We start from the raw sequence: 84445 nt of genomic DNA on the forward strand, positions 1-84445 counted from the left end.
GGCCGGACTCTTCGCTGCGACGCTCTTGCGGGGGCGCTTAGGCTCCGCGGCACTGACCATCAGCGTCACACCCTCTTCCTCGAGGATCTGGTTGAGGCTGCGCAGAACGTTCTTCCACTGAGTGGCCGGGATCTGGTCAGCTTCGAAGGCACGACGCACGTCGTCGCCGGCGATCTGCCCATCAGCCTTTCCCCGCTCGATGAGCGCCATCACAGAGACGGATTCGGCAATCTCCGGCGGGAGCGTACGGGATGTGCTGGCCGACACGAACAACCTCTCGGAACGTTGGAAAACGGCTTCCGGCCCCGTCCACCATGGATCGGAGCCGACGACCGACGGCTGGGGATTGTGCCGACGGCGCGGGCGGACCGTGGAGCTGCACAGCGCCGTGAACGACGTCTGTATTCCCTCCTCGGCTACCACCTCTTAGGTCATCGCGCTGTCTCTAGGAGCGTTACGCCCAATCTACGTGGCCCGAGTCACACCCCGTAAGCGTCTAAAAACGTCCAGATGCGGTCAGAGTCGACGGACATCCGGTGAAGAGTGGTCGCACCTTCAACCATCACCCCTTGACTTCACCCACATCTTCAGGGCTGCCGACACGTTTCCTCATGCCAGGCGCGCGTGCCCTTCATTCCTGGCGGGCACTCGTCCGTGCCTCCGAGGCTGCTGCGCCCGTGTCGCCGGGCCCCCGGCCCCTGGCAGGGCCCCGGGAGTCCGGCGACACGGGAGCGGTCAGCGGAAGGGGAAGCAGCGAAACGATGCTGCGCGGCGCGCACGGCGGCCGTGCCGACGCGGGCGCGCGGTCAGTGCTCGCGAGGAGCGGGCACGACCCGCTCCACCTCCGGGTGGACGGTCAGGAGCTGGCGCATGGCGGCCTCCGCGGCGGCTCCGTCGCCCGAGGCGAGGCCGTCGACGATCCGGGCGTGGTGGGCCAGCGAGGCCTCGGTGGGGCGGTCACAGCCGGTGACGGGGCCGCCGGAGACCTGGAGGGCGGCCGAGACGATGCCGGAGAGGTGCTCCAGCATGCGGTTGCCCGCGACCTGGATGAGCAGCGAGTGGAACTCGGCGTCGGCGCGGGCGAAGGTGATCGAGTCGCCCTGGCCGAGCGCGTGCCGCATGATCTCGACCATGTCGGCGAGGCGCTGCTGGATCTCCTCCCGGCCGTGCCCTGCGGCGAGCCGGGCCGCGAGGGGCTCGATCGTCCAGCGGAGCTCGCTGAGCTCGCGGCGCTGGTCGTCACGTTGCGGGCCGAACGCCCGCCACTCGATGATGTCCGGGTCGAGCAGGTTCCAGTCGCTGACCGGGCGCACGCGCGTGCCGACGTTGGGCCTGGCGCTGACGAGGCCCTTGGCCTCCAGCACGCGCAGGGATTCGCGGACGACGGTACGGGAGACCTCGAACCGCTGACCGATCTCCTCCGGGACGAGGGGCCGGTCGGCGCCCAAGTCTCCGGAGACGATCATCTGGCCCAGCTGCTGGACCAGTTGGCCGTGCAGTCCACGGCCGCGGCTTCCGGCGGCCCGGCGCCCCACGCGGGCCAGGTCCTGGTCGGCGCTGTCCCAGACGGGTGCGACCACGCGGTCGGCGCCGTGGGCCTCGGCGTAGGGGTAGCGGTCGAGTTCGCCCGGGCCGGCGAGGCCGGTGTCTGCGGAGCGGGCGGTGGTCATCATGGTGTGCGCAAGGGTACTCACGGATTCAGTTGTCGGCCTGGCCCCCAAGTCCCTTGAGGTCTTTGGTGAAAAGCACACGAAAGGGTGATCGCTTACCTCGCTGCAATTGACGCCTTATCGGAAAGAAGTCGCTGCTCTACGAAGACTTGTGTACAGCGCGGGGCCGAAAGGCGGCAGACGCCCGTCAGTGACGCGCCTAGGGGCGTCGGAAAGCCATCAGCAGCCGGCGAGCTGTCGACCGTGCGCAGTGGAGGTCGACCACGTGCGGTGGCGGCAGCGAAGGCCGTCAGTGTGCCCGCCCGCGCACCGACGTCAGCAGATACGCGCCGAGCAGTACGACAAGCGACAACATCAGCGCGCTGCCCACGGGTTGAGCCATCATCCGCAGCCCTCCGACGACGTACCGCTCGGCACCGAACGGCCACTCCACGAGCGTGAGCTCGCGCAGCCGCCCCGGAAATCCAGCGGCCGATCGAACGGACGGCCCTTCCAGCGCCTTCTGTACGAGCGGTACGACGACGACCGGCACCGCGAGCACTGCGGCGAGCCCGGCGGTCGTGGACCGGAACACTCCGGCGGCCAGCACCCCGGACCAAGCACAGCCGATCATGAAGAAAATCCAACTGACGCTCGCCGAAAGCCAGTCGGGGGGAACTTCTGTGAGCTCGCCTCCGTATACCAGGTGGAGCAGAGCGGCGTCGCACCCCACGGTGAGCCCGGCGAGCAGCAGCGCGGTGGTGGCGGCGACGGCGAGCTTCGCGGCGAGGAGCCCCAGGCGCCGGGGCACCGTACCGCGATCCACGGCGAGGGCGGGATGGCGGAACTCCTCACCGAAGGCGAGCGCACCGAGCAGCCCGGCACCCAGGGCGGCGGGCGGCAGGGGAAGTTCGCCGGGCCAGGCAGCGAGCAGGCGCAGCTGCGGCGTGCGTCCGGTCCGGGCAAGGAACAGGCACAGGAGCGCGGACAAGGCAATGGCCGCGGCCACCGTGAGGTACCCGGTGCCGACGCCGGCGGCGCGGCGCAGCTCGTAGCGCAACGGACGGAGAGGGTTCGGTGCCGTACGGATGGCGATGGGAGGGGGCAAGGGAGACGGCGAGGACTGCGGCGCACTCGCCGTGCTCGGAGTGCTCGCAGTACTGCCAGTACTGGCAGTGCTCGCAGCAGCGTCGTCGGCATCTGGTGCCGGAGCGGCGCCGACGGTCGAGCTTCCGGCCACGGTGTCGTACGCACGTGTGGGATCGGCTTCCTTGAGCGACTCTCGCGGCTCACCGGAGGCGGGCCCCGCGGAGCTCACGGATCTCTCCTGCGCGCCAGAGCCGCCCCGCGCGCTCGGCCCGGATTCGCGCGCCGGACCGCTCTCCTGCTCCACCGGCGCCCGCTCCCGCGCGCTGGCCGTCGAAGGCCCCGCGTCCCCGACTTCGTCAGCGAGTTGGTGCACGAGGATGCCGTGGCGGAACGCGGTCTCCCCCACCTCCCCGCACGTGTTTCCATACACCGACAGACGGCTGCCGCCTTCCTGGACCACCTCGACGGACCGGCGGAGCGAGCGGGCCTCCTTGGCCAGCAGGGCGGCAAGACGCGCGGCATGCGGGCTGCGCACGGCGACGCGCGGCCTGAGCCGCGTACGGGCGAACTCCGCCGCGTCCTGGTCCGCGACGAGCCGCCCCGCGTCCAGCGTGACAACCCGATCGGCGGCCCTGGCGGCCTCCTTGGCGTCGTCCGTGGTGAACAGGACGGTGCCGCCCCGCGCGGCATGCGCCCGCAGGATGCCGTGCAGCCAGACGCCCTCCCGCGCCGACAGATCCCCAGCGGGCTCGTCCAGAACGAGGGTGTGCGGATCCGCGAGGAGCGCACAGGCCAGGCCGAGGCGGCGGTCCATCCCACGGGAGAGCGTGCCCAGGCGCTGCTCGCGCAAGCTGACGAGCCCGACCGCTTCGAGTACGTCGTCGGCGCGTGTGACAGGCACACCCACCGCGGCGCACAGCAAGCGCAGGTGGCCCCGCACTGTGCGTGCTGGGTGTCCAGGAACATCGCCGAGCAGAACGCCCACTTCACGCGAGGGATGCGCGATGCGGTGCAACGGCCGCCCTCTGAAGTAGGTGATGCCACGCCCCTGTTGGAGTTCGAGCATCAGCCTGAGCGTCGTTGACCTGCCCGAGCCCGAGGCACCCAGAAGCGCGGTGACGCAGCCCGTGCGCGCCTGGAAGGAGACGTCGTCGACGACGGGCGGAAGGTCCTTGCGGGGGTTGCTGGTCAGTCCGATGGCCTGGATCATCGCTTCTCTCGCAGGATGTGCGACCGCTCGCGGGCGGGGCGAGTCCGCCGGATCGGGGACGGACGAACCCCGTGGGTACCGCAGCAAGATAACGCGACATTTCCGGCTTTTCGCTCAGGGCGTGGACTGCGAGTGTCAACCCGCAGTCCAGATATTGCTAGCGAGGCACCGGGCCGGGGGCCGACAGTCGTCGAGTCCGGGCGGGATCAGACGTCAGGCCTCAGCATCGGCGGGTTGAGGAGTGTCGCGCCTCCGGCCCGGAACAGCTGGGCCGGGCGGCCGCCCTGGCGAGTCGTCGTCCCCCCTGTGGGCACGAGGAATCCCGGGGTGCCCGTCACCTTCCGATGGAAGTTGCGCGGGTCGAGGGCGACGCCCCATACCGCCTCGTACACGCGGCGCAGTTCGCCGACCGTGAACTCCGGCGGGCAGAACGCCGTGGCCAGCGAGGAGTATTCGATCTTCGAACGGGCGCGCTCCACTCCGTCCGAGAGGATCTGAGCATGGTCGAACGCCAGCGGCGCGGCCTGCTCTCCCTCCCTGCCGTACCCGCCCTGGTGGAGCAGGGCCTCGACCGGGGCCCAGCGCGCGCTGTGCGCGTCACCGCCGGGACGGGGCGCGGGCAGATCCGGGGCCAGGGCGAGATGGGCGACGCTGACCACCCGCATGCGCGGATCGCGCTTCGGGTCGCCGTACGTGGCCAGCTGCTCGAGGTGCGCGCCATTGGCCTGAACCGGACTGTCCGGGTCGTGGGCACAGAGCCCCGTCTCCTCCACCAGCTCGCGCGCCGCGGCTCCCGAGAGGCCCTCGTCCGCCCGCACGAATCCCCCGGGCAGCGCCCAACGCCCCTGGAACGGCGGCTCGCCACGGCGCACGGCCAGGGCGCACAGCGCATGACGGCGCACGGTCAGCACGACCAGATCGACGGTGACAGCAAAGGGCGGGAAGGCCGACGGGTCGTAGGGCGACATGCCGCGATCATAGTCGTCTTCCTGACGATAAACACCTCCTGCGCCATCTGGTTCCGGCCCCGCTCCCTGAGAACCTCCTGTCCGGCCCGCCGCATCCGTGGCACCGTCGCTCAGCAACATCACACCCCCAACTGCAGCCCGTCGGCTGCCTCCTCCACCATGGCGAGGCCGAGCCTGCTGACACGCACGGAGAAGGGGGCGCCCGACACGCGCAGCGCCGTCAGGCCGAGCTCCCCCAAGGGCGCGCTACGGACCGGCCTGAGCGTGACCGTGCCCGCCGGCGCGTCCGGGCGGATGCCGGCCAGCACGGTCAGGAGCTGCACTCCGGCGGCCGCGCTGACGGCTGCGGGTCGGCAGGCCGCGGGGTGCGGGAGCGGCGCGCTCCCGGCCATGCGCTGCTCGCCGCCGTACATCTCCGGCAGTCGGAACCCGAAGGCGGCCGCCGCGTCCAGCGTTCCTCGCAGCAGCGCGGCGGCTTCCTTCTCGTAGCCCGCTGCTGCCAGACCCGTGACGGCCGTCGCCGTCTCGTGGACCCGGACCGCCCCTCCACGGTGCCCGAAGGGGTTGTATGCCGCCTCCTTCGAGCCGAGGCTGCGCAGGCCCCAGCCGGAGTCCATGGCAGGCCCGCCGAGCAGCCTCGCGACCTGCTCGGTCTGCACCTTGTCGAGCAGGCCGGGGGCGATCTCGCCGGATCCCAGGAGCCCCGTGTCCAGGAGGTGGGCCGCGCCGCCGGTGAGATGTGGCAAGGGCCGTCCATCGGCCTCGAGTGCCACGGCGGGTCTGCCGCCCGTCCGGTCCTCCACCCAGAACGCTGCCCGGAACCGGCTCCGCAACCGCTCCGCCCACTGCCGCAGCTCCGCGCCTCCCGTGCCCCTGAGCGCGTCGAGCAGGTCCGCTCCCAGGAGTGCCGCCCGATGCGCGTGTGCTTGGATCTCGCAGCGCACCGGCCCTGAGGACAGGGAGTCCGGGTGGGCGTCCCGCACGAATTCCGCGTTCGCGGCGCCTTCGAGCAGCCACCGCAGGCAGCGCTCCGCCGGGTGCAGCAGCTCCGCCACATCTGCCTCCGGCATCCCCCAGCGCCACGCCTCGGCGAGCAGGGTGGGGAACAGCAGGGTGGCTTCCACGCCCGTGCATCCGGGTGGCAAGTGGGGTCCGGTGTCCCGCATCGGCCCCGGGATCATGCCCGCGCAGGGCCCGGAGCGGGTGAGCTGATCTCGGGCGAGCGCACGCAGCGTGCTCTCCGCGAGCCGGGTGCCGAGCGGCAGCACCATCCGGGCGGCCGTGAGGGCCTCGGCGGGCGCGAGGCCGCAGCGCCAGGGCGCTCCGGCGGCCACGTACAGGTCCGCGGGGTGGGCCGGGTCGCGCAGCAGCAGGGCCCTGAGGTCCGCCACCGATGTGTCCAGCAGGCGCTGGACCGTGGGGTCGTCCCCGGTCGCTTGGGCCGAGGACAGGGGGCTGGTCACTCCGTGGCCCACCGGCCTCAGGGGCCCCGCGCCGTGCGGCCGTACGCGCAGTTCCACGCTCTGGCTGCCTCCCGGTGGCAGGTGCACCTCCCAGCGCAGCAGCCCCGCAGAGGCCAGCGCGTCCTTGGGCGCCGGGACGGCCGTGACCACGCAGTGGCCTTCTCCGGAGGACCAGCGCATGCCTGAGTCGTGGACGCTGGCGGGCAGTTCGAGACCGGCGCGGCCGGACGCGACCGCGCCGAGCTCCGCCAGGTCCGTGCCCAGCGACACCTCGACCGGCAGCCTCAGGGGGCGGCTGGCCGAGCTGTGCAGGGTGATCCGCTCGGTGCCGTCGGCGTGCCGGGTCCGCTCCACGACGACGTCCGGGTCCGGCCCTCCGTCCGCCGAGGGGAGAAGGGTCGCCACGAAGCGGGCGCTGTCCGCCGAGAGCATCCGCGCCTGCACGGCGATCGGCTCGCGTCCGGCCACGCGCACCTGACAGCGGGAGAGCATGCGACGACCCGCGCGATAGAACCCTTCCAGCCCGCGGCCGTTCAGCTGCCCCTGGTTCGTAGAGACCGCGAGTGCGGGAAGGGCGACACAGACCAGCGCGTCGTGCACAGGTGGCAGCGCGGCGAGGCGACGTGGCCCGGGACCGGGCGCGTGCCCACTGGGAGGGCGCCGGGGAACCGACGCGGGCGCCCGGAAGGCGTGCGGCTCCGGCCTTTCGTTTCTCTCGGGCCAGGGAGAGACAGGAGACGAGGCGGGAACGGACATGGGGTAGCCACTTCTGCGTTCTCTGCGCTACGGAGACTCGGTCACGGAACAGCGTCACGACCAGGACGCGGGTACCGCCACTCAGGTGAACGGCCCGGGACCGCCCCAAGTCACGCATGCGTTGCAGGAAGCCGCCCATCCGGCGGTGCGTTCCGATGGCGACCTGCGCCGCACGTGCCAGGACCGGAGGCTTCCACGAGGGCCCGGCCGTCGCTGTGGTCACCGGTCGCGCCTTGCGCCGCGTCGGATCGTGTCCCGCCGGTTCCGCGGTCCCGTGCCCGCGCCGCCACCGGGCCGAGGACCCGGCCCGGAGGTGCGAGAGCGGTGCCAACGGCCACGGGGCGCCGTCCTGACGTCGACGCCGACCCCTGCGTGATCGAGGGTGTCCGTTGCGCGATCGAGGGTGTCCGTAGCGTGATCGGGGGCGTCCGTGCTGTCCGAGAGATCCGGCGCCCCTCCGGGCGACGCGGCTTCCGGCACCCCGGGGCCCTCCTGCGCCTCGACTCCTTCAACTTGAACGTCCTTGGGCTTCTCGGCTTCCGTGGACTTCTCGGCATCCTCAGCGCTCCGGTCCTGTGCCGCCGTGTCCCACTGGGAGCGCTCGCCCCGCAGGATGCGGCGGATCGGCTCCGGGTCGCTGTCCGCGCTGCACGCCGGATGCAGGAGCAGGGCGAAGGCATAGTGCGGATCGGCGATCAACGCCATGGTGAGCGCTTCCTGCCCCTCGACGAGGTCTCCGAGCGACCAGGCCACCCAGCCCGCGAGGGTCAGGGGTGCGGCGGCGTGTTCTCGGTACTCCCGGACACAGCGTCGAGCCAGCGCACGCCAGAGCCTGAGTGCCGGAGCCGCCTCGTCTCCCTCCATCCACTCGGCCGCGCGGTCACGCGTCGTGCGGTCCTGGAGGCCGAGGATCAGTGCGGCAGCCTCGTCGTGGCCGATCAGCTCGTCGTCGTAAACGTCGGCTTCGAGCGTGTCGGCGATGGGGGGTGCGGCGGCCAGGCGCGCCATGACCCGGCGGGCCAGATCGAGGGTTTCGGCGGCGACTTCCGCGTGGCCGCCATCGTCGAGGATCCTGGGCACGAGTGCGCAGGCCGTGTCATGCAGGACGCGCGCCTGATCGCTCGCGGCGGCGGTCCGCCAGGGGGCGAGCCGGGCCCTGATCCGCCCCTGCGCGGGGCCGACCTGGAAACCCGCGTACACGGTGGCGGCAGCCAGCACGGACGTGCCCCCGGGAAGCAGCGGGTTGCCTTCGGCGGGACAGCAGCGCTGGTCCGGGCAGCAGTACGTCCAGAAGCGGCCGTCCGAGATGCACACGACTTCGAGGACCGGGACGTCGAGGTCGCCGCACTCGGTGCGGAGTGCTTGGGCCAGCGGCCTGAGGCGCTCCATGACCTGCCGCCCGGAAGCGTCCCCCGCGAACGCTTCCGGCTCCTGGCAGAGGAAGGCGACGACTCCGTCCGGCCGGGCTTCGCGCCGTTCGCAGCCGCTCACCAGGCACTGGGCCAGTTGCTCAGCGACGGGCGGCCAGTCCTCGGAGCGCTCGGGAATACCGAGGCGCACCCGCCCGCCGAATCGGCCTCGTGGGCCGTGCAGGGCGATGAGGACCACGCTGTTCTCGGGCTGGAAGCCGAGCAAGTACGGCAAGGCGTCGGCCAGTTCGGCGGGCGTGCGGAGGGTAACGACGGTCTCGTCGATCGGGTCGGCTGGTTCGCTGTGATGCGTCATGTGCCGACTCTGCACCGGAATGCAATCCTCCGGTTAAGGCTGTGGATAACCCTGAGCAGGGCCACGCCAAGAGATATCCACAGTCTGGCGGCCTCGTTCGCCGAATGTCCGACCCATCGGGTTGCATGGAGCCATGAGCAACGAAGACCTGCGCACGGCGGCCGACACCGTCCTCGCCCGCCTCGTCGGCGACCCCTCCCCCGCATCCGACGGGACGCGGCCGCCGGACGGCCCGCGTCTGCGCGAGGACCAGTGGAGAGCCATCGAGGCGCTGGTGGCCGAGAAGCGGCGCGCGCTCGTCGTGCAGCGCACCGGCTGGGGCAAGTCGGCGGTGTACTTCGTCGCGACCGCGCTGCTGCGGGAGCGCGGCAGCGGTCCCACCGTGATCGTCTCCCCCCTGCTCGCGCTCATGCGGAACCAGGTCGAGTCGGCGGCGCGAGCAGGCATCCGCGCCCGCACGATCAACTCGTCGAACACCGAGGAGTGGGACACCATCCAGGCCGAGGTGGCCGCGGGCGACGTCGACGTACTGCTCGTGAGCCCGGAGCGGCTCAACAACCCGGACTTCCGCGACCAGGTCCTGCCCAAGCTCGCCGCGGCGACCGGCCTGCTGGTGGTCGACGAGGCCCACTGCATCTCCGACTGGGGCCACGACTTCCGGCCCGACTACCGCCGGCTGCGCACCATGCTGGCCGACCTCCCACCCGGCGTCCCGGTCCTGGCCACCACGGCGACGGCCAACGCGCGCGTGACCGCTGACGTCGCCGACCAACTGGGCACCGGCGGCGGGTCGGACGCCCTCGTCCTGAGAGGCCCGCTCGACCGCGAGAGCCTGAGCCTCGGCGTGCTCCAGCTGCCGAACGCGGCACACCGGCTGGCCTGGCTCGCGGACCACCTCGACGACCTGCCGGGCTCCGGAATCATCTACACCCTCACGGTTGCCGCTGCCGAGGAGGTCACCGCCTACCTCCGTCAGCGCGGCCACGTCGTCACCTCGTACACCGGCAAGACGGAGAACGCGGACCGGCAGCAGGCGGAGGAGGACCTGCTCGCCAACCGCGTGAAGGCCCTGGTCGCCACCTCCGCGCTCGGAATGGGCTTCGACAAGCCCGACCTCGGTTTCGTCATCCACCTCGGCTCCCCCTCCTCGCCGATCGCCTACTACCAGCAGGTGGGCCGCGCGGGACGCGGCGTCGACCACGCAGAGGTGCTCCTCCTGCCCGGCCAGGAGGACACGGCGATCTGGAACTACTTCGCCTCCCTGGCCTTCCCCCCCGAGGAGCAGGTGCGCCGCACTCTGGACGTGCTCGCGCAGGCGGACCGCCCCCTGTCGCTGCCTGCGCTGGAGCCGCTGGTCGAGCTGCGCAGGTCACGGCTGGAGACGATGCTCAAGGTCCTCGATGTCGACGGCGCGGTGCGACGGGTGCAGGGCGGCTGGATCGCCACGGGCAGGCCTTGGACGTACGACACCGAGCGCTATGCCTGGGTCGCCAAGCAGCGGCAGGCCGAGCAGCAGGCCATGCGGGAGTACGCCTCGACCACGTCCTGCCGCATGGAGTTCCTGCGCCGCCAGCTGGATGACGAGGAGGCAGCGCCGTGCGGCCGCTGCGACAACTGCGCGGGGGGCCGCTTCGACGAGGCCGTCTCCTCCACGGCTCTGGACTCGGCGCGTGGTGAGCTCGCAAGGCCCGGTGTGGAGGTCGAGCCCCGCAAGATGTGGCCCACCGGACTCGCCGCCGTGGGCATGACGCTCAAGGGTCGCATTCCCGCAGGCGAGCAGGCCTCTCCGGGGCGAGCCCTGGGGCGCCTGTCGGACATCGGCTGGGGCAACCGCCTCCGCCCGATGCTCGCGCCGCAGGCACCGGACGGCCCGGTGCCCGAAGACGTCACCAAGGCCGTGGTGGAGGTGCTGACCGACTGGGCCAAGGGCCCGGGTGGCTGGGCGTCGGGTGCTGCCGATGCCGGGCCCCGCCCTGTGGGCGTGGTGACGATGCCCTCCCGCTCGAAGCCCCAGCTGATCCAGTCGCTCGGGGCACGGATCGCGGAGATCGGCCGCCTTCCGCTGCTCGGTTCGCTGGAGTACGCCGCCGAGGCCGCGGACGTGCGCGTGCCGCGGAGCAACAGCGCCCAGCGTCTGCGCGCCCTGGACGGCTCCCTGGTCCTGCCGCCCGCGCTGGCCACGGTGCTCCAGGAGGCGAACGGCCCCGTGCTCCTCGTCGACGACGCGACGGAGACCGGCTGGACCCTCGCGGTGTCCGCGCGCATGCTCCGACGGGCAGGGGCGAAGGGGGTGTTGCCGCTGGTCCTCGCCGTGCAGGGGTGACGTCCGCATTACCGTGCGGTGCCCTGGGCAGGGATATGCAAGACGTATCAGCGGATAGTGGTCGGGCGGCTTCAATTGCTCGTTGCCGCAAGCCAGTACGACGGGAAGAATTGGTACCGCTCCCGCGCGGCTCCCCGTGGTCCGGTAGGGCTGTGTCGCGGTGCGCTCCCCCCAGTCCGACCCCGCCCTCCTTGGGGGCGCGTAGCCGAAGGGAGGACCGTGACCTTCGGATTCGCTCCGTCCGCTGCGGCGTCGACATCGGATTCCCTGGCCGCCGCCGCGATGGCCGACACCGGTCGGCAACCGACCCGAATGCTCGAGCCCTCAGAGTGGTCAGCCGCCGAGATCCCCCTGCTCCGGAACCCGCGCGAGGTCGTGAGCGGACTGCACGCCCGGCACCGGCCCACCCCGGCCACCGCGATCGTCGCCGTGCTCGATCCGGAGGAACGGATCAGGGCCTCCGCCTCGTTCGCCCGGCGGGCGAGCGCGGCAGACGGATGGGTGTTCCGTAACGCGCTGCTCGCCCAGTTGCGCCGGGTCATCCCCCACGACCTGCGCCGCCGCACCCCCGTGCGCACGGCCGTACTGCTCTACTGCCGTGACGGGGAGGGGCGTTGGACGCAGGAGGACGGAGCGTGGATGTGGGGGTTGCGGGACGCCTGCACGCTGCACGGCCTGCGGTGCGGGGCGTACATCACGCTGACTCGGGAGGGTTGGCAGGTCCTCGGCGAAGGCCGTGGGGGCCGTAGGCCGAGCGCCGGGTCGCCGCCCGAGGGTCTCGCCGGGGCGGCCGGTGCCACGGGTGCCGCTGGCGGTGCCGGAACCGCGCTGGGCGATCCGCGGCAGCCGCGGGCCGGGGGCGCGGCGTCCGAGATGTTACGGCGCGTGGCAGCGCGGTAGGTCTCAGGGACGTGTGACGGCGCGGTGAGGCCATGGGGGTTCAACCGCACCGTGCTCTGCCCGCGCCGTGCTCTGCGTCGAGTGCCGCGTTGTGCGCCCCTCTGGGACCGGTACGCGTGAGCGCATCGGCAGAGGGGCGCGAACGAGCGCGGCCGGGCGACGCCGACTGCGGCGTCCCCAGGCCGCGGCGCACGCACCGCGGCTCGCCCGCCGGGCGGGAGCGTCAGACGCTCGCGCCCAGCATGGCGTTGATGCGCTGCGGGTCGCCACAGACGATCAGCAGGGTGCCGGCCCGGCCGAGCGCCACGGGCAGGGCCGCGGCCTCGGCCTCCTCGCTGCCGCCGTTCAGCGCGACGACGACCGCGGGGCGGGTCGTGGCGCGGGACAGTGCGGCGGAGTCGGCGTAGAAGACGTCGTCACCGGCGTCGTGCTGGGCCCAGTAGGCGCCCTCGCCGAAGGACAGCTCGTGCACGGCCCACGGGTGCGGCTCGCCGGTGGTGACCACCAGGACCTCACCCGGAGCACGGCCCGAGTCCAACAGCAGGTCGACGGCTTCCTCGGCGGCGTCGAGGGCGCCGTCGGCGGAGGCCGGGATCAACTGGATCTGCGGAACCACGGCGCCGTCGGCCGAGGTTTCAGGGGCAGCCGGAGCGGCAGGCTCCGGCTGTGCGGCCGGGGCCTGCGGCCCTGGCTTGACGGCCGGCTCGCGCGTCGTGCGCTGCGCGGGCGGCATCGGCCGCGCGGGGCCGGGGCGGCCCGGGCGCGACGGAGCCGCGGGACGCGGACCGGGTACGGGGCGGGGGGTCGGCGCGGTGCGGCCGTTGGCCGAAGCGGCGCGGGGACCCTGGGCACTCTCGTGAATCTGAGGCTCCTCGGGAATGAGAGGCATGCGTTGTTGTCTATCAAACGCCGATGCGACACGCGTCGGCGGGTGGCACTTGAGTGCGACCGGAACTGCGGAAAACATCAGAAGTCAAAGCCGAGCTGGCCCTGGATTTCCGGAACGTTTCCCTCCGCCCAGCTGCGGGCCTTCTTGAGGTGCCGCCACTGGGGCAGCGCATCAAGATACGCCCACGAAAGCCGGTGGTACGGGGTGGGTCCCCGTTCCGCCAGCGCGGCCTTGTGCACCGGCGACGGATACCCGGCGTTGGCCGCAAAACCGAAGTCTGCATGTTCGATGCCCAGTTCGGCCATCATTTTGTCGCGCTGAACCTTGGCGATCACCGACGCCGCCGCGACGGCCACGCAGGACTGGTCGCCCTTGATGACCGTACGGACCCGCCACGGGCTTCCGAGGTAGTCGTGCTTCCCGTCGAGAATGATCGCGTCCGGCCGGACCGGCAGGGCTTCGAGGGCGCGGACCGCGGCGAGCCGCAGCGCCGCCGTCATGCCCAGGTCGTCGATCTCCTCGGGCGAGGAGTGCCCCAGAGCGTGCGCCGTGACCCAGCCCGTCAGCTCCTGGGCGAGCTCGGCCCGCCGCTTGGGGTTGATCAACTTGGAGTCGGTGAGCCCCGCGGGTGGCCTGCGCAGTCCCGTGACCGCCGCACAGACGGTGACCGGGCCCGCCCACGCTCCGCGTCCGACCTCGTCGACACCGGCGACGATCTTCGCTCCGGTGGTGGCGCGCAAGGAGCGCTCGACGGTATGGGTGGGTGCTTCGTACGGCATGGCGCCTGACAGCGTACGCCGCCGATGACCACTCGCGACACCCCGGTCCTCTCAGCCCCCGACAGGTTCGCGCCACGGCTTCCGCCGACGCCGTGCGGCCGCTCCCTCCAGGCAGCCGCATTCCGCTTCCCCGCACCCCGAGAGCAAGCCGCCACGGGCGGGCCACCGCACACCTCACGGCGGCTTACGCACGGACCCAGAAAAGAACCCACGGTGGGCCCGCGAAGGCGCCGCGAGGGCACACGGGGACGATCCACGGAGTCCTACGGCCGAAGCAGCGGGACCATGACCTGGTCGATGAGGTCCGTGAACTCCTCGTCGGGCCATTCACTGCCGCACACCTTGGAGCGGTACATCATCATCGCCGGAATCACCTCGCAGACGAACTTGTCCGTCGCTCCGGAACGGACCTCTCCACGCTCGATTCCGCGGCGCATGACCTGTCGGATGAGTTCCACACTCGGCTCGATCACGCCCTCGACGATCACGCCGTGGAAGCGCTCAGCGGTTGCCGTGTCACATTCGTGAAGGACTGAAAGCAGGGCGTAACCGGGTCGCGAGGTCATGACCGCACGCATCTGGCGGCACAGCTGCAGAAGGTCCTCCCGGACGCTGCCGCAGTCCGGCACCTCGTCGAGCTTGGGCAGTCCGGTCTGCAGGGCCTGGATGACGAGGTCCTCCTTGGACGGCCAGCGCCGGTACACCGCGGCCTTGCCCGTCTGGGCACCCGCGGCCACGCCTTCCATCGTGAGGCCGTTCCAGCCGACCGTACTGAGCTGCTCCAGCGCGGAATCGAGAATCGCGCGCTCCAGCACGGGCCCCCGGCGGCGCGGGGAGACCACCCGAGCGGAAGCGGTCTTCCAACGCGAAGTAGGCATCTACATCTCTCCGTTGAGGGTTCGAGGCAGCTCCCAGTGAACGGTTGCGTTCACTCTCCGGGGTTCACTACCGTGAGACGCGGCAGTGAACGGATGCGTTCACTAACGCACTTGCGGGGGTCTCATAGTGACAACCTCTCAGTTAAGGCAAGATCAAAAGCCCGGCGCCGCCCGCCGGGAAGGACATCCCGGCGTGGCCCTCACCATCATCGCCGCCTGCCAACTCATGGTGGTCCTGGACGCGACGATTGTGAACATCGCGCTCCCGCACATCCAGGACGCGCTGGAGTTCTCGACGACGGACCTCACCTGGGTCGTCAGTGCGTACACCCTGACTTTCGGCGGGCTGCTGCTGCTCGGCGGCCGTGCCGGTGACATCCTCGGCCGCCGCAGGGTCTTCATGGCCGGCATCCTGCTCTTCACCCTCGCCTCGCTCCTCGGCGGATTCGCCCAGGAGCCGTGGCAACTCCTCGCGGCACGCGCCCTGCAGGGCGTCGGCGGCGCCATCGCGTCGCCCACGTCACTCGCGCTGATCACGACGACGTTCCCCGAAGGTCCGGCGCGGAACCGCGCGTTCGGTGTGTTCGCCGCCGTCTCCGCGGGTGGCGGCGCCATCGGCCTGCTGGCGGGCGGCATGCTCACCGAGTGGCTCGACTGGCGCTGGGTGCTGTTCGTGAACGTCCCCATCGGTGTCCTGATCGCGTTCCTGACCCCCCTCTACATCAGCGAGTCCGAGCGGCACCCGGGCCGCTTCGACTTCGTGGGCGCCCTGACCTCGACCGCCGGTATGGCCTCGTTGGTCTACGGCTTCATCAGGGCGTCCGAGGAAGGCTGGCGCGACGGCCTCACGCTGGGGTCGTTCGGGGCGGCCGTCGTGCTGCTCCTGGCGTTCGCCCTCATCGAGAGCCGCGCCAAGGAGCCGATCACTCCGCTCAGGATGTTCGCCGACCGCAACCGCTCGGGCACGTACGTGATCATGCTGAGCCTGGCCGCGGCGATGTTCGGCATGTTCTTCTTCATCGTGCTCTTCGTCCAGAACGTCCTGGACTACACGCCCATCCAGGCGGGCCTGGCCTTCTTGCCCGTCACGGCCGCGATCGTGATCGGCGCGGGCCTCTCGCAGCGGCTGCTGCCGGTACTCGGGCCCAAGCCGTTCATGGTGACGGGCTCGTCGATCGTCGCACTGGGGCTCGGTTGGCAGACGTTCATCACTCCGGACAGTTCGTACCTCGGTGGGGTACTCGGCCCGATGCTGCTGTTCGGCTTCGGCATGGGGCTGAACTTCGTGACCCTGACGCTGACGGCGGTCTCCGGAGTCGCCGTGCACGAGGCGGGCGCCGCGTCGGGCCTGCTCAACGCGACCCAGCAGGTGGGTGGCTCGCTCGGCCTCTCCATCCTGACCACGGTCTTCGGTACGGCGAGCCGGGACGAGGCCAAGGAGCAGATCCCGGACTTCATGGCGAAGGCCTCACCGGAGCAGAAGGCGGCCTTCGCCAAGTCCGGCGAGCTCCCGGCGCCGTGGGGTCATGAGGTGCTGTCCCAGGGCATCTCGACGGCCTTCCTTCCGGCCGTCGGCATGGCCGTGCTCGCCCTGGTGACCGCCCTGGTGGTCATCCGCGTGCGCAAGAGCGACCTGGACGCGCTCGCGGGTACGGCGAGCGCCGCGGGCCCCTCCGGAGGCTGAGGCCAGCCACGTGCGTGCCGGACCGTCCGCTGCGGCGAGGCGGACCTGGCACGCACGTGAGTCGTCGGTCCCACCGGCGAGGCATCCGGAACGCCGCAGCCCTATCCGCGGCCCCTCCCAGGCACGGCAACCGATCCGCCTCGCCCCGGGCACGCCCTCCATGGAGGAGACGGCCCAGCGTCAGCCAGCCTCGGTCGGCACCCAATCAGGCAGTGCCTCTGTCCGCTCCAGCCACAGCGTCGGCGGCTTCCCACCGGCGGCCGCCACGACCCCTCCGACGATGGCGCAGGTGGTGTCCATGTCGCCGCCCACAGCTGCGGTGGCCCAGAACGCCCGCTCGTAGTCGTCCAGCGCGCGGGCCGCCGACCACAGCGCGAACGGCACCGTGTCATGCGCGGTCGTACGGCGACCGCATCCGAGGACGGCGGCGACGGTCCCGGCGTCGTCGTAGTCGAGCATGTCCCGGGCCCTACGAAGGCCTGCGCCCACGGCGCTGCGGGGCACCAGGGCGATGACGCCGTCGAGGAGCGCCTTGGAGGTCGGCGGCCCTGCCGGGTCGGCCGCAAGCGCGGCCGCGGCGGCGACCGCCATGGCCCCGACGACGGCCTCCCTGTGCTGGTGGGTCGTATAGGCCGAGATCTCCGCCTGGTGCGTGGCCTGCTCCGGGTCGGTGGCGTACCAGGCGCCGAGCGGCGCGATCCGCATGGACGCGCCGTTGCCCCAGGAGCCCTGTCCCTTGAACAGGGCGGAGGCCAGCTCACGCCAGTCCCCGCCGCTCCGGATCTGGTCGAGGAGACGGGTGACGGCCGGGCCGTACCCCCGGTCCACGTCATGGTGCTCGGCGAAGGAGCGGGCCAGCGCGTCCTGGTCGACGCGGCCGTGCTTGGTGAGGACGGCCAGCACGGAGCACGCCATCTCGGTGTCGTCGGTCCAGGGCCAGGGACCGTCCGGCAGCTCGCGCCGTTTGAGCAGTGGATAGCGGGCGGGCGTGAAGAACTGGGAGCCCAGCGCGTCTCCCACGGCCAGGCCGCGCAGGCTCGCCAGGGCGCGGTCCAGGCGCCGGTCGGGAGAGAGGTCAGCGGTCATCGCCCTGTCACTCTATCCGGTGATGCCGTACGGCTCCGGCTCACGCCAGCGCTCGAACGGTCGGTCGAGTGTGTACTTGCCGTTCTCCCCGAGCAGCAGCGTCCGCGTCTCGCCGTTGCCCGGGTTGGACAGCGATTCGAAGTCGGCCACCGTCCAGTGGAACCAGCGCATGCAGAACAGGCGCATGGTCAGCCCGTGCGTGACGAGCAGGACGTTCGGCGGGTGATCGGGGGCCTCGAAGCTGCGGTAGAGGCTCTCCAGGAAGGATCCGACCCGGTCGTAGACATCGGCTCCCGACTCGCCCTGGGCGAAGCGGTAGAAGAAGTGCCCGTAGGCGTCGCGGTAAGCCTTCTGGAGCCGGACGTCGTCCCGGTCCTGCCAGTTCCCCCAGTCCTGTTCCCTCAGCCGGGGCTCCTCTCGTACGCGCACCTGCTGGGGTTCCAGGTGGAAGGCCCGCAAGGTGTCGTGGGTGCGGCGGTACGGCGAGACGTACACGCTGACCCGTTCCTGGCCGAAGAGCTCCCGCAGCCCTTTCCCGGTCTCCTCGGCTTGGCGCCACCCCGTCTCGGTCAGGGCGAGCGCGTGGTCAGGCTCGCGCTCGTACACGGTGTCGTCGGCGTTTCCTGCCGACTCGCCGTGCCGGACGAGGACGATGCGCCGCGGTCGTGCCATGGGTCGACCCTAGATCGGCCGCTGCGGGCATGGGTCAGCCGGGTAGCCGGCCGGACTCCATCCGGCGTATTCGGCCGGTGAAACGGCTCCGGAGGAGTCGGTCGTGCGAGACGACCACCAGGGCGCCGGTCCACCGGTCGAGGGCCTGCTCCAGCTCCTCGACCAGCGTGAGGGCCAGATGGTTGGCCGGTTCGTCGAGCAGGAGCAGATCGGCGGGGCGGGCGAGCAGCCGCGCGAGGGCGAGCCTGCGGCGCTGCCCGGCCGACAGCGATCCCACGGGAACGTGCAGGTCGCGGGGCCGGAACAGACCATAGGACAGGAGCAGTTCGGCCTGTTCCTCCTCGGTGAGCGGCAGGCCTCTGCCGAAGGTCTCGAGCACCCGCTCGGCGGGGCGGCGCACCGGGATCTCCTGGGCGAGGTAGCCGATGCGGCCGCGGCGGACGACCGTGCCCTCGTCCGGTTCGAGTACGCCCGCCAAGGTGCGCAGGAGCGTGGACTTCCCGGCGCCGTTGCCCCCGTGGACGAGCAGGTGCTCACCTGCGGAGACCGTGAGCTCCGGTACCTGGAGGCGGTCTCCGATCCGCACGTCCCGGAGCGTCACCAGAGGCCCTTCGACCGCTCCGGCCGCGGGGCGCGCGGTGAACCGCAGCGGCTCCGGCGGCTTGGGCACGGGCTGCTCGTGCAGGCGGCGAAGCCGCTCCTGGGCATTGCGGACGCGGCTCGCGATGGATGCCTGCACCCGGCCTCCGGCCCGGTCGTACGCCATCTTGTTGTTGTCCTTCATGGCACGGCCTCCGGCCACGGCGTGGGCCGTGGTCGCCGTGAACTCTTCGAGACGCCGCACTTCCTCGCACCACTCGGCGTGGGCCTGCTCCCAGCGCTGCCGGGCGGCAGCGCGCTCGGCGAGCAGCCCCCGATAGCCGTCCCCGTAGCGCACGACTGCGCGGCGGGCTTCGTCCACTTCGAGGATCGCGGTGGCGACGCGCTCCAGGAACGTGCGGTCGTGCGAGACCGCGACGACTGTGCCCCGGTGGGCGAGCAGGGCGGTCTCCAACCAGTCCAGCGCGCTTTCGTCGAGGTGGTTGGTGGGCTCGTCGAGGAACATCACCTCAGGTGCCGCGGCGATCAGGCAGGCCAGTCCGAGTCTCGCCTGCTCACCGCCGGACAGGCTGCCCAGACGGCGGTCTCGGTCGATGTGTGCGAGCCCGAGTCCGTGCATGGCCTTGTCGACGCGCGCGTCGGCCTCATAGCCACCGCGCAGTTCGAAGGCGGTGAGCAGGTCGCCGTACTCCTCCAGCACCGTGCCGGATGCCGCTTCGAGGTCCGCTTCGAGGTCGCGCAGGCGTCGCTCCATGGAGCGCAGGTCGGCCAGAGCGGCGTCGATCGCATCGCCGACGCTGCGGTCGGCGGGCAACTGGGGTGTCTGCGCCAGAAACCCGGCGCCTCCCTCAGCGACCGTCACCGCCTCGCCCTCATCGGGGTGCGTACGCCCCGCGAGGAGGTGCAGGAGCGTGGACTTGCCTGCGCCGTTCTCCCCGACGATCCCCACGCGCTCCCCCGGGCGCACGGTGAAGGAGACATCGTCGAACAGCAGACGGTCACCCCTGGTCTTGGTCACGTCGCGCACTGAGATCTGAGTAGGCATGGACATCCCCCGCTTTCGCACAACTCGCATCCACCCGGCAACAAGCTAATGCAACGCTTGTCGCATTACGATGAGTGTGACACGGCGGCCTCGCTAACGCAACAGAAGTAGTGATTGGATGTCCACTCATAATCTGCGCAGAGGGAGAGCGATGACAGACGAGACCGTTCCTGCTGGTCAGGGTCGCGAGACCAGACACATGAACAAGTCCGGGCGGGCTGGCGCGGCCGATCGATCCAGTGCGGCTGATCGATCCGACACAGGCGATCGATCGGACACGGGCGGGAGGTCAGACACGGGCGGGGAGTCCGGCACGTGCGGGGAGTCCGGCGCGGCCCGAGGGTCCGACATGGCCGGAAGGTCCGGCACGGCTCGGGGGTCCGGTCGATCCGGCGCAGCCGGGCAGGCGACACGAAGCGCCGCCCCCTCACCGCGCAGAGGCAAGCCGACGAGCCGAGCCCGGGCAAACGACACAGCTTCCGACCGGGTGGACGACGCCACTGCCGACCAGCCCGACGCAGGCGCCGCCGAAGCGGCCCCGAACCCCGCAGCCCCGCGCCCCGCCCCCGGCACCAGCCGCCCCGGCGGACGCACCGCCCGCACCCGCGCGGCAGTGCGCGACGCGGTACTGAGCGGCCTGGGCGACCACGGCTACCCCGGCCTCACCATCGAGTACGTGGCGGAGCACTCCGGCGTCCACAAGACGACGCTCTACCGCCGCTGGGGCGGTCTGGAAGGGCTGGTGGCCGACGCCCTGGACATGGCGGGCGAGGACACCTGGACGCCACCGGACACCGGCACACTGGAGGGCGATCTGCGCGCACTCGCCCGCGAGGTCGTGGACGCGTTCGACGACCCGTCGAAGGCGGCCGCGCCGACCGCGTTCATCGCCGCGGCCTTCCAGTCCCCCCGCGCGGCCGATGCCCTGCGCGCGTTCTACACCGAGCGGTTCACGCGCTGCGAGGCCGTGATCGCGCGCGCGGTCGCGCGCGGTGAGGCGACGGCGGACACCGACGCGGCGGCGCTCGTCCGGGCCGTGTCCGCGCCGCTCATGCTGCGCCTGTTCATCACCCGGGAGCCCATCGACACCGCGCTCGCCGATCAGTCGGCAGCCGCGGCGGTGGCCGCCACGCGCGCGGGGGCGTTCGACCGGCCCGGCGACCGACCCAGTACCCCGGAGAACCGCTGACACCTCGGCCGCCACGCGCGCGTGGTGCTCGCCAGGCGCTGGCGTTGCCGTCACTGGCGGACTACGCGCCCAAAGGGCTCGCCCTCAGTAAGGCCCGGCCCTCCGGGCAGCACCTCAGTGGGGCTTGCGTGCGCTCCGGGCAGCAGCCTGCCGCAGGTCCCAAGAAGCCCCCGGCTCCGAGGCCGTGGCCAACCGCGTCACACCGTCCAGGACGGCTCCAGCTCCACGACATCACCCGCGAGCGCCGCGACATCGGCCTCCGTCTGCGCGCGCAGCGAGAGCCGTTCCACCCGCTCGGCGCGGTACTTGCCGTGCTCGGCGGCGGACTGCCACATCGACAGGACCAGGAATTCGTGCCCGGGGGCTTCTCCGAAGAGCCCTCGGACCATCCCCGGCGAGCCGGCCATCGCCGGGTTCCAGACCTTCTCCTGCATCAGCGCGAAGTGTTCGACCCGCTCCTCATGGACACGGCAGTGCGCCACGCGCACCACGTCGGCGTCCGTGAAGCGCGGCTCGAAGCCTGTCTTCACGTCGAAACGGTGGTCGAACAGTTTGACCTGGATGTCTCTGTAGGTGCCCACCTGCGCCGACGCGAGCCGGTCGTGCGAGCGCGCCATGAAGGAGTCGTAGAAGGCGCGGCCCTCCCAGAACGCGAAGATGTGCGCCACGTTCGGCCGACCACGACTCCATCCCCCGCCCTGTCCCCGAAAACCCGGCTCCCCCAGAAGCCCCGCCCACTTTCGCTGCGCCCGCTCGAATCCCCGGCGGTCCACGACGGTGCAGCGAATCCACTTGACCAGCACCGCGCCATCGTACGGTGCGGCGCGTGGCGCGGGTCACGCTCCCGGGTAGTGCCCCCGGATCAGGTCAGCGAGCTCCTCGTCGCTGAGCTCGATACCGAACTCGCGCACGAGGACGTCCCCCAACTCGCCTCCGGTTACGCCTCGTTTCTCCAGTTCGCCGTCGGGGGCTGTGACAGCCAGCTCCGTGCCGGTCAGCCGAAGACGCGCCTCCGGGGTGGCCTTTTGCAGGATGGGACGGCGGACGAAGGGGGACGTGGGGTGGGTGGAGATGTAGTGGTTCATGACGGCGTAGTCGACGGGAAGGCACGGGGTCGACGTGTACGAGTAGAGGTCGAACCAGCCGTCGGGGTGCTCGGTCCGCAGCACCATCGCTCCGTCCTCGCCCTTCAGGCTGAACCGCCATGCTCCTTGGCGCTCTTCGACGCCGTCGCGCATCAGGAGGGGCTCGAGCAGCCCTTCGCCGCCGAAGCCGACGTCGCAGTGCCACTGCTCACCGTCCGCCTCGACCTTCAGGAGCATGTGCGTCACCGGGCGCACAGACGACGATCCCGCCCTGATGCGGGCGCCGAGTCCCGTCACGGAGAAGCCGAAGCGTTCGAGCGCCGCAGCGAACAACAGGTTCTGTTCGTAGCAGTAGCCGCCGCGCCTGCGGCGCACCATCTTGTCCTGCAGAGCGGCCACGTCCAGCAGGACGGGACGGCCGAGCATGATCTCGAGGTTCTCGAAAGGGATGGCCGTCACGTGGGCACGGTGCAGCGCACGCAGCGTCGCCAGATCCGGGTTCGTCTCCCCCTGGTAGGCGATCCTGGCCAGATAGGCCTCGACGTCCAGTTCCTTCTCGTTCCATGTCACGGAACAATGATCACCACGGGGGCGCTCGATGCAAAGCCAAGGATCATGACGCCGTTGTCAGTGGGAAGCCTTAGCGTGTCCGTAGCACTGGCAACCGGCCGACGGTGAGGGGGAGTTCGGTGAGCAACATCAGGAAGGGGCTGACGAAGGTCGAGGTCGGCCTGAGATGGGACCCGAGCCCTCTCGGTACCGCGGCCCACGACCTGGACATCGTCGCCGCGACGTACACCGCCGATGACCCCTACGGCAGCCCCGCCTACCTCGTGCACTTCGACAGCCGCTCCCCGGACGGCACGATCACGCTCAGCAGGGACAGCAAGACCGGCCAGGGTTTCGGCTACGACGAGGTCATGGTCCTGGAGCTGGCGAGGCTCGCCGAGAGGTACGTGCGCGTGGTGGTCGGCGTGGCCATCCAGCAGCCTCCGGAAGGCAGGGTCTTCGGGGACATAGTGAATGCCTCGGTCCGGATCCGGGAGGGGTACACGGACCTCGTCGAGCACGACTTCACGGAGGTGGCCGGTTCCACGGCCTCCGTGGTCGCCGAGTTCGCCCGGGATCAGCCGGGCGGGCCCTGGGCGTTCCGCGAGCTGCTCCGCGGCTTCGACACCGACCTGGCGTCCTTCACGTCCGCCATGGGCGGCGTCCGCTGAGAACGCGATGAGGGGCGGCGGACCCAAAGGCCCGCCGCCCCTCATCTCACGGCGTCATGCGGTCAGCTGCAGCCGCTGGTGGAGCCGCAGCCCTCACAGATGTAGCACGAGCCGGCGCGCTGCATCTTCGTACCGCAGGAGAAGCACAGCGGCGCGTCGGCCTGGATGCCCAGCTGCATCTCGACGAGCTCGGCGCTGGTGTGCGCCTGCTGCGGAGCGGGCACCTCGGCCTTCGCCACCGGGGCGACGACGGCCTTCAGAGTCTCCGTCTGGCGGGGAGCGGACTGGGCCAGGCCCTCCACGTCGACGTCCTCGTCGGCCGGCTCGTACGAACCGGTCTCCAGGTGGCGCTGACGCTCCTCGGCGGAGTGGATGCCGAGCGCGGAGCGGGTCTCGAAGGGCAGGAAGTCCAGCGCCAGGCGGCGGAAGATGTAGTCGACGATCGACTGCGCCATCCGCACGTCCGGGTCGTCGGTCATGCCGGCCGGCTCGAAGCGCATGTTCGTGAACTTGGAGACGTACGTCTCCAGGGGCACGCCGTACTGCAGGCCCACGGAGACAGCGATGGAGAAGGCGTCCATCATGCCCGCGAGGGTCGAGCCCTGCTTGGACATCTTCAGGAAGACCTCGCCGAGACCGTCGTCCGGGTAGGAGTTCGCGGTCATGTAGCCCTCGGCGCCGCCCACCGTGAAGGAGGTGGTGATGCCGGGACGCCCCTTGGGCAGACGCTTGCGGACCGGGCGGTACTCGACGACCTTCTCGACGGCCTCGCGGATCGTCGCCTCGGTCTTCTCGGTCACCTCGGCCTTCTCCTGCTCCTTCTTCTTGGCGGAGAGGGGCTGGCCGACCTTGCAGTTGTCGCGGTAGATCGCGAGCGCCTTGACGCCCATCTTCCAGGCCTCGAAGTAGACCTCTTCGACGTCCTCGACGGTCGCCGTCTCCGGCAGGTTGACCGTCTTGGAGAGGGCGCCGGAGATCCAGGGCTGGATGGCGGCCATCATGCGGACGTGGCCCATCGCGGAGATGGAGCGCTCGCCCATGGCGCAGTCGAAGACCTCGTAGTGCTCGGTCTTGAGGCCGGGGGCGTCGATGACGTTTCCGTTCTCGGCGATGTGCGCGACGATCGCCTCGATCTGCTCCTCCTGGTAACCCAGGCGGCGCAGGGCCTGCGGCACGGTGCCGTTGACGATCTGCATCGAGCCGCCGCCGACCAGCTTCTTGAACTTGACCAGGGCGAGGTCGGGCTCAAGGCCGGTGGTGTCGCAGGACATCGCGAGACCGATGGTGCCGGTCGGCGCGATGACGGACGCCTGAGCGTTACGGAAACCGTTCTTCTCGCCGAGGCGGACGACGTCCTGCCAGGCCTCCGTGGCGGCGGCCCAGATCGGGGTGTCCAGGTCGTCCATGCGCACGGCCGCGGTGTTGGCGTCGGCGTGCTGCTTCATGACGCGCTGGTGCGGCTCGGCGTTGCGGGCGTAACCGTCGTAGGCGCCAACGACCGCGGCGAGCTCGGCGGAGCGCTTGTACGACGTGCCGGTCATCAGCGACGTGATGGCACCGGCGAGGGCGCGACCGCCGTCGGAGTCGTACGCGTGGCCGGTGGCCATCAGCAGGGCGCCGAGGTTGGCGTAGCCGATGCCGAGCTGGCGGAAGGCGCGGGTGTTCTCGCCGATCTTCTGGGTCGGGAAGTCGGCGAAGCAGATGGAGATGTCCATCGCCGTGATGACCAGCTCGACGACCTTGGCGAAGCGCTCGGACTCGAAGGACTGGTTGCCCTTGCCGTCGTCCTTGAGGAACTTCATCAGGTTCAGCGAGGCGAGGTTGCAGGACGTGTTGTCCAGGTGCATGTACTCGCTGCACGGGTTCGAGCCGTTGATGCGGCCGGACTCCGGGCAGGTGTGCCAGGCGTTGATCGTGTCGTCGTACTGGATGCCCGGGTCGGCGCAGGCCCAGGCGGCCTCGGCCATCTTGCGGAAGAGGGACTTGGCGTCGACCTCTTCGATGACGTCGCCGGTCATGCGGGCGCGCAGGCCGAACTTGCCGCCGGACTCCACGGCCTTCATGAACTCGTCGTTCACGCGGACCGAGTTGTTGGCGTTCTGGTACTGGACGGACGTGATGTCGTCGCCGCCCAGGTCCATGTCGAAGCCCGCGTCGCGCAGCGCGCGGATCTTCTCCTCTTCCTTGACCTTGGTCTCGATGAAGCCCTCGATGTCGGGGTGGTCGACGTCGAGGATGACCATCTTGGCCGCGCGGCGGGTGGCGCCGCCCGACTTGATCGTTCCTGCGGAGGCGTCGGCACCGCGCATGAAGGAGACCGGACCCGAGGCGTTGCCTCCGGAGGACAGCAGTTCCTTCGAGGAACGGATGCGGGAGAGGTTCAGGCCGGCGCCGGAGCCGCCCTTGAAGATCATGCCCTCTTCCTTGTACCAGTCGAGGATCGACTCCATGGAGTCGTCGACGGACAGGATGAAGCAGGCGGAGACCTGCTGCGGCTGGGGCGTGCCGACGTTGAACCACACCGGCGAGTTGAAGCTGAAGATCTGGTGCAGGAGGGCGTACGCCAGCTCGTGCTCGAAGATCTCGGCGTCCGCAGGGGAGGCGAAGTACTTGTAGTCCTCGCCGGCCTTCCGGTACGTCTTCACGATGCGGTCGATGAGCTGCTTGAGGCCGACCTCACGCTGCGGGGTGCCGACCGCGCCCCGGAAGTACTTGCTCGTGACGATGTTGACCGCGTTCACCGACCAGAAATCGGGGAACTCGACGCCACGCTGCTCGAAGTTGACCGAACCGTCGCGCCAGTTGGTCATGACGACGTCACGGCGCTCCCAGGCCACCTCGTCGTACGGGTGCACGCCGGGGGTCGTGTGGATGCGCTCGATACGCAGGCCCTTGCCGCCCTTGGCTCCCTTGGCGCGGGAACCTCGTGCGGGGCCGCTCGTCGTCTCGGTCATGCCGCCTCCCTGTATCAGGCTAAAACGCCCTGAAGTGCCGCGTTCTTCCCGCAGCACGGTGTGTGTCTTGCGTCGCGAGCGCCTCTGGGCGCCTCGCGACAGGTCTGGTTCGCCGCCGAACCGTCGGTCCGACGGTCAGTCGGCGGCAGTGGCAGGCTGCGGGACTTCTGCAGTCCCTCCGGGCCCGCGGCCGGTCGCGGCACGCTCCGCGCCGGAGCTGTCCGGCGCGCGGTCACCCCGCTCCTCGCACCGGTCCCTCAGCTCCACGATCGCGGCCTCGAAGTCCTCGAGCGAATCGAACGCCCGGTACACGGACGCGAAGCGCAGATAGGCGACGAGGTCGAGCTCCTGCAGCGGACCGAGTATGGCGAGGCCCACGTCATGAGTGGTCAGTTCGGCGCTGCCCGTGGCCCGCACCGCTTCCTCGACCCGCTGGCCCAGCTGAGCCAGCGCGTCCTCCGTCACCGGTCGCCCCTGGCATGCCTTGCGGACGCCATTGATGACCTTGGTACGGCTGAAGGGTTCGGTCACGCCGCTGCGCTTGACCACCATCAGTGAGCACGTCTCCACCGTCGTGAAACGGCGCGAGCAGTCCGGGCACTGACGGCGCCTGCGGATCGACGTGCCGTCATCGGTGGTGCGGCTGTCGACTACGCGGCTGTCGGGGTGCCTGCAGAAGGGGCAGTGCATGGAACTCCAACCCTCCTTCACGGCACGACTCACAAGCCTCTGCGGACCCTTGAGGCCCTCGAAGCAGCCCCAAGCATAGGCGATGCCAGACCCCCCGAAGGACCGGGGACCACAACTTCTGGGCTGCGGTCGCAATCCAACCACTAGATCTGGGGTTTGCCGGAAATTTCGACGCCATCGCGTGTCGCGCCGGTCGCCCCCGCGCGCCGCGCCGTCCATCCCTTGCGCGCCTTGGGCCCGGCCACACCAACGCCACCCGAGAGAGGCTGGTGCGGGGTTGACGCGGCCGCGGATGGCACTATGGGAGCCTCACTCGAGAGGGTTACGACCCCGGCGGTGAAGCGTACCGTAATGAACCGAAATGCCTTTCGGCTCGATCGTTAGCTATACACCCGGACACATGATCACGGCAGGCAATCTGCGTTTTTTCACTCGAACGTGTGTTTGGCGCAACCTTTCGAAAGCAACTACCGTTGGCTAACTAGGGAGAACATCTCGAGAGGGGCCGACCGACGTGACCACCACCGCAGACAGCGCCACTATCAGTGCCCAGGACCGCTCCCGGAGCCGATTCGAGCCGGTGCATGCCATGAATGACGCAGCCACGAACCAGGAGGGGCCCAAGCCCACTCGCTCCCTGCCGGGCCGACCTCCAGGAATCCGCGCCGACAGCTCGGGGCTCACGGACCGCCAGCGCCGGGTGATCGAGGTCATCCGGGACTCGGTGCAGCGGCGCGGCTACCCGCCGTCGATGCGGGAGATCGGGCAGGCGGTCGGCCTCTCCAGCACCTCGTCGGTGGCACACCAGCTGATGGCTCTCGAGCGCAAGGGATTCCTGCGCCGCGACCCGCACCGCCCGCGCGCGTACGAGGTCCGCGGCTCGGACCAGCCCAGCACCCAGGCCACCGACACGACCGGCAAGCCCGCCGCCTCGTACGTCCCCCTCGTCGGCCGCATCGCCGCGGGTGGCCCCATCCTCGCCGAGGAGTCCGTCGAGGACGTGTTCCCCCTCCCCCGGCAGCTCGTCGGCGACGGTGAGCTGTTCGTCCTCAAGGTCGTCGGCGACTCCATGATCGAGGCCGCGATCTGTGACGGCGACTGGGTGACGGTCCGCCGCCAGCCCGTCGCGGAGAACGGCGACATCGTCGCCGCGATGCTGGACGGCGAGGCCACGGTCAAGCGCTTCAAGCGCGAGGACGGCCACGTCTGGCTGCTGCCGCACAACGCCGCGTACCAGCCGATCCCCGGCGACGAGGCCACGATCCTCGGCAAGGTGGTGGCGGTCCTCCGCCGGGTGTGAGCCTGTGCCCCCGACCGGGCCCCGGAACCCACTGCGCCGGTTCCGGGGCCCTGCTCTGTGCCCTGGCGCTCTGCTCTCTGGGCCCGGGCACTCCGGGCTTGTGCCCTGGCACTCCGGCGGGGGATCAGGGCACGCCCAGGTTCATCCTGAAGGGGCTGGGAGGGACGCAACGGGCACCGGGGTGGCCCGGCCCGTGAAGGGCAGTTCCCAGCGCCTTGTGGCGCCGCCCGATGGCACAGCGGACTGATGGCGCGGCGGCCCGCGCCTACGCGCCCTCGTCTCGCCTACTCGCTCTGCTCCTGAGCCACCGCGGCGATCGCCGCCAGTGAGCGGCGCACCTGATTGCGGTCCGTGGTGTACCAGAAGTCCGGAAGCGACGCCCGCAGATAGCTGCCGTACCGGGCCGTGGCGAGGCGCGGGTCCAGGACCGCGACGACACCGCGGTCCCCCGACGCCCTTACGAGACGGCCGGCGCCCTGCGCCATCAGCAGAGCGGCATGCGTCGCCGCGACCGCCATGAAGCCATTGCCGCCCGCCTCGTCCACGGCCTTCTGGCGGGCGCTCATCAGCGGATCGTCCGGGCGCGGGAACGGAATCTTGTCCATGACCACCAGCTGACAGCTGGTGCCCGGCACGTCGACGCCCTGCCACAGCGAGAGCGTGCCGAACAGGCAGGTCTGCTCGTCGGCCGCGAAGTTCTTGATCAACTCGCCCAGGGTCTCCTCGCCCTGGAGCAGGATCGGCATGTCGAGGCGCCCGCGCAGCTCCTCGGCAGCAGACTGCGCCGCACGCATCGAGGAGAACAGACCGAGCGTGCGCCCGCCCGCGGCCTCGATCAGCTCGGCCAGCTCGTCGAGCATGTCGTCGCGCGTGCCGTCGCGCCCCGGGCGGGCCAGGTGCTGGGCGACGTACAGGATGCCCTGCTTGCGGTAGTCGAAGGGCGAGCCGACGTCCACGCCCTTCCACACCGGGGCGTCATCGGCCCGGGTGCCCTCGGGGGCGAGGCCCAGGGACGCCCCCACCCCGTTGAAATCGCCGCCGAGCTTGAGGGTGGCGGACGTGAGGATCACCGAGCGGTCGGTGAAGAGCTTCTCCCTGAGGAGGCCCGACACCGACATGGGCGCCACCCGCAGGGAGGCGCCGAAGCGGTCGTGGCGCTCGTACCAGACGACGTCGTACTCGGAGCCGGTCGTGATGCGCTCGGCCACGTCGTGGATGGTCTCCACGGAGGCCAGGGCCTGCTTGCGGACGGCGTCCTCGTCCTGGACCGACTTGTCGCGGGTCGTGCCGAGCGCAGTGATGACCGCGCGGGCGGCGTCACGCAGGGCCATCAGCGCATAGCCGAGGTCCTCCGGGATCTCCTCCAGGCGGCCGGGCAGCGCCAGCTCCATCAGCCGCTCGAAGCCCTCCGCAGCCGTCTGGAGCTGGTCCGCGACCTTCTCGTCGACGAGCTTCGCCGCGCGGCGCACCGCGCGGTTGACCTGTCCCGGAGTGAGCTCGCCGGTGGCGACGCCGGTCACGCGGGAGACCAGTTCGTGGGCCTCGTCCACGATCAGCACTTCGTGCTGCGGGAGGACCGGGGCGCCCTCGATCGCGTCGATGGCAAGGAGGGCGTGGTTGGTGACCACGACCTCGGCGAGCTTGGCGCGCTCGCGGGCCGCCTCGGCGAAGCACTCCTGGCCGTACGCGCAGCGGGAGGCGCCCAGGCACTCCCGGGAGGAGACCGACACCTGGGCCCAGGCGCGGTCGGAGACACCGGGGGTGAGGTCGTCCCGGTCCCCGTTCTCGGTCTCGTCCGCCCAGTCCCGCAGGCGCAGCAGGTCGCGGCCGAGCTTGCTGGTGGGGGCTGCCGCCTCGAACTGGTCGAAGAGGCCCTCTTCCTCCTCCTGCGGCACGCCTTCGTGGAGGCGGTGCAGACACAGATAGTTCGACCGGCCCTTGAGCATGGCGAAGTCGGGGCGGCGGCGCAGCAGCGGATGCAGGGCGTCCACCGTCCGCGGCAGGTCCCGCTCCACCAGCTGGCGCTGCAGCGCCAGGGTGGCCGTCGCGACGACGACCCGCTCCCCGTGGGCCAGCGCGGGCACCAGATAGCCGAGGGACTTGCCGGTGCCGGTGCCGGCCTGGACCAGCGCGTGGGAACCGTCGTCGATCGCCTCGGCGACGGTCTCGGCCATGGTCACCTGGCCAGGGCGCTCCGTGCCTCCGACGGCGGCGACGGCGGCGTGCAGGAGCTCGGGGAGTGAGGGCTTCGTCATAGCCCGACCACCCTACGGTGCCCCACTGACAACACCGTGCTCAAGGCTGGTGGAGCGGGTTCGGCACGGTCCCGTGAACGGCGGCGTGCGGGCGCTCGGCGCGGTCGCGGTAGCCGTCGAGGTGGAGTCGGTTGCGGTTCAGGCAGAGCCGATCGATACGGGGAGTGAGCAGGTCGAACATCTCGTAGCGCTCTTTGAGCTCGGGGGCGCGCGCCTGGTGGCGCAGGATCTCGGCGCGGACGAGGGCCCAGAAATCGGATTCGGTGACACCCAGTTGTTCCTCGCACAGCGGTGCCAGATAGCGGAAGACGCCGACGAAGAGCCCGGCATGGATGAACTGGGTGAGGAAGGCGGGGGGCTCGGTCAGCAGGATGTCGCGTACGGCGGGAGGCATGGAGTCGTGCTCCGGCACGCGCTTGGCACTGACGTTCACGTCGTCTACGAAGTCCTTCACCGCGAGCCGTACCGGGACGTCACTGTCGTCGAAAACGACGATGGCGTTCTCACCGTGGGGCGAGAACACCGTGCCGTACCGGTAGAGGAACTGCAGCAGAGGCGGCAGGAGCGCCGCGAACAAGTGGTTCAGCCAGACGGTCGGTGCAAGGCCGGAGCGCTCGACGAGTTCGGCGACGACAGCACGCCCCTGCGGGTCGGTGTGCAGCAGACAGGCGAGAGTACGGGCGCGCTCCCCCGGCGCGAGGTAGCGCGTGAGGGGCTCGCGCCAGATGGCTCCCAGCAGTTCCTTGTACTGATAGGGAACTTCCGGCAGCGAGTCGTATACGGGGTGCTCGACCGCTACGGATGCGACCTCTCCGAGGAGGATGACTCGGCACTCGTCGCGCAGGAACGGGTCGGTGTCGCGCAAGGCGTGCACCCAGGAGGTGACGGCCGGGGCGGCGAGGGTGCGCTCCGTGGGCAGACCACGCCACACCAGGGTGTTGAGGACCGACAGTGGCAGCTTGATGGTGTGCCGGTCGGGGTGCGTGGTGTTCAGGAACGTACGGATGGACTGCTGGGGCAGGCGCAGGTCGCCGTCGGTCGGCAGCGGGACGACCTTTCCGGCGGCGACGGACGGGGCGAAGAGGGGCAGCACGACGTCGTCCCACTGCCAGGGGTGCACCGGCAGGTAGAGGTACTCCTCCGGATCGAGCCCCCGAGCGCGGAGTATGGCGGCGTAGGACTCCTCTGTGGCAGGGGTGAGTTCGCGGGCGTAGAGCTTGTCGGAGGTGTCCAGGCCGGTCACGCCCCGGTAGGTGGCGAGGCTGGTGTGGACCGCGATCCAGGGGATCGACGCGCTGGTGCAGGCCTCGGGTGCCCAGTGCCGGGCGTCGGTCGCGGAGAACCCGATGCGGCCCTTGTTGAGGACGAGCCAGGGGTGGCCGGTCTGGTGGCCTTCGAGTTCCGCGTATCCGAGGTCGGCCAGCTCGGCCGCGCTCAGCGCGCCGTGGTCGAGGCGGGTGTCCGCGCTGAGGGTGATCGTCAGTTCACGGATGAGGTGGCCGAGCGTGGCGCCGTCCAGGCCGAGGGTGCGGCGCGCGGCGGTCAGGAACCGCAGCGGGTCGGTCAGCGGCCGGGGCCGGTCGGCGCCTTCGGCGAGGGCAAGGCTGGCCGGGTCCACGCGCCAGTTGCCGTAGGCGCCGCGCCGGGCGCGGAAGGTGAGGAGGGGGCGGGGCTGCTCGCCCGCGGGGAGTTCGTCGAGGTGGAGGTGGTACGCCCCCGAGTCCTCGTCCGCGGAAACGGGCTGCCCGCCTGCGAGGCCGGGCTGCCCATCTGAGAGACCGAGCTGCCCGTCTGCGGAAACGAGCTGCCCGTCTGCGGAAACGGGCTGCCCGTCTGCGGGAACAGGCTGCCCGTCTGCGGGAACGGGCTGAATGATCTCCTCGTACGCGAACTCGCTGATGATCTTGGCGAGCAGCCGTCGGCCTGCTTGCTCCCAGCGTTCCTGTGTCAGCTCGGGCGGGTCGTAGAGCGCGGCGGTGTCGTGGCGTTTGTGGGGGCCTGAGGGATTCGGCACGGGGACTCCTCTGGGAGGGAACCGGATCGGGTCGAGCGGTGTATGAGAAGTGAGCAGGTCGCGGTGAGTCGCTGTGAGCAGGGTCAGTGAGTCGGTGTGAGCAGGTCAGAGCAGGTCGCGCAGGGCCCGGTCACGGATCATCAGCGCGGCCCGCTTGTCGGGCAGGTCGACCTCGGCAGCGAAGCGGAAGCCGGCGCTGAGAAAGGCGGAGACGGAGGGGGTGTTGCGCAGGTCCGGTTCAGCTACGACACGTGCGCAGGAGGGGCGGTGGTCGAGTACGAGATCGGCGACGGCTCTGATCAAGGCGCTGCCGAGTCCTCGGCCGCGGTCGGCGACGCTACCGATCAGGAGGTGAATTCCGGTGTCGTGCGGGCGGGCTGGGTAGTGGCGTGCCAGTGGATCGAGGTCGGCACGGTAGATCTCCCAATAGCTCATGGGGGTGCCTTCGAGGACACCGAGGCACGGGACGCTGCGTCCGTCCCCGTCGAACTGGGCACGTAGGTGCGCCTCTGTGACGGACAGGGGTCCGGCGAGTTCCCAGAACGCGGCGACGGCTGGGTCGTTCATCCACCGGCTGATGAGCGTCAGGTCGTCTTCGGTTCGGACGGGCACGAGTTGGAAGGTGCCGGTGTCGGTGCCTTTCGGGCTCCAGGCTGCGATGTGGTCGAGGAGGTCCGCTGGTGCCGGGGTGCCCGCCCCGTCGCCCCCACCTGCCGCCGGGAGTGCGTCGCCGCCGGTGCCGGTTGCCGCGCGGACCGCCTGCCCGTCGCTCTGGGTGGTCAGCGTGCCGAGTTCGTCGGTCAGCCGCAGGTCGAGGGTCTCTTCGAAGTCCGTCGCGCCCGCGGTGGCGGGCCCGGTTCCGGCGTCAGTGCTCGCGTCGGTGGGAGGCACGACGTCGCTCCTCTCGGCAGGGGGCGGGTTCAGTGGGGGCCGGGTGTGGTCCTCAGGGGTGGGTCATGACGGGCAGGGGGCAGGGGCGATGGCGAAGTGGAGGTTCACATGTGGAGAGGGTTGGCGATGGTGACGTAGACGGATTGGGTGTCGACGGGTCCGACCAGTTCGTCGAGGCCGTGCAGCCGGGTCAGCAGGTTGGCCTTGCAGCGCAGGACGGGTGAGTCGAGCAGTCGGGCGGGCAGGGGGGTGCGCAGTCGGCCGGGTCCTGAGGCCGCGTCGGTGAGGAAGCGTCGGAAGGCGGCGAGCAACAGGCGTTCGTCAGCGAGGCGTTGGGACCCGAGGGCTCCGATGAGGCCGAGGACGTTGTTGATGCCGAGGTAGTAGGCGAAGCGCTCGTCGGTCACCGCGTCGGAGACGAAGGTGTCGCTGTGCTGCCCGATGCCGGGGAGGCGCTTCTCCAGCTCGGCGCGGTGGGATTCGCGGAAGTAGTAGCCCTGGTTGTCCCGGTAGCGCCCGCCGGTCGGCCAGCCTTCGGAGTCGAGCAGTAGCAGGGTGTTCTGCTGGTGGGCTTCCAGGGCGACGCCTGCCTCGCTGTCCAGCCACAGCACGGGGCGTACGACGCTTTCGAGGTAGCGCAGGAACCACTCCGTGGCCACGGCTCCGCGGGGTCGGCCGGTGTGCCCGGCGAGGCGGGTGATGATCTCGGCGAGCCGGGAGCGCAGCGGCGGCCGGTCCTGGCCGCTGAGCTGGTCGGTGGGCCGGGGCGAGACGAGGCCGGCGATGCAGGTGGCGTCGTCGGTGGGGCCGAAGGGGTTGTGCCGGATCATGACGTCGAGCCCGGCGACGGGGTTGCCGTCGGCTCCGGTGACGGCCAGCCAGGCCGGGTCGCGGATCACGTCGAAGCCGGGGTGGACGGCCTGCCACTGTTCGCCGAGGCCGCTGCGCAGCAGTCGGTGGACCTCGACGCCGCGGTGGAGTTCTTTGTGGAGGTTCTCACGACGGGAGTTGGTGATGCGCAGGCCCAGCGACAGCTTCAGCATGGCCGGGGCGCCGGACCGGTAGAGGGTGCGTACGGAGGAGGTGGGGCTCCAGGGCGCACCGTGCGGGCCGCAGTCCTTGAGGAGTCCGGCGGCCAGGAGCTCGGCGGCTTCGGGGCGGTGCTTGAGTTCCCGCATCTGCCAGGGGTGCACGGGGAGCAGGGCGTGGCCGTCCGGCGGTGCCAGACCGGGACCGGCCAGGCGTGCGGTGAGCCGGTCGGCCGGGACGGTGCGGCCCCGCTCGGTCCAGGCCGAGGCCATGGCCAGGACGGAGGGGTCGACCGCCAGCCAGTGCAGTGGGAAGGAGCCGCGCAACTCCGGTGAGTAGAGCCGGGATTCGGTACTGGAGAGGCCCTCGCGGCTCTTCGGGGTCGGGTGCAGGGGGTGACCGAGAAGGAGGGATTGTTCGGCGGCGAGGAAGCGGTCGGGGGTGTCGTCCAGGTTCTCCCGGCGGCCGGCGAGGAAGTCGGCGGTGCGGCGGACGGAGTCGGCGACGCGGGCGACGAGTTCGGCGCCGTCTGCGGACTCTTGGGCTGCGGGCGAGGACGTCCTGGGTACGTCGGGCGTCGCGGTTCCGCCGGTGGCTGGGTTTGATCCAGCGAGGGCTCCGGCCGGGGCAGGTGCGGTCGCGTCCGGTGCCGGGAGGCCCGTAGGTGGCTGCCGGGTGGGCATCTGAGGGCTGGGCGGCTGGCCCGTGGCATCTGGGGCCAGGGCCTTGCTCTCCGTTGCCTCGCCCTGGGGCGCCTTCGCCTCGGGCGCCGTCACCCCCGCTGCCTGGGGAGCCGATGACGCCTCACCCGACACGACTGGAGGGGTCAACTCCGGCTCTGCCTCTGCCTGTTCCTGACCGCTCGGGGAGTCGGCCTGCTCTGCGCGAGGGGCACCGGTGGGCTTGGGGGCGGACGGGCTTTCCTCCGTGGACGCGGACTCGCGGGTCAGGAGGGCCGCGACCGTGACCGCGTCGACCGGGGGCGCGGAGTCGGGGCCGTCCTCCAGGTAGGGGAGGCCGAAGCGGTGCCAGCCGGTCGGGGACCAGTAGTCGACGGGGACCAGCAGGGCGGTGCCGCTGGCGTGGAGGGGGATGCGGAGGGAGCCGTGGTCGGGCGCGGCGATGGCGTTCTCCCGCACCCAGCAGCGCAGCAGGTTCTCGACGGCGGCGGCCTGTGCGGCGACCTGCGGGTCGGGGTGGTCGAGGAGGTCGGCGGTGTGGTGCGGCAGGCGCTTGGCCTCGTAGGTCCTGCCCTTCTGCTGGGGGACTGTGCCGGACTCCGCAGCCAGCGGGGATTGCGTGCCGTAGGCGCCTGAAGGGTGCGGTTGGGGACGGCCGTCGGGTGCGGGGGTGGCGTTCAAGGGGCTTCCTTGCGTGGTGTCGGGCTCCGTGTGGCGACGGGCAGGGGCTGGGACGAGGGGGTGGGACAGGAGAAGCGGTCGGCTGCCGCCGGGGCAGTCCGGTTCCGTCGTGATCAGCGAGGAAGGGGGCGGCGGGCAGTGGGGCGTGGGCGGCGGTGGCTACCTGTGCTGGGCGCGTGTCGCTGTGGCGAGCGCGTCGGCGAGGCGATCGAGGACGGCGGTCGCCTGTTCGTCGGTGATGGTGAGGGGAGGCAGGAGCCGTACGACGCTGGAGTGGCGGCCGCCGAGTTCGACGATGAGTCCGCGGCGCAGGCACTCCCGCTGCACGGCGGCGGCGAGTTCGGGGGCCGGTGGGTGGGGACGGCTTTGCGGAAGGTCGTGTGCGGTGTCGCTCGGGCGCTGATGGAGGTCGGCGTGTTCACCCGCCATGCCCTCGTCGGACTGGGAGGGGTGCGGGTGAGCGCCTTCAAGTCGGGCGCCCGCGGATCGGCCGCCTGCTGCGCGGGGGCCGCCCTGACGTGCGGCGGGGACCGTGCGGGCGGAGCCGGAGTGGTGGTCACGTACGGCGGAGTCGGGCGCGGTTTCGGTCCGCCCGTCCACCACCGCCGAAGACGGGTCGTCGTTTCGGGAGGCACTCCGCGGCTGGTCGAACTCACCACCGTGCAGGATGGTTTGGCGTCCGGTCGGGTCGACCAGTTCGACGCCGAGCATGAGGCCGCGTCCGCGTACGTCGCCGATGCTGGAGTGCTCGTGGGCCAGGGAGCGCAGCCCGGCGAGCATGCGGGCGCCGAGGTCGGCGGCACGTTCGGCGAGGCGGTTCTCCCGGACATAGGCCAGGGTCGCCGCGCCCGCCGCCATGGCGAGCTGGTTGCCGCGGAAGGTGCCCGCGTGGGCGCCGGGCGGCCAGACGTCGAGGTCGTCGCGGTAGACGACGACGGCGAGCGGCAGGCTGCCGCCGATGGCCTTGGAGAGGACGAGGACGTCGGGGGTGACGCCGCTGTGCTCGACGGCCCAGAAGGCGCCGGTCCGGCCGACGCCCGTCTGCACTTCGTCCGCGATGAGCGGAATGCCGCGGGCGGCCGTGATGTCGCGCATCCGGCGCATCCAGGCGTCGGGGGCCGGGAGCACGCCGCCCTCACCCTGCACGGGTTCGACGATCATCCCCGCCGGGGCGGGGACGCCGGACTTGGAGTCGTCGAGCACGCTCTCGGTCCAGCGGGCCGCGAGTTCGGCGCCGCGGGGACCGCCGATGCCGAAGGGGCAGCGGTAGTCCTGCGGATAGGGCAGGCGCGCCACTCGTACGTCCCGTGCGCCGCCGGATGCTTCGAGCGCCCCCGCCGTCATGCCGTGGTACGCGCCGGTGAAGGCGAGCAGCCCTTCGCGCCCGGTGGCGGCGCGCACCAGTTTCAGGGCCGCCTCCACCGCGTCCGTGCCCGCGGGACCGCAGAACTGGACGCGTGCGCGCTCCGCGAAGCCGCGCGGAAGGGTGCGGAACAGCTCGGTGGTGAAGGCGTCCTTGACCGGTGTGGCCAGGTCGAGGACGTGCAGGGGCGCGCCGGAGTCGAGGACCGCGCGGATGGCTTCGAGGACGACGGGGTGGTTGTGTCCGAGGGCGAGGGTGCCCGCGCCGGAGAGGCAGTCCAGATAGCGCTGCCCGTCGGCGCCCTCGATCGTCATCCCCCGCGCGCGGACGGGCACGATCGGCAGGGCGCGCGCATAGGTGCGCGCGGCGGACTCGCGCGCCGACTGACGGCGCAGAATCCCTTCGTGCGCCGCGGACACCACCGCGGGGACAGGATCGGTCACGGCCACGGCTGTTCGTCCTCCCGCTGGGACTGGGCAGGTGCCCGTTGCATCCGGCCGGGTGCGGCGGGCGAGTTGGCGCGAGGGCTGAACGCGTGTCGCGTGTCCCCCGTACGTACCAACGACGGCGAGTGCGGGGGATCACGGGTTGCCCGAAGATCCTTGCCGTGACGGAACCGTTGCCGTTCCGTCGGCCGTCCCCAACGGCACCGGCATAGTGTGGGGTGCCGTTCATCAGCAGCAAGGCGTTCAGAACCTCTGAGCACCGCGATGCCCAGTGATGAACGGCACTGCTGCGACAGACGTACGGAACTCGTACGAACAGAGCCCGTACGAAATGGCGTACGACGCCACGATGTCCGGCATTTTGAACGATTCGAGGCCCAGGGGGATTCTCACCATGCGACCCATACGTCCGCTCTTCACCGCCCGTCGTGGGAGAAGCGCGCGCGGCAGAACCTCCCCCGTGGCGGCCGCTGTCGCGCTCGGCGCGGCCCTCGTCCTGACGGCGACGGCCTGTGGTCCCGGCGACGACAAGGACGACTCGTCCGCGTCCCAGCCGGGCGGCAGCGGCGACGGCGACGGCAAGATCCAGCTTCCCGGCGACATCGAGGACCGGCTCAAGGAGCACGGCATCGACATCGACAAGTGGAAGGACGGCGCCTGGCGCAACTGGGACAAGGACGACTGGCTCCGCGAGGCGGGCGATTTCGTCAATCCGATCATCGAGGGCCTGTGGGACCCGGACCGCATGCGGGACGCCGACAAGAACCCGGACCGGGGCGTCGACGACAACGACATCTCCGGTGACCAGGGCGTGACGGACCCGACTCCGAAGCCGGTCGAGGCGGCGTCCGTGAAGGCGCCGTATCACGACCAGGTCCCCGCGGCCGGGAAGCTGTTCTTCGACGGCCCCGAGGGCTCGATGGTCTGCTCGGCCACGGTCGTCAAGGACCCGAAGAACCCCGGCAAGTCGAACATGGTGTGGACCGCGGGCCACTGCGTCCACGCGGGCGCCAAGGGCGGTTGGTACCGGAACATCGCCTTCGTCCCCTCGTACAACAACGAGGGCAAGGCCGCCGCGCAGCTTCAGGGCGCGCCCAAGGAGGAAGTCGCTCCGTACGGCGTGTGGTGGGGCGACTGGGCTCAGACCTCCGACCAGTGGATCGAGCAGGGCGGTCCGACCGGCGGCAAGGGTGCTCCGTACGACTTCGCGGTGATCCACGTGACGCCGGAGAAGGGCAGCGAGGGCAAGTCCCTGGAGGAGACGGTCGGCGCGGCGCTGCCCGTGGACTTCAACGCTCCGGCCGTTCCGGACATCAAGGACATGACGGCGACGGGCTACCCGGCGGCGCCGCCGTTCGAGGGCCAGGAGCAGTTCCAGTGCGCGGACAAGCCGGGCCGGCTGTCGATCAGCGAGCCCGACCCGACGATGTACCGCATCGGCTGCACCATGACCGGCGGTTCGTCCGGCGGTGGCTGGGTCGCCGCGGGCAAGGACGGCAAGCCCGCCCTGGTGTCGAACACGTCGATCGGCCCGGTGACGGCCGGCTGGCTGGCGGGCCCGCGCCTGGGTGACGAGGCCAAGGGCATCTACGACGCGGTCAGCAAGAAGTTCGCCGGCCGGTAGCAGCAGCTCACAGGCTGTCGGCAGCTTCCGGAAGTGCGCGCGGCGCACGGTGGGTTCGCTCGCGAGAGGGAACCCACCGGCCGCGCGCGACCGGGGCGCGGTGCCATCCGCGCGCGGCGCGCATCCGCGCCTCGGAGCTCCACTTTGTGCGCGTACGCGTCCGTACGCACCCATCCGCACCCGTACGCATCCATACGTCGGCGTACGTAGACGTACGAGGCGTACGCCGAGGGGACGGCGAAACCTTCACGGCCTCGTCGCCGTTCGTCCCCAACTGCACAGGCATAGTGGGAGGCCACGTCGGCCCGGGCGGCGGATGCCGCGCCCATGCCTGACACGCACATGGCAAACACACGTTCCTACGGGGGTTACAGCTCCATGCGTTCCATTCGTGCGCCCTTCGCGCGCGGCCGCGGTCGTCGTACCGCGCTCGCCGTCACCGGGCTCGCCGCGGCCCTGGCACTCACCGCCACGGCCTGCGGGCCGGGCGACGACAAGGCGAGCGACAAGGCCGACTCCGGCACCTCGCAAGGTGCCGACAAGGGGTCCGACTCGGGTGGCGGCGGGCTGCCCTCCGACCTCACCGACCGGCTCAAGGAGCACGGCATCGATCCGGACAAGTGGAAGGACGGTGCCTGGAAGGACTGGAGCAAGGACGACTGGCTGCGCGAGGCCAAGGACTTCGTCAACCCGGTCATAGAGGACCTGTGGAAGCCCGAGCGCATGCGCAAGGCCAAGGACCCGAACAAGACGATCGCGGCGAAGGACGCGGCCGCCGACCAGGGCGCGACCGACCCCGAGCCCGAGCCCGTCCGGGCGGAGCCCGAGAAGACGCCGTACCACGAGCACGCCGCGCCCGTCGGGAAGATCTTCTTCGACTCCCCCGAGGGCTCGATGGTCTGCTCGGGCACGGTCGTGAAGGATCCGCGCAACCCGGGCAAGTCCAACCTCGTGTGGACCGCGGGCCACTGCGTGCACGCGGGCTCGAAGGGCGGCTGGTACCGCAACATCACCTTCGTGCCCGCCTACAACGACCTGGGCAAGTCCGAGGCGGAGCTGGGCAACGCCGCCCCGCAGGAGGTCTCCCCGTACGGCCAGTGGTGGGCGGACTGGGTGTCGACCTCCGGTGAGTGGATCGACCAGGGCGCCGCGTCGGGCGGTGCCGGTGCGCCGTACGACTACGCCGTGATGCACGTGAAGCCGCAGCAGGGCAGCAAGTCCCTGGAGGAGACGGTCGGCAACGCACTGGATGTCGACTTCTCGACTCCGTCCGCGCAGAGCGTGGGCTCCATGGGCGCCTGGGGCTACCCGGCCGCGCCCCCGTTCAACGGCCTGACCATGCACAAGTGCATCGGCAAGCCGGGCCGTCTGTCGCTGGACCCGGCGCAGCCGACGATGTACCGCATCGGCTGCACGATGACCGGTGGCTCGTCCGGCGGCGGCTGGTTCCGCAGGGCGGACGGCGGCGAGACCAAGCTGGTGTCCAACACCTCGATCGGCCCGGCGGAGAACACCTGGCTGGCAGGCCCGCAGCTGGGCTCCGGCGCCAAGCAGGTCTTCGACATGATGAGCGAGAAGTACGGGGCGCAGTGATCCTCCGCGGGATCACTGCGGGGATGCCGTGAGTGCCGTTCACGGGTTCATCGCGGGCATGCCGTGAGTGCCCGAGTGCCCCTCACGGCACGAGTCCCGTGACCGCCCCGGCCCGAGCGGCGCCACGCGACGGCCGCCCGGCAAGGCGGAGGCCCCGCCCCCTCGTGAGGGGGCGGGGCCTCCGCCTTCTGCTTGCGCGAGCCGCGTCGGCGTCAGTGCGTCGCCGGGACGAACGGCGCCAGCTCCGCCGCCAGCTCCTCGTGCACCCGGGCCTTGAGCAGCGTGCCCTCGGCGGTGTGCTCCTCGGAGAGCACCTCGCCGTCGGCGTGGGCGCGCGCGACGAGCTTGCCGTGGGTGTACGGCACGAGGGCCTCGATCTCGACCTCGGGCCGCGGCAGCTCGGCGTCGATGAGGCCGAGCAGCTCTTCGATGCCCGCTCCGGTGCGTGCGGAGACCGCGATCGCGTGCCGCTGCGTGCGCAGCAGCCGCTGGAGGGTCAGCGGATCGGCGGCGTCCGCCTTGTTGATCACCACGATCTCGGGGACGTCCGTCGCGCCGACCTCGCGGATCACCTCGCGCACGGCGGCGAGCTGCTCCTCGGGGGCGGGGTGCGAGCCGTCGACCACGTGGAGGATCAGGTCGGACTCGCCGACCTCCTCCATCGTGGAGCGGAACGCCTCCACCAGGTGGTGCGGCAGGTGCCGGACGAAACCGACCGTGTCCGCCAGGGTGTACAGGCGGCCGCTCGGCGTCTCGGCCCTGCGGACGGTGGGGTCGAGGGTGGCGAACAGCGCGTTCTCCACCAGGACGCCCGCGCCCGTGAGGCGGTTGAGCAGCGAGGACTTGCCCGCGTTCGTATATCCGGCGATGGCGACCGAGGGCACCTTGTTGCGCTTGCGCTCCTGGCGCTTGATCTCGCGGCCCGTCTTCATCTCCGCGATCTCACGGCGCATCTTCGCCATCTTCTCGCGGATCCGTCGCCGGTCCGTCTCGATCTTGGTCTCACCGGGGCCACGGGTGGCGAGGCCGCCGCCCTTGCCGCCGCCCATCTGCCGGGACAGCGACTGACCCCAGCCGCGCAGCCTCGGCAGCATGTACTGCATCTGGGCCAGGGCGACCTGGGCCTTGCCCTCTCGGGACTTGGCGTGCTGGGCGAAGATGTCGAGGATCAGGGCGGTCCGGTCGATCACCTTGACCTTGACGACGTCTTCGAGGTGGATCAGCTGGCCGGGGCTCAGCTCACCGTCGCAGACGACCGTGTCGGCGCCGGTTTCGAGCACGATGTCACGCAGCTCCAGGGCCTTGCCGGAGCCGATGTACGTGGCCGGGTCCGGCTTGTCGCGGCGCTGCACGACGCCGTCGAGCACGAGCGCGCCCGCCGTCTCGGCGAGGGCCGCCAGCTCGGCGAGGGAGTTCTCCGCGTCCTGAACCGTCCCGGAGGTCCAGACGCCGACGAGGACCACGCGCTCCAGGCGGAGCTGTCGGTACTCGACTTCGGTGACGTCCTCGAGCTCGGTGGAGAGGCCCGCGACGCGGCGCAGGGCCGCGCGCTCGGCACGGTCCAGCTGCTCGCCGTCCCGCGCTCCGTCGATCTCGTGGCTCCAGGCGACGTCCTCTTCCATCAGGGCATCGGCCCGAAGACCTTCGGGGTAGTTCTGCACGAAGCTCTGTGCGTCCTGGGAGGAAGAAGAGGAGGTCATTGGGTCCTTTACGTCGATGGGAATCCGGTGCGGGGCCTCTCGGGGACGTCGACCGTCCCCTGTCGCACCCTGGGTGCGACAGTGCCTCGCCTGCGACGGCGCCACCCGTCATGTTCGACAACGCACACGACCGCCCCGGGATTCCCCGGACCGGGCGGAACCGCCCCTGAGATCTCCCTGAGGGGACATCCCGGACGGGCCGCGCCGTCGACCTGAAGATGGTTGCACGGGACGGCCCGTCTCGTCACCTGGGTTATTGCCAGGTCCGTCACCTGGTGAAACGCGGCAGTGCAGGCGACTCGGAAGCTTGATCAGTGGTGGGTGTGCCCCAGGGCTCCCCGGTCGCCGCCTGCCCGGCCGGGCTGCTTCTTGCCCGGTGCCTCCGACGTCCAGTCCGGGTGCCCCGGCATCGGCGGCGTCTTCGTGCCGTACAGCCAGGCGGCGAAGAACTCGCGCAGGTCCCGGCCCGAGACGTGGGAGGCCAGGCGCGTGAAGTCGGCGGTGGTCGCGTTCCCGTCGCGGTGGGCGCGCACCCAGGCGCGCTCCACGCTCTCGAAGGCGGACCGCCCGATCTCCTGGCGCAGCGCGTAGAGCACGAGCGCGCTGCCGTCGTACACGACAGGACGGAAGAGGCTGATCTTCTCCCCCGGCTTGGGCGCCTTGGGCGCGGCGGGCGGGCCGCCCGTGGCGCGCCACTGGTCCGAGTACCGGTAGGCCTCGCGCATCCGCGTCCGCAGCTCGTGCCCCGACTTCTCCTCGCCGTACAGGGCCTCGTACCAGGTGGCGTGCCCTTCGTTGAGCCACAGGTCGGACCAGGTGCGCGGGCTGACGCTGTCGCCGAACCACTGGTGCGCCAGTTCGTGGACCATGATCGTGTCCACGTACCACTCGGGGAACTCCGGCCGCGTGAACAGCTGCTTCTCGAAGAGCGAGAGCGTCTGCGTCTCCAGGGCGAAGCCGGTCTGGGCGTCGGCGACGAGCACCCCGTAGTTCTCGAACGGGTAGCGGCCGACCTTGCCCTCCATCCACGCGATCTGGCCGGGCGTCTTCTTGAGCCACCGTTGCAGCTTCTCGTGGCCCTTGGTCGGTACGACGTCTCGTACGGGGAGGCCGCGCGGGCCGGTGCGGTGCAGCACCGTGGAGCGGCCGATGGAGACCTGTGCCAGTTCGGTGGCCATGGGGTGTTCGGTGCGGTACGCCCACGTGGTGGTGGCCCCGGCACGCTCCGTGGCCACCGGGAGGCCGTTGGCGACGACGGTGAGCGCCTTGGGGGCGGTGACGCGGAAGGTGAACTGCGCCTTGTCGGCGGGGTGGTCGTTGCAGGGGAAGACGCGGTGCGCGGCGTCGGCCTGGTTGGCCATGGCGAGACCGTCGGCGGTGCGCACCCAGCCGCCCTCCTCCTTGCCGCCGACGGGGTGGCTGGTGTGGTGGACCGTGACCTGCATGCGCTGACCGCGCTCCACGCGCGCGTGGGGGGTGACGACGAGGTCTTCGCCGCTGCTGTCGAAGGTGGCGGGCGCGCCGTTGACGGCGACGGAGCGGACTTCGCCCTGCGAGAAGTCGAGGTTGATCCGCTCCAGCGGGGCGGTCGCGCGGGCGTCGATCTTCGTGACGGTGTCGAGCGGCTTGGCGTTGTCGCCCCCGTACGTGAAGGCGATGTCGTACTCCAGGACGTCGTATCCCGGGTTGCCGAGGTGCGGGAAGAGCCGGTCGCCGATGCCGAGCGGTGCGGCCGGCTGCGGAACGCTCGCGGCGAGCAGGGCGGCGGAGGCGGCGGTCGCCAGGAGGGCGATGGCGACGCGGACGGACGTGGGCCGCACGGCCTTGGTCCTCGGGGCCTTGGGGCGTGGGGTGAGCAGCATGAACTACCGCTATCAGCGCACACCTTCCGTGCCGTGCTGACGCGCGCCGGGCCACTCGAACGAGTCGGGGCGGGGGTGGCCGGATGCCTCAGCGACGCGGCCGGGCGAGCGGATCGGATCTCTCAGGGGGCGCGCCGGGCGGATGAGGCGCCCCTCCAGGGCACCGCTGCGGCCGCTCCAGGACGTAACCGCCGCCCCTGTAGGACGTGACCGCCATCCCTCTAGGGCATAGCCGCAGTCCCTCTAGGACGTTGCCGCGGCCCGGTGCTGTGCCCTGCTGACGTCGTACACCCCGGGTACGTTCCGCATCGCGCGCATCAGGCCAGGCAGGTGGGCGGCGTCCGGGAGTTGCAGGGTGTACGTGTGGCGGACGCGCTGCTGGCTGGGGGGCTCCACGGTCGCCGAGATGATGGCTGCGCCTTCCAGGGCGATGGCTTCGGTGAGGTCGGCGAGCAGGTGCGGCCTGCCGAACGACTCGGCGATGAGCGTGACCCGGCACTCGGCGCTGTCCCCCCAGCGCACGCCCACCTCCGGGCGCCCCACGCCCTTCATGCGCGCCACCGCCGGGCAGCTGACGCGGTGGACGGTGACGACGCCGCCGCGCACCGCGAAGCCCGTGACCTCGTCGGGCGGTACGGGCGTACAACAGCCCGCGAGGCGCACGGTCGCGCCCTCCCGGTCGACCACGACGTTCGCGGCGGCCGGGCGCAGGGCCGCCGGCACCGGCGGTCGGGGGGCGGACGCGGGCACCGCCGCCGGGGGCAGGTCCGCCGTCGCGGGCAGGCTGGGGGCCGGGGTCGGATGGGAGGCGAGCCAGCGCCGGATGGCGATCCGCGCGGCGGGCGTACGCGCGTGGTCGAGCCATTCGCGTGAGGGCCCGGAGGACGGGTCCTGCCCCATGAGGAGCTGCACCGAGTCGCCGTCCCGCAGGACCGTGCTGAGCGTCGCGAGGCGGCCGTTCACGCGCGCGCCGATGCAGGCGTGGGCGTCCTCGCCGTACTGGGCGTACGCGGCGTCGACGCAGCTGGCGCCCGCGGGCAGCCCGAGCGTGCCGCCGTCGGGGCGGAAGACGGCGATCTCGCGGTCCTGGGCGAGGTCCTCGCGGAGCGTGGACCAGAACGTGTCGGGGTCGGGCGCGGCCTGCTGCCATTCGAGGAGGCGCGAGAGCCAGCCGGGCCGGGTGGGGTCGGCGCGCTCGCCGTCGACGGGCTGCTCCTCCACGGGGGGCGCGTACGGGCTGCGCAGGGCGACGACGCCCGCCTCGGCGACGCGGTGCATCTTGTGGGTGCGGATGAGGACTTCGGCGACCTCGCCGTCGGGGCGCGCGACGGCCGTGTGCAACGACTGGTAGAGGTTGAACTTCGGTACGGCGATGAAGTCCTTGAACTCCGCCACGACCGGCGTGAAGCAGGTGTGCAGCTCGCCGAGCACCCCGTAGCAGTCGGCGTCCTCGGCGACGAGGACGAGCAGGCGTCCGAAGTCGGAGGGGCGCAGTCCGCCGCGTTTGCGGTGCACGCGGTGCACGGAGACGAAGTGGCGGGGCCTGATGAGCACTTCGGCCGTGATGCCCGCCTCGCGCAGCACGCCGCGCACCTCTTCGGCGATGTCCGCGAGCGGGTCGGAGCCGTCGGCGTTCTTCGCCGCGATGAGCCCCTCGACCGCCGCGTACTCCTCGGGGTGGAGGATCGCGAAGACGAGGTCCTCCAGCTCGGTCTTCAGGGCCTGCACGCCGAGCCGCTCGGCGAGCGGGATGAGCACGTCCCGGGTGACCTTGGCGATGCGCGCCTGCTTCTCGGGGCGCATCACGCCGAGGGTGCGCATGTTGTGCAGCCGGTCGGCGAGTTTGATCGACATCACGCGGACGTCGTTGCCGGTGGCCACGAGCATCTTGCGGAAGGTCTCGGGCTCGGCGGCCGCTCCGTAGTCGACCTTCTCCAGCTTGGTGACGCCGTCGACCAGATAGCACACGTCCTCGCCGAACTCGGTGCGCACCTGATCGAGCGTCACGTCCGTGTCCTCGACCGTGTCGTGGAGCAGGGACGCGGTCAGGGTGGTCGTCTCGGCGCCCAGTTGGGCCAGGATCAGGGTGACGGCGAGCGGGTGGGTGATGTACGGCTCGCCGCTCTTGCGCATCTGGCCGCGGTGCGAGGACTCCGCGAGGACGTAGGCGCGGCGCAGCGGCTCCAGGTCGGCGTCCGGGTGGTGGCCGCGGTGGGCCTCGGCGACGTGGCTGATCGCGTCCGGGACGCGGCCGCGCGCGGCGGTGCCGAGGAGCGCGGCCCAGCCGAGTCTGCGCAGGTCGAGCCGGGGGCGGGCGCGGCGCCGCTGGCCTGGGGATCCCGCTGTCGCCGGGGGTGGGCCCGAGGGCGTCGTGGGGCCGGGCGTCGCGGGATTCGTGGCCTCCGCACTCATGGGCACCTCCGGCAGCTCCGACCGGCGGTGTACGAACGGCAGCCTGCTCCGTCCGGGCCGGTGCTTGATGCTACCGAGCCCATCACGCGGTGCTGACCCGCTCTCGCCGAGCGTGAAACGGATCACCCATTCGAGCGACAGTTCTGTGAAGTGCTGTTTCGAGTGATGATTCGACTGGGACGAGTACTGATTCGACACCAGGGAGCCCCATCGTGACGGGGCAGCCTCCCGTTTCGACTGTTTCACCCGCCGTACGGGCGCCCGGCGGCGCCGGAAGCGGTTGCGCGGTGTGGGTGCGGCCACGTGGCGCAGAGACGGCGCCCTGACGCTCCGCAGGGGGCCCGGAGCGTCCGTCGCGGGTTCACGGGTCCGCGCCGGGCACGGGGCCCGTCGCGGCACTCCTCGCGCGCGTGCGGCAGCCTCAGCGCGTGACGGCGGCCAGCCACTCCGGGTCGATCTCGCCTTCGGCGACGATCACGGCGGGGCCCGTCATCTCGATCTCGCCGTCGGGCCGCTCGGTGATCACCAGGGTGCCGCCGAGCACGTCCACGGTGTACGTCACCGGGGTGCCGGTCGTCGCGGGGTCCAGGCCGTCCCTGCGGGCCGCGGCGACGGCGACGGCGCACGCGCCCGTGCCGCACGAGCGGGTCTCGCCGACGCCGCGCTCGTGGACGCGCATGGCGACGTGGCGGGGGCCTCGGTCGACCACGAACTCCACGTTCACCCCGTCCGGGTACGCGGTGGCCGGGGTGAACGGCGGCGGGTCGTAGAGGGTGCCCGCGTGCGCCAGGTCGGCCACGAAGGCGACGGCGTGGGGGTTGCCCATGTTCACGTTGCGGGCGGGCCAGTGGCGGTCGTCCACGGAGACCGTGACGTCGCCTTCGGGGAGTGCGGCCTTGCCCATGGCGACGGTGACGTCCCCGTCCGGGCCGCCGGGGGCCGCGGGCTTGGCGATGTGCACGCGCTTCACTCCGCCCCGGGTGGCCACGGCCAAGTCGCCCTCGCTGACGAGCCCGGCGCGCTGGAGGTAGCGCGCGAACACGCGCACGCCATTGCCGCACATCTCGACGATCGAGCCGTCCGCGTTGCGGTAGTCCATGAACCACTCGGCCTCGGCGGCCAGATGCCGCGCGTCCGGGTGCGCGGCGGAGCGCACGACGTGCAGCAGGCCGTCGCCACCGATGCCCGCGCGCCGGTCGCACAGGGCGGCGACGGCGGTCGGGGACAGCTCGATGGTGTTGTCGGCGTCGGGGACGATCACGAAGTCGTTCTCGGTCCCGTGCCCCTTGAGGAAGGCGATCGGCGTGCTCATTCCTCGATCGTACGGGGTGGGTACGACACCGGCGGGAGAGCGGTCCGGCGCAGCGTCCGGCTCAGCGGAGCCGGGCCACCCGCCACACCGCGAGGACGGCGGCGACGGCGACGACCAGGGTGTACGCGGAGACCACCCGCCAGTCCGGGCGCCGCCCCGAGCCGCGCTCCGGCAGGCCCGGCCAGGTGTAGCCGACGCGGCGGGCGGCCATCATGCCCCAGCCCGCCGCGCAGGAGCTGATCAGCAGCCCGAGCATGGCGACCACGGCACCGCCGTCGCCGAACTCGAAGGCCAGCGGGAAGGCGAACATCAGGGAGCCGACGGCGGCGAGGATCACGATCGGGGCGAGCTGCCAGATGCGCAGTCTGCGCTGGGGGCGCAGTTCGACCTCGACCTCGGGCTCCGCGGCCAGCTCGGCCTCGGTGGGTCCGTCGTCGGTCACGCCACCCACGGTCACGTCCTGGTCGTCCGGGCCGTCCGGGCTGAGCCGCGCCCCGTCAGGAGCGGTGTGCCGCTCGCCGTCATGTGCGGTGTCACGAGGGCCGGCCTCCATCGCCACGCGCCCTCCCACTTCGGACTCCACTGGTCGATCGATGGTCGATGATGGCACGGCGTCAGGTGCCGCGATGACCGGCGGAGCGTCCCGATGCCATCACGTGATCAGGCTGTGACCGCTCGTTCGACCAACGCCACTGCTTGCCCGGGGAGTTCCCCGCGGTCGGCGACCGCTCCGCTGAGCCAGTGCACCCGGGGGTCGCGGCGGAACCACGAGTCCTGACGGCGCGCGAAGCGCTTGGTGGCGCGTACGGTTTCGGTGCGCGCTTCTTCCTCGGTGCACTCCCCCGCGAGCGCCGCGAGGACCTGCTGATACCCGAGCGCGCGGGACGCCGTGCGCCCCTCCCGCAGTCCCTGCGCCTCCAGCGTGCGCACCTCGTCGACGAGCCCCGCCTCCCACATGCGGTCCACGCGCACGGCGATGCGTTCGTCCAGCTCGGGCCGGCCCACGTCGACGCCGATCTGCACGGTGTCGTACACGGACTCGTGGCTGGGCAGGTTGGCGGTGAAGGGCTTCCCCGTGATCTCGATGACCTCCAGGGCGCGGACGATCCGGCGGCCGTTGCCGGGCAGGATCGCCCGGGCCGCGTCGGGGTCGGCGGCGGCGAGCCGGGCGTGCAGCGCGCCGGGGCCGTGCAGTTCCAGCTCCGCCTCCAGACGGGCGCGCACGGCGGGGTCGGTGCCGGGGAAGTCCAGGTGGTCCACGGCCCCCCTGACGTACAGGCCGGAGCCGCCGACGAGGATCGGCCACCGGCCGTCGGCGAGCAGCCGGTCGATCTCGGCGCGCGCCAGCTTCTGGTACTCGGCGACGCTCGCCGCCTCGGTGACGTCCCAGATGTCCAGGAGGTGATGCGGGACGCCGTCGCGCTCGGCGGGCGTCAGCTTGGCGGTACCGATGTCCATCCCCCGGTACAGCTGCATCGAGTCGGCGTTGACGACTTCGCCGCCGAGATGCTGCGCAAGGAAGACTCCCAGATCGGACTTTCCGGCCGCGGTGGGCCCGACGACGGCGATGACCCGCGGGGCGGGGGCTGCACTACTCACCGCCCCAGTCTCGCAAATCACGCCGCGACTGCCCGAACGAGCTACGTGACGGCACGGCCGCGGGGTCGTTGCCTGTTGCGAGGTCCCGGCCGCCGGTTTCGAGGCCGGTAACCCGGGCGACGCAATCTGACGCACCGGGCGGCGCGGGATTTCGCCCACACGAGTAACGTATGGAGTAGTAATGGGTGTTTTTTCACGGTTCCGCCGCAAGAAGTCCGAGGCATCGGCTGAGGAGGCAGCGGCGGCGACGCTCACGGCGGAGCCGGAGGGTGCCGCGGAGTCTTCCGATGCCACGGAGGCCGCCGAGACCGAGGCGGCCGCCGAGGGCGATGCCACGAGTGAGGCGAAGGGCGAGGCCGAGGGCGGCAAGGACGATACGGGCGACAAGGCGGAGGCCACCGAGGCGGCCGCCACGGAGAACGTGGAGATCCCCAAGCAGCAGTCCGCCCAGGAGGCGGCCGACAACGAGGCCGGTGAGGGCGCCCGTAAGTGACTCCCGGTGAGGGAAGGTGAACCCATGGGCTTCCTGCAGAATCTGAAAGCCAAGCTCGCCCCCGCGAAGGACAAGGTCTCCGGCCTCGCGCAGCAGCACGGGGACAAGATCGACCAGGGTCTGGACAAGGCCGCGAAGATGGTCGACAGCAAGACCAAGGGCAAGTACAGCGACAAGATCCAGACGGGGACGGGCAAGGCGAAGGACGCCCTGGATCGCCTCGCCGGGAGCCAGGACGGCAAGGGCACGGGGGACGGCACGACTCCCCCGTCGTCGCCGTCACCCCCGTCGGCCTCGTGAACACACCGACGGACGGCCGTGAAGCGCGCTCAGCTTCACGGCCGTCGGCGTGTGCGGGAGGCGTACGGCCGTCGGCGTGAGCGGGAGCGAGCGCTCCACGGGGACCGCTCCACTGGGGCCGGGCCGCTGGGGCCGGGCCGCCGAGGCCGAGCGGCCGCCAGGCCGCCGCCGGGCCGCCGTCCAGGGCGTGCCCGCCTAGGACCAGGCCGCCACCAGATAGCCCACGCCGTACGGCGCGTCGTCGAAGAGCAGGGCACCGCGCAGGCCCGCCCCCTCGGCGGCGCCCGCGAGCACCTGCCAGGGCGCCCGGCCCGCGGCCTTCAGCTCGTACGCCAGCTCGGCGTCCAAGGTCTTGAGCGCCGCCACGTCCGCCGCGCCGAGCGACTCGGCGACGCGCGCGTCGAAGCCCTCCGCCCGGTGGTCGAGATAGCCGGGCGCCTTCAGCGTGCGGCAGGCACTGGCGTCGCCCATCACGAGGAGCGCCACCCGGTCGGCGCGGGCGGCGATGCTCTCCCCGCTCTGGATACACCGCTCGGGCGCGAGAGGTTCCCCCACGCCGAGGCCCTCCACGGGCGCGGCCGACCACTCCGTGCGGCCGAGCAGCCATCCGGCGACAGCGAGGGACGTCGGAAGCCCGTGCTCCGACGCCGTGGCGCCCTGCCCGGCGGGCGCATCGCCGAGTGTGACGTCGAGGTCCACGCCGAATCCGCGGAACGATCCGGGAGCGCCCTGCGCGTGGGGGCCGCGGCCGCTCTCTTCGGCGGGGCCGACGACCACCAGGAGGTCCGGCCGGGAGGCCGCGAGGACGGCGAGCGCGTCCGAGCAGGCCGCGCGCGCGGCGTCCAGCTCCGGAGCGGCGCCCGCGGCGACCTCGGGCACGAGCAACGGCGGGCAGGGACAGACGGCAGCGGCGACAAGCATGATCCGCAGCGTAACGCGCCCCGCCGACAGCGGAGAGCCCGGCGGCCGAACGCGGGGCCAGGCGGACCGGGCGCCACAGGGGGGCGCCCGGTCGTGAACCGTCAGTCGAGGGCGCAGCCGCCGCCCGTCGCCACCGGCAGGGGCTCCGGGACGCCCACCGTAGGGAGGCCGAGCAGCACGCCGGCCGGCTTCGCGGCCTCGGCGGCGTTGCGCTTCTCCCAGGCGTCGCCCGCGCGCGTGCGGCGCACGTCGAGGGTGGGGCCCTCGGCGAGCAGGTGGTGCGGCGCCGCGTACGTCACCTCGACGGTCACCACGTCACCCGGGCGCACCTCGGCGTCCGGCTTGGTGAAGTGGACCAGGCGGTTGTCGGGGGCGCGGCCGGAGAGGCGGTGCGTGGCGCCGTCCTTGCGGCCCTCGCCCTCGGCGACCATGAGCTCCAGGGTGCGGCCGACCTGCTTCTTGTTCTCGTCCCAGGAGATCTCCTCCTGGAGGGCCACCAGGCGCTCGTAGCGCGCCTGCACGACCTCCTTGGGGATCTGGCCCTCCATGTCGGCGGCGGGGGTGCCGGGCCGCTTGGAGTACTGGAAGGTGAAGGCCTGGGCGAAGCGGGCCTCGCGGACCACGTGCAGGGTCTGCTCGAAGTCCTCCTCGGTCTCCCCGGGGAAGCCCACGATGATGTCCGTGGTGATGGCCGCGTGCGGAATGGCGGCGCGGACCTTCTCGATGATGCCGAGGTAGCGCTCCTGGCGGTAGGAGCGGCGCATCGCCTTCAGGACGGGGTCCGAGCCGGACTGCAGCGGCATGTGCAGCTGGGGCATCACGTTCGGCGTCTCGGCCATCGCGGCGATCACGTCGTCCGTGAAGTCGCGCGGGTGCGGCGAGGTGAAGCGGACCCGCTCCAGGCCCTCGATGGCGCCGCAGGCGCGCAGCAGCTTGCTGAAGGCCTCCCGGTCGCCGATGTCGGAGCCGTACGCGTTGACGTTCTGCCCGAGGAGCGTGATCTCGGAGACGCCCTCGGCGACGAGGGCCTCGATCTCGGCGAGGATGTCGCCGGTCCTGCGGTCCTTCTCCTTGCCGCGCAGGGCGGGCACGATGCAGAAGGTGCAGGTGTTGTTGCAGCCGACGGAGATCGACACCCACGCCGCGTACGCGCTCTCGCGGCGCGTGGGCAGCGTCGAGGGGAACGCCTCCAGGGACTCGGCGATCTCGATCTGCGCCTCTTCCTGGACGCGGGCCCGCTCCAGGAGGACCGGCAGCTTGCCGATGTTGTGCGTACCGAAGACGACGTCGACCCAGGGGGCCTTCTTGACGATGGTGTCCCGGTCCTTCTGCGCCAGGCAGCCGCCGACGGCGATCTGCATGCCGGGGCGCGAGGCCTTCCTCGGGGCGAGGCGGCCGAGGTTGCCGTACAGGCGGTTGTCGGCGTTCTCACGCACCGCGCACGTGTTGAAGACCACGACGTCGGCGTCGCCGTCGGAGCCTTCGGGGGCGCGCACGTACCCCGCGCCCTCCAGGAGCCCGGAGAGGCGCTCGGAGTCGTGGACGTTCATCTGGCACCCGTAGGTGCGCACCTCGTAGGTCTTCAATCCGTCCACTGCTCCACCAGCCACGTCGTCACCGCTCACCCGTCCAGGGTAAGGGCTTGGATCAGTACACCGTGCGGAGCGGCCGCGCGGCCCCGGTCCTACGGGGTCAGCGGCTCGGCGCGGGCCTCCCGGGACCGAGACGGGCGAGCCCTTGTGACGGTCCGTGCCGGAGCACCCAACTCACCCCGCTAGATTGCGTGTTGACATCCGCACCGGCCCACCCCTCGCGCCAGGAGACGATCACGTGACCGGGAACCCCTCCCCTGAGGCTCCACGGAGCGCCCAGGACCCGTCCCTCAAGGACGCAGCCGACGCCGTACGGAGCCGGATCAACACCGCGCAGCCGCACACGGCACGGATCTGGAACTACTGGCTCGGCGGCAAGGACAACTACGCCGTCGACCGCGAGGCGGGCGACCGCATCCGCGAGCTGCACCCCGGGATCGGTGACTACGCGCGCGCGGACCGGCTGTTCCTGGGCCGCGCGGTGCGCCACCTGGTGACCGACTGCGGGGTGCGCCAGTTCCTCGACATCGGCACCGGCCTGCCGACGGCCGACAACACGCATGAGGTGGCCCAGCGGATCGCCCCGGAGTCACGCATCGTCTACGTGGACAACGATCCGCTGGTCCTCACCCACGCGCGTGCCCTGCTGACCAGTTCCCCGGAGGGGCGCACCGACTATCTGGACGCCGACATGAGGGACGTCGAGAGCGTCCTGAAGCACGCGGCGCGGATCCTGGACTTCAGTGAGCCGGTCGCATTGATGCTCCTGGGGGTCGTGATTTTCATCGACGACGACCAGGAGGCCTACGGTCTCGTACGCCGCCTCATGGACGCCCTGCCCGCCGGGAGCCATCTGGTGCTGTCGCACACGATCACCAGCCCGGCGATGCCGGACGTGGACGCGGCGGTGGCCTTCTGGAACGAGCACGGCACTCCGAAGCTGACGCAGCGCACACCCGACCGGGTGGCCCGGTTCTTCGACGGCCTCGACCTGCTGGAGCCCGGCGTGGTCTCGTGCTCGCGCTGGCGCCCGGAGGGTGCCGACGACGACCCGGAGGCGCTGCCGGACGAGGTGGCCATGTACGCGGGCGTGGCCCGCAAGAGCTGAGCCGGACCGCCCCGCAAGGCACGGGGCGGCGGGCCGTCAGGGCAGGGGCGCCCAGACCGTGCGCCCCTGGGGGTCGCGTTCCGCCCGGCCGAACACCACGTCCGCGAAGTGGATGCCGAAGCCCAGCGTGCCCGGCTCGGCCAGCTCGCCCACGAGCCAGTGGCGGTACTCGGCCGCGACCTCGGGGTCGTGGTCCACGGCCGCCGACCACTCCGGGTGGGTGACCTGGACCGGCGAGTGCATGGCGTCGCCGAAGGCCAGGAGCCGCTCGCCGCCCGAGGTGATCTCAAACGTCACGTGGCCCACCGTGTGCCCCGGCCGCACGAGGGCGCGCACGCCCGGGAAGAACTCCTCGCCGTCCGTGAGGGTGCGTGCCTTGGGCGCGAGGACGGCCAGGACCTCCTCGGTCGCGCCGTGGCTCGCGGCCAGGTGGCGCTGCTCCCACTCGGGCTCTCCGAAGAGGTAGGCGGCCCGTGTGAAGGCGGGCTCGGCGCTGCCCGGGGCGGGGTTCCAGGCCCACCCGATGTGGTCGCCGTGCAGATGCGTGAAGGCGACCGCCTCGATCGTGTCGGGGGCGCGGCCCAGCCGGTCGAGGCCGTCGAGCAGCCGACCGCCGCGCAGGGCGCCTATCAGGGGGTTGTCCGGCTTGTCGGGGAAGGCCTGCGGGCCGAATCCGGCGTCGATCAGCAGGGCGCGGTCGCCGTGCTCGACGAGCAGTCCGCCGACGCTCGCCACGAGGTGTCCGTGCTCGTCCAGGTGATCCGCGTACGCCGCCCAGTCGCTCTCGGTCGTGGCGGGCAGCCAGCCGCGGGGCTTGAGGCCCACGGCACCGTCCGCCACGTAGCTGACGCGCAGCTCGCCGAGGTGGAACGTACGGGTGCGAGCGGGCCTGCGGAGCCGCTCGGCGGCGCCGCCGAGCACCTCGGTGGCGGTCTCGGACGTGGGCATGGGCCCTCCAGTGCAGTCGGTTCAGCCGTCGGCGCGGCCGTCACGCCTCGTGCCGCCGCACCGACCGAAATGTTAGAGCTAGAACCATTCGAGTTGCAACTATTGAAGTTGCATGGACTGAGTAGGCTGGGGCCATGGCGAACACGCGCGGGAACGCTCAGGAACGCGGCCAGGCGGGCCGTACGGCGCCCGCGAGCCCGGAGAGGGGCCGGACGGCCCCCGAGGCGGACGAGAGCCTCACAGCGGCCGACTGGCGCGTCTGCGGGCTCGTGAACGCCCTCGCCCGGCGCATCGAGACGCATGTGCGCGAGCACGCCACCGCCCTCGGCCTGACCGCGCCGCAGGCCGTCGCGCTGCGGGAGCTGACGGGGCCCATGACCCTGCGCGAGCTGGCGCAGCGGATGAGCTGCGAGCCGTCCAACGCCACGTTCGTCTCCGACCGCCTGGAGGAGCAGGAGCTCGTCGAGCGCCGCCCCCACCCCAGCGACCGCCGCGCCAAGCAGCTCGTCCTCACCCCCAAAGGCTCCGCACTGCGGGAGCGCCTGATGGCGTCGCTCTCCAAGGAGTCACCCCTGAGCCCCCTCTCGGACCAGGAACAGGACACGCTCCAGGAGCTGCTGATGCGGGCCGTGGTGCGCTGAGGCGCGCTCCGGCGCGGGGCGGCCCGCCCCTCGCTCCCGCCCCGCCCCTGGTCACCACGGCGAAGGGAATGGCAGGATCGCGCCCATGTTCGCGGCCCTGCCCCACCTCACCCGACGGCGCGCCCTCCAGGGCTCGGCCGCAGGCCTCGTGGTGTTCGGGCTGCTCCTGTGGTGGCTGCTCCCGGTGGGCGACGGGTCACCCAAGGGGCGGATGAGCTTCAGCACGGGCATCAAGGGCGCCGTCTACGAGACGTACGGGAACCTGCTCCGGGGCGCCGCCGCCAAGGACATGCCGGACGTCTCCATCGACCTCCTGAACAGCCAGGGATCGCAGCAGAACGTGCAGCGGGTGGCCAAAGGGAAGGCCGACTTCACCATCGCGGCGGCCGACGCCGTGGAGAAGTACCGCCTGGACGGCGGCCCCGGCGCGGACCGGCTGCGGGGCTGCGCCCGGCTTTACGACGACTACGTACACGTCGTCGTGCGCCGCTCGTCCGCCATCATGTCGGCGGGTGACCTGCGTGGGAAGAAGGTCGCCGTCGGGCAGCCGCGCTCCGGGGTGCGCCTGATCGCCGACCGCGTCCTCCAGGCCGCCGGGCTCGACCTGGAGAAGGACCTCACGGCACTGCCCGCCGGCATAGACACCGCGCCCGAGCTCCTGCGGCGCGGCAAGATCGACGCCTTCTTCTGGTCCGGCGGGCTGCCCACGACCTCCGTGCAGGAGCTCTCGGAGCGCCTCAGCATCCGCCTGGTACCGCTCGGCGACCTCGTCGACGCGCTGCACCGGCAGGGCCGTGAGTCGCGCTACTACCGTGCCGCCGTGATGCCCGCCGACGCCTACCCGGAGGCCCAGCAGAACGCGTCCGTGCGCACCCTGGCGGTGGCCAACCTCCTGGTGACCACCGACCGCGCCGACCCGAAGCTGACGGAGGGCCTGACCCGTACGGTCATCGACAGCCGGGACCGCATCGGCGCGCGCGTGCACGCCGCGCAACTGGTCGACCTGCGGACGGCCCTGTACACGCACCCCCTGGCGCTGCACGAGGGCGCGCGGCGCTACTACCGCTCGGTCAAGCCCTAGCCGCCGGCGCGCCCGCCGGAGCCTGCCGGGGCACCCCGACCGTCACCTTCAGGCCGTGCGGCTCGTGGCGCTCGTACACCAGGGAGCCGCCGCCCGCGGCGAGCAGCGCCCCGGAGATCGACAGGCCGAGACCTGAGCCCTTCACGTTCTGGTGGCGGTTGCTGCGCCAGAACCGGTCGCCGATGCGGGCCAGTTCGTCGTCGGTGAGGCCCGGGCCGCGGTCGGTGACGACGACCGTCGCCGTCCCGTCGGACGAGGCGACCTGCACCTCGACCCGCTCCCCCTCCGGCGTGAACTTGAGGGCGTTGTCGATCACCGCGTCCAGGGCGCTGGACAGAGCGATCGGGTCCGCCCAGGCGGTGGTCGCGGGGCAGTGCCCCTCCAGGCGCACGCCCCGCTCCTCGGCGAGCGGACGCCAGGACGCCACGCGCTCGGCCGCCAGCTCGCCGATGTCGGTGAGCTGGAGGTCCGCCGCCGCGTGCTCGGCCAGCGCCAGGTCGAGGAGGTCGTCGAGGACCTGGGCGAGGCGCTTGCCCTCGGTGCGGACCGAGGCGATCTCCGCATTGCCTTCGGGCAGCTCAAGGGCGAGCAGCTCGATGCGCAGGAGGAGGGCGGACAGGGGATTGCGCAGCTGGTGGGAGGCGTCGGCGACGAAGGCGCGCTGCTGCTCCAGGACGTCCTCGACGTGGTCGGCCATCTCGTTGAACGAACGGGCCAGGCGCCGGAGTTCCGGCGGCCCCCCGGCCGCCGCGACCCGGGAGGCGAGGCGTCCGGTCGCGATGTCGTGCGTGGTCGCGTCCAGGACGCCCACCGGGCGCAGGATCCAGCGGGTGAGGCGCAGCGCGGCGCCGACCGCGAGGAGCATCGCGGCCGACTCTCCCGCGACGATCAGCAGCCAGCCGTGCAGGGTCTGCGCGCGCATGCGGCCGGTGGGCGAGTCGGTGACGACGACGGCGACCACGTCACCGTCCCGGATCACCGGTGACGCCACCACGATGCGCCCACCCTCCTCCCAGGGCCACACCTGGGGCGGGTCATGGCTCCCCCGGGAGCGCAGCGCCTCCTCGAAGGCGTCGCGCACGGGGTGGCCCTGGCCCGGCAGGTACCAGGCGGCGGGGGCGTGCGCCATGGGGTAGGTGTCCCGGAAGAAGACGCCCGCCTTGATGCCGTAGACCTCGTTGTAGTAGTCGAGTTCCTTCTGGAGGGTCTCGCGCCGCTCGTCCTTGTCGCGCATCCGCGAGCCGACGGGCCGCTTCGTGACGAACTGCGCGAGCGAGGCGAAGCGCGCCGTGTCGTCGATGCGGTCGACGACGACCTTCTGCTGCTGGGCCGATGCCACGCTCACCGCGAGCGGGAAGCCGAGGGCCAGCAGGACGCCCGCCATCAGGACGATGAGCAGCGGCAGGAGACGCGCGCACACCTGACCCCGCTACGACGCCGGGGCGACGAGCCGGTACCCGACTCCGCGCACCGTCTCGATCAGGGCGGGCATGTGCAGCTTGGCCCGCAGGGACGCGACGTGCACCTCCAGCGTGCGACCCGTGCCCTCCCAACTGGTGCGCCACACCTCGCTGATGATCTGCTCCCGGCGGAAGACCACGCCGGGCCGCTGGGCGAGCAGCGCGAGCAAGTCGAACTCCTTGCGGGTCAGTTGCACCTTGGCACCGTCCACGCTGACCTGACGGGTGGGCAGTTCGATGCGTACGTTGCCGAGGCGCAGCTCCGTCTCGGCGGGGGCCGCGGCGGCCTCGGCCGTGGTCGGGCGGCGGGTGACCGCGTGGATGCGCGCGATGAGCTCCCCGGTGTCGTACGGCTTCACCACGTAGTCGTCGGCTCCGAGGTTCAGACCGTGGATGCGGGAGCGCACGTCGGCGCGCGCGGTCACCATGATGACCGGGATGCGCGTGCGCTTGCGGATCTTCCCGCAGACCTCGTAGCCGTCCTGGTCGGGCAGGCCCAGGTCGAGGAGCACCACTCCGAAGGGGGCAGCTTCGCCCGGCAGCAGGGCCTGGAGGGCCTCCTCGCCGTTGCGCGCGTGGGTGACGGCGAAGCCGTGCCGGGCCAGGACCGCGGACAAGGCGGCGGCCACGTGGTCGTCGTCCTCGACGAGCAGCAGTCTCATGCGGCCCTCCTCCAGCCCATAGGCTCCCCTGTAGTTCATCGGTCGTACCGTCAGTTCATTGATCGTTCCGCTCCCGCTCGCGCGGGGGCTACGCCCTTTGTCGTAGGCGTGCCCTACGCGCGCGTGCGCGCGGATCCAGCGGCCTGCCGGACGCTGCCGAGCGCCCCAAGGCATCCACGCCGATGGATAAGGACCGCGTCAAGGCCCTTCGGGTCACGGACACGTTCCGTTATGCACCCGGTACGCGCGCGGGGCGCCCTCTTCACACGGAGTGTCCGGTTGCGGCCGGATCGTTATGCTCAATTTCCCCTCAGATGTAATGACGCTGGTCGCACCGGGTTACTACTGTCCTCCCAACCCGAGGAGGATGGAGCAACAAGCCGTGACCGAAGTATCGGTGACCAAGGACGCCATACCCGCGGCGGACGACCTTGTCGTGCTGAAGAACGTCAACAAGCACTTCGGCGCACTGCACGTCCTCCAGGACATCGACCTGACCATCGCCCGCGGCGAAGTCGTCGTCGTGATCGGACCCTCCGGGTCCGGCAAGTCGACGCTGTGCCGCACGATCAACCGCCTGGAGACAATCGACTCCGGTGCCATCACGATCGACGGCAAGCCGCTGCCCCAGGAGGGCAAGGAGCTCGCCAGGCTCCGCGCCGACGTGGGCATGGTCTTCCAGTCCTTCAACCTCTTCGCGCACAAGACCGTGCTCGAGAACGTGATGCTGGGCCAGGTCAAAGTACGCAGGACGGCCAAGGCGGAGGCGGAGGAGAAGGCACGCGGTCTGCTCGACCGCGTGGGCGTCGGCACCCAGGCCGACAAGTACCCGGCGCAGCTCTCCGGTGGCCAGCAGCAGCGTGTGGCGATCGCCAGGGCGCTCGCCATGGGGCCCAAGGTCATGCTCTTCGACGAGCCCACGTCGGCGCTCGACCCCGAGATGATCAATGAGGTCCTCGAGGTGATGCAGCAGCTCGCCCGGGACGGCATGACCATGGTCGTCGTCACCCACGAGATGGGCTTCGCCCGGTCGGCCGCCAACCGCGTCGTCTTCATGGCGGACGGCCGGATCGTCGAAGAGGCCACGCCGGACCAGTTCTTCAGCAACCCGCGCAGCGACCGTGCCAAGGACTTCCTGTCGAAGATCCTGCACCACTGACGCGCCGCACGCGCTCCCGCGCGCGGGACGCCTCATCGCGCATGACGCTCGGCAGCGTCTCCCCCAACCTCCGCCGACACGAAGGATGTTCACCATGAAGGTTCGCAAGGTCACCGCGGCAGCCTCCGTTCTGCTCGCGCTCTCCCTCACGGCCACCGCTTGTGGCGGTGACGACAAGGACGACAAGAAGGGCTCCGGCGGGGGCGGCAAGGTCACCATCGGCATCAAGTTCGACCAGCCCGGCCTCGGCCAGAAGACGCCGGACGGCAAGTACGAGGGCTTCGACGTCGACGTCGCGACCTACGTGGCCAAGAAGCTCGGCTACAAGGAGGGCGACATCGAGTGGAAGGAAGCCAAGAGCGCCGACCGCGAGACGATGCTCCAGCGCGGTGACGTGGACTTCATCGCGGCGACCTACTCGATCACGCCGGAGCGCGAGGAGAAGGTCGACTTCGCGGGCCCGTACCTGCTCGCCCACCAGGACGTCCTGGTCCGCGCCGACGACAAGTCGATCAAGTCGCCGAAGGACCTGAACAGCAAGAAGCTCTGCTCGGTGACGGGTTCGACTTCGGCACAGAACGTCAAGGAGAAGCTGGCGCCCAAGGCCCAGCTCCAGAACTACGGCGCGTACTCCCAGTGCCTGACCGGCCTGCAGAACGACGCCATCGACGCGCTCACCACCGACGACTCGATCCTCGCCGGTTACGCCGCGCAGAAGAACTTCCAGGGCAAGTTCAAGCTCGGCGGCTTCAAGATGACCAATGAGAACTACGGCATCGGCGTCAAGAAGGGCTCCGACCTCAAGAAGAAGATCAACGACGCGCTGACCGCGATGGTCAAGGACGGCTCGTGGGACAAGGCCGTGAAGGACAACTTCGGCCCGGCCAGCTACAAGAACGAGCCCGCCCCGAAGATCGGCGACATCGTCAAGTAAGCAGGACGTGAGGGGCGTGCCGCTCACCATGGCGGCGCGCCCCTTCGCCCTCTACGCGGAAGCTGTCCCTCTACGCGGAAGCGCGGGAGAACGTGTTCGACTTTCTTGAAGGCTATGACCTATGGGGGGCCTTCTGGGAGACGGTGAAACTCACCGGACTCTCAGCGGTCGGCTCCCTGATATGGGGAACCGTGCTGGCGGGCATGCGCGTCAGCCCCGTGCCCCTGATGCGCGGCTTCGGAGCCGTCTACGTCAACGTCGTGCGGAACATTCCGCTGACCATCATCATCGTGTTCACGTCGCTCGGCCTGAACCAGACGCTGGGCATCAGCCTGGGCGCCGATGACTTCGACACCATCAACTTCCGCCTCGCCGTGCTCGGTCTGACCGCCTACACCGCCGCATTCGTCTGTGAGGCGCTGCGCTCGGGCATCAACACCGTGCCGATGGGCCAGGCGGAAGCCGCCCGGGCACTCGGGCTGAGCTTCACGCAGGTCCTCACCCTCGTCGTGCTCCCCCAGGCCTTCCGCTCGGTGGTGGCACCGCTCGCCAACGTTTTGATCGCGCTCACGAAGAACACCACCGTGGCCGCCGCGATCGGCGTCGCCGAGGCGGCCCTGCTGATGAAGGGCATGATCGAGAACGAGGCCCAGACGATCGCGATCGCCGCCGTCTTCGCCTTCGGCTTCATCTGCCTCACGCTCCCGACCGGCCTGATCCTCGGCTGGGTCAGCAAGAAGGTGGCGGTCAAGCGATGAACTCCGTCCTTTACGACGCCCCGGGCCCCCGCGCCAAACAGCGCAACATCATCTACTCGGTGATCTTCGTGATCGCCTTCGGCCTGGTGGCCTGGTGGGTCTACAGCTCCCTCTCCGACAAGGGCCAGCTCGACTGGGAGAAGTGGAAGCCCTTCTTCACGGACAGCAGGGCCTGGACGACGTACATCTGGCCCGGCCTGGAGAACACGCTCAAGGCAGCCGCGTACTCCATGGTCATCGCACTGCCGCTGGGTGCGGCCCTCGGCATCGCGCGCCTCTCGGACCACCTCCCGGTGCGCATCGTGGCCGGCGCGATCGTGGAGTTCTTCCGCGCGATCCCGGTCCTGATCCTGATGCTGTTCGCCAACGAGGCCTTCTCCAAGTACAGCGACGTCTCCTCCGACGACCGACCCATGTACGCGGTCGTGACCGGTCTCGTCCTGTACAACGCCTCCGTGCTCGCGGAGATCGTACGGGCGGGCATCCTGGCGCTGCCCAAGGGCCAGACCGAGGCGGCCAAGGCCATCGGCCTGCGCAAGGGCCAGACCATGCGGTCCGTGCTCCTTCCGCAGTCGGTCACGGCGATGCTGCCCGCGATCGTCAGCCAGATCGTGGTCATCGTGAAGGACACCGCGCTCGGCGGTGCCATGCTCACGTTCTCCGAGCTCCTGTCGACTGTCAGCACGATGAGCGGCTACTACGGCGCCAACGTCATCGCCAGCTTCACGATCGTCGCGTTGATCTACATCGCGCTCAACTTCGCCCTCACGACGTTCGCGAGCTGGCTGGAGCGACGGCTGCGGCGGGCCAAGAAGTCCACCGGCGTGGTCTTGCCTCCGGCGGCCGTGGCCGGCACCGAATCGACCGGAGCCGGTGGCACGATCTGAGCCGACCCCGGGCGCTCACCCGATGATCTGCAAGAACGAAGGCAGTGGCGATCACGCCACTGCCTTCGTCGCTTGACGCAGGAACCAGCAGTGGGTTGCATACGTTCTGTGATCGTGCACCGGGTTTCAACTGCCATTTCCTGTACGTACGTCCAGCGCTCGCGGACAGTCCTGGCAGGAGGCCGCGCGCCGTGGACCCGGTGATCGTCGTCGGCGCGGGCCCCGTGGGGCTCACGCTCGCCCTGGCCCTCGCCCGTCACTCGGTCCCCACCGTGGTCCTGGACGAGGGGCCCGGCAAGGACGAGCAGCGCCCCGCGCGGACCGTCGTCCTGCGGGAGGACACGGCAGCGCTCGTCGAGCGCCTCGCCGGGGTGTCCTTCGGAGGCTCGGACACGGGGGCGCGCTGGAGCGGCTGGCGGTCGATGCGGCGCAAGCAGGTGATGCGGCAGCTCACGTTCAGTGACGAAATGCCCTCCCCGCTGCACCTGCCGCAGCACGTGCTGACCGCTGCCCTGCGGGACGCGATCGCCGACGAGCGGCTCGTGAAGGTCGCGGTCGAGAGCAAGCTGGACACCCTGGAGCAGGACTCCTCGGGGCTGACGGCCCACGCGCGCGGCCCCAAGGACACCTGGTGGCGCGGCAGCTATCTGGTCGGCTGCGACGGGCCCCGGTCCACCGTCCGCAAGCTGCTCGACATCCGCTTCCCGGGGCGCACCGCCGTCGAGCGGCACGCGGTCGCCGCCCTGCGGACGGAACTTCCCTGGCCCGGTGAGGCGTTGTTGCACCGGAGCCCGCCGTGGCCCGGCGGAGGTCCCGAGGTGACGGCACGTCCGCTGCCGGGCGGCCTCTGGCGGATCGACTGGCTGCTGCCGCCGCGCGGCGACCTGGTGACACCCGACGCCCTCGTCGCCCGCGTCCGGGAGACGCTCTCGGGCTGGTGCGGCGCCACCCCGCCGTACGACCTGCTGGACACCGGCGTCCACACGGTCCACCACCGGCTCGCCCGCCGGTGGCGGGTCGGGCGCTGTTTCCTGGCCGGGGACGCCGCCCACCTCCTCGGCGCGCTCGGCACCCAGGGCCTGGACGAGAGCCTGCGGGACGCGGACAACCTCGCGTGGAAGCTGGCGCTGGCCTGGCACCACGGCCCGAGCGGCGCACTGCTCGACAGCTACCAGACCGAGCGGCGCGCCGCCGTGGCCGCGCGCCTGCGCGCCGCCGACCAGTCGCTGCCGCTGCTCCGCGGCGGCGGAGGTCTGCGCTCCTACGTCCCGGGGGCCGCGCGCGGCCAGGACGCGCTGCTCACGGACGGCCATGTGGGGCGCGGCCAGCTGGGCGCGCCGGGGGCGTACGCCGACTCGCCCCTGTCCCCCGGACGTTCGGACTCCACGGTGCTCGTGGCCACGGAGCCGGGCGCTCCGGTCATCGACGTGGCCGTGACGGCTCCGGACGGCTCGGTCGTGCGGCTGCGGGACCGGTTCGGCCTCAGCCAGCTCCTCGTGGTGCTCGTGGCGCCGGGAACGGTCGTATGGGACCGGCGGCACTGGATGACGGCCGGGATCATGCCCCGCCTCGCCGCCGCGGTGACCGCGCTGCCGTGCCCGGCCGAACTCCTCGTCGCGGAGAGCTACCCCGGCGCCGCGGCGCACACGGTCCTGCTCGTGCGCCCGGACGGGCATCTGGTCGCCGCGCTGAACGGCGTACGCCCCGCGGAGCTGTACGCGGCCGCCGAGGCGGCACTGGGCAAGGCGGTGCGGGAGGCGCCGGAGAAGGGACGGGCGAAGGGCACGCCGAGGAGGGACCGCGGCGGCCCGAAGAGCAGCGGAAGCCCCAAGGACGGCGGAAGCCCTAAGGACGCCGGGGCCGCCCCCGGGAAGCCCGGCAGCGAGCCTGGTGACGCCCGGGCGGCCGACCGGACGGCCCACGAGACGCCCGGTTCCGATACGAAGGACGGCCGAGCAGCCGGCGGGAAACCTGCCACCGGGCCGTCGAGCGAGCCGAAGAAGCCATCCCCGTAGGCCCCGATCCAGGTCTCCCGGCCGGGTCGAGGGGCTGCTCCAGGCCCCGTAGACAGCTGCTGTTGAAGCAGAAACGATCGTCCGACCGCATACTGGGCGCGAGTTGACCACTTCCCACGGTCATGGTCTACTCCGGACCATGACCGACACCGCTGTCCGCTTGTGGCGGAGGGTCCACATGGACCTCGTCCGCTATGCGGGCTGCGTGTGTCAGACGTCCTGCTGAATTCGCCATCTCCACCCCTCTCGCGTGCCCGTCGTCGGCGCGCCGTTCCGCGAACTCCCAGGACGGTCTCATGTCAGCGTCTGTCTCCAGCCCTGCCCCTTTGCCCTCCCCTTCCGGCTCCCGCGTGGCCCCGCCCACCTCGGCCGACCTCCTCCACTTCGTGCGCCGCACCGCCGCGGACGCAGATCTCGTCGCCTCGCTCCCCCTCGACCCCGAGGGCCGCACCTGGGTGCGCCTCGACGGGCCGGGCGGCAGCGAGGCCTGGCTGATCGGGTGGCCGCCCGGCACCGGCACCGGCTGGCACGACCACGCCGAGTCGGTCGGCGCCTTCACCACCGCCTCGGGCGCCCTCAAGGAGTACTCCCTCGCCGCCCGGCTCCCCACCGACGGCTGGAAGACCCTGGAACTCACCGAGGGCATCGACCGCGAGCGGCAGCTGCCCGCCGGGCAGGGACGGGCGTTCGGCCGCAACCACGTGCACGAGGTGCTCAACGAGTCCACTACGGAGCACGCCGTCTCCGTGCACGCGTACTATCCGCCACTTCCACGGATCCGTCGCTACAGCCGCACCGGTGACGTGCTACGCCTTGAGCACGTCGAGCGTCCGGAGGACTGGCAGTGAGTGCGGGCCTTGAGCTGAACAGCATCCCGGGTGTACCGACGGCTTCGGCGACCGCCGCGGAGCCGCTCACACCCGTGGGCATAGACGAGTTCCTGGAACGGGTGCGGCGCGACCTCGACCGGGTCACGCCCCGGCAGGCGTACGAGATCGACCGGTCCGGGGGCCTGCTCGTCGACATCCGGTACGCGGCACTGCGCGAGCGCGACGGCCTGATCCCGGGGGCGCTGGTCGTCGAGCGCAACGAACTGGAGTGGCGCCTCGACCCCCAGGGCAGCCACCGCGCCCCGCAGGCCGTCAGCCACGACCTGGAGATCGTCATCGTCTGCAACGAGGGCTACGCGTCGAGCCTCGCGGCCCACTCCCTGCGCCAACTCGGACTGCGGCACGCGACCGACCTCGTCGGCGGCTTCCAGGCCTGGAAGGCGGATGGTTTCCCCATCGCCGAGTGACTGCCGTTCACGTTTTCCAGGTACGCGTACGTTCTCCGGGAACTCGAACGCGCTTTGGGCACGCGTACGGTCTCCGGGAACACGTCAGCGCCCCTTACACACGCTCCCGGAGGAGCGTGTGTAAGGGGCGCTCGCTATAGCGTATCGACCCTTACTCCTTGGCGGTGGCCACCGACACCGGAAGCGGCTTCAGGGCAGTGCGGCCGGGCAGCGCCGTCGCCGTGAGGGCGAGCAGTCCCGCCACGGCGACCACCGCGACGTACAGCAGCGGCAGGACCACGGGGGCGGCGGAACCGGTCATGCCGACGCTGAACGCGGTCAGGACGGCGAGCGCGATGCCGCTGCCCAGGGCGGTCGCGATGAGCAGGACCGACAGCGCCTCGGCCCGCAGCATCCCGCGGACCTGGCGGCGCGTGGCCCCCGCAAGGCGCAGCAGCGCGAACTCCCGGACGCGCTCCGACACCGACATCGCGAGCGTGTTGACGACGGCGATCGCGGTGAAGGCCAGCACGAGCCCCATGGCGAGGAGGTTCACGTCGGCGCTCGACTGGCCGCGCTCGGCCTGGAGGCGGTCGACGGCGTCCGGGGACTCCACCCGCACGTTCGGGAACTTCCGCAGGGCCGCCGCGAGTTGATCCTTCGTACGGTCGCTCCTGACGAGGACCGTGGCAGCGAGCGGGTTGTCGACGTGGCGGGCGACCAGGTCGTGCGCCAGGGTCAGGTCGCCGAAGCCGAGCCCGCGCGTGTAGACGGCGCTGACCTTCAGGGTGGTCGGTGTGCCGTCGCCGAGGGTGAGCTTGAGGCTGCTGCCGGGCTTCAGGCCGAGCTGGTCGGCGGCGAGTTCACTGACGGCTATGTCGCCCGCGCCGAAGGAGGTCAGCGAGCCCGCCGTGACGTCCGGGTCCCAGGTGCGGGTGAGGCCCGCCGGCGTCACGCCCTGCGCCGGGTACTAGTCGAGCCCGACGCGCACGGTGGTGCGGACGACCTCGGTGACGGCCTCGACGCCCTCGGCCGCCCGCAGCTGCCGCGCGGCCTCCGTCGGTACGCCGGGACCCTGCGCGGCGAGCGACCAGTCCGCGCGGACGCCGTCGCGCGCCTGGTCCCGGGCGGCGGCGGTGAGCGTGGGCTGTGCGAAGAGGACCGTGCACGTCATGCCGACGAGCAGCACGAGCGGGGTGACGACGGCGGCCATGCGGGCCGCGTTCCCCCGGAGGTTGGCGTGCGCGAGGCGCCCGGCCGGTCCGGTGAGCCGCAGCACGCGGCCAAGGACGGCGGCCGAGGCCCTGACGACGAGCGGGCCGAGCAGGGCGACGGCCGAGGCGAGCACCACGACGGCCAGGAACGTGACGGGGGTCGACGCGGGCTCGGTCCGCAGCAGACTGAGGACGAAGACGAGGACGACGCCTCCCGCGAGGAAGAGCAGCCCGGCGACGACACGCGCCCAGGAGAGCTTCGTACGCTCCGCACCCGCCTCGGTCAGGGCCTCTCCGGGGCGGATGCGGGCGATGCGGCGGGCGGAGACCCGCGCGGCCGCCCAGGCGCCGAACAGCGTCGCGGCGACGGCCACCAGCGGCGGGAAGACGCTGACGACCCGGTCGAGCGTCGCCGGAACCACTCCCTCGTCGACGAACTTCCCGTACAGCAGTCCGCCGAGCGGGATGCCCGCCAGCGAGCCGAGTGCTCCGGCGGCCGCTCCGACGAGGAGCGCCTCGCGGCCGAGGAGCTTGCGGAGCTGCTTCGGGCTCGCGGCGATGGCCCGCAGCAGGGCGAGTTCGCGGTGGCGCTGCTGGATGGACAGGGCGAAGGTGCCGACGACCACGAGGACGGCGACGAGCAGCGACGTGCCACCCATCGCGCCGCCCATGCTGACGAGCTTCACCCGCGCGCCCGCCGCGTCGAGGAACTCGACGGGGCCACGGCCATCGCCACTGCTGACCTGCGCGGTCGTCCCGTCGAGCGCCTTCTTGACCGCTGCGGTGAGCGCCTGCACGGACGTGCCGTCGGCCGGCAGGACACCGAGGGCGGTGACCCGGCCGGGGTGGGCCGCGAGCCGCTCCGCCTCACGGTCGGAGAAGAACAGCGAGGTCTGGTGCGCGAGGGCGCTCCCGCCGCCGACCGGCGCGGCGATGCCCGTGACGCGGTACGTGCGCGGAGCCCGCGTCGACTGGACGGTGAGCCGGTCGCCGGGCTCGATGCGGGCGCGCTCGGCGAGGCCGCGGTCGACGACGAGGTCCCCCGCGGCACGCGGGGCCCGGCCGTCGGCGATCCGGAAGGGCGTGAGGGCGGCCGAGGTCCACGCGTGCCCGTACGCGGGACGCTCCGGGTCGCGAGCTCCGGACGTCAACGGCTCTGCCAGGAAGGTGAGTTCGGGTACGACCGAGCCGACGCCGGGCACCCCTTCCAGCCGTTTGGTGACGTCGTGCGGCAGCCAGGCCCGTTCGGCGATCGGCTTCGCCTTGTGCTTGACCTTCGTCTTGCCCTTCTTGTGCTTGACGATGGTCCGGTGCACGTTCTGATCGGCGGAGACCAGCACGGGAGCGGCGGCGTAGCGCTCGGGGCTGATGCTGCCGCGCAGGCCGGTCTCCAGGAGGGTGCCGCAGGCCGTGATGAGCGCGGCGGCGCACATCAACGCGACGAAGGCCCCTAGGAATCCGCCCTTCCGGTCGCGGATCGTCTGCAGTGCGTAGCGCAGCATCATGAGGTCTCGGTCTCTCTTCTGTTGTCGTCGGGGGTGCCGGATGGTCCGCCGGACGTGTCGGACGGTGCGTCGGCCGGACCGGACGGTGCGGGGAAGGCCAGGAAGCGGGTGAGGACGGTGCGGGCCCCGGGCGGGGTGTCGGCGTCGGCGCGCTTGTAGCGGTTGAGGAGGGCGATGTACTCCTCGAAGAACTCGCGCAGCTCGGCCACCGTCAGCCGCATCGTGCCGCGCGAGTACGGGTAGGCGTCGGCCCACTCGTCGGCGTCGGCGTCGCCGCTCTCGCGCTGCAGCTGCTCGAAGAGCTCCAGGTCAGCGGCGTACGACAGGTGGTTCAGCTCGTCCATGACGAGCCGCGTCTCGGCGTTCTGCCGACTGCGCGGCGGGAAGCGCTGGTCTCCGGGCACCGCGCGCCACCAGCGCTCGCGCCCGTGCCCGGTGCCGTCCGTCTCTTCTACGAAGCCGTACCGGGCGAGCTCGCGCAGGTGGTAGCTCGTGGCCCCGGTGTTCAGCCCCAGGGCCCTGGCCAGGGTCGCGGACGTGGCGGGCCCGTGCACGGTGAGGTGCTGGAGCATCTGCTGCCGTCGGGGCTGCGCGAGGGCTTTGAGGACCCGCAGGTCGTTCAGCTCTTCGGGAACGGGTGCGGCGCCGTCGGCCCCGGCATGGCCGGACCCGATGGCCGGGTCGGCCTCGGCGGCCCCGTCAGGGGCTCGGCCCTCGCTTCTTCCCTGGTCGTGAACCATGCGTACACAGTCGCCTGTGCACAGGTTCTTGTGCACGGTGGCAACCAGGCGTCTTCCATGGGGGGTTAGCCCCACCCCGGGCGCTCACCCCGGGCCTTCACCCCGTGCTCACGCCCCGTGCTCTCGCCTCGGAGGCTCGCCGGGGCCTCGCCTCTGGATCTCACGCCGAGGGCTCCCCTGGCTCACCGGGCCCGCGGCCTCCCCCGCCGCCCGGAACACTCCGCCCCGGGCCGGAATTCCAGCGACCGGGTCGGAGCCTCTACTCGGCGGGGCCGCCGGCAGTTCAGAGGCTCTCGTACCCGAGGTCCTCCGTGTCCTCCCCCTCTTGCTCCAGCGCCTCGCGGACCAGGCGCAGCGCCATGCCCTCCGGATATCCCTTGCGGGCGAGCATGCCCGCAAGGCGGCGCAGCCTCTTGTCGCGGTCGAGGCCACGGGTGGAGCGCAGCTTGCGGGCGACGAGCTCGCGCGCGGTGGCCTCCTCCTGCTCGGTGTCGAGCTGGCCGACGGCCTCGTCGATCAGTGCCGCGTCCACGCCCTTGGTCCGCAGCTCGCGGGCCAGGGCCCGCCGGGCGAGGCCCCGGCCGTGGTGCCGGGATTCCACCCAGGCGTCCGCGAAGGCCTCGTCGTTGATCAGTCCGACCTCTTCGAAGCGGGACAGCACCTCGTCCGCCACGTCCTCGGGGATGTCCCGCTTGCGCAGGGCGTCGGCCAGCTGCTTGCGCGTGCGGGGCGTCCCGGTGAGCAGGCGCAAGCAGATGGCCCGCGCCCGCTCAGCGGGATCCCCCATGGGCGGTTCCCCGTTCTCGGCCCTCGACGAGGACGGGGAACCGCTGTCCTGATGGCCGCTGGGACCGCCGCGCCGCCGACGGCGGCGGCCGCCTTGGCCCTCCTGGTCACCGCTCCACGGGCCGTCGGCATCGGCACCCGAACCGTCCGGCCCGCTGCCACTCCAGTGGCCGCTTCCCGGGGGGTCCGTGTGCTCCGCCCAGTCGGTACGTCGTGTCACGGCCTAGCTCTTGGCCGCCGCGGCCTTGGACTTGGTGGCCTTCGCCGCCGGAGCGGGCACCGTCTTGGCGGCGTCGGCCGCCGGGGCCTCGCCCGCGGCGTCCGCGGCGGGCTCGCTCTCGGTGCTCTCCGGCCGGACGCCGACGCCCAGCTTCTCCTTGATCTTCCTCTCGATCTCGTTGGCGAGGTCGGGGTTGTCCTTCAGGAAGTTGCGGGCGTTCTCCTTGCCCTGGCCGAGCTGGTCGCCCTCGTACGTGTACCAGGCGCCGGCCTTGCGGACGAAGCCGTGCTCCACGCCCATGTCGATCAGGCCGCCCTCGCGGGAGATGCCCTGGCCGTAGAGGATGTCGAACTCGGCCTGCTTGAAGGGCGGCGCGACCTTGTTCTTGACGACCTTGACGCGGGTGCGGTTGCCCACCGCGTCCGTGCCGTCCTTCAGGGTCTCGATGCGGCGGATGTCCATGCGCACCGAGGCGTAGAACTTCAGCGCGCGGCCACCGGTCGTGGTCTCCGGGGAGCCGAACATCACGCCGATCTTCTCGCGCAGCTGGTTGATGAAGATCGCAGTGGTCTTCGACTGGTTGAGCGCGCTGGTGATCTTCCGCAGGGCCTGGCTCATCAGACGGGCCTGCAGACCCACGTGCGAGTCACCCATCTCGCCCTCGATCTCGGCGCGGGGCACCAAGGCCGCCACGGAGTCGATGACGATCAGGTCGAGCGCGCCGGAGCGGACCAGCATGTCGACGATCTCGAGCGCCTGCTCGCCGTTGTCCGGCTGGGACAGGATGAGGTTGTCGATGTCGACGCCGAGCTTCTTCGCGTACTCGGGGTCGAGGGCGTGCTCCGCGTCCACGAAGGCGACGGCGCCGCCGGCCCGCTGCGCGTTGGCCACGGCGTGCAGCGTGAGGGTCGTCTTACCGGAGGACTCCGGGCCGTAGATCTCCACCACACGGCCGCGCGGGATGCCGCCGACGCCGAGCGCGACGTCGAGCGCGGTCGAGCCGGTCGGGATGACCTCGATGGGCTCCTGGGACCGCTCGCCCATGCGCATGACCGCGCCCTTGCCGAATTGCCGTTCAATCTGTGCGAGCGCGGCGTCGAGCGCCTTCTCGCGGTCGGTTCCTGCCATGGGTTCCACCCGGTTTGCTTGAGTCGATCGCTTCACGTCAAAGACGCTAACGCCTGCCACTGACAATGCGCCCCGACGCCCGTCCGGCCTGTGGATAACTCGGGCTCCGCGGCCCCCCGAAATCCACCGGCGCGCCCGGGAATCCCCCCGCGAACCCCCGGTACGACGCCGCCGGAGCCCCCATAAGAATGGATGTTCGATTTTGCTGTCAAGCGCACCACGCCAGGCGTGCCCGATGCGTCAGCCCGCGAGCGGAACCCTCGCTTCAGTCGCCGGGACCCGGTGGCGCACGCCTCGGTCGGCGCGGCTCGGCCGAGCCCTCAGCCCTCGCGTCCCGGCGGCGTCAGCGCGCGCCGCAGCCGGGTGAGCAGGGGCGTGCCGCCGCGGCGGCGGTGGCCGTGCACCCGCGGGTCGTCCATGACGTCGTACCGCTTCACGTACGCCCCGAGGAACGCCTGCAGCGTCGCCACCGCCGGGATGGCGATCAGGGCGCCGACCGCGCCGAGCAGGGCCGTGCCCGCGATGACCGACCCGAAGGCGACCGCCGGGTGGATGTCCACGCTCTTGGCGGTGAGCTTGGGCTGGAGCACGTAGTTCTCGAACTGCTGGTAGATGACCACGAAGCCCAGCACCCAGACCGCGTACCAGGGGTCCACGGTGAAGGCGATCAGCATCGGCAGGGCGCCCGCCAGGTACGTGCCGATCGTCGGGATGAACTGCGAGACCAGGCCCACCCACACCGCGAGGGCGGGGGCGTAGGGCACCTCGAGGATCTGCAGCAGGATGTAGTGCGCGATCCCGGAGATCAGCGCCATCAGGCCGCGCGAGTAGAGGTAGCCGCCGGTCTTGTTGACCGCGATCTCCCAGGCGCGCAGCACCTCGGCCTGCTTGGCGGGCGGGAGCACGGAGCACAGCGCGCGCCGCAGCCGGGGCCCGTCGGCGGCGAAGTAGAACGAGAACAGCAGGATCGTCAGGAGCTGGAAGAGGCCGCCGAGCACCTGCGCGGAGACGTCCAGGACGCCGCTCGCGCTGTTCTGCACGTACTTCCGCAGCCAGTCGGAGTGGACCAGGCTGTCCTGGACCTCGACGCGGGACAGGTCCGTGTCGAAGGTCTGGTTGATCCAGCGGATGACCTTGTCCAGGTAGTCCGGGAAGTCCTCGACCATGTCGACGATCTGGCCCGCGAGCATCGAGCCCATCATCGTGATGAAGCCCGCGCTGGCGATGATCACGCCGAGGAAGACGATGCCCGTGGCCAGGCCCCGGCGCAGCCCGCGCGCCGCCATCCAGCTCACCGCGGGCTCGACGGCGAGCGCCAGGAAGAACGCGATCAGGATGTTGATCAGCAGCCCGGTCAGCTGGTGGAAGGCCCAGCTGCCGAGCTGGAAACAGGCGACCAGGGCGAGCGCGAGCACCATGGCCCGCGGCAGCCAGCGCGGCATGCCCGCGCCGCGTCCCTGCTCGGCCCCGGTGGGGGGCTGGGCGGGCGGCGTGGTGCCGGGCGGCGTCACGGCCTCGGAGGTGATCTGCGCGGTGTCGTCTGTGGGTGCCACCGTGCCAGTCTCGCCCACGGAGACCGCGATCGGCCGTCGCCCCCGCCTGTTCGCGGCGCTCCTCACATCCGGCACGCCGCTCTACGGACTCCGCGCGCCCGCCCGCGGCTCCGCGTGCTCTCTCCGGAGACACCTCTGTGCCCTCGAAGGGACGCCTCTCGGCTCCCTCGTCTCCCGAGTCGCGGCACAAGCAACTCACGCGCGCGTGGAGCCCCAGGACCCGCACCCGAGGTCTTCCGGCCAGTGCCGGACGACGGCTACGCGTGCGTGAAGTCACCGCGGCGCGAGTCGTCGCTCCTGTGGATCAACGCTTTTCGGCCGGTACGTCCATGGCCCTGCACACCGCGCGCCAGACGTCCTTCGCCTCCCAGCCCGCGTCCAGCGCTTCGTGCACCGTTCGCCCGCCCAGCTCGGACATCACGTGGTCACGCGCGAAGGAGTCCGCGTACCCCGCGCCGAAGTGAGCTGCCATTCGCTGCCAGAAGACCGTCAACCGCATGCGTCCAGTATCGCGCCCCTGAGAGTGCAGCCGGGCCCGGAGGGCTTGTCGGCGGCGCATTCCGCCCTACCGTCGGAACATGGCCGAAAACGGAGCGTCCTCGCACGCCGCGTCCTCCCCGCTCGCGCGCGCCGAACAGTTCGTCTGGCTCACCGCGCGCGTCCTCGAACAGCGTCGATTCGCGTACCACTTCCTGGACGGCGCGGGCAGTGGCGACAGCGCCGACGCGGTGGAGACGGCGCTCGCCGCGTACGGCAACGCGGACGGAGGGTACGCCCACGCGCTCGAACCCGATCTGCGCGGGCCCGTCAGCCAGCCGCTGCACACCGGTCACGCGCTGCGGGTCCTGGACTCCATCGGCCGCTGCGGCGGACTGCGGGTGGAGCGCGTGTGCCGCTATCTGACGTCGGTGTCGACGGCCGAGGGCGCCCTGCCCGCGATCCATCCGAGCCAGCGCGGCTACCCCCTGGCGCCGTTCGTGCCCGTCGTGGACGACCCGCCGAGCGAGCTGCTCGCCACCGGGCCCGTGGTGGGCCTGCTGCACCGCAACGAGGTCTGGCACGCCTGGCTGTTCCGGGCCACCGACTTCTGCTGGCAGGTCGTGGAGTCCCTGGAGAAGTCGCATCCGTACGAGGTCCAGGCGGCGGTCGCCTTCCTCGACGGCGCGCCGGACCGCCCGCGCGCGGAGGCGGCGGCCGACCGGCTCGGCCGTCTGGTGCGCGAGCAGCGCCTCGTGGCCCTGGAGCCGGAGCGGGCCGACGCGTATCCGGTGCCTGAGGGGTACGCGCCCGGTGAGCACCACTTCGCCCACGACTTCGCGAGGTCCCCGGACTCGCTCGCCCGCGCCTGGTTCACGGACGAGGAGATGGCGCGCTCCGTGGACTTCCTCGTGAACGACCAACAAGAAGACGGCGGTTGGCCGATCCGGTGGCGTCAGTGGGCCCCGGGCACCGCGTTGGAGTGGCGGCCGATCGTGACGATCGACGCCCTGCGCACGCTCGCCGCGTACGGGCGGCCGATCGGCTGAGGCGGCCCCTGGGGTGACGGCCCGGCCGTCACCCCGTCAGCGCCCGTACGCCCGCCGTGACGACGACGGCGGCCGCGATGACGACGAGGAACGGCGCGCGTAGCAGCAGCGCCACGGCGGCCGCCGCGAGCCCGATGGCCTTGGCGTCGAGCACCAGGGTCCGGCCGTCGGCGAAGGCCTGCTGGGCGGTGAGAGCGGCGAGCAGCGCGACCGGCAGCAGGGCGGCCATGCGCTTCACGAGCGGCCGCTCCAGGGCTCCGGCGGGCACAAGGAGACCCGCGAGTTTGACCGCGTAGCAGCTGACGGCGGTCACGGCGATGGCTGTCCAGATGTTCAACGGCCCTGCCCTCCCGTCGTGCGCTGTGCGCGGAGGCCTGCTCCGTAGAGGACGATCGGCACGGCGAGCGCGGCCATCAGGACCGGCACGCCGGCGGGCAGCACGGGCAGCAGTCCGAGTCCCAGGAGGACCGCGACGGCGGCGACCGCGCGCTCCTGGGCGCTCCTGACCATCGGCGCGAGGAGGGCGAGGAAGACCGCGGGGCCCGCGGCGTCCAGGCCCCAGGCGTCGGTGTCCCCGATCGCCTCGGCGCCGACCGTGCCCAGGAGGGTGGTCAGGTTCCACAGGGTGTAGAGGCTGAGCCCCGTGACGGTGAAGCCGATGCGGGCGCCGCGCCGTCCGCGCTGCGCGAGCGACACGGCCGTGGTCTCGTCGATCACCCAGTGGGCCGCGAACGGCCGTACCGCGCGCGGGAGAGCGAGCAGCTGGGAGAGCCTCAGCCCGTAGAACGCGTTGCGTACGCCCAGGAAGAACGCACCCGCCGCCGCGGTGAACGGGCTCCCGCCCCCGGCGAGCGCGCCCACCAGGGCGAACTGCGAGGCCCCGGTGAACACCAGGAGGCTCAGCGCACAGGTCTGCAGCACGGTGAGGCCGCTGCCGGCCGAGGTCACGCCGAAGGCGAATCCGGAGAGGCCGACGGCGATTCCGACACCGAGGGCGTCGCGGACGACGGCGGAGTCCGCGCGGTCCGTGCCGCCCTCGGTGCCGGAGTCCGGACGGTCCGCGGCTGAGCTCGGACGGCCCGCGGCTGAGTCCACGCGGTCCGCGACGGCGTCCGTGCCGTCTACGGAGGTGTCCATGCCGTCTACGGAGGCGTCGAGTGGGGCTACGGGGCTGGGTATGTCTGCGCGTGATGTTCGTTCTGCCACGCCAAGGACGCTACGAGGGGTCCGCCCGGACGGTCTTGTACGTTCTTGCGCTCCCGCTGGTACGCGCCCGGAGGTACCCCGACGATGCGGGTGAAGTGGCGGTTGAGGTGCGGCTGGTCGGTGAAGCCGACGGCCACGGCCGCCTCCGCGGGCGTCGTACCGGCGTCCAGGAGGTGACGGGCGCGGCGTACGCGCGCGTCGGTGAGCCAGGCGTGCGGCGGCATGCCGTACGCGTCGCGGAAGGCGCGCAGCAGGGCGAAGGGCCCGACGCCGAGATCGGCGGCCAGCCGGTCCAGGCTCGGCGGATCCGAGAGGCGCTCTTCGAGGACGGCACGCGCGCGTGCGGCCACGCGGTGGCCCGCGGACCGCACGGTGCGCTCGGGCAGGGCGCCGCCGTTGAGCCGCAGCATCCGGGTCACGGCGATCCGCAGGAACGTGTCGGCGGCCAGGGCGTTGCCCTCCTCGGCGGCCCGCAGCACCTGGTGGACGAGGGCCACCGCGTACGCGTCCTCGAACACCGGCTGGACGAAGCCGGGCGTGCCGCGGATGGCCGTCGTCTCCGCGGCGATGGCCGCGACGAGGTCCGGCGCCGGGTACACCGCTCCGTACCGCCAGCCCTCGGGCCCTCCTCCGCGGCCGGTGTGCGGGGTGTCGGGGTTGATCAGGGCGAGCATCCCGGGGCCCGCGTGCCGGTCGGCGCCGCTGTGGTGGAAGACGTCGACGCCTTCGGTGACCGCGGCAAGCACGAAGTGCTCGTGGGTGTGCCGCACGAAGGTCTTGCGGACGTAGTGGGCACGCAGCAGGTCGACGCCCGGCAGCTCGGCGTAGGTCCAGTGCCGCGCCCGCTCCGGCGAACCTGTCATGCCGCCATTCTGCGCCACTGGCGCAAACCATTTCCCGGGCTGCGGCCTCGACCCGACGGGAATGTCGTTCGCGCAGGTCAGGGTCATTGTCAGTGGCGGGGTGCACGATGGGTCCATGGCTCGGTCCGCACACAGCGCCCCCGGCGCCCCCAGCGCCCTTGAGGGGTTCTCCCCCGCGACCCGCGGCTGGTTCGCGGGGGCCTTCTCCGCGCCCACGTCCGCCCAGGCCGGGGCGTGGCGGGCGATCGCGGAGGGCTCGGACGTCCTGGTGGTCGCCCCGACCGGCTCCGGCAAGACCCTGGCCGCGTTCCTCGCCGCCCTGGACCGGCTCGCCTCCGCCCCGCCCCCCGCGGACCCGAAGAAGCGCTGCCGGGTGCTGTACGTGTCGCCGCTCAAGGCCCTCGCGGTCGACGTGGAGCGCAATCTGCGCAGCCCGCTCACCGGCATCCGGCAGGAGTCCGTGCGCCTCGGCCTGCCCGAGCCCGAAGTGCGGGTGGGCATCCGCTCCGGTGACACCCCGGCGGCCGAGCGCCGCGCCCTGGCCACCCGCCCGCCGGACATCCTGATCACCACCCCGGAGTCGCTGTTCCTGATGCTCACGTCCGCCGCGCGGGACGCGCTGACGGGCATCGAGACCGTGATCCTGGACGAGGTGCACGCGGTCGCGGGCACCAAGCGCGGCGCACACCTCGCGCTGACCCTGGAGCGGCTCGACGCGCTCCTGAAGCGTCCCGCCCGCCGGATCGGCCTGTCCGCCACGGTCCGCCCGGTGGACGAGGTGGCCCGCTATCTCTCGCCGCAGCGCAGGGTGGAGGTCGTCCAGCCCGAGTCCGGCAAGGAGTTCGACCTGTCGGTGGTCGTCCCGGTCGAGGACCTGGGCGAGCTGGGCGGCTCCCCGGCGGCGGACTCCGACCAGGGAGCGGAGCGCCCGTCCATCTGGCCGCACGTCGAGGAGCGCATCACCGACCTCGTCCAGGCACACCGCTCGACGATCGTCTTCGCCAACTCCCGCCGCCTGGCGGAGCGCCTGTGCAATCGCCTCAACGAGATCGCGTACGAGCGCGCCACGGGCGAACCCCTCCCGGAGGACCACTCCCCCGCGGAGCTGATGGCGGAGTCGGGCGCCGCCAAGGGCGCGCCCCCCGTCCTCGCCCGCGCCCACCACGGCTCGGTGTCCAAGGAGCAGCGCGCCCAGGTCGAGGAGGACCTGAAGGCGGGCCGCCTTCCCGCGGTGGTCGCCACCTCCAGCCTGGAGCTGGGCATCGACATGGGGGCCGTCGACCTGGTCGTGCAGGTCGAGTCGCCGCCGTCCGTGGCCTCCGGGCTGCAGCGGGTGGGCCGCGCGGGACACCAGGTGGGCGCGGTCTCCACCGGAGTCGTCTTCCCGAAGTACCGGGGTGACCTGGTCCAGGCCGCCGTGGTCACGGAGCGGATGCGCCAGGGCGCCATCGAGTCCCTGCGCGTCCCCGCGAACCCGCTGGACGTCCTGGCCCAGCAGCTGGTCGCGATGGTGGCCCTGGACGCCTGGCAGGTGGACGACCTCCTGGCCCTGGTCCGCCGGGCCGCGCCCTTCACCTCGCTGCCCGAGTCGGCGTTCACCTCGGTCCTGGACATGCTCGCCGGACGGTATCCCTCCGACGCGTTCGCGGAGCTGCGCCCGCGCGTGGTGTGGGACCGGGTCGCGGGCACCGTCACCGGCCGCCCCGGGGCGCAGCGCCTCGCGGTGACCTCCGGGGGCACGATTCCCGACCGGGGCCTCTTCGGTGTCTTCCTCGCGGGCGCCGATCCTAAGAAGGGCGGCGGCCGCGTCGGCGAGCTCGACGAGGAGATGGTCTACGAATCGCGCGTGGGCGACGTCTTCACCCTCGGCACCAGCTCCTGGCGCATCGAGGACATCACGCGCGACCGCGTGCTCGTGTCCCCCGCCCCCGGAGTCCCCGGCCGGCTGCCGTTCTGGAAGGGCGACCAGCTGGGCCGCCCGCTCGAACTGGGGCGCGCCGTGGGGGCGTTCCTGCGCGAGATCGGCTCGCTGTCGCAGGACGACGCGCGCGGGCGCCTCCAGGCGGCGGGCCTCGACACCTGGGCCGCGGACAACGTCCTCGCGTACCTCGCCGAGCAGCGCGAGTCCTGCGGACACATCCCGGACGACCGCACCATCGTGGTCGAGCGGTTCCGCGACGAGCTGGGCGACTGGCGGGTCGTCGTGCACTCGCCGTTCGGCGCGCAGGTGCACGCGCCCTGGGCCCTGGCGCTCGGCGCCCGCCTCACCGAGCGGTACGGCATGGACGCCCAGGTGATGCACGCCGACGACGGCATCGTGCTGCGCCTGCCGGACGCCGATCTGATGGGCCTCGACCTGCTCGATCAGGAGCCGGTGGACGTCACCGTGGACTCGGCGTCCGACCCCGAGCAGGCCCCGGTCGGCGCGGCGGACGTCACCTTCGACAAGGGCGAGGTCAGCCAGGTCGTCACCGACCAGGTGGGCGGCTCGGCCCTGTTCGCGGCCCGCTTCCGCGAGTGCGCCGCCCGCGCGCTGCTGCTGCCGCGCCGCAGTCCGGGCAAGCGCACGCCCCTGTGGCAGCAGCGCCAGCGCGCCGCCCAGCTCCTGGAGGTGACCAGCGAGTTCGGCTCCTTCCCGATCATCCTGGAGGCGGTCAGGGAGTGCCTCCAGGACGTCTTCGACGTACCGGGCCTCACGGAGCTGATGGGCGACATCGAGTCCCGCCGCGTCCGGCTCGTGGAGGTCACCACCCCCGAGCCGTCCCCGTTCGCCCGCTCCCTGCTGTTCGGCTACGTCGCCCAGTTCCTGTACGAGGGCGACTCGCCCCTCGCCGAGCGCCGCGCGGCCGCCCTGTCCCTGGACTCCCGCCTCCTGGCCGAACTCCTGGGCCAGGCCGAGCTGCGCGAACTGCTCGACGCGGACGTCCTCGCCGAGCTGGAGCGCGAGCTCCAATGGCGTACGGACGACCGCCGGATCAAGGACACCGAGGGCGTCGCCGACCTGCTGCGCCTGCTCGGCCCGCTCACCGACGCCGAGTTGGCCGAGCGCGGCGCGGAGCCCGCCTGGGCGGAGGACCTCGCGGCGGCCCGCCGCGCCATCCGGGTCCGGATCGCCGGGGCCGACCACTGGGCGGCCGTCGAGGACGCGGGCCGACTGCGGGACGCCCTCGGGACGGCCCTGCCGGTCGGCGTGCCCGAGGCGTTCACGGAGCCCGTGAAGGACCCCCTCGGTGACCTCCTGGCGCGCCATGCCCGCACCCACGGCCCCTTCACCTCGGCCGACGCCGCCGCCCGCTTCGGCCTCGGCGCCGCCGTCACGGACGGCGCGCTGCACCGCCTCGCGGCGAACGGCCGGGTCGTCCAGGGCGAGTTCCACCCGGCGGGCATCGGCCAGGAGTGGTGCGACGCGACGGTGCTTCGGCGGCTGCGCCGCCGCTCCCTCGCCGCGCTCCGCCAGGAGCTGGAGCCGGTGCCCCCGGCCGCGCTCGCCCAGTTCCTGCCGCAGTGGCAGCACCTGAGCGGCCACGGCCTGCGGGGCGTCGACGGCCTGGCGCGCGCGATCGAGCAGCTACAAGGCGCGTCCGTACCGGCATCGGCCCTGGAGAAGCTCGTCCTGCCCTCCCGAGTGACGGGGTACGCACCGGCGATGCTCGACGAGCTCACCGCCGCCGGAGAAGTGGTGTGGGCCGGAGCCGGGGCCCTTCCCGGCAAGGACGGCTGGGTCTCGCTCTACCTGGCCGACGCCGCGCCCCTCCTCCTGCCGCCCGCGCACCCCCTGGAGCTCACCGCGCTGCACCAGTCCGTCCTGGACGCGCTCTCCGGGGGGTACGGCCTGTTCTTCCGGCAGATCACCGACCAGGTCCGCGCGACCACGCACCCGGACGCCACCGACCCCCAGCTGGCCGACGCGGTCTGGGACCTGGCCTGGTCGGGTCGGCTCACGAACGACACGCTCGCGCCCATGCGGTCCCTCCTCGGCTCGGGCCGCACAGCGGGTTCCACGGCCCACCGTGCGAAGCGCGCCGTCCCGCGCGGGCGCTACGGCAGCCTGACCGCCGCCGCCCGCCCCGTCTCCCGCACCGGCCCGCCCACCGTCGCGGGCCGCTGGTCGCTGCTGCCCGCGCGCGAGCCCGACCCGACCCTGCGCGCCCACGCCCTGGCCCGCACGCTGCTCGACCGGCACGGCGTGGTGACCCGCGGCGCGGTCGCCGCCGAAGGCGTCGAGGGCGGCTTCTCGGCGACGTACCGGATCCTGTCGGCGTTCGAGGACAGCGGCCAGGCCCGTCGTGGGTACGTGGTGGAGGGGCTCGGCGCGGCGCAGTTCGCCATGGACGGCGCCGTGGACCGGCTGCGCGCCACGGCCACCGCGCGGGAGCGCGCGGGCACCGGGCACACCACCGACGCCCAGGCGGTGGTCCTGGCGGCCGCCGACCCGGCGAACGCGTACGGGGCGGCCCTGCCCTGGCCCGACCCCCCGGCCGATGCCGGGCACAAACCGGGCCGCAAGGCGGGTTCCCTGGTCGTCCTGGTCGACGGCGAGCTGACGCTGTACGTGGAGCGCGGCGGCAAGACCGTCCTGGCCTGGGCCTCGTCCGAAGCAGACCAGGACCCCCGGCTCCTCGCGGCCGCGTCCGCCCTTGCCTCCGCCGCCAAGGCGGGTGCGCTCGGCACGGTCACCGTGGAGCGCGTCAACGGCGCCGCCGCCCTGACCTCTCCCCTGGCCCCTCTCCTGGAGCACACCGGCTTCCACGCCACCCCGAGAGGCCTCCGCGTCCGCGCCTGAGCACACCAGGCGCCGGGCCGACCAGACGCCGGGCCAAACAGGTACCTGGCCGAACAGTCGCCGCGCCGACCAGCCAAGAGCCAGGACGGCCACCCCAGCATCAGAGAGCCGCCCCCTGCCCACCCGCACTCGCCCCCGCGAGCCAGCGCGCTCCAGGACAGGTGCCTGACAACCCCACCCAACCCCTGGCAAGGCGCCGACACCCCACCCCCAGTGACACCCTGTCCCCATGCCCGAAGGAGACACAGTCCACCAGACGGCCCGCCGCCTCCACCGGGCCCTGGCCGGTCACCCCCTCACCCGCTCCGACCTCCGCGTCCCCAAGCTGGCCACGGCGGACCTCACCGGCCGCACCGTCCTGGACGTCACTCCGCGCGGCAAACACCTGCTCACCCGCGTGGAGGGCGGCCTCACCCTCCACTCCCATCTGCGCATGGACGGCTCCTGGAAGGTCTACGCCCCGCACGAACGCTGGCGCGGCGGCCCCGCCCACCAGATCCGGGCCATCCTCGCCACCGCGGAGCACACGGCCGTCGGCTACCGCCTGCCCGTCCTCGAACTGCTGCGCACCGCCGACGAACAGCGCGCCGTCGGCCACCTGGGCCCCGACCTCCTCGGCCCCGACTGGGACCCCGACCGGGCCCTGCGCAACCTCCTCGCGGCCCCCGAGCGCGCCCTGGGCGAGGCCCTGCTCGACCAGCGCAACCTCGCGGGCATCGGCAACATCTACAAGAGCGAGCTGTGCTTCCTGCTCGGCGTCACCCCCTGGCTGCCGATCGGCGAACTCCCCGCCGAGACGGCGAACCGCCTGCCCGCCCTCGCCAAGAAGCTCCTGGAAGCCAACCGCGACCGCCCGGACCGCACGACCACGGGCATCCCCCGCCCCGACCGACGGCTGTACGTGTACGGCCGGGCGCCGCGCCCCTGTCTGCGCTGCGGCACCCCCGTACGGTCGGCGGACCAGGGCGACGGCTCCCGCCAGCGCCCGACGTACTGGTGCCCGACCTGCCAGAGCGGCCCGACCCCATAGCGCCAAGCCCCGACCCCATAGCTCCAGGCCCCGCATCAGCTCCAGGCCCTGCCCCCCGGCTTCCGGAACCCGCCCCACCCCCACCAATTGACGGACCGTCAGCTCTCTCCTACGGTCCCGTCATGCCCTCCAAGGCGTACGACCTCACCGGCCGCACCGCGTTCGTCACCGGCGCCGCGAGCGGCATCGGCCGTGCCAGTGCCGTCCTGCTCGCGCGGGCGGGAGCCGCGGTGCACTGCGCCGACCGGGACGCACCGGGCCTGCACGAGACGGCAGGACTCATCAAGGAGTCGGGCGGCACCGCCCACCCGCACCTCCTGGACGTAGCCGACCGAACGCAGGTGGACCAGGCCGTGGCGGCCGCGGCCGAGTCGACGGGGCGCGTCGACGTCCTGGCCGCCATCGCCGGGATCATGCACAGCAGCCCGGTCCTGGAGACCCGCGAGGAGGACCTCGACCGGGTCCTGGACGTGAACTTCAAGGGGGTCCTGTACGCCTGCCAGGCGGCGGCCCGCGTGATGGTCGAGGCGGGCACGGGCGGCAGCATCGTCACGATGGCGTCGGGCGCCGTGGACACCGGCGGCCCGGGCCTGCTTTGCTACGGCGCTTCGAAGGCCGCGGTGGTGCAGCTGACGAAGACCCTGGCCACCGAGGTCGGGCCGCACGGCATCCGCGTCAACGCCGTGGCACCGGGCTGGATCCGTACGCCGATGACGGACCGCCACGACGCCGCGGCGCGGGCCCGTACCGAGGACCTCATGGCCCGGAGATCGCCGCTCGGCCGCGTGGGCACGCCCGAGGACGTCGCCCACGCCGTGCTGTACCTGGCGTCGGACGCGGCGGCGTTCACGACCGGCCAGATCCTCCGCCCCAACGGCGGCGTCGCGATGCCTTGGTAGCCGAGCCACGCCCCCGCGCCCCGCTCCGCACCCCCCGCGCTCCCCTCCCCAGCCCCCGCGCTCCGCTCAGCCGCCGACGCGCCCCGGCCGCCCCCAGCGCCCGCTCCTTGGGCACGCAGTGCACGGGCAGCAGACTCAGCCCCCATCCCCCGGCGGCGATGGTGCCTTCGAGGGCGCCCGCGTCGGGCGCCGACGCGAGCCGCAGCACCGCCCACCACCACAGCGCGGCGACACCGAGAGCCGAAGCCCACCGCAGGACGCGCCCCGCCACGGCTGTCACCTCCCGCCAGACGACGCTAGACCCGGCCCGTCCCCCTGCGGCAGGGCGCACCGGGCGCATCGAAGGTGCGCGAGCGCCGTCGACCGGCCCGCCCCTGGCGGCGGGCGCCCCGCCGGTGGGGGCCGTTATCCGTTCTCGGCCTGGAACATCCAGTGGTGCTTCTCCAGGTCGGCGGTGATGCCGATGAAGATGTCCTGGCTCACCGGGTCGGCGTCGCCGGTGGAGTTCACCCGCTCCCGCATGCGCGTGATCACGGCGCCGAGGGCCGCCACGAGCGTCCCCACCGCGTCCGTGTCCTTGACCCAGCCCTCGGGGACGGCGGCGATGCCGCTGCTGCCCGCGACGGTGGCCGCGCGACCGTCGGGCGAGACGCCGAGCGTCGAGGCCCGCTCCGCGACGGTGTCGGAGTGCAGGCGTGCCGTGTCGACGACCTCGTCGAGCTGGAGGTGGATGGAGCGGAAGCGCGGTCCGACCACGTTCCAGTGGATCTGCTTGGCGACCAGGGACAGGTCCACGAGGTCGACGAGCGCGCCCTGCAGGGCCTCGGACACCGTCTTCAGATCATCATCGGGCAGCGGGCTCTTCACGACGTACATCGGTCTCCTCCGGCTACACGGGTCGTCCAGGCGTGTTCGACCTCGCGGTTACCCGCGGTCGGCGTCACACACCCATCAACCATCGCGCACCGGCACTACTACGGCCACTTCGGAAAGCACGCCCCGGCACAGCCCCGGCAGCACGCCCAAGGGCCCAGCAAGCGCCGCGGTAACTGGTTAGGTCTGTGGGGCTGGTGGGTGTGCCGGGCTGCAGGTTGGCGGTTGCCGGTGTCCCGGCGTTGAGAGGGCTCCTGGTTTGATCTTGG

Annotated in this window: 67 protein-coding genes and 1 pseudogene (1 of these 68 running past the window's edge); 26 read left to right on the plus strand and 42 right to left on the minus strand. The window is 71.8% G+C overall.

Annotated features, from left to right (window positions below; genetic code table 11):
* From IG74_RS53475 to IG74_RS0122925, 6 genes are all read right to left on the minus strand, one after another.
* On the minus strand, positions 1 to 273 hold the start of the coding sequence (locus tag IG74_RS53475) for an RNA polymerase sigma factor (RefSeq protein ID WP_030680414.1). Its footprint begins 1272 nt before the window's first position; 273 of the gene's 1545 nt are visible here — the first part of the coding sequence; it begins with the start codon at positions 271 to 273; its stop codon lies off the left edge, out of view.
* 533 nt (positions 274 to 806) lie between these two features.
* Entirely contained in the window at positions 807 to 1694 is an 888-nt protein-coding gene (locus tag IG74_RS0122905; protein ID WP_078868970.1) for a FadR/GntR family transcriptional regulator, read from the minus strand.
* 265 nt (positions 1695 to 1959) lie between these two features.
* Entirely contained in the window at positions 1960 to 3948 is a 1989-nt protein-coding gene (locus IG74_RS0122910) for an ATP-binding cassette domain-containing protein (RefSeq protein ID WP_030680419.1), read from the minus strand.
* 206 nt (positions 3949 to 4154) lie between these two features.
* Entirely contained in the window at positions 4155 to 4916 is a 762-nt protein-coding gene (locus tag IG74_RS0122915) for an NUDIX hydrolase (protein ID WP_030680422.1), read from the minus strand.
* A 119-nt stretch (positions 4917 to 5035) separates the two neighbouring features.
* Entirely contained in the window at positions 5036 to 7135 is a 2100-nt protein-coding gene (locus tag IG74_RS0122920; RefSeq protein ID WP_078868971.1) for a glycogen debranching N-terminal domain-containing protein, read from the minus strand.
* Between the two features lie 219 nt (positions 7136 to 7354).
* Positions 7355 to 8860 carry a DUF4192 domain-containing protein gene (locus IG74_RS0122925; protein WP_030680428.1) on the minus strand — a complete coding sequence of 502 codons (1506 nt, stop codon included), beginning with the start codon at positions 8858 to 8860 and terminating at the stop codon, positions 7355 to 7357.
* 133 nt (positions 8861 to 8993) lie between these two features.
* On the opposite strand from IG74_RS0122925, the gene IG74_RS0122930 reads away from it, so the two are divergent.
* Complete coding sequence (locus IG74_RS0122930) at positions 8994 to 11183, plus strand: RecQ family ATP-dependent DNA helicase (protein ID WP_030680432.1); 2190 nt, start codon at positions 8994 to 8996, stop codon at positions 11181 to 11183.
* A gap of 219 nt (positions 11184 to 11402) precedes the next feature.
* Entirely contained in the window at positions 11403 to 12083 is a 681-nt protein-coding gene (locus IG74_RS0122935; RefSeq protein WP_030680435.1) for a hypothetical protein, read from the plus strand.
* Between the two features lie 223 nt (positions 12084 to 12306).
* On the opposite strand, the gene IG74_RS0122940 is transcribed toward IG74_RS0122935, so the two are convergent.
* The 3 genes from IG74_RS0122940 to IG74_RS0122950 all read right to left on the minus strand — a co-directional run bounded on the left by IG74_RS0122940 (position 12307) and on the right by IG74_RS0122950 (position 14629).
* Positions 12307 to 12972: a hypothetical protein gene (locus IG74_RS0122940; protein ID WP_078868972.1), complete on the minus strand. Its 666-nt coding sequence runs from the start codon at positions 12970 to 12972 to the stop codon at positions 12307 to 12309.
* A 77-nt stretch (positions 12973 to 13049) separates the two neighbouring features.
* Positions 13050 to 13751 (minus strand): ribonuclease HII, encoded by a 702-nt coding sequence (locus tag IG74_RS0122945; protein ID WP_030680441.1) that lies wholly within the window; start codon positions 13749 to 13751, stop codon positions 13050 to 13052.
* A 263-nt stretch (positions 13752 to 14014) separates the two neighbouring features.
* A complete protein-coding gene (locus tag IG74_RS0122950; protein ID WP_030680444.1) occupies positions 14015 to 14629 on the minus strand; it encodes a TetR/AcrR family transcriptional regulator in 615 nt (204 codons plus the stop codon).
* A 127-nt stretch (positions 14630 to 14756) separates the two neighbouring features.
* Here IG74_RS0122950 and IG74_RS0122955 point away from each other — a divergent pair, with 127 nt between their 5' ends.
* Positions 14757 to 16313 carry an MFS transporter gene (locus tag IG74_RS0122955; protein WP_030680447.1) on the plus strand — a complete coding sequence of 519 codons (1557 nt, stop codon included), beginning with the start codon at positions 14757 to 14759 and terminating at the stop codon, positions 16311 to 16313.
* A gap of 180 nt (positions 16314 to 16493) precedes the next feature.
* On the opposite strand, the gene IG74_RS0122960 is transcribed toward IG74_RS0122955, so the two are convergent.
* From IG74_RS0122960 to abc-f, 3 genes are read right to left on the minus strand one after another with little or no spacing between them, the layout of a single operon-like run.
* Positions 16494 to 17399, minus strand: coding sequence for an ADP-ribosylglycohydrolase family protein (locus tag IG74_RS0122960; RefSeq protein WP_030680450.1), 906 nt, complete (start codon positions 17397 to 17399; stop codon positions 16494 to 16496).
* Between the two features lie 12 nt (positions 17400 to 17411).
* A complete protein-coding gene (locus IG74_RS0122965; protein ID WP_030680453.1) occupies positions 17412 to 18071 on the minus strand; it encodes a histidine phosphatase family protein in 660 nt (219 codons plus the stop codon).
* Between the two features lie 34 nt (positions 18072 to 18105).
* Entirely contained in the window at positions 18106 to 19716 is a 1611-nt protein-coding gene (abc-f, locus tag IG74_RS0122970; RefSeq protein WP_030680455.1) for a ribosomal protection-like ABC-F family protein, read from the minus strand.
* Between the two features lie 487 nt (positions 19717 to 20203).
* Here abc-f and IG74_RS0122975 point away from each other — a divergent pair, with 487 nt between their 5' ends.
* Positions 20204 to 20905: a TetR/AcrR family transcriptional regulator gene (locus IG74_RS0122975; RefSeq protein WP_051855174.1), complete on the plus strand. Its 702-nt coding sequence runs from the start codon at positions 20204 to 20206 to the stop codon at positions 20903 to 20905.
* Between the two features lie 197 nt (positions 20906 to 21102).
* Here the strand turns inward: IG74_RS0122975 and IG74_RS46080 are convergent, their stop codons facing one another.
* Together IG74_RS46080 and IG74_RS0122985 are read right to left on the minus strand one after the other, a co-directional pair.
* Positions 21103 to 21708: a YdbC family protein gene (locus tag IG74_RS46080; RefSeq protein ID WP_037825915.1), complete on the minus strand. Its 606-nt coding sequence runs from the start codon at positions 21706 to 21708 to the stop codon at positions 21103 to 21105.
* Between the two features lie 33 nt (positions 21709 to 21741).
* Complete coding sequence (locus IG74_RS0122985) at positions 21742 to 22560, minus strand: arylamine N-acetyltransferase family protein (protein ID WP_030680464.1); 819 nt, start codon at positions 22558 to 22560, stop codon at positions 21742 to 21744.
* A 119-nt stretch (positions 22561 to 22679) separates the two neighbouring features.
* On the opposite strand from IG74_RS0122985, the gene IG74_RS0122990 reads away from it, so the two are divergent.
* Positions 22680 to 23210, plus strand: a complete 531-nt coding sequence (locus IG74_RS0122990; RefSeq protein ID WP_030680467.1) for a TerD family protein — start codon at positions 22680 to 22682, stop codon at positions 23208 to 23210.
* 62 nt (positions 23211 to 23272) lie between these two features.
* Here the strand turns inward: IG74_RS0122990 and IG74_RS0122995 are convergent, their stop codons facing one another.
* Positions 23273 to 26164 (minus strand): vitamin B12-dependent ribonucleotide reductase, encoded by a 2892-nt coding sequence (locus IG74_RS0122995; protein WP_030680471.1) that lies wholly within the window; start codon positions 26162 to 26164, stop codon positions 23273 to 23275.
* Between the two features lie 135 nt (positions 26165 to 26299).
* The gene (gene nrdR, locus IG74_RS0123000) at positions 26300 to 26854 is read right to left on the minus strand and encodes a transcriptional regulator NrdR (RefSeq protein ID WP_030680473.1); all 555 of its coding nucleotides are present in this window, start codon (positions 26852 to 26854) and stop codon (positions 26300 to 26302) included.
* Positions 26855 to 27368: 514 nt separating this feature from the next.
* On the opposite strand from nrdR, the gene lexA reads away from it, so the two are divergent.
* On the plus strand, positions 27369 to 28154 hold the full coding sequence (gene lexA / locus IG74_RS0123005) for a transcriptional repressor LexA (protein WP_030680474.1): 786 nt from the start codon (positions 27369 to 27371) through the stop codon (positions 28152 to 28154).
* A gap of 284 nt (positions 28155 to 28438) precedes the next feature.
* Here the strand turns inward: lexA and IG74_RS0123010 are convergent, their stop codons facing one another.
* The 5 genes from IG74_RS0123010 to IG74_RS0123030 all read right to left on the minus strand — a co-directional run bounded on the left by IG74_RS0123010 (position 28439) and on the right by IG74_RS0123030 (position 37510).
* Complete coding sequence (locus tag IG74_RS0123010; RefSeq protein WP_030680475.1) at positions 28439 to 30409, minus strand: ATP-dependent DNA helicase; 1971 nt, start codon at positions 30407 to 30409, stop codon at positions 28439 to 28441.
* 40 nt (positions 30410 to 30449) lie between these two features.
* Positions 30450 to 32423 (minus strand): IucA/IucC family protein, encoded by a 1974-nt coding sequence (locus tag IG74_RS0123015; protein WP_030680476.1) that lies wholly within the window; start codon positions 32421 to 32423, stop codon positions 30450 to 30452.
* 105 nt (positions 32424 to 32528) lie between these two features.
* On the minus strand, positions 32529 to 33314 hold the full coding sequence (locus IG74_RS0123020) for a GNAT family N-acetyltransferase (RefSeq protein ID WP_030680479.1): 786 nt from the start codon (positions 33312 to 33314) through the stop codon (positions 32529 to 32531).
* Between the two features lie 104 nt (positions 33315 to 33418).
* Positions 33419 to 35704 (minus strand): IucA/IucC family protein, encoded by a 2286-nt coding sequence (locus IG74_RS0123025; RefSeq protein WP_030680484.1) that lies wholly within the window; start codon positions 35702 to 35704, stop codon positions 33419 to 33421.
* A gap of 159 nt (positions 35705 to 35863) precedes the next feature.
* A complete protein-coding gene (locus IG74_RS0123030; protein WP_420709932.1) occupies positions 35864 to 37510 on the minus strand; it encodes a diaminobutyrate--2-oxoglutarate transaminase family protein in 1647 nt (548 codons plus the stop codon).
* Between the two features lie 397 nt (positions 37511 to 37907).
* Here IG74_RS0123030 and IG74_RS0123040 point away from each other — a divergent pair, with 397 nt between their 5' ends.
* Positions 37908 to 39137, plus strand: a complete 1230-nt coding sequence (locus IG74_RS0123040) for a trypsin-like serine peptidase (protein ID WP_030680489.1) — start codon at positions 37908 to 37910, stop codon at positions 39135 to 39137.
* A 378-nt stretch (positions 39138 to 39515) separates the two neighbouring features.
* Entirely contained in the window at positions 39516 to 40730 is a 1215-nt protein-coding gene (locus tag IG74_RS0123045) for a trypsin-like serine peptidase (RefSeq protein ID WP_030680492.1), read from the plus strand.
* A gap of 212 nt (positions 40731 to 40942) precedes the next feature.
* On the opposite strand, the gene hflX is transcribed toward IG74_RS0123045, so the two are convergent.
* The 6 genes from hflX to miaA form a co-directional block, all read right to left on the minus strand.
* Positions 40943 to 42430 carry a GTPase HflX gene (gene hflX, locus IG74_RS0123050; protein WP_030680494.1) on the minus strand — a complete coding sequence of 496 codons (1488 nt, stop codon included), beginning with the start codon at positions 42428 to 42430 and terminating at the stop codon, positions 40943 to 40945.
* 311 nt (positions 42431 to 42741) lie between these two features.
* Positions 42742 to 44292, minus strand: a complete 1551-nt coding sequence (locus tag IG74_RS0123055) for a M1 family metallopeptidase (RefSeq protein WP_030680497.1) — start codon at positions 44290 to 44292, stop codon at positions 42742 to 42744.
* A gap of 243 nt (positions 44293 to 44535) precedes the next feature.
* Positions 44536 to 46704 carry a RelA/SpoT family protein gene (locus IG74_RS0123060; RefSeq protein WP_030680500.1) on the minus strand — a complete coding sequence of 723 codons (2169 nt, stop codon included), beginning with the start codon at positions 46702 to 46704 and terminating at the stop codon, positions 44536 to 44538.
* A gap of 421 nt (positions 46705 to 47125) precedes the next feature.
* On the minus strand, positions 47126 to 48016 hold the full coding sequence (gene dapF, locus IG74_RS0123065; RefSeq protein ID WP_030680503.1) for a diaminopimelate epimerase: 891 nt from the start codon (positions 48014 to 48016) through the stop codon (positions 47126 to 47128).
* A 61-nt stretch (positions 48017 to 48077) separates the two neighbouring features.
* On the minus strand, positions 48078 to 48569 hold the full coding sequence (locus IG74_RS0123070) for a hypothetical protein (protein ID WP_030680506.1): 492 nt from the start codon (positions 48567 to 48569) through the stop codon (positions 48078 to 48080).
* A gap of 107 nt (positions 48570 to 48676) precedes the next feature.
* Positions 48677 to 49615, minus strand: coding sequence for a tRNA (adenosine(37)-N6)-dimethylallyltransferase MiaA (gene miaA, locus IG74_RS0123075; protein ID WP_030680509.1), 939 nt, complete (start codon positions 49613 to 49615; stop codon positions 48677 to 48679).
* 181 nt (positions 49616 to 49796) lie between these two features.
* Here miaA and IG74_RS0123080 point away from each other — a divergent pair, with 181 nt between their 5' ends.
* The 3 genes from IG74_RS0123080 to IG74_RS54220 all read left to right on the plus strand — a co-directional run bounded on the left by IG74_RS0123080 (position 49797) and on the right by IG74_RS54220 (position 50607).
* Complete coding sequence (locus IG74_RS0123080; protein ID WP_030680512.1) at positions 49797 to 50108, plus strand: hypothetical protein; 312 nt, start codon at positions 49797 to 49799, stop codon at positions 50106 to 50108.
* 24 nt (positions 50109 to 50132) lie between these two features.
* Positions 50133 to 50408, plus strand: coding sequence for an antitoxin (locus IG74_RS0123085; protein WP_030680515.1), 276 nt, complete (start codon positions 50133 to 50135; stop codon positions 50406 to 50408).
* Positions 50409 to 50484: 76 nt separating this feature from the next.
* Complete coding sequence (locus IG74_RS54220) at positions 50485 to 50607, plus strand: hypothetical protein (protein WP_267885587.1); 123 nt, start codon at positions 50485 to 50487, stop codon at positions 50605 to 50607.
* Here the strand turns inward: IG74_RS54220 and IG74_RS0123090 are convergent.
* Positions 50604 to 51329, minus strand: coding sequence for a class III extradiol dioxygenase subunit B-like domain-containing protein (locus IG74_RS0123090; RefSeq protein WP_030680519.1), 726 nt, complete (start codon positions 51327 to 51329; stop codon positions 50604 to 50606). The genes IG74_RS54220 and IG74_RS0123090 overlap by 4 nt on opposite strands.
* Positions 51330 to 51430: 101 nt before the next feature.
* A complete protein-coding gene (miaB, locus tag IG74_RS0123095) occupies positions 51431 to 52939 on the minus strand; it encodes a tRNA (N6-isopentenyl adenosine(37)-C2)-methylthiotransferase MiaB (protein WP_037825928.1) in 1509 nt (502 codons plus the stop codon).
* A 304-nt stretch (positions 52940 to 53243) separates the two neighbouring features.
* Between miaB and IG74_RS0123100 the strand changes: the two genes are divergently transcribed.
* Positions 53244 to 54029 (plus strand): SAM-dependent methyltransferase, encoded by a 786-nt coding sequence (locus IG74_RS0123100; protein ID WP_030680524.1) that lies wholly within the window; start codon positions 53244 to 53246, stop codon positions 54027 to 54029.
* A 36-nt stretch (positions 54030 to 54065) separates the two neighbouring features.
* On the opposite strand, the gene IG74_RS0123105 is transcribed toward IG74_RS0123100, so the two are convergent.
* Positions 54066 to 54977, minus strand: a complete 912-nt coding sequence (locus IG74_RS0123105) for an MBL fold metallo-hydrolase (protein WP_078868973.1) — start codon at positions 54975 to 54977, stop codon at positions 54066 to 54068.
* Positions 54978 to 55111: 134 nt separating this feature from the next.
* Between IG74_RS0123105 and IG74_RS0123110 the strand changes: the two genes are divergently transcribed.
* On the plus strand, positions 55112 to 55618 hold the full coding sequence (locus tag IG74_RS0123110) for a MarR family winged helix-turn-helix transcriptional regulator (RefSeq protein WP_078868974.1): 507 nt from the start codon (positions 55112 to 55114) through the stop codon (positions 55616 to 55618).
* 85 nt (positions 55619 to 55703) lie between these two features.
* The gene (locus IG74_RS0123115) at positions 55704 to 56699 is read left to right on the plus strand and encodes a TAXI family TRAP transporter solute-binding subunit (protein ID WP_030680531.1); all 996 of its coding nucleotides are present in this window, start codon (positions 55704 to 55706) and stop codon (positions 56697 to 56699) included.
* Here IG74_RS0123115 and IG74_RS0123120 read toward each other — a convergent pair.
* Positions 56689 to 58119, minus strand: coding sequence for a sensor histidine kinase (locus tag IG74_RS0123120; RefSeq protein ID WP_030680534.1), 1431 nt, complete (start codon positions 58117 to 58119; stop codon positions 56689 to 56691). The genes IG74_RS0123115 and IG74_RS0123120 overlap by 11 nt on opposite strands.
* A gap of 9 nt (positions 58120 to 58128) precedes the next feature.
* The gene (locus IG74_RS0123125) at positions 58129 to 58821 is read right to left on the minus strand and encodes a response regulator transcription factor (protein WP_030680537.1); all 693 of its coding nucleotides are present in this window, start codon (positions 58819 to 58821) and stop codon (positions 58129 to 58131) included.
* A 382-nt stretch (positions 58822 to 59203) separates the two neighbouring features.
* Here IG74_RS0123125 and IG74_RS0123130 point away from each other — a divergent pair, with 382 nt between their 5' ends.
* From IG74_RS0123130 to IG74_RS0123160, 8 genes are all read left to right on the plus strand, one after another.
* A complete protein-coding gene (locus IG74_RS0123130) occupies positions 59204 to 59980 on the plus strand; it encodes an amino acid ABC transporter ATP-binding protein (RefSeq protein WP_030680539.1) in 777 nt (258 codons plus the stop codon).
* A gap of 94 nt (positions 59981 to 60074) precedes the next feature.
* The gene (locus tag IG74_RS0123135; RefSeq protein WP_030680542.1) at positions 60075 to 60914 is read left to right on the plus strand and encodes a glutamate ABC transporter substrate-binding protein; all 840 of its coding nucleotides are present in this window, start codon (positions 60075 to 60077) and stop codon (positions 60912 to 60914) included.
* A gap of 92 nt (positions 60915 to 61006) precedes the next feature.
* The gene (locus tag IG74_RS0123140; RefSeq protein ID WP_030680544.1) at positions 61007 to 61672 is read left to right on the plus strand and encodes an amino acid ABC transporter permease; all 666 of its coding nucleotides are present in this window, start codon (positions 61007 to 61009) and stop codon (positions 61670 to 61672) included.
* Complete coding sequence (locus IG74_RS0123145) at positions 61669 to 62559, plus strand: amino acid ABC transporter permease (protein WP_030680547.1); 891 nt, start codon at positions 61669 to 61671, stop codon at positions 62557 to 62559. The genes IG74_RS0123140 and IG74_RS0123145 overlap by 4 nt, the downstream gene beginning before the upstream one ends.
* A 191-nt stretch (positions 62560 to 62750) precedes the next feature.
* Positions 62751 to 64574: an FAD-dependent monooxygenase gene (locus IG74_RS0123150; RefSeq protein ID WP_078868975.1), complete on the plus strand. Its 1824-nt coding sequence runs from the start codon at positions 62751 to 62753 to the stop codon at positions 64572 to 64574.
* A 139-nt stretch (positions 64575 to 64713) separates the two neighbouring features.
* Positions 64714 to 64800, plus strand: a complete 87-nt coding sequence (locus tag IG74_RS54425) for a putative leader peptide (RefSeq protein ID WP_324607508.1) — start codon at positions 64714 to 64716, stop codon at positions 64798 to 64800.
* 70 nt (positions 64801 to 64870) lie between these two features.
* Entirely contained in the window at positions 64871 to 65422 is a 552-nt protein-coding gene (locus IG74_RS0123155; protein ID WP_030680554.1) for a cysteine dioxygenase, read from the plus strand.
* A gap of 23 nt (positions 65423 to 65445) precedes the next feature.
* Positions 65446 to 65871: a rhodanese-like domain-containing protein gene (locus tag IG74_RS0123160; protein ID WP_051855185.1), complete on the plus strand. Its 426-nt coding sequence runs from the start codon at positions 65446 to 65448 to the stop codon at positions 65869 to 65871.
* A gap of 151 nt (positions 65872 to 66022) precedes the next feature.
* Here the strand turns inward: IG74_RS0123160 and IG74_RS46085 are convergent.
* The 6 genes and pseudogenes from IG74_RS46085 to IG74_RS0123190 all read right to left on the minus strand — a co-directional run bounded on the left by IG74_RS46085 (position 66023) and on the right by IG74_RS0123190 (position 73495).
* Positions 66023 to 68569, minus strand: a pseudogene (locus tag IG74_RS46085) (FtsX-like permease family protein).
* Positions 68566 to 69309 (minus strand): ArsR/SmtB family transcription factor, encoded by a 744-nt coding sequence (locus tag IG74_RS0123170; protein ID WP_078868981.1) that lies wholly within the window; start codon positions 69307 to 69309, stop codon positions 68566 to 68568. Before IG74_RS0123170 ends, IG74_RS46085 begins: the two are co-directional and overlap by 4 nt.
* 283 nt (positions 69310 to 69592) lie before the next feature.
* Positions 69593 to 70315, minus strand: coding sequence for a recombination regulator RecX (gene recX, locus IG74_RS0123175; protein WP_037825917.1), 723 nt, complete (start codon positions 70313 to 70315; stop codon positions 69593 to 69595).
* A gap of 3 nt (positions 70316 to 70318) precedes the next feature.
* Positions 70319 to 71443 (minus strand): recombinase RecA, encoded by a 1125-nt coding sequence (recA, locus tag IG74_RS0123180; protein ID WP_030680565.1) that lies wholly within the window; start codon positions 71441 to 71443, stop codon positions 70319 to 70321.
* Between the two features lie 320 nt (positions 71444 to 71763).
* Positions 71764 to 72996, minus strand: coding sequence for an AI-2E family transporter (locus IG74_RS0123185; protein ID WP_030680569.1), 1233 nt, complete (start codon positions 72994 to 72996; stop codon positions 71764 to 71766).
* Between the two features lie 304 nt (positions 72997 to 73300).
* On the minus strand, positions 73301 to 73495 hold the full coding sequence (locus IG74_RS0123190) for a DUF3046 domain-containing protein (protein WP_030680572.1): 195 nt from the start codon (positions 73493 to 73495) through the stop codon (positions 73301 to 73303).
* A gap of 79 nt (positions 73496 to 73574) precedes the next feature.
* Between IG74_RS0123190 and IG74_RS0123195 the strand changes: the two genes are divergently transcribed.
* The gene (locus IG74_RS0123195; protein ID WP_030680576.1) at positions 73575 to 74522 is read left to right on the plus strand and encodes a hypothetical protein; all 948 of its coding nucleotides are present in this window, start codon (positions 73575 to 73577) and stop codon (positions 74520 to 74522) included.
* 28 nt (positions 74523 to 74550) lie between these two features.
* Here the strand turns inward: IG74_RS0123195 and IG74_RS0123200 are convergent, their stop codons facing one another.
* The 3 genes from IG74_RS0123200 to IG74_RS0123210 are packed head-to-tail and all read right to left on the minus strand — an operon-like array spanning position 74551 to position 76591.
* Positions 74551 to 74859, minus strand: coding sequence for an AzlD domain-containing protein (locus tag IG74_RS0123200; protein ID WP_030680580.1), 309 nt, complete (start codon positions 74857 to 74859; stop codon positions 74551 to 74553).
* Entirely contained in the window at positions 74856 to 75659 is an 804-nt protein-coding gene (locus tag IG74_RS0123205) for an AzlC family ABC transporter permease (RefSeq protein WP_078868977.1), read from the minus strand. Before IG74_RS0123205 ends, IG74_RS0123200 begins: the two co-directional genes overlap by 4 nt.
* 26 nt (positions 75660 to 75685) lie before the next feature.
* A complete protein-coding gene (locus IG74_RS0123210) occupies positions 75686 to 76591 on the minus strand; it encodes an AraC family transcriptional regulator (protein ID WP_051855181.1) in 906 nt (301 codons plus the stop codon).
* Positions 76592 to 76706: 115 nt separating this feature from the next.
* Here IG74_RS0123210 and IG74_RS0123215 point away from each other — a divergent pair, with 115 nt between their 5' ends.
* The 3 genes from IG74_RS0123215 to IG74_RS0123225 all read left to right on the plus strand — a co-directional run bounded on the left by IG74_RS0123215 (position 76707) and on the right by IG74_RS0123225 (position 83303).
* Positions 76707 to 81374 (plus strand): ATP-dependent helicase, encoded by a 4668-nt coding sequence (locus tag IG74_RS0123215; RefSeq protein ID WP_030680586.1) that lies wholly within the window; start codon positions 76707 to 76709, stop codon positions 81372 to 81374.
* Positions 81375 to 81603: 229 nt separating this feature from the next.
* Positions 81604 to 82404 carry an Fpg/Nei family DNA glycosylase gene (locus tag IG74_RS0123220; RefSeq protein WP_030680589.1) on the plus strand — a complete coding sequence of 267 codons (801 nt, stop codon included), beginning with the start codon at positions 81604 to 81606 and terminating at the stop codon, positions 82402 to 82404.
* Positions 82405 to 82526: 122 nt separating this feature from the next.
* Positions 82527 to 83303 (plus strand): SDR family NAD(P)-dependent oxidoreductase, encoded by a 777-nt coding sequence (locus IG74_RS0123225; protein ID WP_030680592.1) that lies wholly within the window; start codon positions 82527 to 82529, stop codon positions 83301 to 83303.
* 405 nt (positions 83304 to 83708) lie between these two features.
* Here the strand turns inward: IG74_RS0123225 and IG74_RS0123230 are convergent, their stop codons facing one another.
* Positions 83709 to 84179: a Dps family protein gene (locus tag IG74_RS0123230; RefSeq protein ID WP_030680595.1), complete on the minus strand. Its 471-nt coding sequence runs from the start codon at positions 84177 to 84179 to the stop codon at positions 83709 to 83711.
* Positions 84180 to 84445: the final 266 nt, after the last annotated feature.

It is taken from the genome of Streptomyces sp. NRRL B-1347 (assembly GCF_000720325.1).
GTDB lineage: Bacteria > Actinomycetota > Actinomycetes > Streptomycetales > Streptomycetaceae > Streptomyces.

Excerpts from the sequence above, each read along its gene's own strand:
- IG74_RS0122945 (WP_030680441.1), bottom strand. The coding sequence starts at position 13,751 with ATGCCGTACGAAGCACCCACCCATACCGTCGAGCGCTCCTTGCGCGCC.
- IG74_RS0123085 (WP_030680515.1), top strand. The coding sequence starts at position 50,133 with ATGGGCTTCCTGCAGAATCTGAAAGCCAAGCTCGCCCCCGCGAAGGAC.
- IG74_RS0123205 (WP_078868977.1), bottom strand. The coding sequence starts at position 75,659 with ATGGACACCTCCGTAGACGGCACGGACGCCGTCGCGGACCGCGTGGAC.
- IG74_RS0123145 (WP_030680547.1), top strand. The coding sequence starts at position 61,669 with ATGAACTCCGTCCTTTACGACGCCCCGGGCCCCCGCGCCAAACAGCGC.
- IG74_RS0123190 (WP_030680572.1), bottom strand. The coding sequence starts at position 73,495 with ATGCGGTTGACGGTCTTCTGGCAGCGAATGGCAGCTCACTTCGGCGCG.
- IG74_RS0123070 (WP_030680506.1), bottom strand. The coding sequence starts at position 48,569 with ATGGAGGCCGGCCCTCGTGACACCGCACATGACGGCGAGCGGCACACC.
- IG74_RS0123195 (WP_030680576.1), top strand. The coding sequence starts at position 73,575 with ATGGCCGAAAACGGAGCGTCCTCGCACGCCGCGTCCTCCCCGCTCGCG.
- IG74_RS0123220 (WP_030680589.1), top strand. The coding sequence starts at position 81,604 with ATGCCCGAAGGAGACACAGTCCACCAGACGGCCCGCCGCCTCCACCGG.
- IG74_RS54425 (WP_324607508.1), top strand. The coding sequence starts at position 64,714 with ATGACCGACACCGCTGTCCGCTTGTGGCGGAGGGTCCACATGGACCTC.
- IG74_RS0123155 (WP_030680554.1), top strand. The coding sequence starts at position 64,871 with ATGTCAGCGTCTGTCTCCAGCCCTGCCCCTTTGCCCTCCCCTTCCGGC.
- IG74_RS0123210 (WP_051855181.1), bottom strand. The coding sequence starts at position 76,591 with ATGACAGGTTCGCCGGAGCGGGCGCGGCACTGGACCTACGCCGAGCTG.
- IG74_RS0122960 (WP_030680450.1), bottom strand. The coding sequence starts at position 17,399 with ATGACCGCTGACCTCTCTCCCGACCGGCGCCTGGACCGCGCCCTGGCG.
- recA (WP_030680565.1), bottom strand. The coding sequence starts at position 71,443 with ATGGCAGGAACCGACCGCGAGAAGGCGCTCGACGCCGCGCTCGCACAG.
- IG74_RS0123115 (WP_030680531.1), top strand. The coding sequence starts at position 55,704 with ATGTTCGCGGCCCTGCCCCACCTCACCCGACGGCGCGCCCTCCAGGGC.
- IG74_RS0123170 (WP_078868981.1), bottom strand. The coding sequence starts at position 69,309 with ATGGTTCACGACCAGGGAAGAAGCGAGGGCCGAGCCCCTGACGGGGCC.
- IG74_RS0122950 (WP_030680444.1), bottom strand. The coding sequence starts at position 14,629 with ATGCCTACTTCGCGTTGGAAGACCGCTTCCGCTCGGGTGGTCTCCCCG.
- IG74_RS0123105 (WP_078868973.1), bottom strand. The coding sequence starts at position 54,977 with ATGCCCACGTCCGAGACCGCCACCGAGGTGCTCGGCGGCGCCGCCGAG.
- hflX (WP_030680494.1), bottom strand. The coding sequence starts at position 42,430 with ATGACCTCCTCTTCTTCCTCCCAGGACGCACAGAGCTTCGTGCAGAAC.
- IG74_RS0123060 (WP_030680500.1), bottom strand. The coding sequence starts at position 46,704 with ATGAGTGCGGAGGCCACGAATCCCGCGACGCCCGGCCCCACGACGCCC.
- dapF (WP_030680503.1), bottom strand. The coding sequence starts at position 48,016 with ATGAGCACGCCGATCGCCTTCCTCAAGGGGCACGGGACCGAGAACGAC.
- IG74_RS0123040 (WP_030680489.1), top strand. The coding sequence starts at position 37,908 with ATGCGACCCATACGTCCGCTCTTCACCGCCCGTCGTGGGAGAAGCGCG.
- IG74_RS0123045 (WP_030680492.1), top strand. The coding sequence starts at position 39,516 with ATGCGTTCCATTCGTGCGCCCTTCGCGCGCGGCCGCGGTCGTCGTACC.
- IG74_RS0123010 (WP_030680475.1), bottom strand. The coding sequence starts at position 30,409 with ATGACGAAGCCCTCACTCCCCGAGCTCCTGCACGCCGCCGTCGCCGCC.
- IG74_RS0122915 (WP_030680422.1), bottom strand. The coding sequence starts at position 4,916 with ATGTCGCCCTACGACCCGTCGGCCTTCCCGCCCTTTGCTGTCACCGTC.
- IG74_RS0122995 (WP_030680471.1), bottom strand. The coding sequence starts at position 26,164 with ATGACCGAGACGACGAGCGGCCCCGCACGAGGTTCCCGCGCCAAGGGA.
- IG74_RS0122910 (WP_030680419.1), bottom strand. The coding sequence starts at position 3,948 with ATGATCCAGGCCATCGGACTGACCAGCAACCCCCGCAAGGACCTTCCG.
- abc-f (WP_030680455.1), bottom strand. The coding sequence starts at position 19,716 with ATGCCTACTCAGATCTCAGTGCGCGACGTGACCAAGACCAGGGGTGAC.
- IG74_RS0123215 (WP_030680586.1), top strand. The coding sequence starts at position 76,707 with ATGGCTCGGTCCGCACACAGCGCCCCCGGCGCCCCCAGCGCCCTTGAG.
- IG74_RS0123135 (WP_030680542.1), top strand. The coding sequence starts at position 60,075 with ATGAAGGTTCGCAAGGTCACCGCGGCAGCCTCCGTTCTGCTCGCGCTC.
- IG74_RS0123225 (WP_030680592.1), top strand. The coding sequence starts at position 82,527 with ATGCCCTCCAAGGCGTACGACCTCACCGGCCGCACCGCGTTCGTCACC.
- IG74_RS0123110 (WP_078868974.1), top strand. The coding sequence starts at position 55,112 with ATGGCGAACACGCGCGGGAACGCTCAGGAACGCGGCCAGGCGGGCCGT.
- IG74_RS0122920 (WP_078868971.1), bottom strand. The coding sequence starts at position 7,135 with ATGTCCGTTCCCGCCTCGTCTCCTGTCTCTCCCTGGCCCGAGAGAAAC.
- IG74_RS0123055 (WP_030680497.1), bottom strand. The coding sequence starts at position 44,292 with ATGCTGCTCACCCCACGCCCCAAGGCCCCGAGGACCAAGGCCGTGCGG.
- IG74_RS0123230 (WP_030680595.1), bottom strand. The coding sequence starts at position 84,179 with ATGTACGTCGTGAAGAGCCCGCTGCCCGATGATGATCTGAAGACGGTG.
- nrdR (WP_030680473.1), bottom strand. The coding sequence starts at position 26,854 with ATGCACTGCCCCTTCTGCAGGCACCCCGACAGCCGCGTAGTCGACAGC.
- IG74_RS0123080 (WP_030680512.1), top strand. The coding sequence starts at position 49,797 with ATGGGTGTTTTTTCACGGTTCCGCCGCAAGAAGTCCGAGGCATCGGCT.
- IG74_RS0122940 (WP_078868972.1), bottom strand. The coding sequence starts at position 12,972 with ATGCCTCTCATTCCCGAGGAGCCTCAGATTCACGAGAGTGCCCAGGGT.
- IG74_RS0122965 (WP_030680453.1), bottom strand. The coding sequence starts at position 18,071 with ATGGCACGACCGCGGCGCATCGTCCTCGTCCGGCACGGCGAGTCGGCA.
- IG74_RS0122930 (WP_030680432.1), top strand. The coding sequence starts at position 8,994 with ATGAGCAACGAAGACCTGCGCACGGCGGCCGACACCGTCCTCGCCCGC.
- IG74_RS0123090 (WP_030680519.1), bottom strand. The coding sequence starts at position 51,329 with ATGCTTGTCGCCGCTGCCGTCTGTCCCTGCCCGCCGTTGCTCGTGCCC.
- IG74_RS0122925 (WP_030680428.1), bottom strand. The coding sequence starts at position 8,860 with ATGACGCATCACAGCGAACCAGCCGACCCGATCGACGAGACCGTCGTT.
- IG74_RS0123125 (WP_030680537.1), bottom strand. The coding sequence starts at position 58,821 with ATGAGACTGCTGCTCGTCGAGGACGACGACCACGTGGCCGCCGCCTTG.